This is a genomic window from Cyclobacterium sp. (genome assembly GCF_014762705.1).
In the GTDB taxonomy this organism is placed as follows: Bacteria; Bacteroidota; Bacteroidia; order Cytophagales; family Cyclobacteriaceae; genus Cyclobacterium.
This window is the reverse complement of record NZ_JABURL010000119.1, coordinates 1-115,343: the sequence shown is the minus strand read 5'-3', so window position 1 is coordinate 115,343 and position 115,343 is coordinate 1. Positions and strand designations below refer to the sequence as shown.

Sequence of the window (115,343 nt, the reverse complement as noted above, 5' to 3'; positions counted from 1 at the left end):
TTGGTTTTGAAAGTGAAATCTGACTCCATACCAGTTTTCCAGAGCCCTGATGGCTTCCGCCAACTTTGTATCATCAAACACGATGGTTTTTCTGGTCCAGGCCAGGATAGCTTCTTCATCAAATTTATCCAAGGAAACCTGTATTTTGTCCGGACCAATACTTATTGCCTCTTTTGGAGCCAGTAAAATCTTTTCATTACTTGAATTTGGCAGCTCAATAGATACCTTTCCGGTGAGCAGGGATACCATTTGTTTTTCATCCTTATAGGCCATGATATTAAAGGAGGTGCCCAGTGCAGTAGTTTTGACCCCTCCCGCATTTACCGTAAAGGGCCGATTTGGGTCATGGGCAACTTCAAAAAAGGCCTCACCTTCCAAAAAAACATCCCGAACGGCTTTGAATCTGTTCTCCTCATAGGATAAACTACTTCCCGCATTGAGCATCACCCTTGTACCATCGGCCAGGGATATACTGGACTTTACGCCGGGAGGGTTATTGAAAACAACATTTTTTACGGGTTGGGGTATCTCTTCAGTTGTTTCAGGCAGCGTATTGCGGCTCGCTAAAAATCCTAAACCCAAAGATATCAGCAATATGGATGCAATTCGCCAAAAATACCCAATCTGAAAAAAATCCTGACCGCTACTGGGCTTCTCTTTTACCATCCCTTGCCTGATAGGCACTACTTTTGCGAATTGCTTTTGTTGGTCTTCTTTAGTGGTTTTGGTCTCTATTTTGTCCCAGATCTCCTTATATTCCTTATCCTGAAGTGGGTATTGGTTTGAAAACAACTCCAGAATAAGTTCCCTGGCCAGCTCCACATCCTTCACAAATGTGGGGTTAGTGGACAAATAGTGCTTCCAGGTGTTATTACGTTCGGGACTTGGATTTAATACCCATTTCCTAAACTCCGGGTTTAGTACAAGGCCTTTGACTGTATCGTTGTAAATATCCATTTAGGCATGTTTTCATGGATATGTGTCGGACAAACCAAAAATCTATCCTTTATTTTTGGACTATTTTCAAAAAAAATTACCTAAAACAGCTTTGCAGGCGTGAGAGCTCGATTTAAGAACGTCCCTAAAAACCAATTATATCGTCATTCCGAAAACTAACGTTTCAACGAATAAGAAATTGGGATACCAACTAAAAGAAAATTTTATTAAAATCTATCATAATTTCTAAGCCCTATTTTCTCAAAACTACAAAATTTCTCGCCGTCACATTTTACATCCTCAAGGTACCTTTAAAAATTTCCGGAGGAAAACCGAGTTATCTCCTCCGGAATGAAACCCGAATGGCTACCAGATAAAGACTAAGTGTTTATTGTTTTTTTAACCCTGGTATTCGATCCATTCCAAAAAAAATATTTAATATCCCGCATTTTGGGGAAAATCAGCATCAACATTTAAATCAATTTGGTCCTGTGGTATTGGCCAATGGAAATTGTGTTCCTCAATGGCTGCTCCAGGAACAAGCGGGTTATCATTGTATGCCCTTACCCTTTCCAGGAGTTTTCCGGTCCGCCTCAATATAATAAGCCTCCATTCTTCACCATACAATTCCCGAACACGTTCATCCAATAAGAAATCCATGTCTATGTCCGAGGCTGAAACAGGAGTTGCAAGGGAACGTTGCCTAACCCTATTCACATCCTCAGCTGCCATGACTTTGTTCCCTAATTCCAAATAGGCTTCGGCTCTGAGAAGCAAGGTTTCTGCAAAACGCAATGCATACCAGTCCTTATGAGTAATTCCACCTCCCGAACGGTTTGGTTGCAAGAAATAATTTAACGGATCTGTAAATTTAATATGGATAGGGAATATGATTTTACAAGTGTCCGCTATTGGATCAGGTCGTGGTGGATCGTATAGGCTGAAATCTATCTTTTGTTTATCATAAACAGATTCCGGTGAATCAAAATAAAAATTTCTCTTCAAATTGTGCTCCGCATTTCTTATATCAATGTCCCAGTTATCTTTCCATACATCATAATAAACCAAGCTGGTTCCTCTGCAATTTGCTGTGGGACGACTCAAGGTATCAGAATATCCAGTATACATTCCATTGTATAATTCTCCCTGGAATCCCTTTTTACCATCCGGAGTTAAGCCAATATCAAAATAGCGAGGTCCAAAAATATAAGCGCTGGCTATCTGGCCGCCTCCAATAATAAATGGCTCAGCTTGAATTACCCACATGGCTTCGGTATTTTCCGGCAAGTTATGATTCCCGAAACCGAAAAGGTCAAAGAATACATCCCCAGAGCCAAAAACATCATTGCCAAGTTTTGTCCCAAAACGACTTGTCATCAAATCATACTCAAAGTCATCAATCACATTTGTTGCCGCATCCACGGCATTTTCGAAATCATCCTGCTCAAGGTAAGTTTCCGCAAGGTAATGCCACGCAGGACCTTGAGTAATCCTTCCCGGGGCATCTTCTTCACCAGGTTCTGGTAAATTGTTGGCAGCATATTGAAAATCTTCGACCATCAAATTGTGAATATCTGCTACTGGGTTCCTAATAAAATCTGCCCTAGCCGAGTTTATTGGTTCTGTTAATAAAGGAATATCTCCGTATGTGGAAACCAAATACCTGTAAGCAAACGCCCGGAAAAACCTTGCCTCAGCGATGTATTTATTTTTACCTGTTTCTCCTTCTGCAAACACCACTGGATCGGCCATCTCTACCCTGTCAATCAATACATTTGCCCATTGAATAATTTCAAATCCAACATTCCAAGTAGCGATTACATTCCTCCAAACGGGCGTCATGTCCGAATAGGAATTTAAATAGGGTCCACCCGGTCCAGGGGTTTCACCATTGTAACCCAAATCAGATCCATGGGTTGCCCAATTCATCACTCCAAATTCACCAAACGAATAATAGGCAGACCTGACACGATCATGTATAGCTGTTATTCCTTGTAAGGCGCCTGCTTCAGTTAAATATGCATTGTCGGGTGACAGGAAATCAAGTGGTTTTTCGTCCAAAATATCATCATTACAGGACGTAAATATAACCAGCGCAAAAGCGCCGATCAGCAAAGAATTTACTGCAAGAATTTTTATATTTATATTCATTTTTTCCTTATTTATCAAATATCACTTAATTAAGCTGAATTCTTACAAACTAAGATTCAAACCTAGAATGAAATTTCTCATTAGTGGCGTATCACTAATACCAGTTTCAGGATCCCATCCCTGCCATTTTGTCCACACATAAGAGTTTTTGCTGGAAATATAAACCTGAGCAGACCGTAAGTTTAGTTTATCCAAAAGGCTTTGTCTGAACGTATAACCTAATGAGATATCCTGTAACCTAACAAAGCTCCTACTTTGATAAATACCGCTCTGACGAAGAGGGACATTATAAATACCGGTAGTATTGGATGTTGGATTTTCCGGTGTCCAGTATGGATTAACAGCGGAATTATTTCTTCTATCCGGAAAGTAATAGAGAGGATTTATTATCTCAGCATTGTCAGACTGGTAATAATTTCTACCTCCTTGAATTGAGTTAATAAAAATAGAAAGCGTTAAATTGTTATATGTAAAGCTATTGTTCAGGCTGAACCTATAGCTCGGAGCTTCATATCCGATAACCGTTCTGTCATTAGTTGGGTCAATTTCTCCATCACCATTTTGATCTACATAACGGAACTGTCCAGGGTACCAACCATCTAATGTGTTACCACTAAAAAATTCTTCCTCTGTCCAAACTCCCCCGGCCATTTGATAATCGTAAATAGCACTGATCGATTCACCTACAAACCATCCATTCCCGATATCGTTGTCATCTTCTCCACCATACAATTTGGTGATTTTATCTCTATTTACGGCGAAAATAAAATTGGTTTCCCATCGAATAGGTCCATCCATATTTATAGATCTCAAATCAAACTCAATCCCTTTGTTTTTTAGTCCACCTATATTTGTCCAGATATTTGCATAACCTGCAGTTCTCGGAAGTTGCCTTAAAACCAACACATCTGTTGTATTTGCAGTGTAGGCATTGAGCGTACCGGTAATCCTATTCTGCCAAAAGCCAAAATCTAGTCCCAAGTTATAGGAAGTAGTCGTTTCCCAGGCCAAATTTACATTACCTAGATTACTCGGATAAAGCCCAATGGCAGTAGATTGACCAAACACATAATATCGGGTACCCATCCTGGACAAACTTGAATACCGGCCTATACCTTGATTACCATTTTTACCATAGGAAGTCCTTAATTTAACATAGATATCCATGTTGCCAAGAAAAGGTTCGTCAGTAATTACCCAAGCCACTGAAGCAGATGGGAAGGTTGCCCACTTATTTCCTGCTCCAAATCCAGAAAACCCGTCACGACGTACTGTTCCGGTAAACATATACCTGGAAAGAAAACTATAATTGACCCGAGCCATATAGGATAAACTGTTTTCTTCATAGGCAGAAGAATTACCCGTGACCACCTCACCCAAGCCAATATTATTATAACCGAGAATTTCATTTTCAAAACCCGATGCTGTGAGTGTGGATGCATTTCCTGTTCTCCCTTCTCTACTAAATAATAAGGTAGAATTCACCTGATGGTCACCGAAGGTACTGGAATAATTAATTATGTTGTTGAGATTCCAGTCTCTGGACTCTGAAGGATTCTTAATGGCTAACCCTCTATTGGAAACTCCGGAAGGAGTAGAACTCGAATGAAAAGTGTTGTTGTTCCGATTGGAGTAAACATGAGAATAATTGAATTCATATTTAAGGCCTTCTATCCAGGGAATGGATACCTTTAACCTCCCTACGGCGAACAACTCATTGGTAATATCTGAATTGTCAATGTACTTATACACTAGAGGGTAAGGTTGGAACAACTCCCCTCCAAGAAAAATATCATAGTTGGATTCTCCAATATAATTATTTACCAAGGGACTTGCTACCCTGGCATTGGCAAGGCTTGTCGGAATACCCGAATTATCCCTTGTACTATAGCTTGCGTTTAAGCCAAAAGTCAGCCAGTCCGTAATTTCACTTTCCACATTGCTTCGAAGGGTTATACGCTTGAACTTATCATTAACCTGAATACCTTCCACCTCTGTAAAAGAGCCGGAGATATAATAATTAGAACGGTCTGTCCTCCCTTGAAGGCTTAGATTGTAATTTTGCATTGGCGCAATCTGTAATACCTCATCTACCCAGTTGATTTCATTACCTGCCAGGTAATTCTGTTGTTCTTCAAAGGTTCTTAAATAAGAAGCTACCGTTTCAGGGTTGGTTAAATCAGGTCTTTGTGGTTTTCCTTCTGCATTGGTAGGATTGGTTTTATACCAAGCGTAAACTTTGCTCTGATGGTCCCAATCTACCAAACGATTTGCAAATTCATCGGAATTCATAACACGCATAGGATTATTGGTCATATCCTGAAACCCTGTATACATTCCAAAGGAAATGATGGGCTTTTCAGATTTTCCTTTTTTGGTAGTAATCAACAAAACCCCATTAGCAGATCTGGAACCATATACGGCAGCAGCACTGGCATCCTTGAGAACATCAATGGTCTCTACATCATTAACATTTAAGTTAGAAATGCTGCCATTATAAATTACACCATCCAAAACGATCAATGGTCCGTCTGATGCAGAGAGTGAAGTTTTACCTCTTATTGATATTTCCGGCTCGCTGGAAGCTCCTCCCCTTGATTCAAGGTTTACTCCAGCAGACGCTCCAATTAACGCCTGAAATAGGTTAACATTGGCTTGTCTGGATTTATCTTCCATAGAAATTCTGGAAACAGATCCAGTCAAGTCACTTTTCTTTGCGGTACCATAACCAATGACTACAACCTCATCCATAGAGGTCACATCCTCTTCCAGCACAATATCCAATACACTTTGGTTTCCTACTTCAATGCTTTGGGTAATGAACCCAATATAGGAGAAAGACAGCGTCGAACCTTCCGGAACATCAATGGAATATTTCCCCATCAAGTCGGTTGCTGTGCCGTTGGTAGTGCCCGGAACAAATACCGTGACCCCGGGTATGGGCTCGCCATTTTCATCCGTCACCGTTCCCGTAATCGGCCTTAACTCTAATTCAGCTAAAACGTCAACCTCCGACTGACTCCTGAAGACCACATCAATTGTATGATTCATTTGCCTAAAACTCAAACCTAGCTGTTGACCGGCATCTTTTAGCCGGTCTTCAACCGTTCCAGTTTCGTTCTTAAATTGGATAATTTGGGATTTATCTAATCCCTGATTCTCGTAGGCAAACTTAAAAGGGGTGTTTCTTTCTACTTCTTTAAAAAATTGCCGGACACTAAGTGCCTGCGCTGATAAATGGATATTTACCTCTTCTATACGTTTGTATTGGCCCTTTGCCTGCATGATGCTGGCAAAATTGACCAACAGCATTTGTAAAATTAAGCCATATAGAAAGCCTTTGGACAACATGAGGATTGCCGTTAGTAATTTATTTTTCATAATTTTGAGTGTTTATTGGAAATTAATTTCAATAGGCCTGGTCTATTGATGGCCCCATTCCCCAATGTGCACCATCTTCAGACCAGCTCAGGGCCGGTTGGTTTTGCCAACCGGCTTTTTTTATGGAGCATGTATGTATACCATCGTTCTAAAATTTTAAATAAACTACCTTTTCTTCTATATTGAATTGAAAGCCCTGTATATAGGCCATACTGCGCAATACCTCTTCCAAGGTCTGCTCCTTGTACTCTCCTGAAAACTGCCAGGATGCAGGTGCTTCGTTTTTTAACATAAACTTTACCCCATACCAGTCTTCCAGGGTCTTCAGCACCTCTTTTAAATTAGCACTTTCAAATCGAATCCAGCCCTCTTTCCAGGCCAGAACCAGATTTGGATCAAAACTTGCTACTTTTTGCCGTCCTGATGCGACCTCATGGTGCAGGGATTGACCCGGTTTCAACATTACGGGCTCAGCGGATGCCTTTTTTGCTACCTTCACGCTTCCGGATACCAGCGAAATATCGATAGTCGTCTGAAGCTGATTCCGAACATTAAAAGCCGTTCCCAATACCGTGGTCAGCAATCCATTCGTTTCTACATGAAAGGGCTTTAAGCTATCTTTCTCCACTTCAAAATAGGCCTCCCCAATCAGTCGAACCCTTCTTTCCAAGGAGTCAAAAGGCTGCGGAAAAAATAGACTGCTGTTGGCATTAAGCCATATCCGGCTACCGTCTCCCAATGTCAGCTGCAGTTTTTCTCCCGGCATGGTTGTTTTTTCAATCCATACCGGATCATTTTCTAGCAGAATCGTTTCTGTTGGTTGTTTGGAAAGCCACCATCCCAACCCAAAACTAAATAACAATATGGCTGCAATCCGCTGAAATTGCCCAGCTCCTTTCCAGATGGGGAATCCCAGCCGGCCTGAGCTATTTTTTTTCACCTTCTTTGGTCTCACCTTCTTATCTTTCAATAGTTGCTGTAGGATTTCCTCACGGACTCCTTCAGGGGCCCTGTGCTCCGGGTAGCGGACAAGAAGCAGAATTTCCCTGGCTTTCTTTAATTCTTCTTTTTGCTCCGGATTAGCAGCCATCCACCTGAACCAGTAAGCATCCAATTGCTCATTCGGTTGCTTCACCCAGGCTACGAATTCCTGGTTGGCTAAAAAATCCTCTTTGGTTTTCATGGAGTTTAATCTTCTTCTTTACTGTAAATGCGGCAATCCACCCAAACAACACCTAAAAAATTTACTTTTTTTAATAGATATGGTCAGCATTTAAAAATGTCCTGCCGTATTCCAAAATTATTGGACACGAAGACTTAGGGACTAAGCGAGGGGAGACTGAGAGACATAGAGACTTGGAGACTTGGAGACGGAGTGACAGGGGGACGGATGGGAGGTACAGGATATTTTTTTACTGAGGTCACAAAGAGCGAAGGACACTAAGGAAATAGGAGACTTAGAGACTTAGGGACTAAGAGGTGGTATTTAAGGAGATTGAGGGAGATTGAAAAGGATTGAGGAAGGTTGAGAGAGATTGGTTGATGTTGTGATGGGGGACGGAGTTATGGGTATTGGGGGGCCTGGTCCATGCTGATTATCCCAGGGTTTTGCGCAAAAAAGCCAGTGCTTTGTACATCAGGTTGCGGGTAGTATGATCGCTGTCCATGCCCATCAATTCCCGGATTTCCGCATATGACAAGCCTTCATAAAAAAAATAATAGATGATCTCTTTTTTTCTGGGACTCAACCGGGAAATGGCCCGGTTCAAGGCGTTGACTTTATCCTGATCCAATTGCTGGTCGATCAAATGCTGCTCGGGAGACAAAACAAAATCAAAACCATGCTCACCCGCCAGGGGCTGTCTTCTGCCTTCCCAGCGACTTTGTTGCTGATATAGCTTCCTCTTCAGGCATTTCAGCAAATAAAACTTGATATGATCCGTAGGACCCAATTTTTCCCGAAGCTTCCTGAGGTCAAAAAACACTTCCTGTATGCCATCTTTGGTCAGGGATTCGTCCAAACTGATTCGCATGCCATAGGCATACAAATGGTCAAAATACTGCTCATAGATCTGTATAAATGCCGCATCACTACCCTTACGGAATTGATCCCAAAGCAGCGAATCGGATGGGCTTTTGGCAGCATTTTCCAGGGTAGGCGCTTCCTTTGCGTATTTGGGATAAGGGGCAGACATGGTAGGGTTTATTGGTAATGGGGTCTAAATTTAATGAAAAATCGGGGAATACCTACAGATTACCAAATATTATCCCATCCCTTTTATTCAAAATGCTTTCTGCACCCAGCCGATGTCAAATATACGATCCCTTCCCGGAGGTCTTCTCCGAAAAAGGGATCGTTTACTTTTATCATTGGTTGAATACACACTTATTCATCCGGTTTTTTCTGGAATTTTTTTACGGTCCAGGCAGTGGAAAATGAGGTAACCATCCCCACAATAATTGCCCAATAAAATCCAAAACTATTGGGATCAGTAGATCCAAGTGGAGTTAAAACCATAAGAAGATAGGATCCAATTATCCCGAATATAAATGAAGTTAAATGAGATTTCAGTTTACTGGATTCCATATTAATCATCTCCAACATGTTAAAAGCAAAGACCCCGCCAATCCTCCAAAAGCACCTTCGATAAATCCTACCGCCCCGCCCATGACAGCACCTCCTACACATCCTGAGGCTGTGCCTAATAACGGGAAAACAACTGTACCCCCGGCACAGCCAATAACTCCTCCTCTAACTGCATTTATTCCTCCTGATACGACAGCACTGGCCCATACCGCCCTCATGTCTACTCTACAGCGCAAATTAGAAGAGTACCCTGATCCTTTAACCAGCACAGCCATTTGTTCTCCAAATCTGTCCATCCCACCATTTTCCAAGAAGTCAGCCAAGGCATAAACTCCGGAACCTATGGCATGTAGTTCCAGCTTTTCCTCATTAGACAAATTACTATCAAATAGCTTATTATGAAAATTTTTAGATAAAAATTTCGCCTTCCCAAAATCATCCGATTCAAACAGCTCATTTAAAAATTCCAGAAGGATCGGTAGCTGCTCCCTACTATAAGCATCTTCAAGGGTTTCTAAAAATTCTAAAGAATGAGGATCAACAATAGTATTACCAAAATTTTTGTTTTCTAAACTTTCTCCAAGGAATGATTCCGAATCAAAATTATCTATGAGAATGTAATTATTTTCCCAATGCTGAAACGTTTTGGTTTGTAAGGATTGTCTATCCAAATACATCATTTTACCGTTCTCCTCTTTTAAGATTTCATCCAAAGACTGAATAGCAACACCCAGCCCATCCGAGTACATTTGTTCAAATCTTTCAGGAGCATTAGAAAGATCTAAATCAGGGCGTTTTACATCCAAATCCTCCTGACATGAAACGAGAATGCAAACCGCAGATACAAGTGAAATGTTGGTTTTCATAAGTAAAATAGTTAAAAGTTTTGCCTACTCTCTTAACATCTTTTCGGCATCCGATGACAGCAATAGCTTGGTAGTTTAAATAGTAGTTATGTTCTTACGTAATAAATAAGCCAATTAGCTGACTAAAAACTGCAAAGGATTGCATATTCCTGAAGTTGCAGTACCAGTGACTATCAAACAATAATAAAATCGCACTTAAAATAGTGTTATAATTTTAAAAAAACAACTATTATTTATAAAATTTAAAAAACTTATAGAAAGGATATTCCATTTGAATAAGAAGCGATGATGATTATAAAAAAATAGACTCCGCGACCTTTTACAAGAGAGTCCATCCCATTCTAATATAACATCAATTTTCTACTCTTTTTTTGGTTTTATTGAAGCATAGAGCAATCAAAACTTTCCGATATAGAACTAACATTAAATTAAAAAGTTGTTAAAACTCTAGTACATGCATTCCACTATCCACTAACAATTTGGTGTAAGATACTGCCAAATCCTGATTTTGGATCAAATCTCCAAATAACTGCTCTCCGTCCAACAATAGTTGCTTTCCTACCCCCACGGGTAAACGTATTTCAGCTTGTGTATTGGCAGGCACTTCCACTTCCAACAAAATGCTTTCTCCTAGCTTTTTCCAATGTGACCGGATCCAGCCGAAGGGGGAATGATGTCCGGCTTCCACCCATTCCAGATCATTATCAAAGGAAGGCTGGATCAGTATCTTTTCAAATCCGGGATTCTCTTCCACAGGACGTATGCCGGCAAGTCCCATATAAAAATAGTCCCCGATGGTACCAAACATGATGTGGTTGCGGCTTTGGGAACCATCCCAATTTTGATACAAGGTATTGGCATTCAATTCATCCACCCAGTACCCCCAACCAGGAAAAGTACGCTTATTGGCCATTTCATACAATATCCTATCCTGCTTGAAATCCATCAAAACATGGAGAATGGCCTTGGTACCCACTACCCCTGCATCGATATGCCCATCCTTTGCATCAATGGCATGTAACAAACCGGCCAATACAGCCCCTTCCTGATCTTTTTCTACCAGCCCAACAAACAAGGGAACCGCCTGGGCGGCCTGCCCCCCGTGATTGTAGCTTCCACTTTGTGGATCATAGTACTTAATATTGAATGCTTCTTTTACCTTGCCAGCCATTTCGGTATAGGTCTGCCTGTCCTGTTCCTCTCCGGCAATCGCTGCCATTCGGGAAAGCATATCGCTGAAATAATAAAAAAAAGCAGAGGCCAGAAAAGGGCCCTTTGTCTTTTTTTCCAACTGCTTGTGGTCATCAATACCAAAATTAAGAAGATCACCATGGGCATGTGCCCTGAGGTAATCCACATATTTTTTGAATGCCGGATAGTAGTTGCTGATTATGGTAGAATCACCCGTAAACCGGTACAGCTGCCAGGGTATTTCCATAAAAGCTCCTTCCCATTGGGGCCCATAGCCACGCTCCGGATCTTCACTTTGGTTGTAGGTATATCCCCAACCACTGGTGGGGATGATTCCGGGAAGATCTCCATTTGGCTGCTGTTCATCTACAAAGTCATCTATCCATTTCAGGTAAGCCCGGCTCATGTCAAAATTGTAGCAACCAGCTTCGGCCACCAATAGCGCATCTCCGGACCAGCCCATTTTCTCCCGGTGGGGACAATCGGTGGGATAGCCATGATAATTGCCCAAAAATGACCATTCAAAATTTTCCTGGAGTTGGTTGAACAACTCATTGGAACTTCTGAAGTAGCCCTTTTCAGCCAGATCCGTATGGACCACGTCGGCCTGAATCTCTATAACCTCTATCTCCGGATCACTTCGGGTCAGTTCCACATACTGAAAACCCTGATAGGTGAAAATGGGGTGCCAGGAGGCCTCCCCAGCTCCCTTCAAATAATACCTGTCCGTCTGGGTATCGCCGGTCCAGATAAAACGGCTGAGTTCTTCCACATCCAAGGTACTGTCGGGATAAATGCGCTCTCCATACCGCATTTTGACACGAGATCCTGCCGGGCCATTGACCCGGATATTGGCCCAGCCCGTAAGATTTTGGCCAAAATCCAGCATGATAGTACTGTCATTGACTTCCCATTGTTTTTGGGCCTTAAGAGATTGTATCCGCCTGATGGGGGGCATAAGCTGCGCGGACATCTTGCCTTCAGGACCGGAAATTTCATAGGCATCCATCCAGGAATCACCGAAATAACCCGGTGCTGCCCATCCCTGCATTTCTTTTCGGGCATCATAGGTCTCCCCATTATGCACCCCGTCAAAGATGATGGGGCCTTCCAGGCTGAACTTCCAGTCTTTGCCGGAATAGATCCAATGTTCCTTTCCTACTGTATCCACCACCTTCAGCTGTGCCCGGAGGGCTGGGGAAGCTCTCCAGGGAGCCTGATCAAAGTCCCAGGCCTCACGTGTATGCTGGTTGTACCAACCATTTCCCAAAACTACGCCGATCACATTCTCCCCTTTTTGAAGTAAATCGGTCACATCGTGAACCACATATTTCACTCGTTTATCATACCGGGTCATGGCGGGGTCAAGCACATGGTCGCCCACTTTCTGCCCGTTGATCCAAGCCTCATGGTACCCCAAACCGGAAATATAAAGCCTGGCAAATTGAAAGGTATCGGGCAATTCGAAAGCCTTCCGGAAATAGGGAGCCGCTGTTAATGGGGGAATTTCATTTCCTTCCGGTACATGGGAAATCCATTTTGCTTCCCAATGGCTGTCCGGCATCAGCCCCATTTCAAACCAGGAAGGCTCACTTGCTGACAGCTCTCCTGCTTTGTTCCATACCAACACCTTCCAATAATACCGCTTACCGGCCTGCGGCTCTTTGCCCTGGTAAGCCCGGTTCACAGAAAGGGAAGAGGGCACTTTGCCGGAATCCCAAAGATCTGCCTTTCCCCCTTCCAGTTTTTCCGGACTGCTGCCCACCAAAATCTGGTAGGCCGACTGCCTGCAACCGGATTCAACAGCTATTTGCCAGCTAAACAAAGGATCTTCTTCCAGACCCAAAGGCTTTTCCAGGTGATTGGTGGTTAGTTGATTAACTTCAAAGCGGCTATCCTTTTGACAGGCGCTCAGCAATGTGAGGAACAGGAAGAATAGAATCAACTTAATCTGCATCATCAATGTTTTTTACCTGTTGACATGATATACCGGTGCTCTCCCGCAATGTGAACGAATGGCTCGTACTTATTCATCCACCACATTTTTTCATCCGGCATGGACTGAATGAGCGTCTGATTGATAAGGGATTCCTGCAACCCCTCCTTTAGCCTTATATTGGAAAAGTAGATGCCAAAACCAGGGCTGTTGCCGTCATTGACATGCCAGGTACCCAGGTTGATCACCAAGCGGTCCAAATGGGAAATGTCCACCCCCTGATCCCGGTAATCCGAAAACCAATTGAGCTGCACCTGCTGCCACTGCTCCATTTGGTCATTCAACTGAAAGTGAAGGAAGGGAATATCCTTTTGATCCGTAAATCGGTCTGTCAACTGAGAGGTTCCTTTACCCACCCAATAGGCCATATTCAAAAGTTTGACACTTCCCTGAAAACCCTCCAGCCAGACAAAGCCTCTTTTCATGTCCCTACCAATTCATGTCATACCCATGGTCCATGGGATCGATGTTCCACTTGGTCAGCAGCCCCTTGGCCGCCCTAAGGTCGTAATGGCTGCGGTTAAACTCTCCCACCATTCCTATCATGTCCAAAACAGCCATTTGTGTAGCCTCTGCCTCATCTTCTATGCTATCGATGGCGTTCAGTGCATGAGTTCTGGCAAACGAATTGGGGGTTTCCAGTACTTCATACAAAGCCTGAAGACCTTCCTCCTCAAAGCCTAACCGGTACATGGCTTCAGCTGCAACCACTTTGACATTGGGAGAGGAATCATTCAGGACATTCCTGAGGGCTTCCTGAGCGTCGCCAGCATCTTCTCCCAGAATCAACATACCAGTCGCTCCCCAATACCGGATGGCCGCCTCTTCATCATTCAGCATCTCGACAAGAAAAGGAATGTCTCCTTTTTGCGGATCTGAAGCCAGGTTTGCTCCATCTATCAATGCATTGAGATCCAGGTCTGCTGTCCTCATATAATCGTAGGCTGTGGTGCCTTCAGTACGGTCAATCAACTCTGCCTCAGGGATAAATCCGGTATCTTCAATTTCCAGCATCCAGTCTTTGGTAGCGCCACGCATCCTTTTCAGTATATCTTCGTATTGGGGATCATTTGCCAGATTGTTGACTTCCCAGGGATCATTTTCTGTGTCATATAGCTCCTCTGCAGGCTTGGTATTCCAGAATTTGGATTGGATCTCATTGCATTCGCCTGCTTTGTAAGCCGCTTCCCAGGATTGGATGGAAGGGGCTCTCCACAGGTATTCCAGAAACTGCCCATACACCCGATATGGAATGTAATTTCGGATATACCGGTATTTATTGTCCCTGGCCGAGCGACTCATATCGTAGCGCTCATCCATTCTACCCCTAAACATAAATGCATATTCAGGGTCTTCCGTTTTTTGCGCTCCTAAAAATGCATTGCCTTGCAAATAATCCGGAATATCCTTTCCTATCAGACTGAGCAAGGTCGGTACTAAATCCACAAAGCTGATAAGTCGGTTAATTTTTGTTCCCGGATTTTCGGCAGGATAAAGGTGCTTGTATTTTTCAGGAATTCTTACAATGAATGGAACCCGGGTGCCTGTTTCATATACGTACCTTTTACTTCTGGCCAAAACCCCTCCATGATCCCCGTAATAAAATACGATGGTATTTTCTGCTTCCCCACTTTCCTCGAGTTCCTGTAACAACTCGCCGATTTTCTGATCCATATCCTCTATTTTATCGTAATACTGCGCCCAATCATGCCGCATTTCTGGAGTATCCGGATGATAAGGAGGCAAAGTGACATCTTCAGGCTTGTGCCGCAATTCCCCGGAGGGAATGGATTGATGAATAGAACTTTCATGTGAGATGGTGGTATTGAAAACCGCAAAAAAGGGCGTGCCTTCGGGCCTGTTTTTATAATGCGCCTTATTACTTGATTCATCCCAAAAATCCTCATTTTGCTCTGGATTGATGTTATAATCCTCTTTGGAATTATTGGTGCAGTAATAGCCGGACTCTCTCAGCATTCGGGGGTAGGGCTGTATTTTGTCTGATTTATCATAATAGCTCCGCATGTGCTGGTGTCCTCCTGAGGTAGCATAAATACCGGTAAGAATGGTATTTCTTGCGGGGGCACAAACAGGCACATTGGCATAGGCATGGGTATATAAAAACCCTTCAGCAGCCAGTGCATCCATATTGGGGGTAGTGGCAAACTCATCGCCGTAACAGCCTGCAAAGGGGCTATTGTCTTCACTGGTAATCCATAAAATATTGGGAAGTGGAAGTTCCTCTTTGGGAGGGTTGCAGGAAATTATAAAAAACAGGCTTATTATAACTATCAGGTTTTTCATTTTGGGTTGGGGTAAATATTTTTTATTTAATTTCTAAAATAAGCCAAATAATTGAATTATTAAATTTATTAGATTTCAAGGGACTTACCTGGTCCTGCACCTCCATAAAAGATTATTAGAACAGGGCCATTTTCGCAAATATTTTGAATTATTAATCATTGGTACCCACATCACTGCCCCACCATTGATTACCCGGATCAAAATCCCTGGACAGGAAATCCATGCGCTGTTTTTCCAGGGCAGGCATACGGACATTTTTTATCCTTTCCAGGTACTCTTGTTCCTTCGCCGGATCGTACATGGGATCTTTTTCAGGGTACAATGCCCCTACTTCATCCAGATAGGCAAATAGCTGATCACTCAACTTGCCTGCCAATTCGGGGTTTTCGGCAGCCACATCATGGTTTTCTTCCAAATCCTGATCCAGATTGTACAATTCTTCCCGGCCATCTTCATAATAATGGATCAATTTCCATTCCCCCAGACGGATAATGGAAGAGGGCTCCCCGCCCTGATTGCCATAATGGGGATAATGCCAGATAAGGGGTCTTTCCTCAATCGATCCCCCGGTGAGCAATGGCAAAAGACTGACCCCATCCACATGCTCTTCGGGTTTTAATTCCTCACCAATCAGTTCCAGCAAGGTGGGGTAAAAATCTGTTCCTGTCACCGGAGCATCCGATGTTTTACCTGCATTGTCCAGAAAAGGCGTCTTGATAAAGTAAGGCTCCCGAATACCCCCTTCATACTGATACCCTTTTCCTCCACGTAATGGTAGATTGGAAGTAGCAAAGGCATCTCCTGCAGACACTCCTCCATTATCAGAAGTAAAGATTACGATGGTATTTTCATCAAGCCCTAACTCCTCCAGGGTGTTTATAACAAGCCCGACGGCATCATCCATGGTTTCCACCAATCCACCATAAACGGGATTGTCCTGCACCTGCCGGATGGGAAGAAAATGCCCCATTTCAAATCCTTTGTCCGCTATGCCGGAAGCCTCGGCTTTGTCCCTGTATTTAGACCATTTTTCTTTGGTAGTCTGAATGGGAGCGTGCACAGCATAAAAGGAAAGAAAGGCAAAAAAAGGTTTGTCCTGCTCTTGCCGGATAAAATTGGCTGTTTCCCTGGCCAGACGCATGGTCAGGCTTTCTCCATCGGGACCACTTTCCAGGTAAGGATTTTCCCAGGGCGCGTAAAATCCTCCCATGGGGCTACCCTTGTCCCAGCCACCCTTATTGATATCAAAACCATGATCTTCAGGCAAAGAGCCTTCTCCGCCCAAATGCCATTTTCCGGCAAAAAAGGTAGCATATCCGGCTGCTTTCATGGCTTCCGGCAAGGTGGTGTAATCCAGGTCCAGCTGGTCCTTGTTTTCTGGCGGCAGCAGTTTGTTGAACCTTCCTGCCGCTCTCCAGTCCTCTCCTGTTTTGGCACCGATCCAATCGGTGATCCCATGTCTTGCCGGAAATTTGCCGGACATCAGGCTGGCCCGGGAAGGGCTGCAAACCTGACAGGCGGCATAACCATTGGTAAAAATCATGCCCTCATTGGCTATCCTGTCGATATTTGGTGTCTCATAATAATCGCTGCCCATACAGCTTAAATCGTGATAACCCAGGTCATCGGCCAGGATAAACAGGATATTGGGTTTTTGTTTTGCAGCTTGCTCCGCCTGCTCCTGCTGACAGGAGACCATCAGCAAAGTAGCAAAGAGGGGCAACATATTTTTTAATGTCATTGGTTTAAATGATTTGTTGGGATGGAAAGTAAATTTATTGCGTAAATAAACAAAATAAAGTTTCAATTAGTACCCTGGGTTTTGTTCTAGATTAGGGTTTCTATCAATTTCATTTTGGGGAATGGGAAACAGAACATGGTAATCAAAAGCATTTTTCCCCCTTTCGTTAGCCAATTCTATGAATTTACCATGTCGGATAAGATCCTGTCTGCGCAACTCTTCCGTGAAGAACTCCCATGCCCTTTCGTCTAGTATATGATCTCTAAGTTCTTCCTTGGTATTAAAATCACTTAATAAAAGTGCCGGAACTCCTGCTACTTCCCTAACTTCATTGATCAGTGAAATCGCTTCATCTGTAGGTCCTGAAATTTCATTCAATGCCTCGGCCCTGGATAAAAGAATATCCGCATACCTTATGATGGGAAAATCATTTCCCATATGTACGCCAACCCCACTCGGATCTTCACCAAACTTAAAGCTTCTTGAGTTATCCGGGCCCAATTCAATTAAATTCCCGTTTACATCCATATATTCCTGAATGATCACTGCTTTTCTCTGATCTTCCGGGTGAAAAGAATTGACAAATCCATCCAATAACTGATACTGAGCGGCGTAATTCCCTCTGGGAGGGTATTTAAATTGATAGGAAGGCGGGGCTGCATGCGCCAAATAAGTGGTACTTAAACCGGGAATCGGTAGATTGGGTCGGATGTATATAAACTCTTCATTTTCCTCATTTTCAATATCAAATAGCGCATCTCTGGATCCTGCGGTAAATAGTGAATATTTGTTCAAGTCGATTACCATTTGAGCCGTTTCGGCGGCTTGTTGCCATTTTTTATTATTCAGGTAAAACTTGGTAAGCAAACTCAAGGCGATGCCCTTATTTGCCCTGCCATAATTTCTGGCTTCCACCGGTAGTATTTCACTTACAGCTTGCAATTCATTTTCAATAAAGGCAATAATTTCCTCTCTGCCTGCCCTCGTAGGCCTGGCTTCAATCTCAAGTTCACTACTGGTGATCAAAGGGACAGGCCCGAAAATATCAAATAAGTAAAAGTAATTGCTGGCCCTGATGAATCTTGCTTCTGCAATTATTTCCTGCTTTCGGTCTTCATTCATATCGATCTCCGGAACCCTGTCAATGATTAAATTGGACCGGTAGATGGCTGTATAATCCCTTCCCCATTGCCCATCCAAAAATGAATGGGTGGGATTCCAGGTGAAGTCTTCTATTAATTGGGCATCTCTCCTTAACCCCCCTCCTCTCTCAATCAAAATATCCGTGGTAAGCTCAGAAAGTAGCAAGTAATCCCGGCTGCTCCTTCTCTGATCTGATGCATAAGCAGAATTTAGCATAGATTCCGCATCCTCCGCTGATAGAAAAAAATTGGTAGGGCCCAAAACTGAATAAACTTCTTCCTGTAAAGGGTCTTCACATCCCTGGATGGAAACAAGCAACAAAGCAATTGTCAGTATTTTTATATATATGGTTTTCATTTCTTTTACAATTTAAAGTTCCAAATTAATGCCTAGCGTAAACATTCTGGTAAATGGATAAGCATTGTAATCTGCTCTGACATTTGAAGTACCAAATGAACTTACTTCAGGATCCATTCCTGAATAATTCGTAATCGTAATCAGGTTTTGTCCGGATAAATAAATACTGGCATTAGAAAAATATTTATTAGTCAATGTTGGAATTCTAAAATTTAACTGGACATTTCTTAACCTTAAGAAAGAAGCATCTTCTATGGCCCTGCTATTCACAGGACTCCCATATGCTACGCCTGCCGGCTGTCCATTCGGGTTTTCATTGGTCGGATTTTCAGGTGTCCACCTATCGGTGTAAGAAACTGCCAACCGGTTTCTTCTGAAGGAAATTGGATTTTCTGATTCCACCCTGTTGAAATTGAAAATCTGACTTCCCTGAACTCCCTGAAGAAAGAAGGATAAATCAAAATTTTTGTATGTGAATGAATTATTTATCCCATAGGTGAAATCAGGAAAGGGAGAACCTAAAATATCTCTGTCAGCAGGGCTGATCTGACCATCGCCGTTTACGTCCCGGTACTTTAATTCCCCCGGTTGAGCTAAGGGCTGAGGAGAATTTTCTATGTCATCATTTTGCTGGAAAATGCCATCTACAACAAAGCCGTAATAGGAATTAAGGGGAAGTCCATTCTGAATAATAGAAATGTTTTGTGTAAAACCTGCACCACCCTGTAAAATAAAAGGCAGTCCTGAGATATCTAGCACCTTATTCCTGATGACAGAGAAGTTTAAGGAAGTATTCCAGGAGAATTCTCCCACTATATTCCTGGAAGATAGCGTGAATTCGAAACCCTGATTTTCCATACTGCCCACATTTTGAAGGGAACTGTTAAAGCCTGTAGTTCTGGGGATAGGCAAGAACATTAATAAATCATCTGTTTGCTTGTAAAAATAATCCACAGCACCATCTATTCTTCCTGAAAGAAAACTAAAATCCAAGCCTAGATTTAATTGTTTGGTAACCTCCCATTTCAAATTGGGGTTTTGGGCTTGAGTGGTGGATATGCCAACAAAGGGATTCCCATCAAACTGCGCCTGACCCTGGGTTCCCAATAAAATCAAAGAGTTATAATTCCCGATTTCCTGATTCCCGGTAAGGCCGTAGCTGGACCTGAATTTCAATTCAGAAAATAAATTCTGATCTTCCATAAAGGGTTCATCTATAATTCGCCACCCGAGTGCAACGGAGGGGAAATAGCCGTATTTGTTATTTTCACCAAAACGTGAAGACCCATCTGCCCGGAAAGATACTGTCAACAGGTACCTGTCTTCATAGGAGTAATTGAGCCTTCCCAGGTAGGATAAAAGTTGATTCCTGAATTTATTGGTTCCTATGGCATAAGTTCCCTGAGCCCCGGCATTCAAGTTATTGGTAAGGAAAGCATCTGAGGGAAAATTCTGTCCACTAGACCTGACGAATCTTCCAACAAATTCCTGATACGTATACCCCGCAAGAAAATTAATTTTATGTTCATTGAATTCCTTATTGTAATTGCTGGTCAGCTCCAATAAATAATTACTCCTCTCATTGGAACGAACATCTGCAATGCCTCCATTAAATCCTCCCCTTCTGGTAGTAGTTGCCACATAGTTATCTCTTCTCGAGGTTTGCCTATCAGAACCGAGATTTAGCTTAACTGAAAATTCATCACTGAAATTATATTGGCCATACACATTCCCAAAAGTCCGGTTCGTTTCAGCCATATCATATACATCATTGGCAAAGGCAACTGGATTTTCCAGGTTGACAATTGGGGATTGAAAGTAATTTCCCTCGCTATCAAATACCTGCATGGTGGGATCTTGGTAAATGGCAGAGTTAATTACACCTGAATTTTCATTTATCGCCACCCCAAAAGGAACGAAATTATCTTCAATAAAACTGGTATTTAAATTCATACCGAAAGTAAAATTTTCTCCGGAGACATGTTCCAGATTCATTCTTCCCGTGTACCTTTTAATTCCCGAATTAATCACTACCCCATCTTGGTCAAAATAATTTAAGGATGCAAAATATTTAGTACTCTCATTACCTCCGGAAAAAGAAAGCTGGTGGTTTTGAACTGGAGCTGTCCTGTAAATCTCATTTTGCCAATCGGTTCCCTCTCCTATTTCACTGATTTCACTTTGAGAAAATTCAGGTGCCTCATTATTTTCAGTCCTTAGGTCATTTAATAGTGCCATGTATTGTCTGGCATCTAACATGTCAATTCGATTGGCTACCTCTTGTGTACCATAATAGCCATTATAATTGATCTTCATTTTACCTTCCTGGCCTTTCTTGGTCGTAATTAAAATGACTCCATTAGCTCCCCTGGAACCATAAATAGCAGTGGCAGATGCATCTTTTAAAATCTCTATGGATTGTATGTCACTTGGGTTAAGGGAATTCAATGGGTTCCTTGGAGTGGGATTATTAACCACCCCCGAACTTGGGGTAGATGCTCCGTTATCTATAGGCAGACCATCTATCACATAAAGCGGCTCATTATTGGCATTAATAGAATTGGCACCCCTTATCCTGATACTGACCCCACCTCCCGGTTCAGCACTTGCCTGGGTAATCTGTACTCCAGCTGCCCGGCCCACAATCAATTGGTCAACAGAGGTGACTACTCCCGGATTAAATTGCTCCTCATTCAGTGAAGATACCGAACCCGTAATGTCTCTTTTCTTTTGGGTACCGTACCCCACAACAACCACCTCATCCAATGAAGCCTGATCTTCATTCAGGGTTATGTTTAATTGCGTTTGTTTACTTATTGTAATCCGCTGGTTTTCATAACCTATGAAAGAAATTTGGAGAATTTGTCCTTCTTCTGCATCGATAGTAAAATTTCCATCTATATCCGATATTGTACCAATGTTGGTACCCTCCACCAATATCGTGGCACCTGGAATAGGCTCCCCGTTTTCATCTTGTATTTTACCGCTAATTTCTACTGCATCCTGATATTGGATAACACTGGTTTCTGCATTTCCCTTGATAGAATCTTGCTTTAAAGGACTGGGTGCTACATAAATGGTACTGTTGAGTCTTTTAAAATCAAAATCTGTCCCTTGAGCCAGGTATTGTAACACTTCTTTGACATTACTGTCTGGAAAGGAAAAAGAAAATCGCTGCTTACTTTTGACCACTTTCTGATTATAAGTAAAAGTAAACATCGTCTTTTCCTCGATAATTTTAAGTACTTCTTCCAGACTCTGGGAATTCGCCTGAATACTTATCCCTACATCTTCCAGGTTTTGACTTTTGGATGGTGTCGCAAATATAAACTGCATTGCAATCACCTGAATAAGCAAGGCATATAAGAGCCTTTTTGACAACATGATCAATAGTTTTAGTAAATTAATTTGCATAATTTTAAGTGCTTTAAATTCTTTTGAGTTTGTTAAATTGATTGGAATTTGAGCCTGATCCGGCACTGTTGCCGCAGTGGCCGGATCATTCTTTTTTTGCTTATTTCATTTTTGTCATAGGCATGGGTTTTATTTGCATTGAACAATGTTAATCGATATGGTTTTTGTACGGATATCCGTCTGGTAATCAAATTCAAGCAGGTGCTTCATTCCCCTCAAAATGGTCTCTATCCTTTCTCCCTCGTAAGTCCCCGTGATCAGGCATTGGGGTCTTTTGCCTGAAAATGTGGTGTGAATCTCTACCCCATAGGCCCTTTCCAGAATTTCAAATACTTTTTCCACCGGCTCTTCTTCAAAGGAGAGTTTCCTGGTATGCCATCCCAGAAAATACTCCGGATTTACCTCAGCGATTCGGATGGCTTTTCCATCCAATACTGCCTGCTGTCCGGGTTGAAGGAATGCCTGCTCCCGGGAATCCCTGTTGGCAACTTTTACCTTGCCACTGGCTACGGTGACTTCTGTAGCCTGATGGGTATTGATATTGAAGGATGTACCCAAAACTACAATTTCAGCATTTCCGGTTTGAACTATAAATGGCTTATCCGGATCTGGTGTAATATCAAAAAATGCTTCTCCTTCCAGCCTGACCAACCTTTGCCCATTTAGGAAAGCCTCCGGAAACTCGAATTCACTGTTTTCATTTAACCTGATCTGACTGCCATCACTGAGAGTAATGGTGGATCGCATGCCTTCAAGGGTTTGCTTTACGATCATTTCAGGTTGATCAACAGATGAAAATGCCATTTGCCAATAAACCCATGCCGTAAATCCCAACAAAATAAATACGGCGGCATACTTGCTGAAGCCTTGGATCCATGCTGTTTTTCTCAGTTGACTGATCCTTCTTTCCTCTAAATGTTTCCACACAGTCAATTTTGACTGCCTGATGGTGTCTTCATCAGGATACCTCCCCAATCTGGCCAGATTATCGAACACCTGCCTCAGGGCAATCTGACCCTTTTTGCCAGTTTTTGCTTTTAACCAGGCTCCAAAATATCGTTTAATTCTCTTCGAATGCATTTCAGCTTTATCCCATTTACTATCTAAGTACCCCAAGTGGGGTGGATCAGCTATCCTGAATTAAAAAAAATTCATTTTTTTTGAAATTATCATAGTATATCGAAAGAAATTGACAAAGAAATTTAAGCCAATGGATTGCAATTGGCAGACAAATTTTTTTATATTGAGTAAAAATTTTTACCAGCCCATGTCCACTGTCCATAAAGGCCTTACCATAACTGTTACCCTGGATGAGGAAAAAATACCTTATGTCAATGGCCTGCTTTTTGAGTACCGCAAAGATCTGAGTATATATCAGGAGAAATACCATAAATCCCTACCCAGCACTTTTTTTATCAGTTGGCTGACTTTGCCTGCTCAAACTTATGCCGGCAAAGAAAAACTTCCAGCACGGATCATCCTGATGAGCAGCTACGTGGGAAGCAAATCCTCGCATATACAGGAATTGGCTACCTTTCTGGGTCCACAGATCAAACAGGTATTAAGTCAAAGTCGGGAATATCCCAAAAATGACCTGGATAAACCTGGCTTGGTTTCCTTTTTGAAACGAAAAAGCATTCCAAACACCTTCTATTCAGGTTTCAAATTTATCAGCACCACAGAAGTCGACAAGGAGAAAAAACTCAAAGCGGAAGTATGGAAATACGCACAGGGATTGGCAGATCAGGGAGATCCTTCCTCTCCGAAAGAGGTGAAAGAAAAAATCGAAAACTTTGTTAAAAACCATCCCCAACTGGTATGGGCAAGCAAAAAAATTCCCTATGGCCTTAGCAATAAGGTACACATGTTATGGCCATTGGCCCTATTCGGGTTGGTGATGTTGACCTCCTTGGTTTCCATCGTCCTTTGTTTTTTTATCGATCCGCTGGTAATCAAAATTCTGGCCTGTATCCTGCCCTTATTTATCCTGGTAGTCGTTTTCCTGTTTTTGCTTTTGCGACTCAACGAAAACATATCCCATGAACCCAGTCCTGAACTTTCTGATGAGAAAGTAAGGGAGATAGTGGCACTGGAAACCAATCCGGTGATCAATGAAATGACGGTGATCGCTCCATTGAAACGAGGGTGGATACGCCGGGTATTTCTGGCACTTACCTTAAAGCTAGTCGGATTGGTGTCCTATTTTGCCTATATCCCTACAGTACACACTGCGAGATGGCTGCAAATGGACAAAGGGAAAAGATTGGTATTCATCGCCAACTTTGACAATCTTTCAGAAGCATATGCCCACGATTTTGTGGACAGTGAAAGGAGATCCATGAACATGGCCGTGATTTTCAGCCATGCCTTTGGTTTCCCGGCTACACGTTGGCTGGTACACAAGCAATACAACCACCGGAGCAACTATATGAAAGGCGTAAGGGCCCATCAGAAAGTCACCCAATTCTGGTATACCTGCCAGCAGGATCTGAGTGTAGAAAATTTAAAAAGAAACCGGGCATTCAGAGCGGGCCTGTATAAAGAGATGGATGATCCGGAGATCAAAGACTGGCTGTTAACCTTATAAAAATGACTACACTGGAAAAAGACGACATTCAGGGATTATTGATCAGGGGCCATGGCAATCTCAGCAGTGCCAGCTACTTATTGTATACCTTTACCGATCCTGCCAAAGCGAGAGTTTTTTTACAAGAGATTGTCCCAAAAGTCACCACCGCATCCGAAAAACCAGAAGAGCAGGCCCTGCAAATTGCCCTTACCTACGAGGGCTTGGCTTTTTTGAAACTTCCCCCTGCCCTTCTGAACAGTTTCTGCAGGGAATTCAAAGAAGGAATGACAGAATTACAGCGGCAATTTATCCTGGGCGACACCGGAGAAAATGCGCCCCAAAACTGGACCTGGGGAGAGAAAAACATACACCTTATGTTGATGGTCTTCGGAAAAGACCTGGAAAAACTGGAAAGCACATTATCCCAAATCAAGATTTTGACTGCATCTTTCCAGGTAGAGCTGTTGCATACCCTGCCCACTGGTATGCTGCATGCCCGGAAAGAACATTTTGGGTTCCGCGATGATATATCCAGACCGATAATCAGGGAGTTATTAAAAGAAGTACCGGGTGATACCGCCGGCACTTTTCCCGCAGGGGAATTTATCATGGGGTATAAAAACCTCTATGATGAATATGCACCCAGCCCGACTGTTCCAGAAGCTTTAGATAAAGAGGGCGAATTACCACACCATCCTGATGATGCCACCCTTAAAGACCTGGGAAAAAACGGCACTTACCTTGTGTTCAGGCAAATGGAGCAAAAAGTACATGCTTTTTGGCAGTACATGCAGGCGCAAAGTAGTGATAAAGCTTCAGCCATTGCCCTGGCCAGTAAAATGGTGGGTAGGTGGCCTGACGGTTCTCCTTTGACCCTATGCCCAAATCAGCCGGATCCCAACCTTTCCGAAGCCAATGATTTTGGATTTTGGAAAGAAGATAAGGCCGGATTGAAATGCCCCATCGGATCCCATATCCGGCGCACCAATCCCAGAGACCACCTGGTAACGGAAAACACCCAGAAGGATTCCACAGAAATGGCCGCCAAACACCGCATGATCAGAAAAGGCCGGCCCTATGGACCGCCGGTAACCCCCGAATTGAAGCCTGAGGATATGCTGGATAGTATAGAGGATGACCGGGAAAGGGGGCTTCATTTCATCTGCATGGTAACCGATATTCGCAGACAATTTGAATTTGTCCAAAACAATTGGGTGAATTTTCACAAATTCGGGGGTCTGGAAAATGACGCTGACCCCATTATTGGCAACCATTACCAGCATGAGTCCAGAAAAACCAATGAATTCAGTATACCGAAATACCCGGTAAGAAGAAAACTGGACCATTTGCCAAATTTCACGATCATCAAAGGTGGTGCCTATTTCTTTTTTCCCGGAATCAGGGCCTTACAATACATGGCTAATCATGATTAATACCTATACACCAGGCGAAGAAAAAGACATACAGGAATTGATCCGGGTAATGAAGGATTACCTGAAGCAAGAGTACCCTGAAGGGAAAATACTCAGAAATTTTCATCCCAAAATGCATGGACTGCTGAAAGGGACCCTTACCATTCGTCAAGATATTCCGGAAGCCTTACAAGTCGGACTCTTCAAAGAAGCCAGGCAATATGATGTCTGGATACGGCTTTCCAATGCTCCTCCAAAAGTGAGATCTGACAAGCCGGCATCCGGAAGGGGATTGGCTATAAAGGTATTGCAAGTGAAAGGGGAAACGATTGAGGAAGATCCTATAGGATTCTCTACCCAAAATTTTTTGATGACCACAAGTCCCATCCTTTCAACCTGGACCATTCGCTTGTACAAAAAAGCCATTAAAGCAGTACTTTTTGGCCTTTGGGAGCAGTTGCGATTTGCCATTAACCCCTCCCATTGGCGCAGTATTTACCTTACGCTTAAATATGCGGCCAAACACGATAACCTGCTCTCGCAGACCTATTTCTCAGGTGGTGCATTCAGACATGGGCCTGACCACTTCGTGAAATTTGTTTTAACACCCAATAATCCGGCATTGGGTTACACCCTGGCCGAACCCCGGTCGGAAAATTTTCTCAAAGAACAACTTAAGGAAGATTGCCAGAAAAGGGAACATGCATTTACACTGAATGTACAGATTCACAAAGACGAAAAAGAACAACCCCTGGAAAACACATCTAAAGTTTGGAAAGCCGACTTGGTACCACTTGCCAGTCTGAACATTCCTAAGCAGGAATTTGATACCGAAGAAAGAAGAGCCATGGGTGAAAAAATGGAATTTTCACCATGGATTGGACTGGAAGACCACACACCCGTAGGAGGCATCAACCGGGCAAGAAGAAGGGTTTACAAAGAATTGGCAGCCTTTCGGAAATCCTTATGAAGTTTGTATCCGCTCCAGAAACGCATTGCGGAAAGTGCTGCCACCGAAGAACTCCTGCTCTTTTTCCCAATCTTTGAACCTGGGAAAGGCTTTTTCCACCATTGCCCGGTGCCAGGGTTCTACGGAAAGTCCCCAATGGGGAACAGCTCCCAAAGCCAATAACTCCCTTTCCAAACGCATAAACAATGGATAACTTCCAGTAACACCTTTGACACTGACCAACTCGATCATGCACATGTCGGACTGGTTCATCATGGATAAATGGGCGGGGCATTTTTTGACAAACCGCAAAGCAAAAGGTGCAGCTAAAAGCTGATCATACCCCTGAGATTCCTCACAATTTTTTATGATCAAATCCACCGCTTCAAAAACCTTTTCCAAAGGAAAACCAAATTCAATGGCATAACCATAAAATTTCAACTCGCCCAGTCCCTGATCCAGTACATTCCTGGCCAGGTCCTCAAACCCACCACCAGCATCATCTTTGTGGTCAACGAGTCTTTTCAGGGAATTATTAGTCATTCTGGGGATAGACAGGTGGTTTTTATTAAACACCCAGGGAGAAAGCCTGCCCGAAATGGCAATGCCGGAGATAAAGGTCGAAATATAATTTCTCTCTATGCCAGCATGGTGTTTCCCTGGTACTTCTTCACTGTAATCCCGGGTAGTTACCAGGCATTTTCTTTTTTTACCTTCCTCTCCTGGAGCTTCCTTATCGCAGTAGGGATTAATCAACACTTCAAAATGCCGGTGGCCATTGATATACTTGTACATCCCCTCCTGCATCATCTCTTTCTTGACATCATCCCAATTACGCAGGATCCTTTCTTCGAAGAGCCTGTAGTCCGGTTGGGCTTCCAGTATCATTGAAAAAACAATGCCAACAGACCCGATACCCACCATAACCGCATTGAATTTTTCATCATCCTGAATCAAACTGATGTCATGCTTTTTAACCATCTCGTCATTTTCAAAAGCTTCCCTGTCGGTAATACCATCACTTGGTTCGACCCGGAAAACCCTGGCTCCTTTGCCCACTATGGTCATGGACTTTGCAAAAGCGGAAACCGGGCCTATTCCTATTCCCGATCCATGTGTTGAAGTGGCAATGGCCCCTGTAATGGACTGAATGCTGGATCCTCCCTGGTTGATCAGGGCCAGTTGGTGGTGGGTCAGGGCCTGAATCAAATGCCTGATCTTTGTACCTCCTCCTGTTTCAAACAAATAATGGGTTTCCGTACTTTTTTTATTGCCAAAGTTTACTTCCACCTCAAACCCATCCCGGAATTTTTTCCTGATCCATTTTTTGGCCGGCCTTTGGGTCATGTTCATGTCCTGGGTACAAACCATATAATCCTCGCATTGGGCCACTGCAGTCAGGGCATGCCCCGAACCTATAGCGCGAATCTTACGGCCATTTTTCTCGGCCAGCCTGACCAGGGAACAAACTTCTTCCAGTCCGGCGTAATCGTATGATTCACATTTAGGATCCTGTGGAGAGAAATTTTTATAGGCTCCATTGCCGGGAACAAAGAATTGCAGGGGTTCCGAAAAATGATTCCCAAACCAATTGCCCCATTTCTGTCTTTTATTCTTTTCCTTAGGGAAAAAATCTTCCCTTGTCAACTCCTTATCCAAAGACAAAACCACCCTTTCATGGTTATCCATATTTCTGTTTAACCGGTTTTCAACAAATCTGCGCACAAACCTTGGCCTCACCAGGAAATTAATTACAGTTACCCAACGGTTTCGTTTGGTTCTGGAACAATGCGCTGTAAGGGTGTCGTCCAGAATTTCAATGTGTTTGGGTACATTTTCCCGGTTAAAAATCACTTGAAATACCAATCTTGCAAGGACCCACGAAACAATGGTATTCCCCTTTTTCCAGGATATAAATTTTGATAGGGCAGTCATGAAGTTAATCTTTTTAATTCCAATAAGTTATGAATATATGGTAAAAATTTGAAAACAGGAATAATTGTTTGGTGATCTTTTTTCAAACAAACCCTTGAAAAATTTCAAAAGCAGCTTGCTTTTGTTTTGATGATAGAATTGAATATCTTTGAACAAAGAAATAAACGCACGGGGTGCTGGAATTCAATCCGGCTGAGATCAAACCCGATACCTGATTTGGATAATGCCAACGTAGGGATGCCAGCCAGAATTCCATTTGTATTTTGTCGCTCCATTCCCTGGCCCATACAGGTGAATGGAATTTTTGTTTAAAGACAACGACAATATGGAAATTGAGAAAACTGCAGGCGGACTGATTCCCCAAACCAAGCAAAACTGGCAAAACAGGCCGGAATGGTTTTTTAACCGCAAGCATACCGATACTTACGAATTGTGGTATGAAGGCCGGTACAAAAGGGCAGAAATCTGGCAGAAAAAAGTCATGGAACAGCTGGTATCCAAAGACAGCAGGATCAAAACACTGCTGGAGTTTGGATGCGGTACCACCCGTTTTACCCGTTGGTGGAAAGAAATTGGCATTGAAGCCTCCGGCGGAGATATCTCACCTTTGATGCTTTCCCAGGCCATCCATCTTTTTGAGGGAGACCTGGTGATGGCAGATTCGCATCACATGCCCTTCAAGGACCATTCTTTCGATGCTTTGGCTTTCATCACCACCTTTGAATATTACAAAGACCCGGTGAAGGTCATCCGGGAGGCGGCCAGAGTGGGGAAATACGGCATTGCCATGGGCATGATGAACCGAAACTCCCCCAAAGTATTGCGAAGAAGGGTACAGCAACTCTTTGGGAAAAATCCCTTCTATGTAACGGCTACTTTTTACACACCTGAAAAACTGATTCAAATCATACAGGAAGCTTTGAAAGGAAGATCCTATTCCATTGAATGGTCCTGTACCGGATTGCCCAAATGGTTTCCTGTACAGCAGTGGAGTCTTCCATATGGGGACTTTTTTGGTTTATATGTTCAACTTCATGATGTGGAATAAAATGTCTGATCAACTGGGTAAAATAGATGAAACTTTGCTGGAAGAATTTATCACCTCTCATTGTGGTGCAAGCAGGGACGAGGTCCTCGTAAAACCGGGCTTTGGCAGGGACGTATCCCTGGTGGAATTGGCAGGAAAGCAGGTCATGGCTTTAACCAGCGATCCCCTGTCCCTGGTACCCACCCTTGGCTTACAGGAATCAGCCTGGCTGTCCGTGCAATTGATGGCCAATGACATGGCCACCACGGGTTTTTCCCCTCAATACGGCCAATTTGTATTGAATTTACCAGCAAATTTTTCCAAAGAAGATTTTAAAATTTATTGGAAGCATATTCACCATTATTGTGAGAAAATAGGCATGGCCATTACCGGCGGTCATACCGGATTTGTGGAAGGCCAAAATTCCACCATTGCAGGAGGAGGAACTTTTGTCAGCATCCTTCCCAAAGAGCAGGCCCTGACATCCAATATGGCCCGTTGCGGGGATGTGATCCTTGTAACCAAGACTGCCGCACTGTCCTCAGCGGCCATCCTGGCCATGAGCTTCCCCAAGACCATCAGGGAGAAGTTGGGCAAGGAAATCTACCTGGAAGCCTGTGAATCCTTTTACCATAGCTCCTCCCTGAAAGAGGCTTTGGCAGCAGTTGGCGACCCCAAGGAAAAAGAGGTTACCGCCATGCATGATGTGACTGAAGGGGGTATTTTAGGAGCCATCTATGAGCTGGCTGTAGCATCCGGATGTGGGGTCTGCCTGGAGAAAAGGCAGCTTCCCGTAGGCCGGGTCCAGCAAGCCATATGCAACATTTTTGACCTGGACCCTTTAAAATGTATCGGGGCTGGCTCCATGATCATTACCTGCGATGAATCAAATGCCAGACGCATAGAGGAAAGGATATTGGATAAGGGAATTGCCTGTGCTCAGGTAGGGGAATTGACGGAGAAAGCGCAAGGAATGGTTTTACGCCAGGAAAATGGAACAGCCAAAAAGCTTAATTATCAAAAAACAGACCCCTACTGGGCAGCTTTTTCGAATGCATTCAAACAGGGCTGGAAATGAAAAAACTTAATCTTCAGGCAAAAAAAGGAATTTACCTGATCATCGATCCCGCAGACAGACCGGAAAGTGAATGCTACGGGATCCTGGAAAAGCTATGTCGCTACCCCATCATTGCCCTTCAGATCTGGGACCATTTCAGAGAATCCCAGGATAGCCTGAAGTTTATCCGCAGGGTCTGCCAGGTAGCCCGCCCCTACCCTTTTCCTGTATTGATCAATAACCGCTGGGAATGGATAAAAGAAACAGGAGCGGATGGAGTGCATTTTGACACCATACCAGAAAACCTGGAAGAAATCAAAGAGGAACTGCCTGACAAATCCATTTTCGGCATCACCTGCAACAATGACCAGGAACTCATTCAGCAGGCTGAAGAAAAGGGCTTTGACTACCTTTCCTTTTGTTCCCTGTTTCCTTCCAAAACTGCAAATAGCTGTGATATTGTTTCCTTTAAAACCATACTGGAAACGGAAAAAAAAAGCAGGCTACCTCTCTTTCTGGCCGGAGGCATTGACCTGTATAACTTGCCAAGACTAAACGAGCTTTCCTATTCTGGGGTGGCCGTAATCTCAGGCATCATGCAGGCAGCAGATCCCTGCAAGGCCATGGAAGAATATTTAAATCAATTACAAACCAACTGATCCCATGAAAATAAATACCATAAAAAAATTGTGTTGCCCCTTTGACAAATCCGATTTGACATTGACCAGGATTTCAGAAGATACTGAAGAAAGAATCCTCGAAGGCTGGTTACATTGTCCTCAGTGCAAGCGGATTTATCCTATCGTAAAGGGTATTCCCATCATGAACCCGGATGCTTACAGGGAGTTTGAAATGGAAAAGCCACTGTTTGAAAAATGGCAAAAACAACTCGAAGGAAAAGAGGTGACAAATTTCAGGTTGATGGAATAACACCAGAACCGATGGTTAAGGAATTCAAAATCTAACAGATCTCCCTTTTCGGTAGTAACCCTTATTAAGTTGCAAAGTGGAAATGACAGTTACAGTCCTGACTTAAACATGCTTTGTTCAGGTCATATTTGTACCGTTAGTTCAAAAATTTCAGCTGTAGCAAATTCCCATTATTAAGGGGAAATTGGTCTTATACATAGTTGTCAGTTTCATACTTGGTTTTACACCAGATTTGAACGATTAAATGATGTCCGTCCAGCCCGAAATTAGCTTCTCAATGTTTAAATTTTCTGCCATAGCCTACAGGCATGTACAGTAATTGAAAACAGGTTAAAAAGAGGTGGTTTATAATATCCTTAATCACCTTTGGTTTTACATCTTTAAGTAAAAAATTCTTAGCTAATTCTATTGAAATGGCTAAATTGGGAAAATTTTGCTTTTTAAAAAATCACCATGCGCTTAAAAAGACCCAGGATTCGCCGGAAAATAATTTTTACCCTGGAAAGGCAACTGGTAAAAGGAGCCCATTTTCAGTTGTTGCTGGTAGCCGCGCTAATTGGTTTGATTTCCATTATCGGGGGCATTCTGGTGATGCCATCGGGATCCCCAACAGCTACTTTCGGGGAGTCAGTATGGTGGGCTTTTCTGAGGCTTACAGATCCGGGATACCTGGGTGACGACGTGGGCAACTGGAGAAGGTTTATCTCAACCCTGATAACCGTGGCCGGGTATGTGATATTCCTTGGATCTTTGGTGGCCGTTATTACTACCTGGATGAACCGTAAGATCCGGCATTTGGAACAAGGACTTACACCTGTAACAGCAAATGACCACATCCTCATTTTAGGCTGGTCCAACCGAACCATACACATAGCCGCTGAAATTTTTCAATCAGTGGGAAGGATCAAGCGGTTTTTGGAAAGATACGATGCCAAAAAGTTACAATTGATTATTCTTTCAGAAGAAGTCAGCCCCTTTCAAATGCAGGAACTCAAAGACCATCCAATGATCGGCAGGCGAGCTCATGATATTGTTTTGCGTACCGGTCTGGCCATTGACCGGGAACACCTCCGGAGAGTGGATAGCTTAAATGCATCATGCATCATTATACCAAGTTTGGCCTATGGAAGAAAAGAACTTATCAATCCGGATATAGAAACCATCAAGTGCCTGCTTTCATTGAATGCAGAAGCCAACTCCCAGAACATTCAGAAGCTACCATATGTGGTAGCAGAAATACAAGATGCAAATAAAGTTAATGCTGCCTATCGGTCTTATTCGGGGCCATTGGAAGTAGTGGGCAGCAATACCATTATCAGCCGGCTAATGGCTCAGAATATCCGACATCCAGGGCTTTCGGAAGTATACAATGAAATTCTCTCTCAGGTGGACGATAATAACCTGTTTTCGCAGGCCTTTCCTGAATTGGTGGGCCAAACAATAGGAAAATTGAAGAAGGCATTTACCAAAGCCGTTGTCCTGGGAATAGTAAAAAAGGAGGGTGAGCATTTTTCGCCTCAATTAAATTTGCCTGATGAAAAGTTATTGGAAGAAGGAGACCTACTGGTTTTACTTGCCAGAAATTCTTCGGATTTGATTTGGAGAAAGGACAGACTTTCGATTGAAAGTGAATCTGTCCCATTTCTTGGCCAGCTGCCTGTGGACGAGCTGGAAAATACCATACGCATATTGATTTTAGGATGGAATGAACATGTTCCTTCGCTTATCAGGGAATTGTGTACCTATGAGGAAGAAAAATATTTTATCCGTCTGGTGGCTTTGCGACCTGTGACCGAAAGGGAAAAGGACCTGGCATTTTTGTATGAAGAAAACCTCAGGGTTTCGGTTGAGCATTTTGTTGCCGACTTTATCCGGGAATCCGAGATCAAAAAAACTGAAGCAGAAACTTTTGACCACATTCTCCTGGTCAGCAGTGACCGGATGGAAGAGGAAGAAGAAGCAGACGCAAGGACCATGGTGGGTTATGTCTTGCTTGAGGAGGTTTTGGAGAAAGCACCCAAAAGACCTTCAGTTTTACTCGAATTGTCGGACCCCAGCAACGAATCCCTTGTCAAAAGCTTTCAAAGTGAAGTCATCATCAGCCCCATGGTTTTGAGTCACCTTCTGGCAGGGATTGCCCTGCAAAGGGAACTCAACAGTATTTATAATGAACTTTTTACCGTTGGAGGTGCAGAAATAATATTTAGGGATCTTAACGAGTACGGGGTTTCTTTTGGGAAAATACACTTCCATGAGATTGAATCCCTGGCCACTGCTCATGGAGAAACCGTGCTGGGAATTTATTTGAATCGGGCAGATGAAGCAGGAAACCATCTTTTACTCAACCCTTCAAAAGGAAAGAAAATAGACCTTTCCGATAAAGACAGGCTCGTGGTGCTCACCACTTTTTATTAAAAGCAGCAGGGCAGTTTTGCGCTGTTGTATTTTTCCTAAAAAGAAGTTAAATGAATTCAAAGCAATAAAATACGATAACTATTAACATTTTATACCCCCATTGGTTACAAATGCATACCTTCTAAATTAAAGGAAAGGCATACCTTTGAATTAACAAAGTAAGGACATTTATTTATCTTGCCTGTTAAACCTAACTCAACTACCGGTCCTCTCATATACCGGTAGTTTTTTTATTCCCATCCCGGGAAATACGCTTATTACCTTCTACCTGTATAAAAAATAGAGCTGAAATAAAGTGTACTGCCCAAAATGTACCAAATGGATTGGTCCAAGGTTTTCGCTTTGAGGAAAACATGCTTCTTACCAATTTAAAGGAAAGCGGGCCCGGCAGCGTAAATTTAGCCAATCATGCCTTGGCAAATTTCCAATTTCCTTTTCGAAAAAACCAAAGAGCAATCAATGCATGGAGGGAATGGCAAAAGGCAATAGTGATAAAGATACCCTTGGTTTCCAGTCCATAAGTGATGGCCAAAAGGTAGGCCAGTGGGATTTCCAGCAACCAAAACACACCGATATTGATATATGCGGGCGTTCTGGTATCTCCCGCCCCATTGAAAGCCTGCACCATCACCATGCCCACTGCATAAAATATGTACCCCAAAACTGTGATTTTTAATCCTGATGAAGCAATGGCCCTTACATCCTCCTGCGGCGCAAATATACCCGCCAGGGTATCTGCAAACAAAAGATAGATCAAGGTGACTGCAGCCAGAAAAATGAAATTATACCTGGCAGTCAGAAAGGTTGAAATTTCCGCCCTGAAGGCTTTTCCGGCTCCCAGATTTTGACCTACGAGTGTAGCGGCAGCAGCCGAAAGTCCCCAGGCCGGCATCAGGCTGAACAAAAGTATGCGGAAAGCAATGGTATAGCCAGCCACAGCAGCGCTCCCAAATTCCGAAGCTATTCTGGTTAGCACTATCCAGGCGGCAGAATCCACCAAAAACTGCCCCATTCCTCCGGCAGAGATATGAATGATTTTCTTCAGGGTTTCCCAACGGACTTTCAGGTTGGTACGGTTAACGACCAGACGGTGTTTGCCATTAAGCAAATGGTACAATTGGTACACCACACCCAGACTCCGCCCCAGGGTGGTGGCCCAGGCCGCGCCTACCAGGCCAAATCCTTCAAATGAACCCAAACCAAAAATCAAAAGAGGGTCCAGAATAATATTCAAACCATTGGAAATCCAAAGTGCACGCATGGCCAGGTGGGGTGATCCGGCACCCCGAAAAATCCCGTTGATCAGAAAAAGTAGCATAATGGCCGTATTGCCCAGAAAAATGATTTCCGTATAGGCCTTTCCCGTTTCCAGAACCTGCTCCTCTGCGCCCATCAGAGAGAGGATTTCCCCGGCGTAGACATAGCCACCTGCCCCCAAAAGCAGGGAAGCCAAGATCCCGACCAGGAGCAATTGAAAGGCAACCGTTCCTGCTCGCTGGAATTTTTTCTCCCCGAATCGTCTGGCCACCATGGCCGTACCTGCCATGCTGATGCCCACGCCCAGGGAATAAATGATGGTTAGTACCGCTTCTGTCAGGCCTACAGTGGCTACGGCATGCTCACCCAGCCGGCCGACAAAAAATATATCGACAACGGCAAACAGGGACTCCATGATCATTTCCAGGATCATGGGCACCGCCAGCAGGATGATCCCCGATTTGATGGGGATCCGGGTATAATCCTGTTCATTTCCACGGATAGATTCCGATAACAATTGCCAAAAAGGAGTACGCTTCTTCATCAGGAAAAATCAAAGCCCAAATATCGGAAAATTACAGGGAATATCGGCTTGTCCCGGGACAGGAAATTTCAGTAAATAGTAGGTATAACTTATCCAAAGTTCAGACCTTTATAGAAAAACCTTTTCCAAAGTTTAGAACTTTGGAAAAGGTTTGTTGAGGTGTAACTTTCCCAAAGTTTGAAACTTTGGGAAAGTTGAAAGTTTATTTAGAAAAGGTGGAAGTTATTTTCGAGGGAAATTTATATCAGGACCAGTGCAACTTGCCTTGAGAAACAGCCGCCAGATTGGCTATCCTGTAAAGCAAACGTGCGCCGACATTGGCATCCCATTCATCCTTTTCCGTACCGGGAGCCACTTCCACCAGGTCAAACCCTATCAATTGCCTTCCGGTTTTTACCAGGGTTTTTACCAGGAATACCAGTTGCTGATAATCCAGTCCCCCCGGTACGGGAGTGCCTGTATGGGGGCAAAGGGCCGGGTTCAGGCCATCAATATCTATGCTCAGGTAAACCTTTTCGGGTAAATTTGCGACGATATCCTGGCAAATGGAGACCCAGGACGTGCCTTCATACAATTCCGCTTTTAGCTGGCTATCGGAAAACAGCCGAATCCTTTCATCCGAATGTATGTAGGTCCATTCTTCTTCACACAAATCCCTGACCCCTACCTGTACCAGTTGCTTTACTTCTGGGATTTTAAGGGCATTATGGGCGATGGAGGCATGAGAATAGTCAAAACCTTCATAGGAAACACGCAAATCCGCATGAGCGTCTATTTGCAGTATCCCAAATGAAGGATGCTTTGTTGCCAGAGCCCGGATAGCTCCCAGCGGGGTACTGTGGTCTCCTCCGAGAAGGCCAAAAATTTTCCCCTTATCCAGGTAGGTCCTGGCCTGTTGATAAACCCATTCGTTCATTTCCTCACAAGCCTTGTTGATGATCCCGGGAACTGCGGCAAACCTTTCTCCCTGTAATTCTCCTGCCCCCTTCTCCAGCCATTGGATGTAATTGCCGGCGAGCAACCGGAATTTGTTGTTGTCTGCTTCCAGATTTTCATCAATGGGTAAAAGGGAAATTCCCAGCTTCCAGGCATCTATGATATCTTCCTGAAAAAGATCAACCTGCACAGAAGCATCCAGAATGGCTTGCGGCCCCCTGGCCGTGCCCGCCTGATACGAGACCGTAACCTCCCAGGGAACGGGAAGGATGATCAGTTCACTGGTCTCTGGTGTAAAGGGAAGACCGAATAAATTTCCGGCTATACCCATACCGTTGGGATCAAAATTTTGCACAAGGGTAATTTTATTATTGTTGGCCATGTTTGAAATCAAAATGTTAAACTAAAATTTATATTGTTGTGAATAAAGCTTTACTGAAGGATTTCTTCCAAAGTTCCGGTGTTTTTTGATAGTATGTCCCAGCCCAAATCCCTGAAATGCAGCCTGGCCATCATGCCGGGAGAAAACATCAGGTGATCCTCTCCTGTGAGGTAAGCGGCTATCATGCTGATGGCCGGATTGTGTCCCACCAGTAATACCTGATGGACTTCGGCAGGAAATCCATTGATAACGAAAAGCAACTCATCCCGGTCGGCACGGTAAATAAAGGGAACGGCAAGCCTGCTTACCGGCTCCAGGTGTTTGCCTAAAATTTCTGCTGTCAGCCGGCAACGCAGGGCGGGACTATATACCATCAACTGGCATTTCTGCCCATTAATGGCCAGCAAATTGCCCAGCCTATCTACTTGTTGTCTGCCTGCAGCTGTCAGGTTGCGGTCTGCATCCACAGCGGCAATATTTGGTGAAACTGCTTCTCCATGACGGGCGAGTAAAAGTTCCTTTACCATAAACCAAAATTGTTGTCTGAAATGAAAATTAAATATGTTGAAATTATACCGGCAATAAAAATTGCTTTGGATGAATATTTGGAAGAGAATTATATGACATCTATTTTTAGGCCAAAATAAGGGGATAATTCCTGGTCCCTGGTATTTTTATATTTAAACAAGCAAACCATGCCAAAGAATTTAGTCATTGTCGAGTCGCCAGCAAAAGCCAAGACCATAGAAGGTTATCTGGGAAAGGACTTTAAGGTCACCTCCAGCTACGGGCATGTGCGGGACCTGCCAAAAGGGGAAAATGCCATCGACATCAAAAATAAATTCAAACCTACCTATGAGGTTAGCCCGGACAAAAAGGAAGTCATCCGGGAATTGAAAAAACTGGTAAAAAAGGCAGAGACCATTTTCCTGGCCAGTGACGATGACCGCGAGGGAGAGGCCATATCCTGGCACCTGAAGGAAGTGCTTGGTTTAAAAGATGAAAATACCAAAAGAATCGTATTCCGGGAAATCACCAAATCTGCCATAATTAAAGCCCTGGAATCTCCCAGGCAGATAGACCTGGACCTGGTCAATGCCCAGCAAGCCCGCCGTATTTTGGACCGGCTGGTGGGCTTTGAGCTGTCGCCTGTTTTGTGGAAAAAGATCAAAGCAGGCCTTTCTGCAGGAAGGGTACAATCCGTGGCAGTGCGCTTTATCGTGGATCGGGAAAGGGAAATCGAAAAATTCAAACCTACATCTTCCTTTAAAATCACCGCCCTTTTTGATGTAGAAGGCAAACAACTGCAGGCCGAATTGCCAAAGAAATTCGATACCAAGGAAGAAGCGGAAGCTTTTCTGAAAAATTGCCTGGAAGCCGATTTTTCCATCAAATCACTGGAAACCAAACCGGCGAAAAAAACACCGGCAGCTCCTTTCACCACCTCCACCCTGCAGCAGGAGGCCAGTAGAAAGCTTTATTTTTCAGTGGCCCAAACCATGAACATTGCCCAGAAACTCTATGAGTCCGGGAAGATCACCTATATGCGGACCGACAGTGTCAACCTGTCCGAAGATGCGCTGAAAAGTGCAGAAAATGAGATCAAGGGCGCTTATGGCAATGAATACCACCACAAGAGAAAATTCACTTCCAGATCTGAAGGCGCACAGGAAGCACACGAAGCCATCCGGCCCACGGACTTTTCGGTGACCGAAGCCGGCAAGGACCGGAATGAGCAACGGCTGTATGAACTGATATGGAAGCGGGCAATTGCATCTCAGATGGCCGATGCCCAACTGGAGAAAACGAATGTTTCTATTGCCATTTCCAATGCCGACCAAACCCTGAGTGCCAGTGGTGAAGTGATCAAATTTCAGGGATTCCTGAAAGTATACCTGGAGAGCACGGATGAGGAAGAGGAAGAAGAATCCACTGCCAAAGGCCTGCTCCCTCCCCTGACGGTGGGTCAGGAACTGGATTTGATAGAAATGAAGGGCAGGCAGTCCTTTACCCGCCCACCGGCCCGGTATACGGAAGCCTCCCTGGTAAAAAAACTGGAAGAAATGGGCATCGGACGCCCATCCACTTATGCCCCAACAATCTCTACCATTCAGAAACGAAACTATGTACTGAAGGAATCCAGAGAAGGAACACCCAGAAAATACACCGAAATGCTGATTCATGAGGGCAATTTTGAAGAAGCAGAAAAAACAGAAACCACCGGCACAGAGAAAAACAAACTCTTCCCTACCAATATTGCCATGGTGGTGAATGATTTTCTGGTGGAGCACTTCCCCAACGTGATCGATTTCTCCTTTACCGCCAATGTGGAGAAGGAGTTTGACCATATCGCACATGGGGGCCAGGCCTGGGAGGAGATGATCCAGAATTTTTATGGTGCCTTCCACACCAAAGTAGAGGAAACAGAAAACATCAAACGCACGGATGTCAACAGCTCCAAAGAGCTGGGCATAGATCCCAAAACCGGCAAAAAGGTCATTGCCCGGCTGGGCAAATTCGGACCCCTGGTTCAGATCGGGGAACAGGAGGATGAGGAAAAGCAATTTGCCAGCCTGCGCAAAGGACAGTTTATTGAAAGCATCACCCTGGAGGATGCCCTGGAACTCTTCAAACTTCCCCGTGATGTGGGGCAGTTTGAAGACAAGAAAATCGTGGCTGCCATAGGAAGGTTTGGGCCCTATATCCGCCATGACGGAAAATTTGTATCCCTGGGCAAGGAATATGATCCACATTCCGTAAACGAGGAAGAGGCCATAGAACTGATCAAGGCCAAAAGAGAAGCCGATGCCAAAAAGCACATCAAGTCATTTGATGAGGATCCGGAGGTACAGGTGTTGCTGGGCCGCTGGGGACCCTATATCAAAAAAGGCCGCAACAACTATAAAATCCCCAAAGACAAGGAGGCAGAAGAACTCACCTTTGCCGAGATCACCGAGATCATAGAAAGCCAGGGCGATGCCAAAAAAGGCAAAGCCAAGCCGAAGAAAGCTGCGGCAGGGAAAAAGAAGACGAAAAAGTGATGTAGGGAGCTGCAGGTAATTATTGTGGAAGAAGTGGACCTGGCTATAGCTTTCCTTCTTCCACTTTATCACCAAAATGGTTCAAGGATTCATTTTTTAACGATCCACCGCTTTCGCTGGATCTTAAGTTGCGCTCGCCTTTCTACACAAACCAGCTTAAAGGCAAAAAAATTATAGGCTACCGAATTAATTCGGCATTTGTATTTCCCCGTTGGAACCGCCAATTTTTTGACCTATATTCACTATTTCAGGCATTTCACAGCATAAAATTACCAAAATATGAGGGTAGATGTGTCCACAGAAGTTATCATCAACAAGGCAATTGACATGGTTTCAGACTATGCCTCAAATCCTGACTATGCACCTGAATGGTACATAAATATCAAATCGGCTGTCTGGAAAACCCCTAAACCCCTTGCAGTAGGTTCCCAAGTTGCTTTTGTGGCCCATTTCTTAGGAAGAAAACTTGCATATACTTACGAATTTATTGAATTAATTCACCGACAAAAATTGGTCATGCGGACAACAGAGGGACCTTTTCCAATGCAGACAACTTACACCTGGACCGCCATCGACGACAAGACAACAAAAATGACCCTGCACAACCAGGGTAATCCAACAGGTTTTTCAAAAATTTTTGCGCCACTTATGGCAATGAAGATGGAGAAAGCCAATACACAAGACTTGAATAACCTTAAAAAAATACTTGAAAATACTTGATGGGATCAACAATTCCGTTCTGCTGCTCTATGCCTTGATCTGTAGACAGCAATAGCCTGTTTTCCAATTGTATACCAGCTAAAGATGAAAGAATTGTATCGTTTAACAACTGGTTTTAGGGAACTGAACAGAGAAAGGAGACACAAAAAATTAACAAAGCCATTTAAACTTGCTGAAAAATAAATAGGTATGACCCATTATCTAACAGAAATTAGCCGGATCAAAAATATCTGCTATTCCAATAAAAGCCAAATTGACAGGGTAGTTGGGACCCGTCACTTTATTATTCACAATTTTGAAAAGGAATTAAACTTGAATTTGCTATCCCGGGTACGATTTACCTCAAAATTCCATTTGCTTCGCCTTTATAAATTGTATTATGGACAAACACCAAAACAATATCTTATTGAGAAAAGACTTGAAGCAGCCAAGCAGTTACTAAGCAAGGGCCTCAGCATAACTGATACTTGCTATGACATTGGGTTTGAAAGCCCCTGTTCATTTAGTACCTTATTCAAAGCCAGGTTTGGACTTTCGCCAAAGGAATATCAAAAGAAAGCAACTTTCACAAAGTCAAATCACTCATAATTGGAGATTTTGGCCTTTCAAACATAAAAATATACGAAAATGAAAGTTAAAGTTATCGGTATTCCGGTACATGACCAGGAAAAAGCATTGAAGTTCTACACAGAAAAATTGGGCTTCTTAAAGAAAATTGATATTCCACTAAGTGAAGGAAACCGATGGTTGACTGTCGTGAGCAAAGAGGAACAAGATGGTGCAGAAATCTTGTTAGAACCTTCTCCCAACCATTTTGAACCAGCCAAAGTCTATCAAAAGGCCCTATTTGATGCAGGCATCCCCTACACACAGTTCAACTCCGAGGATGTTCAGCAAGAATATGACAGACTTTCAACTCTCGGAGTGGAATTTAGCGTGAAGCCAACAGAAATGGGTACAGTAAAGATTGCCGTATTCAATGACACCTGTGGAAACAATATCCAAATCGTGCAAATGCTATGATGAAAAATAAGGAGTATGTAAATGGTCAAAAAACGTATGAGCAAACAGGTGAAAAGCTCACCTACTTTTATAAAGATGGCAAAGTAAAAGCCGAAGGTGTTTCCATCAATGGCCTTATGCAAGGTGAGTGGAAATTTTATAGAGAATCAGGACAACTGTGGCAGATAGGCAACTTCAGAGACAATGAAAAACACGGTAATTGGATTCGCTATGACAAGCTCGGCAATTTGGAATACGATAAGACTTTCATCAAGGGCAAAATCAAGAAATGATTGCCTCCATGTCCTGTGCTGTACACAGTGAAAGACCAGGTAAGGCATTATTTTATTACACCTACGCCCGGGAGGCAGGTTGGTATAGCCTGATTATTTTGATTAATAATTGGTGTTGGATTAAGTTTGGACTCTTTTAAACAGGGATCTTAAAACGCAGTTTAGTTGGTTTCAAAAGTACTCTTCCCCGAGACCGGAAGAAAACGCCAATAGCATGAAAATAGGATCATCTGGAAGTTATGACAAAGCTGAAACTGCGGGGATTAATTTTGTCCGCAGCTCAGCTTGCCATAAAAATTTCTAAAACCTATTCTGGTTTATCCATCGGGCTGTCATCTGCTGACAGGTCGCCTACCACATATTGCATGCCATCCAGAAAAAACTGAAGCAATTCAGGATTGTCCATGCTTTGGGCATTGTGGGAGGGAGAGCTGTAGAATACCCTGCCTTTACCATGCTTTTTGATCCAGGCTACGTAGATGGTATTGTGGCTGACTTCCGCCCTCTTGCCTTCCAATTTGTCTGCTTCAATATATAAGAGCGGTCGGAAGTTGTAATCAAAATAAGCATTCTTAAAAAAATAAGGCTCGTCTACGTGGGTAAAACCATTGCCACTAAAAGCCTGTACCAGGGCATGATCCGGGTCCACTTCCTTCAGGTTCATTTCCTGTTGCTTGGGGTGGTAGTCAAAGCTACCGCCTACCATAGCACTGAATTTTTCAGAATTGTTTTGCACAGTGATGGCACCGTGCATGATCATCAAACCACCACCTTTGGCCACATAGTCCATCAAATTATTCTCGTATTTGGCAGACAATTCCGCAATTTTATTTTCATTCAGGCTGCTGTTCTGCTTCAGCAAGTCAGCAAAAAGATCCCTATCTGGTCCCGAAGGATTGGAGTTGTTCAGGATGACAGCGTCATACTGCTTTAAATTCTTTGCATCAAAGCTATCGATATCCCTGGCTATGGTAATCTCGAAAGCACCTGTCTTCTTGGCCAGGATTTTCAGCATTTCGTTGTTGTGGGGAATGATCCAATGGTAAAATCCGGTATGTTGGGAAAAAACCATGATTTTTTTGACCGATGCCTCCACCCTGGTGTCGGATGGCGCCAGGGACTCTATTTTCTCCAGCCATTCCTCGCTTACCGGGAAATCTTTCATGCTCTGTGCGAAAATACTGCCTGTAAAAAGGAAGAAAAGAAAGGTGTAGATTGTCTTTTTCATTGTAAATACCTGATAATTCATTGGTTATTTTGTTTGTAAATCTGTTAAATGGTGCGACTGATTTTGAAATTTAGTGAACTGATTCTTTCATCCAAAGTAATAACCAGTTGCAAGCTTTATTTCGTTATTAGAATGCATTTGGAAGTGAAGATAGGCCAAAAAATTGATCGTACCAACGGTTGAATGCCTGTTCTGCCATTATTCTTTTTTGCCGGTTTAATACCTTTGACCATAGCAGCGCATTGAACCTGGATAGGCCGGAGTACTTGTGCACCCGATTTTTGCTGAAAAAACATCACAAAAAGTACCTGGATAAAGCCCGCCCTTTTTGCCCCCTCCATTCCAATTACGATCGATATGGAACATTACGTTTTGAACTCCATCCTGCATTTCTAAGAGCGAGTTATCGCCGCCTACAAGCCGAAGTAACGAACTTATTGAGGCTGGAAGGTATTGTAGTATTGTGCAATAAATGGAAAAGCGTTGGATAAATGAAACAACCGATACCAATAAGCTGCGAAAGGAATCTGGCCTGGCTAAAAAGAGTCCATGGCCTTAAAAATGACCTGACATACCAAAGGAGCATCAGCCGAAAAGCTTTGAGAGTAGGTGAAAATGTGAAAAAAATCAAAAATGAAATTCAATATCACCATCAACGAGGTAAAAACCGTGGAAGAATTGCCCAACTATTGGAACAATCAAGACTACATTTATTTATTGGAACAATTTGATTTTCCGGATGCCAACACCATAAAGCCCGAAAATTTACTGGAAATGTTGCACATGGCAATCACAGATTTTGAACCCAACGAAGCCGCAGCAATAGTATTGACTTATAAACTGGCCGACAGATTAAATGAAGGTCAGATTGCTCAAGTTTCAAACGACATGTTGCAGGATAAAGTGAGTGAAGAGTATCCGGAAATTGATTTACATTATGATTTATTCAATATCAACCAATTGCTTTACAAGGCATACAATGGCAAATTCCCCAATGCAAAAGCAACGATTGTCGGATTTTCCATGGTTCCAGAGGAAGATAAGGACAAAGAGGTTACCAAGGAGATGGTCTTAAAATCTTTCAATAATGGGATTTCAGACCGAAATCTTATCAAAAGACTGTTTACCGAACAATTGAGCACAGCAATGGAATTTGCGGAAGCAGAAGCTGTTTTGTGGAAATTAAATGAAAAAGACCCAACTCATTTTACCTTGATCACTTCGGAATACTGGTTAAGTAAAGAAGATTTCGTAGCGCCAGAATTTGAAGGACTTTGCTTGTTGCCGGAAGAGGATGAGGAGGATAATTGAGGATTTTTTAATTTTTTAAAATTAAAATAATTGATGATCAAAATTAACGGATAAAATAGCCTGAGCAGATCTCAAAAAAAGTACGCTTTAATGGAATAAGGAAACTATCCTTTCTTTGCAATCTAGGCAAGAAATTATTCGTATTGGTACAACCGAAAGACACCATGATTATTTTTTTCTGTCAGTTTACACCAACCGGTTTTTGAAAAAAATAAGTATCTTGGTGCTGGATAAAGTCCGACCAATGACAAAAATCTTAACCTTACTTAATACCTTTAAGGTAAGGGTCAATTTCCTTTTCGTATTAGGGATTAGTTTCCTTTTCGCCAGCTGCCAATTTCCGGAGGATACTGTTGATGTGGATGTTTGCATTTATGGCAATTCCAGCGCCTCCATTCTCGCTGCCATACAGTTAAAAAAACGTGGTAGAGAAGTAATCATCGTCAGTCCCGATAAATATATTGGCGGCATGACCATTGAAGGACTTGGCGGGTCGGATATAAACAATCACTCAGGCTTTAAAAACGATGCTGTGATTGGCGGACTAACCCTGGCATTTTACAAGGAAGTAGCCCTGCATTATGGGGTTACCAACTTTGACTCGGCGAGAACTCAGGCCAGCACCTGGCGTTTTGAACCCCATGTGGCCAAGGGCATCTTTGATCGCTGGCTGGCTGAACTGGAAATCCCGGTCTATACCGAAACCAGGCTGCGCCTTTCACCGGATGCGGTAAAAAAAGAAAACGGGCAGATTTCTTCCATTGAAACGGTCAACGGAAAAACCTTTCGTGCGCAACTCTTCATCGATGCTTCTTACGAGGGCGACCTATTGCATTATGCGGGGATATCAACTATTGTAGGTCGGGAACCAAACAGCCTTTATGGGGAAACAAAAAACGGGATTCGTGAAAACAATACCTACCGGAATTTTGAAGTTGTTGTGGATCCGTACATTGTGCCTGGTAACCCGGAAAGCGGACTCATCCATACCATTCAGGACGAAGCCCTGGGAGAAGCCGGTACAGGCGATCGACGCATTCAGGCCTATTGTTTCCGGGCCTGCCTGACCAAAGATCCTGCAAACAGGGTACCCTTTATCAGGCCGGAGACCTACAACCGGGACTGGTACGAGATTTACCTGCGCTACCTGGATGCAGGAGGTACGCTATATCAACCATCCTATTCCATTCCCAACAACAAAACGGATCTAGGTGCCTGGCATGACCTGTCGCATAACCTCTACGGAATGAACCACGAATATCCGGAAGGGGATTACCAAAAAAGACAAGAGATTTACCAATACCACCTGGACTTTACACGGGGGCTTTTCTGGTTTTTGGCCAACGATCCGGAGGTGCCGGTAGAAGTCAGGCAGGAATGGAGCAAATGGGGCACCACGAAAGATGAATTCACTGATAATGAAGGATGGCCTCGTATGCTATACATCCGGGAAGGCAGAAGGATGCAGTCGGATTATGTGATTACAGAGCACCATACCCGAAAAGACAGTACTATTGTCATTGTGGATCCGGTAGGCATCGCTTTCTGGCCCCCGGATGTGCACCATGTGCGGCGGATCGTAAAAAATGACCAGGCCTATAATGAAGGCTTCGTTTTTGGTGAAGAAAACTGGAAGCCTTTTCCCATTCCCTACCGGAGTCTGGTCCCCAGGAAGTCCGAATGTACCAATCTCCTGACCCCCACCTGCCTTTCGTCCAGCCATATCGCCTATGGGGCCATCCGGCTGGAATGGACTTATATGCTACTGGGAGAAGCTGTCGGAATAGCAGCCGATTTATGCCTGGAAAAGAATATAGCCGTCCAGGACCTGCCCTATGCTGCATTAAAAGCCCGTCTTGAGGAAAACCGGCAAATCATTGAAATAGATTAAATCCATATTTTAAAATTTTAATTTCTTATACTTTTGAGTTTATACAATTGGGGAAACCAAAAAATTTTCATTTTTTAACTTAGATATATTTATTTCTGTTACAGCCAAAGAATTTCATAGAAAGTTTTTTGGTTTTTAAATTTAAAATCACTGATTGCTGAACATTCGACTGAATCAATTTTACCTATCCATTTTGTTTTTAAAAAAAAATAATTTAATTTAATTTTCTAAAAAAAGCTGATTAAAAGCTTGATAACCAGACATGTTTACTAATAAAATACTTTTAATCCAAACTTTGTATACAATCCTATTGGTGTTAGGTTGTTTTTTGATGGTTATGACTTCTTCCAAAGGTTCCCAAACACATGATGACAATCTTACAAATATCCTTAGATCTGATTTTGATGACTTGATAGATCAATTAGACAAAGAAGATCTTCATAAAATCGCTCTAAAAATGAGGGAAAACATTCGAGTTTACATAAATGAAGCCAAAAAACAGGGCTTAGCGGACGGTAACCTTCATGTTATAAACTTACGAAGAATTCAAACAGCATTAAACATGGGTATTATTGATGGAAGCAAAGAAGAATTAACAAGTAGACTTAAGGAATCAGTTGCCATGCAGGACAATATAATAGGTCTTGCCGCTTTGAGAAGTATGCTGGAATACATTTCCACAAAACCAATACCTATTTCAAGGGGTGTTTCAGCGATTAAATATCTTTTTAACTCAATCAAAGCAGTATTTAACGAAGAAGAAGGGAGGGAACTTGAGAATCTCATTGAAGATAGTTTGGATGACGCATTTGAAGTAGCAAAAGATAATCTTGACAGGGTTGCAAAAAGAACACTCCAGAATAGTGAGTAAACAACCAATTCATTTTTCAAAATTGACCAATATACTTGTGCATGTTTCTCCTCGTTCGGACAACAATATCTTTGGTCAACAAAAGAAGATTCTACTTCCCAATGGGAACGATACGACCGGTTTCCTAATGTTGCTAATGAAGTTCTAAATTATTACGACCAACATAGATATTACTATGATTATACCGGTTACAGTAAGGAAAGATTTATTGAAGAATTTGACTTTGGATTTGATGATTGGGAGTGGATAATCGATATTAGGGATTTACATGTTTTTGCCTTAAAGTCCAATACTGGACAAGGTTCGGTTATTGTTATCATGTGTATTGGTGAAAAAAATGCTGATGCACTTATTTTTTCAAATACCCATCTACCAAGTACTCCCATATTTACTCGACCGTCTGATAAAAAGAAATTTGAAAAATGGTTTAAAACATTACTTAATTAAAAATTATTAAATGTGATAGCTTAGACAATGATCTAGCTTATAGCCACTTCTTGTTCTCCCAAAAAGGGGCCCGATCCAACCCTCAAGTTAAATCTTACTATGACTGGTTACAGCTTTTCTCTCTTGCTTTTGCAATTATTTTCCTTTTAAACGATATTTACCTTATTGCTGCCGGTCTGGAAGCAGGTCTGCTTTTTCAATAACCCGTTTTCAATACCCTTATCAAACCTAACAGGAAACCAAATGAAACGCATTTCATTGCTACTAACGGCACTATTGCTGTCCCTCTTTGCCAATGGGCAGGATCTCCCCTTCCTGAAACTATCTGAAAACCATCGTTACCTGGTAACGGAAGACAACCAGCCTTTTTTTTGGCTGGGGGATACTGCCTGGGAATTGATCCACCGACTGGACAAAGTAGAAATTGACCGGTACTTACAGGATAGGGCCGATAAAGGCTTTACCCTAATTCAAACCGTTATACTGGCAGAACTAGACGGTCTTAATACGCCCAATGCTTACGGGGAAAAGCCCTTGATTGATAATAACCCTGAAAAGCTGAATGAGGCCTATTTTGAATTGGTAGATTACCTGGTAGAAAAAGCGGGCCAAATGGGACTGTATGTAGGTATTTTGCCTACCTGGGGGGATAAAATCAATAAAAAATGGGGAACCGGTCCGGAAATATTTACACCGGAAAACGCGGAGAAATACGGAGAATTGCTAGCAAAAAGATACAGGGACCACAGCAACCTGGTATGGATCCTGGGAGGTGACCGGGCCATGGAAAATGATACGCATTACCAAATCATTCGCTCTATGGCAAAAGGCATACGCTCCTTTGACAAACGACACTTAATGAGCTTTCACCCGGTAGGGGGTAAAAAAGCTACTGACTTTTTTAGTGAGGATGATTGGCTGGATATGGACATGTTTCAGAGCGGCCATAGCAGGAAGGCAAAAGACTATCAATATGTGATGGAGGCCAGGGAATCCGGCCGGACAAGACCTGTGATCAATGGCGAAGCGCGCTATGAGAATATTCCTGATCGGTTTTGGGAAGAAAAGCACTATGGTTGGCTGGATGACGCTGATGTAAGGATCGCTGGCTACTGGAGCATGTTGTCAGGAGCCGCAGGATATACCTATGGTTGCAACGATGTCTGGCAAATGTATGACAGCAACCGAGCCCCCATTATCAATGCCCGGACAGGTTGGCAAGTAGCCATCAGTCTTCCGGGTGCCTCCCAAATGGGATACATGAAAAGTATTTTTGAAGCCCTGCCCTGGCAGCAACTTCAGTTGGATCAAAACCTTATTCTGGATGAAAACCCGGAGAACGAATCCTACATGCTTGCCTCAAAAACAGAAAAAGCTGATCTGATCCTTGCTTACACTCCAACAGGCGCTCCATTAACCATTGATTTGACAAAAATGAGCTCGGGTACCATTTCTGCCTGGTGGTTTAATCCCCGAAATGGAAAAATGGTATTTATCGGCGATTTTGAGACAGGCAACTCCCAAAAATTCACCCCCTTGTCCCGAGGTTGGGGAAGTGATTATCTATTGCTGCTTGTGGACAAGAATAAAGCATTTGATTTTTCAGGTTTTAAAGAATAAATTCAAACCTGGTGAGCACAGCTCGTCTTTCTTTTTAAAAAGGGAATACGAATGTTAATAAAAAAGGCTTTGCAATCTTAAAAACCAAACCTGATAGCTAAGCAGAAATTTACTTCATCAAAACAACAAAGAAATTGACCTCACTCACCGAACCTACATACAAAATCCCTTCCCAAACAAGGATAGGTCACGTACACCTAAAAGTTGCAGATTTACAGCGCTCCCTGGATTTCTATTGCGGTCTGCTTGGATTTGAATTGACCACTACCTATGGAGAAGATGCCGCCTTCATCTCGGCTGGCGGATACCACCACCATATCGGATTAAATACCTGGTTCAGCAGAAATGGAGGTCCGGCACCAAAAAATAATGCAGGGCTTTTTCATACGGCCATCCTTTATCCGGAAAGAAAAGACCTTGCTGCCATTTTTCGTCGCCTCAGGAACGCGGATTATCCTTTAACCGGAGCTGCAGACCATGGTGTATCCGAGGCCCTCTATCTAGACGACCCTGACAGTAACGGGGTTGAGTTATACTGGGACCGGCCCAGGGAACAGTGGCCACTTAAACCCGACGGTGGCCTGGAAATGTATACCAAAAGACTTGATTTGGAAGGATTACTCAAAGAGTTGAGATAATACTTTAATTATACCCCATTCCCAGAGACCTTTCCTGACATTCACCAATGGCTGATTCCGATGATTTACCCGGTTTATGGTTTCACCTGTTAGCATTTCCCTATTCAAGTCAAAATCAAAAACCATCATTTCAAACCAGCCTTTGGCCTGCTATTTGTGCCATTAAGCCCATGATACATATTCCACATTCATTAAAAAACGGTCTTTGGACAATGATACTATCGATCATCTTCGTCCTTCCGGCAATAGCGCAGAAACAACCAGGTATCCCACAACCCAGAGGGCCTGTAGATCTTAGTGATACTTCAAACCTGGTGATTTTTATAGTACTTCCAATTTTGGTGATCATCTTCTTTTTCTTTTGGAGAAAGGCCATGAAAAAAAGAAAAGCTGAAGCCGAAGAGGAAGAAAATGAAAAAAAGCGCCGCCAATAGAAAGGCTTAGTGCGAGCGCAGCTTTTCAATAAGTTCACTTTTGCGGAGTTTGCTAATTCCTGAGAGACCTATCTCCCGGGCCTTTTGATACAGTTCTTCTTTGGTCCATTCTTCATAGGCCGGTGCCTTACCCCCTTTTTTTCCGGCTACATTATCCGGTGTATTCGCAATCCGGGCAGCTTTTTCCTTGCTATAGCCCTGATCCCTAAGCGCTTCATACTGATCCTCGTTTTTAATTTGGGGTCTTTTATTTTTACTCATGACAATTGTTTTTGGGTTTAAATCTGATGATGTTTTGGATTTGGTTTTAGCTTGTCCCGGGTTTCGGGAAAAATTGCAATTACAAGAAATCAGGCATGTCGCAAACGACTCAATGAGGCATTCCCCCATAACCCCGTTAACTTACGGGACTGAGGTAACATGCAAAATTTTCCCGCAAGTAGGGACAATCCGATACGGAGCAGGTTATGACCTTTATAGAAACAAATCATAAACAGATGAAAATCAGGCATTCTGAAAACACTATCACTGAAGTGAAGTTGACCACTGCAAGGATCGACTAATTGTTCCATAGGTTGAGTATACCTTACAAAAGTCGCAGCGAAGAATGCCTATTTCGGGTTTAGGCATTGTCCCTTCTGAACCGATCACTTTCACTGCTCCACTCTTTATCCGCTTCCTTTGCGCGCATCAATTCATCTTTGGATTTTTGATCCGCCTCCTTTTTAGAAAGTTTTTTGGTAGCCTTTGGTCCACTCCCATCCTGTGCTTCCTTTTGCGCCTTGTCGAAACTGTTGTCTTCGAAATTTTCAGGCTTCTTGTTTTTCTTGTTTTGGGTCATTATTTCGTCAATTTTAAATTTTTCTTCCAATTAATGGTACCAAAACCATTCCAATCTGGATTTTCTGACTTTTTTTAAAGCAATATATTACCCTATGTCCCATTTTATTTGTTAATCCTTTCTCAAGGAAATATATTCACGTGTTGATTTTAAAAAAAATTGAGTAATTATGAATCATAAAACAAAAAATTCCAGAAGGTCATTTCTCAAGGGAAGCCTTCTGGCCCTGGGAGGCATCAGCATAGTACCTAGACATGTGCTGGGGAAGGGTCATCTGGCCCCCAGTGACCAACTTACCAAAGGTATTATTGGCGTAGGAGGAATGGGAAGAGGGCACTTCAATTATGCTGGCACCAAAACTGTGGCCATTTGTGATGTAGATACCCGGCATATAGGTATAGCCCAGGAAACACTGGGAAAAGGAGTCAAGACCTTTTCAGATTACCGGGAGCTGATCCAATTGCCTGAAGTAGACATTGTCCATATCGCCACCCCACCCCATTGGCATGGTATCATGGCCGTGGATGCTGCCAGAGAAGGGAAAGACATCTGGTGTGAAAAACCGATGACCAGAACCATAGGTGAAGGAAAAAAAGTAGTAGAAGCCATCAAACAACATGGCAATATTTTCCGCCTGAATACCTGGTTCCGCTTCGATTCCAATTTTTATGGCATGAATACGGAAGTCAAAAACATCAAAAAACTGGTGGATTCCGGTATGTTGGGCTGGCCACTCAAAGTTACCGTTGGAAAGCTGACCGGATTTGATTGGAAATTTTATTGGGTGGGAAGAACCGGTCTGGATACCATGCCGGTACCCAAAGAACTGGATTATGACCGCTGGTTGGGACCCGCTCCCTTTAAACCCTATCATGAACACAGAACCCATGGCACCTTTAGGGGATACTGGGATTATGATGGTGGCGGATTGGGGGATATGGGCCAACATTATATGGATCCCATTCAGTATTTCCTTGGAAAGGATCAGACCAATCCCATAAAAGTAGAGATAGATGCACCTCAGCAGCATCCGGATGCGGTAGGTACCTGGAGAAAGATCACCTACACCTATGCCGATGGATGCCAGATTATCCTGGATGGTGAGGGTACCACTGAGGCCCCTTACATTGAAGGACCAAATGGTAAGCTTTACAGGGGCTTTAAATCGGATATTCCCAACATGGAAAGAAAACTGGCACAATTTCCGGATCCCGATCCACAGGTGACAGACTTTGTGGATGCGGTTAAAAACAGAAAAAAATTCGCTTTGAATGAACAAAATGGTCACCGCTCCTGTACCCTCGTAAATATGGGCTTGGTTGCTTTGAGACTGGGCAGATCACTTGATTTTGACCCTGAAAATCAACGCTTTATTAATGATGAGGGAGCCAACAGGCTTATAGACCAACCCATGCGGGCACCTTATACCATTTGATCCAATTAACATTAAAAGAATCAATCCAGTAACATGCAAAAACAATCTATTTATAAAACCACCCTGATAGTTGCTTTGCTGCTTGGGCAGGTATTTTTCTTAAGGGCACAAAATCAATTGGACGATGGCAGGACCACCGCTACCAAAATAGCAGATTTGCTCAACCGCTTTCCTGCCTCAAACGCTCAAGGCCTGGAAACTGCCATGCAGCAGATGGAAGAATTGGGACAAGAGGGGATCAGCCAGATGGCTTCCATGCTGAAACCGGGAACAAATAACGAGAAATTGGAATATGCCCTGTCAGGATTCGCCTTTTACGCCAGCAATCCCGAAAAAGAAAACCTGGCCAGAATGGCCGTTCAGGCATATGGGAAGGCACTCGATAAAATAGCTGATTCTGAATCCAAACACTTCTTGCTGACACAGTTCAAGTGGATAGCAAAAGAGGACGCTGTACCCTATGTGGAGCCTTACCTTCAGGATGAGCGCTTATCAGGCATTGCTTCCCGGATCATGGCCAACATTGGCACCAGTTCTGCGGAAAGGGCGCTAATCCTGGCCTTGGGAGCTTCTGAAAATGTGGCGCAACAACTCAATTATATTGAGGCTCTGGGAGACTTCGGAAGTAAGGAAGCTGTGCAAGAAATTTCCTCTTTTGCAGATTCCCCCAACCCATCGGTTAAGAAAGTTGCCCTATATGCCCTGGCCAATATTGCTGACCCAGGCAGTGCCAAACAATTTTACGCCGCAGCAGAAAGTTCGGGTTTTACCTATGACCCTAGCAATGCCGCAGCCCTTTACCTGCGGTATATCGACAATTTGGGTGAAAAGGGACAAGGCAAAACCGCCTTTAAGCTAGCTAAAAAGTTAAACAAAAAAACCAATACACAGGACCATTTCCATACCAAGGCAGGTGCCTTGGGTTTAATGGTTAAATTTAACCCGGAAAAGGCCGGAAAATGGCTTACTTCAGCAGCCCTGAACGAGCAATTCCGATACAGGGGAACAGCCCTGAAACTCCTTTCTGATGATAGGTTGGTCACGAATCTGGAAGCCTGGGAGAAAACTTTGGAAAAGGGATCCCCAGAGGCAAAAGCTGCGATCATTCGCAGAATGGGCGAGGTAAAAAATGAAAAAATTGCCCGGGCCATCGTCCCTTATCTGAAAAGTGACGATGAAATGATCCGAATAGAGGCGATTGCCGCGGTAGTAGCAGCTGGTGAAAATCTGGCGCTGGAACACTTGCTTGACAGGCTGGCGCAGGCAGGAGAAGCAGAAACTGAAGCACTGGTATCAGCGCTCAAAAGTATGAACGGTGATAATGTTACGGCCGCATTTGCCTCAAAAATTCCGGAGGCAAATACAAATAACAAAATTTTACTTTTGGATTTATTGGCCTCAAGAGCCGCAGAGGACCAGATTGATGTAGTATTGAATGCTGCAAAAAGCAGTGAACCTGCTGTGAAAGAGGCCGCAATGACTGCCTTATCGGCTATGGCCACACCCAAAGACCTGGATCAATTGGTATCTTTGTTAAAGGCAGAATCAAATACCACAAACCTTGAAAAAATCCAGGAAGCAATCATTGTGGCGAATGCGCAAAAAGAGGATGTGGTTTCACAAACCAGCTGGGCAATGAATTTACTTCCAGGCCTTGCTCCGGACAAGCAATTGTACCTGTATAAGGTATTGGCTAAAACAGGAGGGGAAATGGCCCTGGAAAAATTACAGGACATATATGAGAATGGAAACAATCAGCAAAAACAGGCTATCGTTGCGGCCTTAAACCAGGCAGATGATGCCAATGCCACCGAAGCCTTGTTGCATATCGCCAGAAATGCCCGGAACAACAGCCTGAAAGAAGGTGCCTTGATGGGATATATCCGATTGATTCCGGCTGTAGACAGCCCCGACGCGCAAAAAGTATTGATGCTAAGAAATGCATTGGAGCTGGCTGAGAATAATGAAACCATTTTGGCAGCAATTGACCAGATGGGCAATTACCCAACCTTCCAGGCTTTGCTTGTGGCAGCTGATTACCAGGAAAAGGTAGCTTTTCAGCAAAGTGCCGCCAGAGCGGTTATGAAAATTGTATTAAACAACGAAAACATCTTTGGAGATCAGGTAAGGGAAATTGTTGAGAAAACCAAAGCTGTAATCAGTGGACAGGACAGTCAATATTACAAAACTTCCCTGCAGAAATACCTGGATGAAATGCCTGAAGGTAAAGGCTTTTATTCCCTGTTCAACGGAGAAAATCTGGATGGATGGAAAGGTGTATTCAGCAACCCGATAAAAAGGGCGGCCATGAGTGAAAGGGAATACAACCGGGAACAGGATAAAGCCAACGAGATGATGGAGAAGGGCTGGAAAGCAGAAGACGGTCTGCTGGTATTCCTTGGAGAGGGTCAGAATATTGCCGCTACCAAAGACTATGGGGATTTTGAAATGTTTGTAGACTGGAAAATCACCGAAGAAGGGGATGCAGGCATTTACCTGAGAGGTACACCTCAGGTGCAAATCTGGGATCCCGCCAGGACGGACGTAGGAGCCGAAGTGGGGTCAGGTGGGCTCTATAACAACCAAAAACACCCCAGCAAGCCCCTTAAAGTAGCCGATAATCCTGTAGGCGAATGGAATACTTTCCACATCAAAATGCAGGGAGAAAATGTAACCGTTTATTTAAATGGGGAACTGGTGGTAGATGAGGTGCCTCTGGAAAATTACTGGGATAGGGAACAGACCATCTTTCCGGAAGGCCAGATTGAGCTGCAGGCTCACGGCACCTACGTGGCCTATCGGGATATTTACATCAGGGAATTGATTGGTGCTCCCAGGTTTGAATTGAGCGAGGAGGAAAAGGCTGAAGGTTTTGAGGTCTTGTTTGACGGTACTAACCTGGACAAATGGACAGGAAACAAAACCGACTACGTGGCAGAAAATGGTGTTTTGGCCATTTATCCGGGCAGAGGCGGACAAGGTAATCTCCTCACAGAAAAAGAATACGGGGATTTTGAATTCCGTTTTGCTTTCAAACTTACCCCCGGAGCCAATAATGGACTGGGGATCAGAGCCCCTTTGGAAGGAGATGCAGCCTATGCAGGGATGGAGCTACAAATTTTGGATGATACGGCTGAAATTTACAGTGAACTTAAGCCTTATCAGTACCATGGATCTCTTTATGGGGTCGCGGCCGCTGAAAAGGGACATCAAAATCCAGTGGGAGAATGGAATTACCAACGGGTAATTGTGAAAGGTGATCGGATTCAGGTAATCCTTAACGGGACCAAAACACTGGATGTCAACATTGCCGAAGCCAAGAAAAACGGCACACTGGACGGCAGAGAACATCCTGGTCTATTCCGTGATAAAGGCCATATTGGATTTTTAGGCCATGGAGATATCGTATATTTTAAGGATATCCGGGTAAAAGAATTGTAACAGACGAATGCCAATTGTATTCAAGGTTGCCTCAGGTGGGGCAACCTTTTTTTATGGGCTATAAAAATCCAAAAACCATACAGGTAAAGTTGATTACCGGCATTCTTTAATTCAAATGGAAAAACTGAAAATTTCAACCATTTAGAGCAGCTGATTTCAGGTGTTGTTTTTTGTTTGTTCAACAATTTGACAGTCGCGCTATTATTTTTGAAAACTACCTTAAAGCACAATCCAAAATTCAGGTAAAAACTCCCGATTCCTAACAATAGCCCTTTTCAAGTGTTTAATAGCTGTAGTAAAACCTTAGCAACCCCTTTTGTGGCAGGCTGCCATTAAAACCAAAATAGGATCAATTTTTGCATCTTTTAACTTTTGTAAGGGGATTTCAGTGCACAGGCATTAAATTCTTGTTTCATTTAACCTAAGATTTGTTTCCATGAAAAAACTTTTATTCTTTCTTTCAATACTCACTTTGCCGGCTATGGCACAAGATCAATCCGTCAGCTTTTCTCCTGAGAGAAACCAAATCAACAGTGGCCGTCCACTACCTGCCGAGAACCCCTTTTACATAGAAGGCAACCTGCCCGATGGGGTCAAAAGGGTGAAATTAAAAATATTCAAAAGCAAAAAAAATGAAAACCTGGCTGATTCCTATTCCTGGAAAGCTGCTTATCTGAGCAAGCCGCAGAATTATGAAATTTTTGTAGCCTATCCCCTTCGCAGTAGTGAAAATTACACCTTAAAATTTTACTATTACAGTCAGGCTGCACCTGAAGAGTTGGCTGCCCTTCAGGAAGCATTGCATACCAATCTGGAAAGCTATGTCAACGCCAATTTTATGGCCAATAAACGGGGCATCAAAGCGCTTACCAATCCCAAAGCCATGTTGACACATCTGGATCAGGTGGTACTACAGGGCATGCAAAATTATACCCATCCCCTGGAGCAGGAGTTTAGGGGTTTCAGCGATATGGTCAAATTAAAGATCGAACAATTTCAAGGGGTCAAATTGAAAGGGGCAAGGTTCAACCTATTGTCCAAAAACAGGGATAAGGACGATGCAGGACAGGCTGAATACACTGCTCAATTAAAAAACGAGCTGATAGACTTGCTTCATGCTGAAGTGGACCAGTACCTTCGGGCAAATCTGCTGATGTTGGTGGATATCCGGGAACTTGAAAATTATCCCACGGAGAAAAAGCCATTTTACCTTCCCCTTAATCTGGGCTATGCAGGAACTTACTTTAGCGGGGGCTTTAATGACCTGGATTATGGTACATCCGCATTTGCCGGTATTTCCGTTCCCCTGGGCAACAAGAGCTTTACGCGATTTCTCGGCAATGCTTCTGTTTCTACCGGCGTGTTTTTCAGCAACATGCGCAACAGCGATCAAACCGAAATAAGTGGCCCACTGATCGGAAGGCCGGTATATGTAGGCCTTGGATACCGCATATTCAGGATTTTGAGATTCAATGCGGGAACGGTGCTGACTGCTTCAGATGTAAATGCCAATATTGAAAACATTACCCTGTACCCTTTTATTGGCTTCAGTGCAGAATTTAACCTCTGGCTGGGATTGGACAAGTAAACTTCCGATGAAACCGGGCATGGCAAGGACAAGAAACAACGGGATGATCATCATGGGGAGTTTCTCCCGAAGGCGGAACAGGCTAGCCAGAACTTTGGCAGGTGACAAGCCATTTCAGTTTGAAATCAATAACAAACAAATGAAAATCAAAACCTTAGCATTTCTCTGTCTTTTATTTATATTATTGGTCATGGAGAGTCATGGGCAGCTTAACCCCTACCAATGGAGGTTGGGGCTAAGTACGGGTTATAGCAGCTATCTGAGTAAGGATCAAATGAAGGAATTTTCAAATTTGAAGAGGATTTACGATCTGGAGCTGCCTTTACGTCCGGAGAAAAACTGGACCCTAAGCCTGGAAAAACGGCTGAATCCAAGCTTTGGTCTGGCTTTCCATGGCGGGGAGCTCAATGTGGAAGGATCCGTCAAATACAGCGACCCCCAACAGTTAAGCACAGATCAAAAACGATATTTTCGGACATCGGTTGTGAATTTCGGCTCTTCCCTGGTATTCCGAACGGATAATGGGAAAATTATCCGGGAAAATGCAAGGGTAGCCCCATACCTGAGCATTGGTGCTGTATGGATGCAGAAGCAGGGAGAAAGCTACCTGTCTCGGCCGGATGCCTTAACTTCGGCTTTAGCCGGAGGTATGGACAAGGAAATCCCCTTTTCGGATGAGGATTTTTACTGGACAGGGGGGGTAGGAATCAGGCTAAAAATAAACAATCAATTGGAATTATTTATCCAATCTAATATGCTGGGAAACTTTTCAACATATAATGAGGATGAGGCCTCCATGGTCTTAATTGGCCAAAATAGTACGCAGGACGAAAATTTTGTCCCATCCATGGATTGGATTTTTAATCATCGCCTTGGCCTGAAATTCAGCTTTGTTCCGGCAAAATCAGCCTATCGGGCCAATGTGATCAGCCCATCCACCTCGATGGCCCCATCCGGAGGGAAAAACAAGCCTGCAACCCCGGCCCAAACAACAAGAACTCAACCGGAAGTTTCAAAAAATGATTCCTTGTTGATTTTTCAGGATAGCCTACTTGGAGCAATGCCTAAATTGGCAGGAGAGCAGCCAGCAATCGCCACATCCGGGGAAATCCGGGAGGAACCAAGGTATTTTTATCCCAATTACAACTATGGCGCTACACCAACTCCGGCACAATCTATCATAAGCAGTTCACCTGTACCAGAATACCGGTATAGGGTTATCTACAATAACCCCCCATTTAATGGCAGTGGCCAGGAAGAAAATTATAGCAGAAATTATGGTAGACCATTCAACTCCTCTGACAGATTATCCCGGGAACCTATTAAAAGAAACGAATTCTGGCGTTCACCTCTATGGGCAGTACCGGCCATGGCGCTTCCAGCAGCCCTCAGCAGATCAGCTGCTGACCCCATACCTGTGGATACATCTTCCGTTAAAAGCAGTGGCAACACCAATCTGGATCCTCTTGAACCGGAAAAAAACTTATCCCCGGGATTGAGACTGGATCCCAACGTACCTTCAGGGGGTTTTAAAATAGGCAAGAGCTTTTGGCCAACACTTATAAGGCCAGCTTTTTCAATCAATCCCGAAATAGACACTACAGAGACCGTTCCGATTAAGCTACCGGTCACCTACGCTGTAATTTATTTTGAAAACGAACAAAGCGAAATTTCGGAGATTGCGCTGGAAAAACTAAAAGCAATCGCCAGCACCCTCCAGAATAACCCAGAGGCAGTGATTTCCCTGAAAGGTTTCGCCGACCATACCGGAAGTATCGCCTATAACATGGCATTGATAGAAAAAAGGTCTCATGCAGTTGCTCAGGCTTTAAAAGATAATTTTGGTATTTTGCCGAATAAAATAAAAATCCAACCTGGTGCCTTACTGGTCAGAAGCCCCAACAAAAAACCAATGAAGGAGGATCGCATGGTGGAAATACAAATCTTATTTTAATTTTGGAGAAATAAATAAGCATTTATGGGATTGCACAAAAAAAGGAAGTTAGTGGTGCTGACCGGGGCTGGTATCTCTGCCGAAAGTGGCATTAAGACTTTTAGGGATGACAATGGCCTTTGGGAGGGACATGATGTAATGGATGTAGCCACACCGGAAGGCTGGCAGAGAAACAGGGAGTTGGTACTGGATTTTTACAACCAAAGAAGAAAAGCCTGTTTGAAAGCCAAGCCCAACCAGGCCCACTTAAAGCTGGCGGCACTTGAAAGCAGCTATGAGGTGACCATCATCACCCAAAACGTGGATGATCTGCATGAAAAAGCGGGCTCTTCTCAGATCATTCATCTTCATGGGGAATTGTGCAAATCCCAAAGCAGCATAGACCCGGAAATCACCTATCCCATAGAGGGTTGGGAATTAAAACTCGGAGATAAATGTGAAAAGGGATCTCAATTGAGGCCTTTTGTGGTTTGGTTTGGCGAACCCGTCCCCAAAATGACAGCAGCCATTGCTGCAGTCCAACAGGCGGATGCCCTGGCTGTAATCGGAACCTCCATGCTTGTTTATCCTGCTGCCGGATTGATAGATTATGTGGCAGCAACTATCCCGAAATTCATCATTGACCCCAAAATACCCTCCCTGTACCCCATGGAGAACCTGTTTCCCATAGAAGAAAAAGCCGGTACAGGAGTGATGAAAATGGAAAATCTTTTGAAATCATGGGACTTCAAAAACTAATCCCATATTTTTTTTACTTTTGAGCTTAAACGCAACACCTTGAAAACAGCAATAAAAACGAACAGTCAGACGAGTTTAGGAATAATCCTCGGTAAAAATACACTGAAATTAACCCTGGCAGGATTATTTATTGGCTTCCTTTATCCGCAGGATGGCTGGGTGGCTCTTTTGTTGGCAGCTTACCTGGTCTATTCCCTGGTCAAAAAATGGAAAACAACTGCTAAGGACAGGTACATTTTCCTGATTGGAACGATTCTCAGTGGCCTTTTAGGCGTTTGTTGCGAGCTATGGGGGATTTATTTTGGCTATTGGGAATACCATGATTTAGGTTCTGGAAGGGCTTTTCCTTACTGGCTCCCTTTTGCCTGGGCTTTGGCCTTTACCTTTATCTATCAACTTGAAAAAGAATTGTTTTTACTTACAGGAGTCAAACAGTTATCAGGTAAAATCATCATCACCCTGCTGGTAGCCATGGTATTTCCTACCTATGGAGAAATCATAACCATTAATATGGGAGTATGGACCTATACCTGGCCCTATCAGGTTTTTGGCGTTCCACTGCTGGCCATCTTATTGCTGGTCATTTTCCATACAGGACTCAATTTTTTAATGGTGCTGTGTTGCCGGTATTTTGGATGGAAAAATGAGGTTTTTAATCCTTGAAAAATCTCATCTTTCCATCCTTTTGTTTACCTCACCACCGTCTCCAAAGTGGCCAGATAGACCCATTTCTGATCTCTGGAATTCAAGCCTGCCTCTACCTCCTCTTGTTGCTCATCGGTAATTTCCATGTCTTCAAATTCCATGGAATTAAAAAATTGCAGGTAATCCGAATAAACATTCATGGTCAGGTGCGTAGACTTGGCTTCACTTCCTGTAGGTAAGGCAGTCCTTAGAAAGCGCCAACTTTCCATCAGGTCGGCATTAATTTTTCTCTGGTGGTGGGGCAAAAAAACTTCTTGTTCTGCTCTTTCGTAATCCTGAAATTTACCTTCTACCGCCTTCATCAGGTCAAAGGAGGCAAGAATACCTGGTTGAAATTCAAAATTATCAGCGGTTCTGGACACTTGCACCATATAGTTTCTAACCGCCAGGTCCCGCATGTCCAGCGCATCTCTGATTTTTTGTCTGGCCTCTGCTGCACTCATATCAGGGAAAGCTTTGATGGCATCGGCCACCAACTGCTCCATATCGTTGCCATTCATCATTTTAACAGGATCACTGTAATAGGTTACCGTAACATACTGAAAATTTTCCCCTTCCAGATCTGAACCGGATTGCAAAGACCAAAGATCCCATCCATTGATGTGCCCCTCTTCTTTGGATACCTTGTGCACAGTGGCCAAAAAATCCTTGTATTCCAAATAATCCAGCACCCTGTCTGGCTCAACCTTGATAAATTCAAGGACCACATACTGCTGTTCCTGTCCATATAAATTGAAACAGGTGAATAAAGTGATAAACAATACTGCTAGCTGCTTTTTCATGACTTTGGTTATTTGGGTACAAAACCAATATACAAAGTTTAAAACAAAATAAATACCGTTAATCAGTTTTTTTTGCCAGCAAGAGCATTTGTATTGTAAAAATAAAACCCTGCACAATTACAATCATTGTACAGGGTTAATAAAACGGAGATATTTTTTACTATTATTTTAATATTTGTTCGATTTCTCCAATTTCGGCATCTGAAAAATCTAGCTTGTTCAAACTGTCTACATTATCCCTAAGCTGCTCCGACTTACTAACGCCCACCAAAACAGAAGTGATCCGCTGGTCTTTCAATAGCCAGGCGATGGCCATTTGGGCCAGACTTTGACCCCTGTCCCTGGCCAGTCCATTCAATTTCTCCACTTTGGCCAGCAATTCCGGAGTGATCTTTTCGGTATTCAGGTACCTTCCATCTTTCACCGCTCTTGAATCTTCAGGAAAACCATTCAGGTATTTATTGGTCAACAAGCCCTGCTCCAATGGGGAAAAGGCAATGGCCCCTATTCCTTCTGATTCCAGGGTATCCAACAATCCATCCTCTACCCAGCGGTCCATCATGCTGTAGCGGGGTTGATGAATCAAACAAGGCGTTCCCAGGTCTTTTAATATCCGGGATGCTTTGGCTGTATCCTCAGCATTGTATTGGGAAATGCCCACATAGAGTGCTTTCCCCTGCCTGACCATCAGGTCCAGTGCCCCCATGGTTTCTTCCAAAGGTGTTTTGGGATCCGGCCGGTGGTGATAGAAGATATCCACATAGTCCAAACCCATTCTTTTCAAGCTTTGGTCCAGGCTGGCCATCAGGTATTTTTTGGAACCGAAGTTGCCATAAGGTCCAGGCCACATGTCCCAGCCGGCTTTAGAAGAAATGATCAATTCATCTCTCAGTGATTTAAAGTCCTTCTCAAAGATCCTCCCAAAATTTTCCTCTGCAGCTCCATAGGGTGGTCCATAGTTATTGGCCAGATCAAAATGGGTAATGCCCAGGTCAAAGGCGGTTCTCAATATATTACGCCCATTCTTAAAATCATCGCTGTGACCGAAATTGTGCCATAAGCCCAAAGAAATCAGGGGCAAATCCAAACCACTTTTCCCACATCTTCTGAATTTCATCGATGTATACCTGTTGGAGTTTGGTTGATACGGCAACAAAGGGTCCTGATCGTTTATTTTCATAGCTTTCTATTGGTTATTTTAAATTAAAGGTACACTTTATTACCTGCATTGGAAATTCAACCCGAGCCTAATTGAATGATTCGATCCGTTGAAAATTTACCAATAAAAGATTGAAGTAATAGCCGGGTCTCAGCCACCCTTTTAACAGGCTTAAGGCAATCTACCACTTCCTGAACATGGTTGAAATCCAAGGTCAGGTCTACATAGCCGAATGCTGCCAGGAAACCTTCTTCAAATAACAACACCGCTTCTTCCTCCGGTCTCCTTCCCTTGTCCTTAATCAAAAACCGCTCTCCCTCTTTGAAAGCATTGCCAAAAACCTTTTCAGCCCTTTGGTTATATACCTCAAAAGGCTCTTTTCCACAGCAGGCTCCCTTGCATTTGCCAAACTGATAATCGTAACATGCTCCGGATGTTTTCTGTATGCCACTGAGTTTTGGGCAAAGATCAAATGCTTCAATTTTATCTGACAGGTTCTTCCAGGCTTCTGCATGACTGGAAAAGGACATCAATGGTTTTACACCGGGGACAATCTTATTGATTTGAAACCTATTGAAGCCATCCTGATCCATATAAGCATAAATTCCCCATGAAACGGACCTTACTTTAAGAGAGCGGTTGTATTTTGGCCACAGCCTTTTGATTTCCATCGCCTCCAACAACAGTGCCAGCAATTCGCTACCTGTCAATTCATAACTGACATCAAAAATTTCCGTTTTCAGGTTTATTTTAGATTTGCCAGTAAAATGACCCATAAACCTACTCTTGATATTGATGGCCTTGCCCACGTATATGACCTTGCCATTTTTATCATGGAAATAATATACACCTGTGGCTTGTGGCAATTGTTCGTATTGCTCACTACTGATATTTGGTGGTAAGGTAAGGGACTTGTTCCTGCCCTTTACCGATTGGCTGATCTCTTGCTGCTGGTCTGCCTGAAGCAGCTGTCCAAAAAGAATGGCGGTGGCCCAGGCATCCCCCAGTGCCCGGTGTCGGTCATTGACCTGAATGCCCCTTGATTCGCATAGCCTGCCCAGGCTGTAACTTTTCAATCCCGGAAAAATCTTCCGGCTTAGCCTGACCGTACACAGGCGTTTTGGTTTAAACACCTTGTTGACCTGTTCAAATTCACGCTTGACAAAATTATAATCGAAGGACACATTATGTGCAACGAAAATTTTATCTTCCAGCAAACCGAGCAACTCATCCGCTATTTGCTCAAAAGAGGGGGCTCCTTCCAGCATCCCGGAGTCGATACCCGTCAACCCGGTAATAAATCCCGGAACAGCCCTGCCGGGATTCAACAACTTTTCATAATGGCCGGTTATCTTTTGTCCATCATGAAGAACTACAGCAATTTCTATGATTCTGTTGCTGGCGGAAAACCCACCTGTAGTTTCAATATCAACGATGGCATACATATTTTAGGAACTAAATAAAGGCATTAGCCGGGAAAATCAAAATAGAAAGTTTTAATTTCTTTCTTGAATTACTAACTGCAAATGCTTAATATTACTTTATTACCACAAACCTATCAGGTATTGTCGGTAATCAGCTGTTTGTTGAAATTTAACAAGTGAAATCCAAATGGTCTTTATCCATACGCATCAATAGCTTATAATACTTAAAATCCGCAAACCTGTCAGGTTTATGGTGATATTCAACCAACAACAAACTTTGAGTAGATGAAACCTGACAGGTTTTTACCCCTATTAATCAATTGATTAAAGTGTGATGCTGCGGATTATAGGTTTTAACTTTTAGTTTTTGGTTTGAAATTTGCTTGTTCTCCTGAACCCTCAACCCAATTAGTTAAACCTGCCCTTAATAATACATCCAATGAAAGAAAAAGCCGATACCTGGCAAATGGAATTGACCCAATTGACCTGGAAGTTTGAAAAACTACTCCAAGATTATGATTTAACCCGGTTGAACCTAAAACCAGCCCCCAATCATTGGAGTCCCATGGAAATTATCCATCACCTGGTTTTGGTCAATACTTCCTATTTCCCAACCTTTGATCAGCTTGTCGAAAACACACACCAAAGCCCATTTTTGGGAAAAATCCCTTTTATCGGGAAAAAAATGGGCCAAATGATTTTAGAGGCCAACAAAAAACCGCAAAAAATCAAAACATTCAAGACCTGGGAACCATCGGGTTCCACTTATAACAATGACCTTTTAACGGCTTTTTTCAAGCAACAAGATGAACTTTCAGTCTACATTCAGGATTTAGATCATTTGCTGGACCAAAATCTCATGATCAGGTCTCCAGCCAACGATTGGATCTTTTATTCCCTGGATGATGCTTTTGAAATCATAATAACCCACGAAAAAAGACACCTGAATCAACTCGAAAAAATCCTGAAATGAAATCTGAAAAAGAAAAGATGTTGGCAGGAGAATTATACCTTGCCTCCGATGAAACCCTTACCCGGGAAAGGCTTCATGCCCGTAGACTTTTGAAAGCACTCAACGACAGCTTCCCCGATGAAGTCCACAAAAGAAAGGAAATCATGGAGGAACTTTTTGGAAGAATGGGCAGGGATTTCGGTTTAGAGCCACCTTTTTTCTGCGATTATGGGTACAATATACATATTGGTGAGCAGGTATTTTTTAATTTTAACTGTGTCATTCTGGATGTCAATCAGGTCACGATAGGAGACCGTTGCCTGTTCGGTCCAAATGTTCAGATTTATGCAGCTACGCATCCCATAAACGCTGAAACCCGCGGTAGCCTGCTGGAATTTGGAAAGCCGGTCAGCATAGGCTCTGATGTATGGATCGGAGGAGGAGCCATCATCTGCCCGGGAGTAAGCATAGGCGATCGCAGCATCATTGCAGCCGGGGCAGTGGTGACCAAAAGTATCCCTTCAGATATGCTGGCGGGAGGAAACCCTGCCAGAATTATCAAATCGCTGGAAGAAGGCCCAAAGTTGGCCTGATCAGTGGTTTTTTTCATGGTTCTCCCGGATTACCCGCCTGAGAATCTTACCCACATTGGATTTCGGAAGTTCATCGACAAAATAAATTTCCTTGGGCACCTTATAGCTGGTGAGGTTTTCCCTGCTGAAAGCTATCAGTTCTTCTGCAGTCAATGGAGCATCATTTTTAACCACATAGGCCACTACTTTTTCTGTAGATTTCTCATCCGGTAAGCCGATCACGCCTACCTCATTGACAGCATCATGTGCAGCCAGGGCATCCTCTACTTCATTGGGGTAAACGTTGAAGCCGGAGACCAGTATCATTTCCTTTTTCCGGTCAACAATCTGTAAAAAGCCATCCTCATCCTGTACGGCAATGTCTCCGGTTTTGAACCATTCCTCGTAAAAAGCATCCTTTGTCTCTTCGGGCCGCTGCCAATAACCAGGCATGACCTGCGGACCCCTGACACATAATTCGCCCCTTTCACCCACGGGCAATGATTTTCCTTCATCGTCCACAATCTTGACCTCTGTATTGGGTAATGGTACGCCAATGGTACCTAACCTTTCTGTGCCATCTATGGGATTACAGGAAACAACAGGGGAAGTTTCTGTCAGACCATAACCTTCGGCCAATGGCGTACCGGTAACTTGCTCCCAGCGCCTGGCAACCGATTTTTGTACGGCCATGCCCCCACCTACGGCGATCTTCAGCGAGCTAAAGTCCAAATCCCGGAAAGAGGCCTGATTGAGCAATCCGTTAAAAAGCGTATTCACGCCGGTAAATACACTGAAGGGATGCTTTTTAAGTTCCTTACAAAATGCCGGCATGTCCCGGGGATTGGTGATCAACACATTGTGTGCACCAATCTTCATCATGGCCAGACAGTTGACTGTCAAAGCAAAGATATGGTATAAGGGTAAGGCGGTGATAACGGTTTCCTCCCGCTCTTTGAGTTTGGGTTTCATCCAGGCGGAAATCTGTTGCATGTTGGCCACAATGTTTCCATGGCTCAGCATGGCTCCCTTAGACACCCCGGTAGTGCCTCCGGTATATTGTAAAAATGCCAAATCTTCCGATTTTAAAGTTGGTTTTTCAAGGGTTTTATTTTCCCCGGCAGCCAGGGCTTTATTGAAGGTCCAGGCTCCGGGCAAGGAATAGGCCGGTACCATTTTTTTGATGTATTTGACCACCAGATTAACAATGGTCCCTTTTAGCCCTCCAAGGAGGTCTCCAATTTCGGTGGTGACGATATGCTTTATCCCTAGTTCCTCTCTGATTTTTTCCAGGTTATGGGCAAAATTTGCCAGAATAACGACAGTTTTGACGCCGGCATCCGAATACTGGTGTTTCATCTCAGAGGAAGTATACAAGGGGTTGGTATTCACCACAATCAGCCCCGCCCTCAGGGCACCAAACATGGCTACCGGATATTGTAACAGGTTGGGCATCTGAATGCCGATCCGATCTCCCTTTTCCATATGGAGTTCCTGTTGCAAAAAAGTAGCAAAGTGCCTGGACAGCTCATCGAGCTCATTGAATGACATGGTCTTGCCCATACATTCATAAGCTACCGCATCCCCATATTTCTGGATGCTTTCTTCAAATAAATCTACAACACAACTGAATTCATCGGGGTCTATTGTCGTGGGGACGGCTTTCGGATAAAATTTAAACCATGGAAAGTCCTGCATATCTGTTTTTTTGAGGTTATTGAAATGGGCAATGCTACTAAGATATTCAATGTAATACTTTTTTTAAAATGATTATTCCAATAATATTTTTTCCTTCCCGTTTTAAATAAAAACTTGCTTTCCATTCCTGGTTTTTAGGAAGCCAAACATATTCTACTTTATTTTACCGGGTAGCTAATAGCACTTTCCTGGTTTTTTTGGTGATTCTACCAAAATCCCTAACCAAAAAGGAATATATTTACTTTACCTATTGGCATTCAATTCGTTTTTTAGGAATGTATTTTCCACCATATTATCCAGGATTATGTACAGGTTTCTAGCCGGTATAGTTACGGCAATACTGTTATTCTTAATGATCTTCTACTTTGTAAAAAAGAAAAATGAAAAAGAAGAATTACAGCTCAATACCGCTTTAATTGAACAGGAAATCAAGCAGGTGGGTAAGCTCATCGTGACAGAGGGCCATTTCTCCCAGATATTGAGTTATAAAAATACACGGAGAAATTATTTTGATATTTTCTCCGCCAATAAAAAAGCCCTGGTGATCGTGAATGCAAAGGTCACCATAGGCTACGATCTCCGCCAGATTCAAACAGAAATAGATCCTGAGGCCCGGCAGGTTCGGATAACCCATATACCTGAACCAGAAGTCAATATCTATCCTGACCTGCAGTACTACGATATCAGCCAAGATTATTTCAATAAATTCGATGCGGCGGATTACAACAAAATCAAGGGGAGGATCAATACTATTCTGGAGGAAAAAATCAATCAATCAGACCTGAAATCCGACGCCAGGGAACGATTACATACCGAGTTATCCAGGATTTATATCATTACCAAAACCATGGGCTGGAGTTTGCATTTTGAGGAAACCACCATCAATTCTCCCGAAGAGCTGAAGGGTTTGGAGTTTTGAAAGTACCTTGTACCGGAATAAGCTACAATTCCAATTTGTTTACGAAACCAGGATTGCAAATCCAGTTTATATGTGTTAATCTGAGTAATCTGTGGTGCACCCTTTTTAATCAACTTCAGCCAATTACTCCTCCATTCTCTTTACCGAAATACTCTCCCCCATAACGATACCTATGCCATTCGATATATTGGAATAAACCTGCACCGGCTGGGCAAAAGGATCACCATCGTTCCACCATTGCAGGCCATAGGTAGAATGGAACAGGTAGTAATTCCTTGTCACAACCTTCAGGGTAAATGACACTTCACCGTCCATTTCTTCCGAAAAGTAGGAGCCATCAATAAACAAATCGATTTTGGCCTCAGCACCATCAAATAATTTGTCATCAATCAACAACTCCCCATCCGTATTGAAATCCTTTTCATAACTTGGATTTTTAGGCTCCAGATAAAGTGGATAATTGTCTTCGTAATATACCAAATTGCCATCCTGATCCGTGTAAGTGTACGCTCTGTAATATTGGGCTGAAATCTCATAATAGTTTTCCCCTGCAGGATCATCAAAAGTCAACTGAATATCATCCCTGGAGGACCAGGAATCTACCTGTACCTGACCTTGGTAAACGAGGTTTTTTATGGGTACTATAGTCGGAATAATTTCGGTGGCAGTGACCGGCTCATATCCTTCCACCAGCACTTCGATCCTGTATTCGTTGCCTTCCGAAATCATATGGTCCAGACTGATGAACTCTCCGGTGGCTTCATCAAAATCGAGCAGATAAGTTTCTCCCTGATGGATCAGCTTTACCTCAGCCTCCCTGATGGGCTCAAACTCCCAATTGTTATCCAGAATGTGCTTGCTGTAGGTTACCCGCACTTTAGGAAAAGTATTGTGCGCAAGGCTGGAATTGACCGTAACCTGCGGTTTCTCAAATGGAATGTCTATGTCCACGGTAGTCTCGCAGGAGGAATAGACAAAAAGTACCCCAAGGATCACCAGTGATCGGAAAAATTTAAATGTTTGTGGAATAGCCATAAATCAGAATTTAAAACTATAAGAAAAGGAGGGAATAACTGGAAACAGGCTGTATTGCATCACTTTCCGGTTGCCCTGATTGTCACTGCCCAGGTCCATAAAGAATGGATTCATGCGATTGTACACATTATAAATGCCCAGGGTCCATTTTCTTTCCCCCCAGCTTTTGGTTTTCCACCAACTGAAACTCAAATCCAGCCTGTGGTAATCCCTGTTCCTGAAATTATTTCTGCGTTCGTAATATTCCACATTGGGCCTGGAGAACCCTCCATACCTGCTTACTTCCAATCCCTCGTACCGCTGCGTAGGGAGAGAAACCGCATTGCCGGTACCATAGACCCAGGCCAGGGAAAAATCCTTATTGTCCCTCCACTCATGGGTGAGGGCAAAACTTACATCATGCCTGCGGTCATACTTGTAGGGAAACCATTTGCCAAAATTAACCTCATCAAATCTCCTCTCCGTATTGGAAAGGGTATATCCCAACCATCCGGAGACTTTGCCTACTTTTCGCTGAACCAGGAATTCCGCCCCGTAGCTCCTGCCCTCTCCTACGGCTACCTTGTCCTGCCAGTCCTCATCCAGGTTGAGGTAAGTGGCTCCATCCTTGTATTCAATCAGCCCATCCATGGTCTTGTAGTAGGCTTCCAGCGTTATTTCAAAACCCTTGAAATTGCGTACCCCTCCCAGTGCCACCTGCATGGCTTCCTGGGGGCCTATTCTCGGGGTGGCCGGCACCCAAAGGTCGGTGGGCAGCCCCAGGCCTGCATTGGTCAGGAGGTGAATAAACTGGACCATGGTCACAAAGGATGCTTTTAAGGATGTGCTGGAATTCACCAGGTACCTGGCTGCAATCCTTGGCTGAAGGCTGTTGTAATGTTGGTCTTCTGTAAGGAAACCGGAATAGTGCAGTCCCAGATTGGCCTTTAACCTGGAGCTGAGGTTGATATCATCTTCCGCATACAGGGCATATTCCACGGAATTGAGTTCATCCGCACCCAGTCTCAGGTCATTTTCCGCTTCGGTGCTTTTGCTGGCATACACACCAGGCGAAAATTTATGGAAAATCACATTGGTACCGAACCGGATATAATGGTCCGGATTGGGAATATAATCGAAATCCGATTTAACTGCCCAATCCCGGATGCCTGAAAAGTACCGCTCTGAATAAATATTGGTTTCGTTTACACCAGCACCGGTAATTTTCTCCTCGTAGTTACTGAAAAGGTCAAACTTATACCTGCTGTGGGTAAAAGTATGGTTACTGAACAAACGGCTGTTGATCACATTGTTCCAGCGCAAGGCAGTGATGAAATTGCCCCATTTCAGGCCAAACTCTTCATCGTAATCCGTCCTTTCATTGTTATTGACATAGAAGTCCTTGTATTTGGAATAAGCCTTGTCGTCCCCGGAATAAACGCTCAGGTACAGCCTGTTTTTATCGTTGACAATATGGTTGATTTTGCCGTTAAGGTCATAGAAATAATAACCTACATTTTCATTGCCCGAGGTAGCCGCCTTGATGATGGGCCTGGCCAAAAGATCCAGGTAGGTTCGCCGGGCTGAAAAAATAAAGGAGGTCTGATCCTTTTTGAGGGGGCCTTCCACGGTCACTTTGGAGGCTATCAGGCCAATAGAACCCTCCCCTTTGAATTCCTGCATGTTGCCTTCCTTCATGCTTACGTCAATCACGGAAGACAACCTGCCGCCATACCTGGAAGGGAAGCCCCCTTTGATCAACTCGACATTGTTGATGGCGTCGGCGTTGAAGATGGAAAAGAAGCCAAAAAGGTGCGAAGCGTTGTACACCGGTACCCCGTCCAGCAGGATCAGGTTTTGGTCCGGGCCCCCTCCCCGGACATATAAACCGCTTCCTCCCTCAGTACCCGATTGCACTCCGGGAAGCAACTGCAATACTTTAAACACATCTACCTCTCCCATCAGGGCCGGCAATTCCTTGATCTGTTTGATGGGAACATTGATAGAACTCATCCGGCTCACTTCCTGGATCTGGTCCATTTCCGAAGCGGACACCACCACTTCCTGCAGGTTGCCATCTGGCATTAAGTCTACATTGATCACCGTATCCTTGCTTGCTTTTAGCCTTATATGCTGGGTCTGAAAACCCACAAAGCTGAAAAACAGGTCCAGACTATCACTATTGGTTGTGTAACTGTAAAAACCAAACTGGTTGGCTACGGTACCTTTTTGCGAAATTTTATCATAAATATTCGCTCCTATCAGGTGTTCGCCAGTACCTTCTTCTGTGATGGTGCCGCTTATAGTTATTTTCTGAGCCAGACCAGGTAGGTTCAAACCAAAAAGGAAAAGTATAAAAATTAAATTTTTCATGTGATCAACACCCTAAATTAACAAAACAATAACCTGAAAATTTTTGCGAATTTAATTGAATTAACTAAAATAATATTTCGTTCTTGATAATAAATAATTGTTCAGGGCTTCCTCCTGCAAGACGATTTCTACCAGGAGATTGGATATCAGGAATAGAAAAATCACCAGTAGACAATTTTCTAAACCAAACCTGATTTAAGCCCTAAATATTGGACGAAGGGAAGCTTCATTTTGCTACAAGACTTACCATCTATTTAGGATTTAAAAAGGAGATCTGACATATCTTTCCAGGTATACCCTTTTTCCAAACTAATTAATTTGTTTTCAATTGTTGCTATTGAAACCTTTTTCTCAGAAAGACCAATGCACCGAATCCCAAGCCGGCGAGCAGCATCAACAGCAAACCCTGCCCCGGACTTCCCAACAAAAAACTACCGGTGCCAAACAAAAAGGCATAGACGCCGGTAATACCGGCAGCAAAGGCCAATACCGCCGCCTGAAAGTCAAAATAACCCGAAACAGCTGCTTGTTCTCCCTTTACCTTCATCCATCCGTAAACCCTTTTCCATCCCGGACCAGGGGCATTCGTTTTGCGGACAAATGCCTTCAACACTCCTTTATCCGTTGCTGGTGTCAAAAGTGCCACCAGTATCCAGCTTGTGGTGGTAATCAGGATACCTGTGATCAACTCCACCGAATTGGATAGGGGATCAAAAAAATAATCGTGAAGGAATGCAAAATACAGGGCTATCAGAAAGGAAACGGCCATGGCCACAATCTCACTAAGGGCATTGATCCTCCACCAATACCACCTCAATATATAAATCAATCCCGTACCAGCCCCAATCTGCAGCAAAATACCAAAAGTTTGGAGGGCATTTTCTAACTGCAGGGCCACATATCCTCCCAAAACCATGATCAGTACTGTGGAAAGCCGGCCTACGGTAATCAGGTGTTGCTGTGAGGCTTTGGGATGAATAAACCTCAGGTAAAAATCATTGACCACATAGGAAGAACCCAGGTTGAGCATGGTAGACAGGGTGGACATGTAGGCCGCCACCAAAGAAGTCACCACCAGCCCCATAATCCCCACAGGCATAAAGGAAAGCATGGCCGGATAAGCCAAATCATCCTGAACAATCGCAGGATCAACACCCGGGAAAGCCTGTTGCAGGGTTTGCAAATCAGGGAAAACAATAATGCTGCACAAAGCCACAATGATCCAGGGCCAGGGCCTGATGGCATAATGGACAATGGTAAATAACATGACGGAAGAAAGGGCGTTTTGTTCGTCCTTTGCTGCCAGCATCCGCTGAACAATAAATCCACCCCCTCCGGGTTCCGAACCCGGATACCAAACCGACCACCATTGGATAAAGAGGGGGATCAAAAATACCGCAAGGAATATCTCCCTATTGGAAAAATCAGGTATAAAGTTCAGCTTTCCCACCACCATGTCATGGTTGACCAAATTCTCCAAACCCCCGACTGCGGGATGATTAACCGCTACCCAGGCGGCTGCCGTGGCTCCTGCCAACGATAAAATAAACTGAATAAAATCAGTAAATACGACTCCCCTTAACCCGCCCAGGGAACTGTAGATGACGGTGACCAATCCGGAAACCATCAGCGTGGCCATGGGGCTGATGCCCAACAAGACTGTCCCGATTTTGATGGCAGCCAGGGATACTCCTGAAATGATGACGATATTAAAGAATACACCCAGATAGATGGCCCGGAATCCCCTGAGAAAAGAAGCTGCCTTTCCACTGTACCTCAATTCATAAAATTCAATATCCGTCAACACGCCCGATCTTTTCCAGAGTTTGGCAAAGAAAAAAACGGTGAGCATGCCTGTCAATAAAAAACTCCACCAAACCCAATTGCCGGAAATACCATTTTTCCGGACAATATCAGTTACCAGATTAGGGGTATCTGTAGAAAATGTTGTGGCCACCATGGAAGTACCCAATACCCACCAGGGCAAGTTGCCTCCGGCTTTAAAAAACTCATTGATGTTTTTTGCTGATTTCCTGGAGCTATACAAGCCTATACCCAAAGAAAGAACGAAAAAAGAAAGTAAAATCAGCCAATCTATCCCCTGTAGTAACATGTCGGGAAGATAAGGGTTAATGGTTAAAAAATTATCAGGAAGAACTTTAAAAGACTGGTTGTCTTTTTTTGAACCATATGTAAGGGAAATATATGGTTTGGGTTAGAGCCAGAAAAAATAATCCTTGAAAATCTGTGCCCATCTGTGGTGACCCAAAAAAACACACCACAGATTTCTCGGATTAACACAAAGAAAACCCACCACTGCTCTTCTTATATGTCATATATGGTTCCCTTTTTTTAAAACCATATAAGACATGTAAGGGAATATAAGGTTTGGGTTGGACACAGGAAAAATAATCCGTGAAAATCTGTGCCCATCTGTGGTGAATCAAAAAACACCACAAATTTTTCGGATTAACATAGATAAAATCCACCCTTATATGTCCTTCTATTCCTTATATGTTTCCCCTTTTTTTGAACCATGTAAGGCATGTAAGGGAATATTAGGTTTGGGCTCAATCCAGCAAAAAATCCGTGGAAATCTCTGTTCATCTGTGGTAAATTAATATTGTCCACCATAAATTACCACAAATAAATGCTTTAACAGCCCCCACTTATATGTTCTTATATCCCTTATATGGTTCACCTCTTTTTCGCCCTAATTCCTTCTTCCAGCTTAATTATTCGCTGGATTAACCCTTCTGCTGTTTTTTGATGGTAGCTGTCAAAAGTAATGCGGGAATGACGTACATGTGGTGTAGGGTAAATTCCCTGACGGTAAAGCAGCATTTTAAAAAAATGGATGGAAATCTCCAGGTGCTGATTGGAAAAAGCCAGGACCGGAAGGATGTTTTCGAAAAGCTCCACTGCCTCTCTGGTTTTCCCTTGCGTCCAAAGTTGGAAAATCTCCGTATAGATCCAATGCATGCCGGTGGGCATAAAGGCATGGACTCCCCTTTCCAAACCCTCTATCAGCTGGGTTACCGCCCATCCCCCGCTGACATTCAAAAGCCCCTTGGTCAGAGAAAGTATCCTGGAATACTTGTATCCGGCCGGAACCGTTTCGATCTTCAGGCATCGGAATGCTTCCACGCTATCGAATAATTCGCAAATAAGCCTTTCAGGCAGACCATAGCCGGTGGCATCCCAATCCTGCAACATGATCATTTCTGCGTCGATCTCGGCCAGTCGAAAAAAATCAGCTTTAAATTGCACCTCGTTTTGATAGGGGATTTGAAAAAGCACCTGCCTACAACCCAAATCAATGTAAGATTTTAACAAGGATTTCGCTTTTACCAGGTCCGTTTCACCTGCACCGGCAATCACAGGAACGGCCTGATTGACTTCTTCCAAAACGGTTCCTACTATTTTGATCCGTTCCGGATGGGAAAGGGAGTATACTTCTGCAGCCATAGCCGGCACCAGAAACCCGGCCACGCCCGCATTCATTGCCTGCTTTACATTCTTTCTTAGGGCCACAAAATCAATGGCCCCATCGGTTTTGAAGGGCGTATTTAAAACCGTTACGATGCCAAAAAGCGGATACAGTGTTTTGTTCATTTTGTCCATATTTAAAAGCAGGAAATATAATGTGCATTAGGGCTTTACATTATTTTTCCCAAGATAAAGGTTAACGGTATGGAAATGAATAAAATATCACGCACCTACAGGGCTCAGGCCGAGTCAAATTGCACTCCTCGGACGTTGGGCTGCACCCATCGCTGAGGGATGTCGCCCTTGCATGGCTAAAATGGAAAAACTATCGAGAATTCGAAGATCATACATCTTACCAATAAATGATGCAATGTGCCCAATCAACTTACACAATCTAAGCCCTGAAAAGGCAACAGATTCCTCCCATTCACACAGATAAAATCCGCCCTTACTCCTCTTATATGCCCTTCTATATATGGTTCCCTTTTTTTTAACCATAGAAGACATATAAGGGATCATAAGGTTTGGCTTAGGTCCAGAAAAAAAATCCGTGAAAATCTGTGACCATCTGTGGTGAATAAAAAATACCTCCCCTGATTATTCCCATCCACACAGATAAAATCCATCCTTACTCCTCTTATATGCCCTTCTATCCCTTATATGGTTCCCCATATTCATAAAAACCCCTCCTCAAAATCACCCGCCAAATGATCATCGGTGCGTTTCATTTCCCTGAGAAGCCGGGCCTTCAACCCGTCGGCGATTTCCTGGTAAGCCGGATCAGCCATCAGGTTGTGGAGTCCATCGGGGTCCTTAGAAAAATCATATAGCTCTTCAGGAACCCGGTACTCGTACATCTTCAGGCGTTCGGCCACGGATTCATCCTGAGGAGCCGCGTCCACCATGGCGGAATAGGTCCTGCCGCTGGCTGCATCACCGCGGATCTTGTGCTCCCCATCGCTCCAGAAATTCACGATGTATCCATAATCCCCCTCCTGTACACAGCGCATGGAATAATCAATGCCCGCGAAAATGCGGTGAAATTCAGTGAATACCCTGGTCCTGTTTTGTTGGGTCTTTCCCTGCAGCACCGGTAGGAAAGAAGTTCCATCCATATCCGGTACTACCGGTAAGTGAAGTGCGTGAAGAACAGTAGGCATATAATCAATTCCTGAAATAAAATGGGTACTATCCACTTTTCCTTCAGGGATCACACCCGGCCAATTTACGATCCAGGGGGTTTTGTTGCTGTTCAGGTAACAATTCGATTTGGCAAAGGGCAATGCCATGCCGTTATCGCTGATAAACATCACCAGGGTATTGTCCCCAAGTCCTGAGTCCTCCAGTGCGCTCATGATCGCACCGACTGTCTGATCCAACCTGTATACCGAGGTGTAGTACTCGGCAATTTCCAACCTGACCTCCGGCAGATCGGGAAGAAAAGCAGGTACGGTAACTTCTTCCGGTGTGATTTTTCGGGTAAAGACAGGGAGGTCTTCTCCCCATATACGCTTCTCCTGTTCGCTGTCGGCAAAAGGGCGGTGGGGGTCATGGCTATTGGCCATCAGAAAAAAGGGCTTGTCTTCCTTTTTGGATTTGTTGAAAAATTCCAGCGCATGCTGGTAATACAGATCCGGATCTCTGCCGATTCCAAGTCCTGAGGAAAGGTCCCCCTCCCGGATGTAATAATCCCAATTGAATTTTTCTGTAGGTTTCAGGTGTATTTCTTTTCCCAAAATCCCATTCAGGTATCCTGCCCTTGTAAGTTGCTCCTGCAGGGTAGGAACAGCCTTATCTATGGGATCGAAGGCCAGTGCACCATTGGTATGCGGATACCTGCCCGTCATGATGGATTGGCGGGAGGGTTGGCAAACGGCAATATTCACAAATGCATTGGTAAAACGCATGCCCTCTCGGGCCAGCTTGTCCAGGTTTGGGGTAATATCAGGTACCGTACAACCGTACACTCCCACTGAATTGTAATTCAGGTCATCTGCTGTGATCAACAAAACGTTGGTTGGGCGGTAATCCGTTTGCTTTTTTTCGACAGGGTCACCGCAGGAAAAAATCAACCAGCTTTGCAAAATCACCAGGGGAATGCTGGTTTTCAATTTTAAATTCATGCTTATTCAATTTTCTATTACTTGATAAATGACTATATTTTTAAGTTTTAATTTAGATTTTCACCTGAGAAGAGATCGATTTCAAGGTAAGTTATCCTACTTAAACCGATCTCAAGTATGCAAAAATGACAATATCATTAAAATCCATTAGCTGGAAATGCGAATGGTATATTCACCTTCTTCCAGTTCAAAATTGCCGGTTGCCAAACCCTTCACGTTTTCCGGATTAAAATCTCCCTCCCTTTTCTCAATTGACAAGCTTTGAGCAGTTCGCATCAACAAAGAGACCTTTGCGGTACTGCCATTGGGGATTTTTATTTCATAGGTGATGGACCCATCTAGCCCTTTTTTCCAATTAGATATGATTTCACCATGGGGTGAATGGTAGTTGCTGGCTATGGAATCCAACTCATCGGGCACTCTGGGTGCCAGTACAAATACCTTAAATCCGGGATTTTGGGGGTCCGGTCGGATTCCACCCAGCCAGCGATAAAACCACTCGGTCACCGTACCAAACATCGGATGACTATTGGTAAAAGTGTTGTCACTCTCCTTCCAGGTTTCCCAAATGCTTGTCGCTCCTCTATCGATCATATGGCCCCATCCCGGATAATCGGTACTGTTTACAATATCGAATACCCTGTTGATAGGGGCATGCCCGGAAAGGGTCTCCAGGATGTACTTGGTTCCAAAAATTCCTGTGTTAAAATGACCTGAAGGGCCATTGTAAACAGCCTTCAACAAGGAATCTCTTGCTGCTTCCAATTCCTGATCGGGAATGATATCGTGGTAAAGCAGCGTGGAAAACAGGGTTTGTCTGTTTATCGGTTCTTCTACAGGCTGATCCCAAAAAGCTGCTTTGATCCGGTTTTTCAAGCTTACCGACAGTGCTTCGAAATGCCGCTCGTTTTCTCCATCTTCCATGACAGCAGCAAATGTTTTCATGATGCGGGCACATTGCAGGTAATGGGCGGTACCTGTCAATTGTACCGGCACGGGCTCCAGGGACTCATGGTCACTCAGGCCACTTTCTACCAATCCATCCGGATGGATCCTGGCCACTTTTTCCATCCATTGCAGGTTTCGCTCATACAACTCCTCCACCAGATCCGTATCGTTGTAATACAAATACAGGTAATACTGGGTAATCAGGTAGGCAGATTCCCAGCTGATACCACAATACTTGATGCCGGCATAGGGAGCCGTATCCACAAAAGTCGAATCATTCATGGCATCCACCCAATCATAAACCGTTTTTGTGTAAAAATCCTGCATGTCAAAATTGTAAATAAAGGATTCGTTCGTCGCATTGAGATCTCCCCCATATCCAAATTTCTCCCTGACGGCACAGTCAGATTGCACACTTACCAAATTGGAAAGAAAAGTCCTTTTTACGGCATCCTGAATATCATTGAGCAAGGCATTTGAACTGGTAAAATTATTTTTATCCGGAACGTCTGAATAGATAAACAAGCCCTGCACATCAGCCAGGGCGGGCTGCTCTTTTAAGCCGTCTATCTCCATGTAGCGGTAAGTTCTGTAGACAAAATCCGGTGTAAAAAAGGCCTCTTTATTACCTGAAATATAACTATCCGTTTGCCAGGCTACGGGAGGGGCACCCGGGCCTCCTATACCCTCCCGCTTGATTTGCCCTACTACAGTGGTCATCGGATTCAGTGTTCCATCTTCGTACACCCGTTCTCCAAACCTAAAGGTAATGGTATCCCCCGCATGGGGAGGAATTCTTATCCTATAGGTCCCCGTAAAATTTACTCCCATGTCCACCATGTGTTTTCCATTGGAAAGGGTAGAAACGGCCTTGGGTTGGATTTCCTCCATGATCCGGACAGGAGGAAAAAAGGCGGGTTGTAGCTCACCCCCAGGGCCTTCTCCCACCTGGGCAGCTTGCCAGGATTCGGGCTTAAAGCCAGGCAGGTCCCATCCTTCCATTTGCTTTCCCTGGTCGTACACGGCACCAATGTAGACACTGTTTTTCACCAGGGGGCCGTATCCGTAGGTCCAGGAAGCGTCTGTTTTTACTTCATTTATTTCCCCGTTTGGATAATAGATTACAAGCCTCGCCATAAAAGTGGGCTTGCCAACCGTAAGGTCTACCCGGGGGTTTCTCCTTCCCCATTTTCTCAAGGGCAGTGGATTATAAAACCCATTCCCCAGGGTCACACCCAGGCAATTTTCCCCCTGCCGAATTTTATCGGTAAGGGCATACCGGGAATAATATATTCTTTTACTGTAATCCGTCCATGCAGGATCCAGCACCCTGTTCCCAATGCTGTCTCCATTGATAGAGGCTTTATAATATCCCGCGGCAGTGATGTATAGAATGGCGCTGTCTATTTCTGTAGCCACCGAAAATTCCTTTCTGAATATGGGTGCTGGCCTGTCTTCATAAAAAAGCGAATCGTAAGCCGGAAGGGGCTTTTCATCCTGAATCCACTCCGCGCCCGTTTCCGCGCATAATCCACAATCAGGCTGCTCTACGGAGGCTTCCTGGCAGGAAAATAGTAACAAAAGGAATACTGAACAGCAAAGGCAAATTACTTTTGGTAACCTTAATTGTAAACGACTCATTTTTAGGTTTTTTTCTTTTTCTTAATAATTATAACCGGATTTTTATAACTCATAAACCGTCCGGATCAGATGAACCAGGTGTCATTTATTCTTTCCATCGATTAGACTTATGAATAGTCTACATCAATACTTTGCCGGTTCACCTTTCATGGGGATTGTTTGTTGAATAAACTCCCGGAGATCATTGGTAGACTTTACCAAATCTTCCTCCCTCACATACATCATGTGACCACTTTCATACACTTTAAAATGTAAACGGTCTTTCATTTTACCGCTTGGATCAAGCTTCCACATACCATTTTTTTGTCTAAAATAATTGACCAACATATCGTAATATCCTGCTTGAAATAATACTTCAAGTTTGGGGTTTTGCATCATGGCATTACGCAATTTCTCTCCTGTCCCATCAGTAAATCTATCCCATGGCCAGGGAAATACAGGACCAGAAACAAGGTATTGCAGGTCTGTTTTAAAATTTAAATCCTTTCGAAGATACGTATTAATGGCAGGCATGAAGGCATTATCCCAGGCAGCTGACTCAGGTGGAGTACTTCCGGTAAAGGTATCGCCAGCATCCATTTTATCAATACCCTTATACCGTGCATCAGAAAAACCCAGGAAATATCCTTCATCCCTTAGTAACTCTTTTCTGAACGCTTTAGTGGGGACTGTCAGGTTGTGGTCCAATATGAATTCCTTTTTGAGACCGGTGTACCGGGCTACTTTTTCTGCAACGGCTTGTTTCTGATCTTCATCGATAAATCCCCCTCTTTCGACTGCAGGTAAATATTCCTCGATGGCGTACTTTTCAACTTCTGAGAGAATTTCAGTAAGATCTTTTTTCTGTAAATCTTCAGGTAGCTTATTGTGATACCATGCTACCGCCGTGTAGTTAGGTAATTGAAGTACTTCATTACTTGAGATAGGTAGTTCCATTTTAGTCCCGGAAACAATAACTACTCCGTTGAGGTAAATCCCATGCATGTCTTGCAGTTCACCTGATAAACCCGCTACGCGTGTTGCCGAATAACTCTCCCCAATCAGATATTTTGGGGATCTCCAACGTCCTTGCCGTGATAGGAAATTGTCAATCCAGTCAGCCAGGTAGGTAATGTCCTGATACACCCCAAAAAAATCTTCACGCTTGCCGTCATTCAATATGCGTGAAAAACCCGTATTAACCGGATCAACATATACGATGTCGGCTACATCTATAATTGAATGCGGGTTATCTACGATACCATAGGGTTGTATGGGATATCCCTCATCACTTATTTCCAGCCGTTTCGGACTTGTATAACCCAAATGCATCCACAACGATGCAGCTCCCGGCCCTCCATTGAATGAGAATGCAATGGGTCGATTTTCTACCTGATCGACATCACTTCGCTTGTAATAGGTATAAAACACTGCTGCATCAGGTGCTCCATCTGCACCGTATACCGGCTGCGTGCCTACCGTCACCTGATAGGATATTCTTTTCCCATTAACGGTCACTTCATCAGAAGAGACAATAGTAGTGTCTGCCGGTAACGTACTCTTTTGGGCATGCACAGAAGTAACGCAAACGAGTAGTAAAAGAAAAGGGGAAATTAGTTGATAGAGAAATTTGCCGGTTTTATTACACATGATAAGGTATTTATTTAGGGGTTAAACTTTTTATATTTTTTCCGCAAATGCCCTAGGCCTTGTACAACGGCTATTTATATGCTTCAAGCGCATTTCGCATGGCAGTCAATAATGGCCTGGAACTTAAAGGTTCACCGGTTGCTTTTATCATCCACAGATCGGGTGTAAGCTTACCGATTTTGCATGTTCGTATCATTTCTGTTGCAAAATCCTTTCCCTCGAACTGCTCTTCCAATTGCATGACGACTATATTTCCAATGGGATAACTGTGCAAATAGAGCGCTCCGGAAATGAAATGATTATAAATGGCTAAGATTGGGACATCTCTCACACCAAAAATTTCTGCAAAATACTGGTTCCAGATATCCTTCGCAATAGTAATGGTTGCAGCCTTAAGCTCGTCAACAGTAGCATCCGGATGCTCATACAGCCAATGCCAAACCCTGATCTCGTGGAGCGCTTCCGATCCCATTTCACAAACAAACCAAAATGCAGCCAATGCATTATCCTGCTTTTCCCGGGCGCTGTATTCCTGATTTACTCCTAAGGCAATCAAGTTGCGGTAAGCAATAAGATCTGCCATGGCTTCTGTATAGGGGCTGCCTGGGATGCCTTTCAGTAAATAATAATCCGACATGTAAGTGCCTACATTCTGCTGAATGGTATGGCCGATTTCATGCATGCCTACCCTGTAATTCTTGTAATCTAGGCCATCCTTTTCAAAACGGATACGCAAATGTGCTTTAGCGCCTTTCATTTGAGGTCCATTGGCATGTCCTCCGGAGGGAATTGGATCAACAACCACGTGATTGCCAAAAAAATCGGCTTCAAAATCCGGAAAACCAATTCTTTTGAGGATGTTGGGCAGATCTTGCTGGAATGCCATCGGTGTAGGATATTTTTCTTTGATCAGCTGATCCAGTTCATCCATTTTGTAATTGGTATTGTCGCTGAATCCGTTGTACCAAATATCGAAGGGTTCTAACTTTCTCCCAATCTTTTTTTCAATCAAGGCCGCTACGGCTTTCTTTTCTGCAGCGCTTAAAACTGATTCCAGCAAGGAGACAATTTTTTCTTCACTGAGTTGACCGTTTTTAAAGGTTCGGGTCAAATAGGTTGATCCTTCAGGATATTTGGCATCCTGTTGCATCTTCGATAACATGTTGTGATGTAAAACTTTGTACCTATTATCAGGTTCCGCCTTAAAATCTGTTTCTATAAAGTTTTCTCCTTCTTTCAGATACACCTTATTGGCTATGGGTTCCCAATAATAAGAAGTTTCTCCTACCATGCATTCGGGTATGGTTTGATGGATGATATGCATCACTATTGCACTTATTACTCGCTGCTTTTCCAACGGGTTATCCCTAAAGTAGAGCCCTTTGATTTCATCCCTTAGTCCATTATGGCTGTTTAACCGGGTACCTTCAGGAAAAAGAATTTTATGTTCGGGTGATAACACGTGGTCCATTGAAAGAATGTAGCGGGTGGTGTAATCACGAAGCTCATCGGGAATCGGCATGGAGTCGGGCTCCTTATCCGGATCGGACCTAAAATCAAATTTATCTCCCAATCTTACCATTGCCCACTTTTTCCGACTCCAGTTTGGCCCAAATGCTTCCTTTTCTTCATTGGTGTAATAAGGGAAATTAAGTGCGATGGCGAGGGCAAGTTTACTTTTGAAAAAATCAATCGTAATTTTTGAATCGCTGAATAATCTGTCGAGCTCAGTGATAGGTCTTGTCATTGTTACCAATGGGTAATCGAGTGCAAGGGAGAGTTCCCTCTGATACCCATTGATGGCACTAAATTGTTGTTCAGCAATAAGCAGCGCATGATCAAGCTCGGGACCGGAAGGGATAAACTGTTTCATGCAGAACTCCTGAAATTCAAGCCCATCACCGTTTTCTTCAAACCAAAGATCAGAAAGGTGCCTGACACCACGACCGATGCGTTCAGCATTTTCATCTCCATATTTCGTGACCAGTTTCTCAGTAACCTGATTTACATCGTTCTGTAGACTGTCATTGAAAATCTCCTGTCCGAAAGTATTAAACGAGACAAAGATCAAGGAAATGATAAATAAGAAATAAATGCTTTTCATTTTGATATTTACAATTGGATGGAAGGCTTTTTAAAAACCCACTGATTTATAATGCTATTTGTTACTTTCCTTTGCCCTTTGCTACATATTTTGGATTTGCTTCGCTGGGAATCGGCGCATCAATCTCCTCTTGCCAGTTTATAAGATCGTCAAGTAACTCATCTCGTTTATCAGTTTCGACGGCTGATAGGTTCTTCGTTTCACCAATGTCAGTCGCAAGGTTATATAATTCAACGGCATTGTTCTCCATCAAATTCTCCCGACCGCCATCAAGCACCCACTCTTCGTGAAACTGTAATAACTTCCAATCTCCTTTCCTTATTACACTCACCGGCCTTGATCTGAAAAGCGTATCCCGTGACTCCTTTTTCATTCCCTCATAGGATTGCAAGTAGGCAGGGAAATGCCAAAAAAGTGCCTCCCGGTTTAGGGTTTTTTCTCCATTTAACAAAGGGACAATACTCCGGCCGTCCAACACATAACCTATTGGTTTTTCCACACCGGAAAGCTCCAGAAAAGTCGGGTAAAAGTCGATGCCGATAACGGGCTCCTGGCATACTGTTCCCGCTTTTATTTTACCCGGCCAGTAAGCAAACATGGGTTCCCGAATACCTCCTTCATAAAACATTCCCTTTCCTCCACGCAAAGGTTTTTGGCTCGTATAGGTTCCATGTCCACCATTGTCTGAAAAGAAGACCAGCAAGGTGTTTTCAACCAAGCCGAGCTCCTCCAATATTCCATTTATTTTAGCCACACTTTGATCCACACTTTCGATCATGGCTGCATAGGTGGAATTATTGTGATACGGGGTTCCCTGCTTTTCCTGGTACTTTTGAACCAGACTGTCTTTTGCCTGTATGGGTGTATGAACCGCATAATGGGCCAGGTAAAGAAAAAAAGGATTTCCTGTTTTTTGCGGATTGTTTTCTTTGATAAATTTTACTGCCTTTTCCGTCAAATGGTCCGTAAGATATTCTCCTTCCTCATTGAAATGGCCTTGAAATCCTGACCCGGGTATGCCCAAATCAAAACCTTGTTTTTCAGGAGAATTTCCTACATTCCATTTCCCTATTGCTGCAGACCGGTACCCTGCAGGTTTTAAAGCTTCTGAAATCATCACATGCTCAAGTGGCACCGTTCTGGAATTGGGTATAGGGATCAAACGCCTGTCCTCCGGATCTCCACGATCTGGTCTGGCAACGGTATTAACACCATGCCGGGCTGAATACTGACCACTAAGCAAACAGGCGCGGGTTGGCGCACAGTTGGCCGCATTGGCATAGGCCTGGGTGAATACCATACCCTTTTTTGCCAATTGATCGATATGTGGTGTTTCATAATATTCTGAACCCATAAACCCTACATCTTTCCATCCCATATCATCAATAAAGATGAAAACGATATTGGGCTTTACCCTTTTTTCTTTTACCTGATTGCAGGAAAATATACCCGCTATAGATAGGAAAAGGAATAAAATTAATTTGTGAAATGATTCCATATTATTATAAAATGTTATCCCACTATTTTGATTTATTCACCATCAAGCCATTCTTCAGGGAAATAAAGCGTTTGGATTAATTCAATTTGCTTTATCGATTGCGTAGCAAATTCTTCGTTCCAACTGCTATAAATAAAGGCCATGTCCCGCTCCAGGTCATGCCCATCGGATGAAGGATGGCCGTCTTTTGGAAACATTAGCTTTGCATGGGTCCTGGCCTCGGATAGAGTTTTGGGAAGGATGGATTTATAGTGTTCCAGCGTCTCAAATATTTCCCTTGAAGGTGTTAATCCTGCCACATCAAGGCTGTCAGCCAATGCCTTATTGTTTTCGGGTGGCCTGCCCCAAAAGTGAAGCAATGGGCGGAGGTCTACCCCTGCCGCAACAGACATGCGCAAAATCCTGTCATCGGTTGGATGATGGGTCTTTTTGATGACAATACCCCGGTTATAGTCCTCATTCACTTTTATAAACATGTCTCCCAAGGCATCCCATCCAAATAGGCGCACCACATCCACATACTTGCCGTGCCCCCGGTGTTGGTACGACATGCGGTCCCTGTTTAAGGGTTGATTGTTTCGAAATGGATCCGTAACCATTAAATTGATGGCAGCCACGTCCAGATCTACATCAAGCCGATTGCTTATCGACGATCCGAAAGCCGAATCCAGTTCCATACCAAATCCGTCATTTGCCACGGCTACATGTAAGAGGTTAACAATAGATTCCGTTTCGTCAACAAAAAAGGAAGGAACATGAGAGTGGCCCATTTCGTGGAAAATGACCCAGGGCTGCTTTACTGGTGGCTGCAGCATGATATGATTTCCTTTTCCGTCCGATTCTTCCGTAGGGTCATACCTAACGTTGATCTCCGGATATCCCGGGGCATGAACCCCTGCCCGCATGATCGCATCTACCTGACGAAACATAAAGTGGGTACCCTGTGGCAATGGCTTGCCCAAGAGATCGGCAACGGCATCCATCGCTGTATCGTACTGCTTCAGCATGGTCTCCGGGTCATCAAAATCATCGATCCAACTTGTGGGCACCTGCATTAGAAATTTATCGGTTTCAAAGTCTGCCCATGCTCCGGTGTAATGGCGCTCGGTTTCTTTCCATTCTTTCAGGCTGATTTTGTTATAATCCCTGGTCGAAAAATAAGGAGAGCGTACGGCTCCGGTAATTTCCAATTCAATGATTCCATCCTCTTTTCCTTCGGGGACTTCAAAATAAATGTTCCCCCCAAGGGGAGAACCCACTGTGATGGTTTCATCTACCACAGGATAGATGATGGTAGCCCTGTCCAACCGGGCAATTCTGTTCCTATATTTTAAATCCCAAAAATGAGTACCTACCCTAATGGTGTAATCCTTATTTACAACAGCAGATGGTACTTTTATTTTGACAATAGTGCCCGGCGCAACATAAGCTCCAGTCGGACGTCGGGAATAGGCATCCTGGTGAAAATAGATGGGCGTTCCCCAATTGGGGGCTTGTGATGCCTTTACCTTGACCCGGTAAACATTTTGCTGGTCTTTAGGGGGATCCACCTTGCCCGGAAAATAAGCTGATGTCTTGAACATCGCTCCCTCATATACCTGCGGGAATTCTTCCAGTTTTGCAGCACTGTAGCTGCGGGTAATGGCATCCATGATATAAAAAAGGGCGTAGTGAATCTCCATACCTGGCTGTACTTCCCGGGGTAACATTATTTTTTTTCCATGGATATCGAATAGGGGGCCTGCCGTTTCCTCATAGGTCCTTATCAGATCAAAGGACTGCTCAATGATTTCTTTCTTTATCCCGATCGCTGAAATATTGGCCTGAATAATGGTGTCCTGCTCCATTATCTGATCCGGGCTAAGCACTGATTCACCGGTCAAATGCTTTTTTAACCTGGCAAAGGCTTGGGCAAGTTTGGCAGATGGCCCCTCCACATCCATTTCACTAATGGTTTGGTACCATGCTTTTTCCACTTTTGCCGAACTCGGCCCTCCAAAAAACTGTCCCCGAGAAAAAACCATCGGCCCCACCTGATTAAACAGGTATTTGTAATTCCCATCACTGCCAAAAGCAACATTGGTGGGTTCTTCAAAAGTTTCCTCCATTTTGCATTCCACATAGCCTACCGGCCCCTGACCCATTGTAGGTATTGCAATCAAAATAAACAGAATACAAAGTAAGATGCCTGTAATGGGAGGTTTCTCGGTAAATAGTTTTGAATTCATATATTTTCTTTCCTTCGTTAGACGCAACAATTGCGGACCTCGCTTAAGGGGAATTATTGATTAAAACATCCTTTTTGAGGTTTAGCGGCCACCTGGCGGCAAATGCGAAAGCAAATACCTCAAAAGATGAAGCCTCATATGCACAGGAGTTCCTTTCCCTTCATTCAGACCATGGTCTCTATTGGGATAAGCCATGTAATCAAAGGGCTTCCCCAATTCGATGAGGCGATCAACCAGTCCCTCGGTAATTTCAATATGCGTATTGGTTTCCCCTGTTCCATGGATTATCAGCAAATCTCCCTTTAGTCCCTCTGCGAAGTTAATTGGAGCCGACTCCCGATATCCTTCAGGATTGACTTCAGGAGTGTTCATATATATCTCCTGAAACCAGGCATTGTAAAGCTGTGGTTGGGGTTTAGGGGCAACAGCTATTCCCACTTTATATAATTCCGGTTTACGGAACATCGCATTAAGGGTATTTGATCCTCCTCCGCTCCAGCCCCAGATGCCCACGCGGTCAAGGTCACCATAGTTGTAGGTCCGGCCCAATTCTTGTAAACCTGCAGCCTGCTCTTCGGTAGACAACGGCCCCAAACTTCCTGCAACTGCCCTGCGCCAGGCTGCTCCTTTGGGACATGGCGTGCCGCGGTTGTCAATGGATACTACCAGATAACCAAGATCGGCGATAACACGATGAAAATCAGTCATGGCATGTCCCCAGGAATCCATTACTGTTTGCCCATGAGGTTCGCCATAAACATAAACAAATACAGGGTATTTCTTGGAAGGATCAAAATCCCGGGGTTTGATCATCCATGCATCCATAACCACACCATTGCCGATATCAAGGTTGAAGAATTCCTTTGGCTGGAAATCCAGTTCCTTAATTCTTCCATGCAGCTCATCATTCTCCTCAAGTACACGCTCAACTTTATGATCCGGTAGGCTGACAAGCTCAGTTACCGGAGGTGTATTTGCCGTGGAGTAGGTATGAAAGGCCCATTGGCCATCAGGGGAGATGTTGTAGGTATGAGTCCCTGGTTGATCCATCGGTGTTATCCGTTCAGCTTTTCCTTTCCCGTCAATTCGAGTCCGATACAAATACTTTTGGGTACCATTATCAGGCGATGCATAATAGTAAAACCATCCTTTATTTTCATCCAAACCGGCTCGTCCGATGACGTCATAATCTCCAGAAGTCAGCAATACCTCTTTCTTTCCTTCACGTGAACACAAATAGGCATGTCTCCAGCCGTCTTTTTCAGAAAGAACAATAAAATTACTGTAATCATGGACCCAATCCACTCCTCCATTAGTCCGGTAGCTTGCTACAACCCAGGCCGGATCAGCTTCCTCGTAAATAGTAGTGACTTTACCATTGTTAACATTAGCCATTAAAAACTTCCTTTCGTCCCTGAAACGGCTTCTCTTTTCTAAAAGTACTTCTTCCGAATTCCCTGCCCAGGCTACTTCTCCCAAATAATACCCTTCTTTTGGCATGGGTATTGAAAGCCATCGCGTTTCTTTTCCCTCAATGTCCAAAATGCCTACCCGTAGTTTGGAAATAGCTCCACCTACCCTGGCAAACCGTTGTTCTATTACTTCCGGATAAGAGGGATCACCCGGAATAAGCGAGGATCTCTTTCTGACATCCGATGCATCAGATTGTACAAATGCAATCCTTTTTCCATCGGGGCTCCAAACAGCCCTTGCGTTAGAAATCGTTTGGGCAACTGCATCATTGGTTAGCTGGGTGATTTTTTCATTTACAAGGTGATACATGTAAAGGTCTCCCTTTTCTGCATAGAGAATTTGCTTGCCATCAGGGGAAATACTGTTGTTTGTTCCGGCGACAATCTTTTCAAGATCTCCCGTCTTCCGCTCAAGCATCCAATAATCCGGCTTACTGTCATCCTCCTCCTTACTGGACAATTCTACGAGAATTCTGTCCCCGTCCGAAGACAAAACGTAATTTTTGATCTTAAAACGACCTGTATACCCTTGACCATCAAAGTTGGCTTTCGATAACAAAACAGTACGCTGGCCACTATACACATCATAGCGGACAAGTGCCTGTGTGTCTTGTCCGGGTAAATCCTCAAGATCAAGATACCCCGAACCATCAGGAAGCCAGCTCCCATTGAATGAATTTACCGAAAAAATATTCTCTTCATAAATTTCTTTCAGCCTTTCTTTCGCATTATCCGGAACAATAGTGCTGCTATGCGACTGGGAAAAATTTGACTGAGAATAAGCAATAGGCGACAATAATAACCCCTGATACAAGAACATTGCTGTTATCAATGTTAACTGTTTAATCTTCCTCATCCTGGTTTTTATTATCATATCGAAAGCATGTTAAATAATTTAAAATTTATCGTTTGTTACAACTTTACTTCAAGGTCTTCTAGTTATGGGTATAAGAGGAACTTTTCCAAAGTTTAACCTTTTTTATCATTCCTCCTGATTGTTAGGACCTAACTTTGGAAAAGTTATTTACCTTGACTTTTATTTTTACTATTCTCCAAATTTTATAAGGAACTTTTCCAATGTTCAACCTTCTTTACCATTCCTCCCGATTGTTGGGACCTAACTTTGGAAAAGTTATTTACCGTTCGAATCACGAATAAGCTCAATCGCCTGCTCCGCAGCATTTTTTAATGTATTGCGAGGCGACCTGACTTTTGCGGCTTCATTGAGAAATTTTAGATGGGACGCATTGCCATTTGCCCCGATGGCTATAAGTGCCTCCGCCCTTACCAGAAAGCTGTCATCCATTTCATATATTCCCTTGAAATCAGGTAGCATTCCAGGATCTTTGGATCTCCCCAATGCCTTTACGGATGCTGCTCTGACTTTTGAATTGCTGTCACCAATGGTCTGTAAGAAAATAGCTTTACTACCGCTTTCATGGAATTCAGACAGGTACTGAACGGCAGCTTCCCGAACGGCCCAAAAGGGATCGTTTGTGGCGAGATCGGTCCATTTCTGAATCGTTTTCGGAGAGCTGCTAAAGGCCTTAAGTTGGTCAATGGCCCATAATCTGCCGGGTACATCATCGTTTTTCACCTGAAACATTAACTCTTCCTCGCTTTTAGGATAGGTCCATTCTTTAAGCAGGTGGTTACCCTCATCAAAACGAACCATCAATGGTTCCGCATCGAATTTAAATGTAAATTTCTCCACAGGATCTTTCAATGCAACTTTTTCAATCGTCTTTCCCTCCTTGTGGTAAAATCCAATGTTGACTGGAATCGTGTAAATGGGCACATCCTCCCACTTATCCTGCGTTTGTTTTATTTCCAACACGAGCGTCCTGGTTGATTCGTCCCAGTTTTTGCTGACCTCAAATACAGCATGTCCCGGATGAAACAGGAATTGCTCGAAAAACAAATCCATATTCAGGCCACTGACTTCTTTCACACATCGCATAAAATCCTGGGTGCTAACTGCCTGAAATTCGTATTGATGCAGAAACTGACTGATCACCCTGAAAAAAGTGTCATCACCCAAAACAAACCGAAGCATGTGCAAGACATTGGCCCCCTTGGGATAGGCATGGCTGTCAAAATTCTGTCCCGGATTTTCATACCGGTTAAAGACAATGGGTCGCATATACCTGTTATTCGCTTCGCGCAGGTAGGCGTTCTTTTTACGCAGCAAGTCATATGCCGCCTCATCTTCACCCCAGTCGTATCTTTTGTACAGGTAGTCGGAATAGGTGGCAAAACTTTCATTTATCCAGGAATGCTCCCAGCTTCTGAGTGTAACCAGGTCTCCCCACCACTGATGCGCCACCTCATGAGCGAGAATACCTTCAAAAGAAAAGTCGATTGCTTCGGCTACAGTAGTTACGGCCCCTTCTCCAAGTAGGGTTGCCGACGTGGCTTCGGCTCCCCCTCCCTGATGCGCAGAGACCACCTGGTCATATTTTTCCCAGGGATAGGCATAGCCATATAGCTGGTTAAAAAAATCAATCATATAAGGTGTCTTGGCAAATGATCTTTTTGCGTCCTTCTCATGCCTTTCATATACCCAATAGTTTACCGGTAGCGCGTCCAGAGAATCTTCGATGACCGTATAATCTGCAATGCTAAGGTTTGTGAGATAGGTGGAGTGTGGCAGGCTTTGTTTCCAATGGTAGGTATGTTTTCCCCTCTCCTGGTCTTCCGTAATGCGCATTAGCTTACCATTTGACAATACCTTGTAGGCACTGTCAACGGTGACGATCATTTCCTGTGTTACTTTGTCATGGGGATAGTCATAACAGGGAATCCATTGCCTGGCTTTGTTGGGCCAGCAATCGGAAGAAACCTGCAAGGGGTTGGTTTCCGTTTGATCTATAAACTTCAGGCCTGGTACTTGTTTGGAGAGATTGTACTTTATCGTAAAAGTGAGGGTGTCTGAGTAGGAATACGTGCGGGAAAGGTAAATATGGACTTTGTCTTCGCCCTGTGTAAAAGCAAGGGGAAAACCCTTACTGTCGAGCACATCGCTTACAAGCAGGGATTCCGCATCCAGGCTGACCTTGTTCAGATCACTTCTGAGCGGTGTCAGGGTAACCGTGTTTTGTCCCTTCAATTGCTTCCCCTCCACATCGATATCCAGTTTTATGCTGTAATGTAGGGCATCGAAATCCCTGTCCGGTTCGAGGGTAACCGGCCTTTGATAAATATCCATCTGTTGTGCAAAAAGACCCGAATGAACGACTATTAAAAAAAATAAAACAAAAGTATGCTTCATGGTAGTGGAGAATTAAATGGGGTTTTGTATCAGTTGTTCTTCATGAATGCTTCAATTTCATCAATGGTCCGGGGCAAACCTGCTGACAGGATTTCAAAGCCATCTTCAGTGATCACCACGGTGTCTTCGATCCGTATACCGGTTACCTCGTCCGCTTTTCCCATAATATCACAGGCAAAGACAAACCCGGGTTTCAGCGGTTCTCCACGGTCGAAGTCAAGCATCCTGTCATGCACGGCCATGCCAATGCTATGGTTGAATCCGCCGTCCCGAATCCATAACTTAAACCGGGGATCGGTGGTGTCAAAACCCAATTTTTCAAGCTCTCCTTTCACTACCGCACCGATCTCTGTCAAAGAAATCCCCGGCCGGTAAAGGCTCTGGCATATTTCCCTTATAAAAAGACCCAGCTCGTAAATTTCCCGCTGTGTTTCGGTGAATTTTCCACTTGCCGGAAAGGTGGTTGAAACGTCTGATGCATAATACCCCACATTGGCACCACCATCCAGAATGATAAAGTCCTCTTCCTGCAATGTGCGGTCATATTGCATGTAATGACCATAGGCATGGTTTTTATCCGACATGATAATGGTCCCGAATGCCAATCCTTTTGCCCCGCCGGACATGCAAACCTGCTGGAAAAGGGCGGCCAGTTTTACCTCCTCCACACCCGGCCTGGTATTTCTTATGACTGCTTTGTGTGCTTCGACAGAAAGTTGGGCTGCCTGACGCAGTACATCAATTTCAGCTTTGGACTTGATCTTTCGCAGTTCCCATATAAATGGTGTACAATTCAACACCTGATTGTCTGGGAATCGCTGGTTTAAAACGGCCACGAATTGCATTTCCCGGGTTAGCCTGCCATCCCATTCATTTTCGGTTACGGAACGCCTGAATTTGTTGTATTTTTCCATGGAATTTTCGCCTATATATTCCTCCGGACTGAAGGGCGTATAAATTACCGTACTGCGCTTTAATCTGTCCTTTAGCGTTTCAGAAAAATCTTCGTAGGGAAAATAGTTTTCAATTCCGGTAACTTTTACAGGCTCCCTGACCAGGTCAAGGGGTATATTTTCCCCTTCGGCATACTGCTCACTGATAGTGAAAAACAGAGCACTTTCCCGCCTTTCTCCATCCACGATAAGAATGGCATCGGGAATTTCAACCCCGGCAAAATACATCATGTTGTTGTATTGGCTAAAAGGCGTATCGCCCAGAGGTTCGGATGCACCCCGGATGATGGCAATTCCATCAGGAATATTATCCATAAGCTTCTCCCTGCGGTAGGCGTATTCATCCTTTTCAAAGATGAGCTGCGCCTTTACCTCAATTACCGAGAGGCATAGCGTCAGCGTTAGAAAAAAAACAGATTTTATCATGTGATTATCGTTGTTTTCATTCGATATATAGCCTGCACAGCTGCCAGACGGTTGGAACACCGTCAGACAGGTAAGCTGTCATGGGTACATTAGTTGTTATTATTCGATCAAAAGGAAGATTAAAACAATAAAAACCTAATTTACTGGTTGTTGTGAAGCGCAGCCCATTTGCTATCATTCCTTAAAATTAAGGGGTTTGAACTGGCTAACCCTCAATCATCTTAGCCAAAAAATATGGTATGTTAACAATGATGGGGCTGGGTTTAAAAATTTTCTTCGTCTTTCATGAATACTCAAATTTGATATTCAAAAAAAAATCCTCAGAGGAACAATCGTTTCGGAAACCTATTTACCTGAGTCATTCTATAACGATGGGCTGCACCCATCGCTGAGTTATATCGCCTTTCAGAGCTGAGTTGAATGTTAACTTGGAGTAGGGGAAATTTAAATTCCTAAACTCTTTTTAGGGTATAAACGAATTAAAATTGCTCGAAACCCAAGCACTGAAAGTGCGGAATATCAAAACACAGGGTGAAGCCCTGTGAAATACCTATTACCGCTACCCAAGCCCTGTAGGGGCGGAATATATTACCCGTTCTATATTTCTGTTAACGGTAAAAATATCTCGCCCTTTTAGGGCTGGAATATAACCTTGGCATTTATTTAATCCTCAGCGGATGCCCCTCCTCAAACAAAACAGGATACCTCTTTTTGATCATTTCCTGTTCTTCTGGATAAAGTGCTTCTATTTTCATGGGCACATCGTGCGGCCTGGTCCCCTTTTGGTTCAGGCGGTTCATCAGGCTCCAGTTGCGGATCGGCTTGCCCGGCTCGGGATTACCAGGTTCCTCTGCTTTCAAATCATATCGGGTAAAATCAATCAGCTTTTCAGGAGTTTGGGCAATCCAATCCCTGAGCGTGGCCATTCGGAAATCCTTGTTCATGAACCAGCGGATCTCCAGTTCCGGTTCGGATCCGCAGATGCCGGACCCCCGGTGTACAAAGCGATAATCCAATTCATCATTGCTTTTGAAATGCTCCCGCCAAAGCATTCCGAATTCTCCATGGGTGATGGCCTTTGCATCCGGCCAGCGCCGGCGAATTTCACTAAGCCAGATATCCAGCCCTTCCATACCATTCCTTCCCTGGTAACCGGGCCAAAGCTTCCGGGCTTCCACAAGGCTAAGTTCCCAAATAGAGGTTACCCATGCGAAACCATTCAACTCGAATCCCTTGTCGAAATGAGTTGCTGTAGTTGAAAGCATTTGCCGCACACCGGGTTCTGTACCCAGTCGGATAAGTGTTTCTATGGGGCCTACCCCCATCCGGCTACCACAATTGACGCCATCGATTCGTCTGGCGCCAGGATACCTGGCATTCAGAAAATCCACTGTCCAGCCATCCAAATTTACACAGTCGATGAAATCGGCATCTCCCTGTGCCGGTTTGTTGAAATGTTCGGTAGAAGGATAATAGGGATACACAATGGATCCGTCACCATCGCCATTGTCCACGGCATACTGGCTCCAGATGGTCCCTTGGCTGACGTGTATGTCTTCTTCCTCTGACAGGTACCGGAGGTTATCGGCAGATAGGAAGCCTCCAATGACAGCCTGGGGCCTGTACCCATCCCCCACCATTTCAGCCACCATTTGCAAGCCATCATGCAAGTCACGGTTGGTTTGTTCCCGAGAGTTGTACATCGGTGAAAAGTAGGCACCAGGTATAAAGGTGATTTCATCTCCATATTTTTTATGGTAAGAGACGATAAGTTCCCTCAAGTCCCTATAATTCTGGCGTTCATCCTGCAGGGCAAGCCAGCTAAAGGCCCAGGTCATTCTTGCTCCGGGCCAGGCTTTTTCGATGGCTTCCCGGAAGATGCGGGCCTCGCCGGGACTGTGTACGGCCGACTCATCCACGCCATGAGATTCGGCACGGGTGGTTTCGATTTGGTTTACCCGAACCACAGAGGCAAAGGTAAGGAATCGATTGCCCATTAGTTCTACCTTAGGTTCGAAACCATCGATGGCTTCATTGGCTTTTGAAACCTGATTTTCCGTCTGCCCGATTCCTATTCCCAAAGTAAGCAGGATAAGGACCAAAGCAATCAATAACGGGATAACAACGGACTTTGTTTTTCTTTTTCTCATGGTGCGATTCATTAGGTACGTCTACTTTTCAATTGATGATTTTCAAAACAATTATACAGCTAGCTACTCTCCCTAAAGAACACACTATTTCTATAATCCATAATTTCTCGTTCTATGGAAGGTTAGTCGGGTTGAATAAGCTGGTATTCCGCATCATAAAACTTCAGGTGACGGATCCGCCAACTGGGTGGCTCCAGAAAAAGAGGTTGTGGTAACTGAACCTCCCAGCTTCCCAGTTCTTTCAGGATGGTGTTGGTCTGCTCCAAGTGCTGCAGGGCAACATTGTTCTTTTCGGAAGGATCTTCCGAAAGATTATAAAGCAAAGGTAGGCGGTCTGGTAATCGAATGAGTTTCCAGTCTCCCTTTCGATAAGCCATGGATACGGTATACCCCCATTTTAAAGATCTGTCGGGGATCTTAAGTAATGGCTCCCGCAGAAAAGGAATGAGATCTATTCCATCCAACTCGTCACCCGGCATCACTGTTCCTCCGGCTGCTGCAACAAAGCTTGGAAATATATCTAATGCTGAAATAACTTCATCGATTTCCTCCCCGGCGGGCAGTACTTTCGGCCATTTTACTATAAAAGGCACCCGAATCCCTCCTTCAAGCAATGTGGTTTTTTGCCCCCGAAAGGGTGCGTTTATTGAACCATTTGATATTGGATCTACCGCAGGTCCTCCATTGTCACTTAAAAAAACAACCAGGGTATTCTCTTCCAATCCTTCTTGATGAAGTGCACCGAGTAGTTTCCCTACATTTTTGTCCAGGCGATAAACCATAGCACAATATATTCGTCGTAAATCATCTTCAATAGCAGAGAATAATTTTAAATCCTCTTCAAGTGCGTGCATTGGAGCATGAGGTGCGTTAAATGAGGCAACCAAAAAAAAAGGTTCATTCTTGTGACGCTTAATAAAATCAACGCTTTCATTTCCAATATCATCGGTCATGTACGTGAGCGGTGCCGGCTTTTTATAGTTACACTGAATAGGGGAAAGCAAATCATTTCCGTTTGGTTTTGCCTTGAAGTAGTCATGTCCGCCACCCAGAAATCCCCAAAAATTGTCAAACCCTCTTTTTAACGGATGAAATTGTGGCTTTTCTCCAAGATGCCATTTACCTATCAATCCGGTCGCGTAGCCAAGAGAACCAAGCCGCTCCGCCAAGGTTGCTTCAGTCAATGGAAGGCCTTGGTATGCAGGATCAAATCCGGGTTGGGTGGGAGCAAAATTATTATTAAAACCGAATCGAAGCTGATTTTTTCCAGTTATAATACCAGCTCGTGAAGGAGCACATACCGGGGAGGATACATAGGCACTTTTGAAAATAATTCCTTCTGCTCCCAGCCGATCGATGTTTGGCGTTGGAATTTGTTTGCTTCCATGCATTCCCAGATCAGCATACCCCAGGTCATCGACCAGTATTAACACTAAATTTGGTTTTTCAGGGGCCTTTTTGGCTGAGATAGGCCCTATGCAAATAAACAGAAAACTGAGTATTAATAACATGGGGTAAAGTATAAAGCGCACGGGCAAATTAATTATCTGGTTAATCCGGGAGATTGGAATTTTTCGGTGATTGCCAAAATGTTTCGAACTTTTTTCTATTTTCGATTTTTAATCAAAGTTTTGTTAAGATTATGTTGCGGTAGGCTACGGGTCCATGGTCACCTTGGAGCATTAGGGGCCCCAAGGGTTCTTCCTTTTCATCTAAGGAAGATGCTGTAGGCCCTGTAACCGCTGCATTTTCGTGCACAGTGATGCCATTAAGCTTCACCTTTTTAAACATTGCATGCTTTGTTTTTTCTCCATTGGAATTAAACCGGGGGGCGTTAAATTCTATTTCCAGGTGCTGCCATTCCCCTGGTGCTTTGCAAGCATTTGTCGATGGAGCAATTCCTTCATAGGTTTTAGTACCATCGTATCTGGCATAGATGCCTCCACAATCCCAGGAAACCGGGTTTTCTTTTCCCCAGCTATCAAAAATCTGGATTTCATACCTTCCCTGTAAATAAACTCCTGAATTGGATCCCAGAGACACCATAAATTCCAGTGTTAGATGAACATCTTGAAAATTTTCTTTGCTAATAAGATTGATGATCCGGCCAGCCTTTCCATTAACAAATACTCCCTCCCCTCTCAGGCTTGTTAATCGTTTAGCGTCTACCGAATTCAATTTTGCCTCCCCACATTCAAACCATTCTCCTATTGGTGCTTCAAAATCATCCAAATGCATTTTTTTTTGCTGGCACCAGACTTGGTTGAACATGAGGAGCGGAAAGAGGATACCGAAAAGAATTTGCTTTTTATTCATGGTTTCCTGATTTGATTGATGGCTTGCAATAGTTGAAGCAACTTACAATTTTGTATCATTGGGTATAGAAATATTTACATCAATGGTTCAATCCCTATCGATTCAGGAAAATGAGCATAATCCTGGATCTGGTTGCGGAATAAACTGGAAAAAACACTCCAGGTCAAAGGACCTTTAACCTGGAGTGTTGAGATGATGTTCTTTCTTTTATGTAGAAAAAGGCATGTTTTACCAGCCCGGATTCTGATCCAGGTTGGTATTTAAGGTCAGTTCATTGGTAGGTAGCGGCATCAGGTAATCCCTTTCCGGATCAAATCCATATCCCCCATCCGGTCCACTTAACCTGTTCTGAAAGGGATCAAAGAAACCGTCAGCATTGACCGGAACATTGGATAATTCCTTTAACCCGGGAGTGGCAAATGTGCCTACAAATCGTTCTCCCATCCAATATTCGTGTGCTCTCCAACGCATCAAATCATCAAAACGAAACCCTTCAGCAAACAATTCCACTACACGTTCTCTTCTGATTTCTTGTAACACGTCGGACAAGGGATAGCCATAATCAGGCCAGTTGGGGTCGGAAGTTATATTACCGATAGTTAAGTGTGGCATTCCCACCCTATCTCTTAACTGATTGATGGTCATGTCAACATCTGCCTGTGTCAATGTACCCAATTCGGCTTTCGCTTCAGCATAAATCAGCAATGCTTCGGCATAACGCATGAAAATATAATCCACATTTCCATTGTTAATTCCTACTGCAGGGTCTACCACAATGTGCCGGAATTTTTGTGATTCTATACCAGTACCACTGTTGTCCACATCCGGGTTCTCAAAGTAAAGCGTATCGGTTCCTTGTATTCTTCTGATGTCTCCCGGAACCATAAATGTTTGGGCAAGTCGTGGATCTCTATTCACTTCGAGAATATCCAGGGTTTCATCTCCTATAAAATTGGGGCTAACGGCTATGGGCAATCCATCATTGCTCAAATAAAATCTCGATGCATCGTAGGTATAACCATAACCATTTGGCCAGTTCCACAATTGATTGCTAAAGCTATCTCCAACTGCTCTGTCGAAATGCTGGTAGAAAATCACTTCGCGGTTGCCCGAGTAGTCTACCTGGTTAAAGAGATCAAAATAAACGCTGCTGCTATCCCCTGTAATAAGAGAAAAATTCCCCTCGTCAATGAGCTGCTTTGCGGCATCAGCGGCTTCCTGTAAATAGGCCGAACCATTGGTTTGCCCTTCAAAAACAGATCCTTGATGGTATTTCTCCCAGGTACCTGCGTATAGCGCTGCCCTTGCTTTAAACAATAAGGCAATATCTTTACTCAGGCGGGTTCCTGGTGTTGCCAGTTGGTGGCTATGATCCATCAGAGAGATGGCCATATCGATATCACTGAGAATAAAATCAAAAACCTCTGTTCTGTTGGCACGGCTGCCATAAAGAATATCTTCATCTTCAGCTGTAACCGGTACGGTAATAATTGGAAGAGCACCAAAATCCTTAAACAGGTCAAAGTAAAACCAAGCCCTGAAAAAATGTCCCTCACCAACATAATGGTCTCTCATATTACCGCCTTCGGGAACACGATCAACATTAGCAAGGAAATAGTTGATGTTTCGGATATTTCCCCAATTCCAGCCACCGCCGGAACCCGGAACATTGACTACCCCATCCATACGTTGCGTAAAAGTGCCACCAAAAGCATTGAGTCCTTCTAATGCAAAGTCTGTTCCCTCGTCTTTGGTCGGTGCCTTACCACCGCCTGAGGCTGGCCAGCCCTCAAATGAGTCATAAAACGAATTTAGAAATAATTCCAGATCGGATTGACTGTTCCAGAATTCCGGGTCAGATATCTGATCAAGCGGTGATCTCTCCAGAAAATCTTCCTGGCAGGAATACATAGCTGTTCCCATTACCAGTATTAGCATATAAAATATCTTTTTCATGGTGTCGTTTTTTAGAAATTAAGGTTTAAACCTGCAGACATAGTCGTGCTCAATGGATAAGCATCGCCAGCCCCATACCATCTTCCGGCAAGTGCCTCCGGGTCAAAAAACATCAAATCGGTAAAGGTCAATAGATTCTCACCAGACACAAATATCCTGGCATTCGTCAATAACACTTTTTCCGCAATTTTTTGAGGAAGTGAATAGCCAATCTGCAGATTTTTCAGCCTTAAGTAAGCGGCATTTTGCAGAAGGTGATCGGTGGGAGTTCCATAATTTTTTGCATTTTCACCAAAAAACTGGGCATAGGGTCTGGGGAAATAGGCGTCTGGATTGGCACCTAAAGCACTTGTCTCATCACGCCAGTAGTCCATATGGTCCTCTAAGACATTATTGTGCATGGGTCCTGCTGCAGGCCCCCTGAATACAGAACTGTTTCCAAATGTCCAATCCCTTTTGGCCACTCCCTGGAAAAACAGAGAAAAATCAAAATTCCTCCATTGGGCGTTCAGGTTAAGACCATAAGTGAATCGGGGGGTAGTATTTCCTATGATTTCAAGGTCTCCGGGATCAGTAAGTGTATTGTTTCCTATATCAATTTTACCATCTTCATTCAGATCTTTGTACCTGAAATCACCCGTTCTCCACAAGCCGGAATAAATAAAGCTTTGGTCTACTCCCTCGTTAATTTCAGCTTCTGTTTGAAAATGTCCGTCGTAGCGATATCCCCAGATTTCATTAAGATCCTGTCCCGGGTAAAAGGTATTCAACAATCCGGTCGGGTTATTATAATTCACTACAGTACTTCTGTAATCCGCCAATTGGCCTCTGATTTCATAACGGAAATCCGGGCTAACCTGATTTTTCCAGGAAAGCTCCAGCTCCCATCCACGTGTTTTTATTTCTCCTTCATTCCTTTTTGGTACTGTTGATCCCAATACCGCCGGAAGGGGTTGTCCCGGTCCAACCAAGTCGGATGTCCTTGTTTCATATACACCAAATGAAACGCCCAATCGATTATTCAGCAGGTAGGTATCAATGCCCAAATCAAGGGTGGATACAGTTTCCCATGATAAATTCACACTATTCAGATTGGGTGCACGAACGGTCCAGGCCCGCTGATCACCAAATAACCAATTATTGGTTTGACGAATGGGCATGGTCGGGATGAATAAATAATTGTCCACATCCTGATTACCCAATGTTCCGTAAGAACCTCTTAATTTTAACAGGTCAAATATACCAGATGATGACATGAAGTTCTCTTCCGAAATAATCCAACCGGCCGATACCGACGGAAATACGCCCCATCGCTCATCTTCTTCAAATCTGGAGGACCCATCCGTCCGCATGTTTACTTCAAGCAGGTACTTTTCGTCAAAAATATAATTAAACCTTCCAAAAAAGCTTCTGGTAGACCAGTGTCCAATGCCGTCATTCACCAGTTGATCCCCAACTGCGGTACTGATCGATGGAATGGCATCACTCAGCAGGAAGAAACTTCTTGCACCTAAATTACTGAAGGTATATTCTTCTTGTTGATATCCAACCATCAACTGAAGATCATGATTACCCAATACCCTTGAGTACGATGAATAAATGTTTGGGGAGAGATAGGTATTTCTTCTCAGTTCATTGTGATATTCTGTTGATTCCCGGTTTTGTGGTATAAATTCTATATCACCACCGGCAAAATTAACACCATCTCCGGGCCTGACCCATGGATATTGTAAACCAGTTCTTGTGTCTTCGACCTGAGTGGATGTGTAATTCAGCTGTACGGTCGTTACCCAACCTTCTATGGGTTTTATTTCTATTTTGGGTGAAAGGACCAGCTGGTTATCTGTGATCGTTTGGCGAACTCTTCTCCAGGCCTCCACATTGGTTTGTTGCGTCCAAATATCTGTCCCGGGATACTTGGCAGGTGTGCCAAATTTTATTTTACCAATCCAGTTCATGTACCAGGCACGACCATAATTCTGGTTCCAGGGGAAATCTTCATTTTCAGACTTGTATTTCACAAATAGATCGAGGTTCATCCAGGGAGTGACCTTTGCCCCGATCTTGGCATCCACATTAAATCGACTAAATGACTCATCACCAAATCTCAATAGTCCTTCTTCATCATACATGCCGCCGGACAAATAATAATTCATGGTTTCATTTCCCCCAGAAATAGACAGGTTATGTTTCACTCTGAAGGAGTTATTCTTCATGATCAAATCTCTGATACCATCATTGGCTACACCCATGGTACCGGTGTTCAATATATCCCAATTATCACCTGATGCATTTGGCAACATCCCGGGTGCACTTCCCGGATTGGCCAGATTCTGCTCCAAACGGGCTATGGCCTCTTCCGGATAAAATGGAGAAGCACCAAAATTGGTTCTTGCATCATTCAGTGCATGTGCCCAGTCCGTACCTCCCTGTAATTCGGGCCATATGGTAGGCGAACTAAACCCGGCATTTGTGGAATAGGAAATCCTTGATCCTTTACTCCCCTTTTTCGTGGTAATCAGGATAACTCCGTAAGCTGCCCTTGCTCCATAGATAGAAGTTGAGGCGGCATCTTTCAATACAGAAACGGACTCTATATCGTTAGGGTCGATGTCGTTGATACCCATCGGAACCCCATCCACAATGACAAAAGGAGCTGTATTTCCTTCGAACGATGCTAAACCCCGGATGGTCATGGCCATATCCGCTCCCGGCTCCCCACCTGCCGTATTGGGGGTAATGACCAGATTACTTACCAGTCCTTGCATCGCCTGCTGCACGTTAGTTACCGGACGATTTGCCATGTCCTCTCCACTTGCCGTAGAAACGGCCCCGGTCAGATTGATCTTCTTTTTGGTACCGTAGCCTACAACGACGACTTCATTCAGGGAGGATAAATTGGCCTGCAAAGTGATATCTATTTGCGATTTGTTGCCAACAGCCACCTCCTGAGGTTCGAACCCTATGAAGGAAAAAACCAATGTGGCGTTTTCGTCCACTTCCAGCGTATATTTCCCATCTATATCCGTAACCGTACCCATGGTGGTACCTGCTACCGTAACAGATGCACCAGGCAATGGATCCCCGTTATCATCCTTTACTGTCCCGGAAACCTGGATATCCGCTAAAAGAGCAGATAAATTTTCATCGAATTTATCGTAGGAGGCATTTCCAACAGTAAGATGGGATGCACCATTTTCTTTCCCAATAAAATTACTGCCTGGGTTCGTTGAACCAAACGAAGCCACCGGAAGGATAAACACCAGTGATAAACAATAAACGGCCCAAGCCCTTGTAAAGGGAATAGGTTTTTGCCTTATCTGGTTTTGATCAAAACAGCAACCAGCTGCTTTACTTTTTTTAGTATAATTTGTTTTCATAACAATATGATTAATTGATGATGCTAAAGCTATTAAGATGCCCCTGACCATGCATCCAATATCTTAACCATATTGTGTGGTATTTTGCCTTTTGCCACAATAATGCTTGAATTATGAAATTAGTAAACTACCTAATTTTCAAAAAGATACTGGGTTTAAGCGCACATTACTTTGCACTGTAAACCTGATTTTGCCTATAAAATAGACAAGCATTACGTGGGTGTTCAAACTTACATCCTTTCTTTGCAACAGCTAATCGAAAAGGTATTTGGGATTTTCTATTAAAAGGGTTTTTCGGACCTCCGGACCGTACTGTTCGTACTGCCCAAGGGCCTTTCTTTCTGCCTGGGCCATTTTAAACAAGCGGTCCACCATTTCAGGATGCTCATCAGAGACATCCAAACTTTCCCCCGGGTCTTCTTTCAAGTTGTACAATTCAATGTTTTCCGGAAAGCGGGTCAAATTATAGGTGCTCTTCATGATATTCTCCCGCTCTTGAGCAGAAAATTCCCCCAAAAGATTGAGTTTCCAATCACCATTCCTTACAGCCATCAGGTATCCTGCATGCCAATAAAAAAAAGGCCTGGCTTCTCTGACTTTTTCAGGATCAAAAAAATAGGATGAAATATCAGTCCCATCTCTTTTTATCTTTCTGTCTATTTCCCTATTGGCCAATGAAGCAAAGGTGGGTAACAAGTCTAAAACTGATGCCTGCGCATGACAGGTGGTGCCCGGGGCAATTTTACCTGGCCACCAGGCAATAAAAGGGACCCTGATCCCACCTTCGTAGACCAAACCTTTATTCCCTTTCAATACACCATTACTGGCTCCAAACTTGACCGCACCCCCATTGTCCGAAGTGAAAATTACCAGGGTGTTTTCTGCCAGTTGTGTTTCCTTGAGGTAATCCAATATCTCTCCGGTCGACCAACTGATTTCGGCAACACTAGCTCCATAATGGCTATTGGGGTGATTGGTTTGCTGATAAAAAGCTTCTCTGGCGGCTACCGGGACATGAGGCATGGTATGAGAGAGGTAAAGAAAAAATGGCTGTTCTTTATTTTCATCAATCCACTTTACCGTTGCTTCGGTATATTTTTGCGTCAAAGTGGCCTGATGTTCCCTATTCTTCGCTCCACCTTTTATCCTTTCTACAATTTCTTTATTTCTCATCAGGGGAAGTGTAGGCTCATCATTTACACGAATCCCCATATCATTGGAATAGGGCAAACCGTACCAAAAATCAAATCCATGGTTCATTGGTAGAAATTCCCGTTGATCGCCGAGGTGCCATTTACCAATGATGGCGGTGGCATATCCGGCATCTTTAAGGATTTCCGGCATGACCACTTCATCAGGGTTGATTCCCTTCTGTGATTTTGGAAAAAGCACCCATCGATTAGCTGCATCCAAATCCAGGTCAACTCTCCGGGCATAGGAACCGGTCATGAGGCCCGCTCTCGAAGGGGTACATACAGGTGCCCCTGCGTAAAATTGGGTAAATCGGAGTCCTTCTACCATCATTTTGTCAATTTCCGGGGTTTGGTTCCAGACAGACCCATAGCCGGATAGGTCCCCATAACCCAAATCATCGCAAAAAATCAGGATGATGTTTGGGCGATCGGCTTTTTCTTGGGTAAGAGTAATACTGGTATACAACTGGACAAGAATAGAAGATAAGAGAATAAATTTCATCCCTATTAAATTACTTTGATTTTCGACTCCCTTTCTTTTCTGAAAGCAGAAAGAAACATCCATACTGATGTATAGAGAATGATACACAAGACCACCCATTTGAGCATTAACAGGGGTAAAGATTTGACAACAAAGGCGGCCAGAAACACGCCTATAATCCCGGCAATCGATAGCGAAAAGGAAACTTTCCTGTCATAGGCCCCTTTTTTGACAAACTGGGCCCCGCCTGCTGCCATTAACATGGCAGTTGCGGTCATCATAATTGGAAAGGCAGTGAGCGGATGCATACCGAGCGCATAGACCATTGCCATGCAGGGTGCATAAAAGCCGACCCCTACGGTTTGCAGAGCACCAAAAATAAAGCTCATACCAACAATAAGCGCCAGCTTCCATCCTGTCAATCCTATGGCCTCTCCGCCTACGGGCATCAAATTTAAAAAACCAGCTATCATAATCAGGGCCACCGCCAACAGGCCGAAACCAAGTCCCATCTGTATACCGCGGCGTGACATCCTGGAAACCATATCCGCACCTAGCAATGCACCCAGAGGTGCGGCTGTTGCCATGCTGACCAGGGTGATGGGGTCCACCTGAACTACTGTCATGAATATAAAAGCCTGCGTTACAGTGGGAATAGTATTTCCAACATTCATTGTTCCGGGAATCAGGCGGTCATCGACAAGCTTAAAAAACTTAAAAATGGCAGTCTGCTGCGCAAAACTCCCAATCCCCAGAGTGTCAAAAAAATTGGTAACAAATCCGGTTGCTAAAAGACCTGACCATGGTTTACCGGAAAACAGCTTTCTATGTCTAAAAACATCTCTAATATAATAGAACCCAAACGTTCCCGTCATGATCCCCAAAATTACTTTTAGAATGATACTCATAACCAATCGCTTTGGAAGGTAATGGCATTCCCAATTGATACCATTTTATAATCGAACTTATTTATGGATAAAAGTATTAAGACCTCCTGTCTTAATTATCCAGTATTTTAACCAAAATGTGTCGTATGTTAACACCGCTAGTTTGCGGAAAAAACGGAGAGTTACAAGCGCCAAATAATCATTGTCAGCGGGCCTGAAACGAAGAAATTTGGGGATTTAATGCATTTTTTTCCATGGCATTCCCTGGATGAAAGTTGTGTAAATAGCTCAAGGACAATTCTTACTGCTGGCTGTCAGCCAATTCCATGCCCCTGAAACCCGAGGTATCAACGGCAAAAAACAACCAGGCCACCGACTTTTGGGAGCAGGTGGTAAAGTCTTTCTGCTTTCGCTGGCGAAGCCTTAAATAGCCGCTCCTCAGTTCAACTCCATGAGATTCTTGCAGGCAGGACCCGGAAAGCTATCGATTTCCCCAGTCAACCACCCCTACCCGATTGGCCCATTCGGTGTACTTTCGAACCATGGCCGCTGTAATCTTGGGTTGTACCTTTGCCAAATCCTGTAGTTCCGTACGGTCAGCTTCTATGTTGTATAATTCCCATTCCGCCCCCGGACGGTTGGTTGCCACCAACTTCCATTTTCCATCCCTGAAACCACGGTTCCCCTCATGCTCCCACCCTATTGCATGGTGATCAAAAGTTTGATTGCGGAATACCGGCACCAGACTTTGTCCTTCCATGGGCTTGATCTTTTCCCCTTTGTATTCTTCCGGATAACTGGCTCCAGCCACTTCTACAATAGTAGGCATGATGTCGGTGATGTGCCCCAGTTGACCTGAAATCCGGGAGGCTTGCTGTATACCTTCCGGCCAGTAGGCAATCAATGGCGTGGAAATGCCCCCTTCATGGATATAGTGTTTGTAAAGCCTGAAAGGCGTATTGCTGGCATTTGCCCATTCGGAAGAATAACTCATATAGGTACTTTCAGGACCAGGCATCACAGTGACATCGTTGCCCCTGAGCAAGGGGCTGCCATCCCGCTGAAAGGCAGGGAAATGCAGGGACCTGGGCCAGTTATCAGTCAACACCTCGTGACAAGCCCCGTTATCCTGCAAAAAGAATATCAAAGTATTGTCCAATTGGCCGGTTTCTTCCAATGCCTGTATGATGCTTCCAATTCCCTGATCCATCCTGTCTACCATGGCCGCATAGACTTCCATACAAGCCGCCCACCAGGCCTTGTCTCCGGTTTCTTCCCAGGAAAGATTATTCGGGTCCCGAACACTCAGTTTCCATTCGGGATGAATCAAGCCCATGGCCTCCATCCTGGCCTTTCGCTCTTCACGGATCTTATCCCAGCCCCGGTCATACTTACCTTTGTATTTTTCAATGTCCGCGGTCAAGGCATGTAAAGGCCAGTGGGGCGCCGTATAGGCGATATAGCCAAAAAAGGGCTTTTCATCCCTGTCCCCTTTACCAAGTTTTCTGATTAGCTCCGAAGCATGTTCACTAATGGCATCTGTATAATAAAAGTCCTCCCCTGCATCTATTGGCGTATTGTTTTTGGTCAGCGTCGCCGGATTGTAGTAACTGCCAGCGCCATGGATGGTCCCAAAAAAAGTGTCAAAACCCCGCTGTAAAGGCCAATTGTGCTTGGAAGTCCGGATTTTTTGGTCCTCTGTTAACCAGGTTCTCCAAATATCCACGTGCTTGGTCACATGCCATTTTCCACTCATAAAGGTTTGGTAGCCGCTATTCTTCAGGACTTCGGCAATGGTCACGCATTGATTGCTTAGGTCTCCCCTGTATGCCGGCAGCCCCCTGTCATTGGTCATTCCACCTATTCCGGCCTGATGGGGATATAAGCCTGTCAGCAAGGAAGCCCGGGTGGGACAACATCGGGCAGCATTGTAAAATTGGGTGAATTTAATTCCCTCCTCTGCCAGCCTGTCCAGATTTGGCGTGGCTATCTCTCCCCCAAAGCTCCCCATATCGGAATATCCCATATCATCTGCCATGATGATCAGGATATTGGGTCTTTTTTGAGCCAACAGGTGGGAAAATGGCCATGCATTTAACGAACAGGCAAGAAGGAAAATGGCAATAATTTTCATGGTATTCCTGCTTTAATTTTTTTTGTCGCTTGTAAAGTTGATTATTCTTCGCTGCCCTTTTATCCATTAATGACCTTCAAACCAGTGCCGCTCAAAATCATTTCGGATCAGTTCCAATTCCTCCTTATAACCAGGGTCCCGGGTATAATGGGTAGTCTCATAAGGGTCCTTCTTCAGGTCCATCAACCGCTCTTCAAACCCGGCGGCATCATAGCGGATGTATTTCAGCCCGTCTTCCCGGATCACCGCCCTGCTGATCTCCCCTTCAATTCCCAAGGAGGTTCGCCAGTCAATATCCCTGCCCTCAAATAAGGGTCTTAAACTTCTCCCCCGGGGATCCGCTTCCGCTGGTATCCCGGCATAATCCGCTACTGTCGGCAAGATGTCCAATCCCACGGAAACCAGATGTCGGTCATCTACCTGACCTGCCGGAATTTTCCCTTTCCACATGGCGGTAAATGGCACTTTTATTGATTCTTCGTACAATACATTTTTGTGTTCCAGTTTATGGGATCCATCATTGTCTCCGTGTTCGCTGCTGAAAATAACCAGGGTTTCCTCCTCGGTTCCACTCTCAATTAGCGCATCGAGGATTACCTGAACATGGGCATCTGCCATTTCTGTCAATCGGGCATAGGCCCACCGGTGCATGCGCCATTGCTCTTCCGTATATTGATTCCGCGCCCCGCTGCGAAAGGAACGGGGATCCCGATCCAAAAAAAGCTGGATGGCCCTGGCCTCATCTTCCTGGGGCTCAAAATTGGGGGGCAAAGGTGGACAATATTGTTCAAAAAAGGCCTCGCGACTTACTCCTTCCGGCAATTCCAGGGCCTTGTCCAGGTTCGTTAACTCCGTTTGAAAATTCCGTTGCAATTGCTGCAAATAGGTGGAATCGGCAAAATCCCGGATAGCCATGAAACAGATATCGTGTGGGTTGATCAGGGAGACCAGCATAAAGTAGGGATTTTCGTGGTCTTCTTTTATAAAGCTTGCAGCCCGGTCAGCCAATTCTCCTCTGGCATCATCGGTCAGTATCTGAAAGCCATGCAGTTCAGGGTCCAGAAAGGAGGGCAGGTGTCTTTTACCTCCATAAACCAAATCGTAACCGGCATTTTTTAAGTATCCGGTTAAATTTTCATGGGATGCCTCAGGGCTGTTTGCTGGAATATCCATGGAGCCGGCATTATTTCTTACCAGATTGCCATTGGAATCTTTGTAAAAACCCGGAAATCTGCCTGTCATGATACTTACCCGGGAGGGAGAACATACCGGATTTGTCACATAGGCACGGGTAAAGCGAATGCCATTGTTGGCAATATAATCCATGGCTGGGGTTTGCAGGTAGTCATTGCCGGAACTGCTCATCATGCTTTCACTTTGCTGGTCTGTAAGGATAAAAATAATATTAGGGGTTTTCGTTTGCTCTTTACACGAAATAAAGGCGATAACCGCAAAAAGAAGAACTCCCCGGTATTTCAGGATTTTCATTTGGATAAATTAAACCTACTTTTTAATTCTAAGACTGTTCATATGATTGAATATCCATCATATTTAGGTTTCTAAGATAGTATAATTGAAAATGAATTCAGGCATTCATTTTGAAAATCCGAAAAAACAACGTGTTTAAAAGGGATTAACTGTAATTACCGATTTTGCCTTTTTACCTTGTCTGTAAGGATAGCTGTGCATTGGCCAGCCTATCAGATTCGGCTAACAAGGTGAACGCTCCTGCCTTTCCTGTTGATTTCAGAATGACCAGGCATTTTCCGTTAAAGGGTTTTCGTGAAGGACTGTCAAAGCCCTCCTCATGTAAAGGATCACCATTATCTAACGGAATTATTCTTGCATCCCCTTCTACCTGAAATTGATCCGGTTAGATGCATCAGGTATAAAGTTGTCGTCTTGTTCCAGCACATTCACTTCAATATGTACCAGGTCACTTTTACTCTAATCCCTGCTGTGTGACTATAGGAACATAGCCAACTTCAAACCCAGCCGGAGGCTTGACGATAAGGGCCGGATCCAGCTCCGCCAATTCTCCTATCAATGGAGGAGGAAGGTATTCGCGCTCCGTTGTCCAGTGTCTGTGGAGCAACTCAGCCCGTCTCTGCATTTCTTCACGCTCCTCTCCGCTCAGATCAGCATTGAGCAATGCAGGCTGGTCGGCAAACCGGTACCAATAATAAGTTACTGTACTACCGTCTCCCAGTTTCGCTTTAAAAGGCCCAGCTGCCGGGCCAGGGGTCTTCCAGCTGCTTTCTGGATCCTCAGGGGTAACGTAAGGCAAGGGGTTTCTTTTGTCAGTGCTTCTAAAATCAACTTCGTGCAATCCTGTTTCAGCGGGTACATCCCCGGGAGCCACAGCCACCCACTCCCCGATATCGTCATTTTCGGTTTTAACCAGTTTATAATACTCAGGAAGTACCACCAATGTACTCTTGTTTATTTCTCTCCTTGAGACGTGCTCACCTTCCCAAATAACCCTCAAAGTAGCTGAATCAGTTACACTGGCATCTAAGTAAGAAGTGATATTCAATAATGCACGTTTGTCTTTTTGAATGTGTTCGCCATAAAAACTCCAGTTTGACCTGACTCCCTTTTTAAACCTTTGCATGGCCGCCTCCTCTATATGTATGTTTCCATTAGCTACTTCTCCTCCCATAAACCAGGATTCAACATCATCCCAGAGTGCTTTCTTGTTATAAACCATCAGGCGGTGCAATAACGCCGAAGATCCATCCGGTCCTGCGGGATATTGTGTAGTTGCCATACGGGCGTAAGTCTGACCCTCGGAGTCAGTAGCTTCTTTGGAATGAATGTGTTGTGTTTCCATCTGAAAGGGTTTGTTGGCTTTTGAGGGGCGCTGATCTAAAAACAAACCACTCAGCCGTGGATCCTCTGCAGATGCCTGAGTCCAAAAATAAGGGGTAAAGAATGCAACCGGGCCTTTGAAATTTCCAGTGTTTAAAAACAGGGTCCAGCACTGATTTCCGGTAGGAACCGCTATTCCGGCAGTAGTAGGTTTCGGCTCAGTAAGTGGCAAAGGCAGGTATCCACTTCCAAATAATTCACCGGAGGTACCCTGCTTCAGGTTCAGTCCATCCGGAGGCCACAAGACCCATGGACTCAGCTGGGCAACTCCATATTTTCCTTTTGGATCGCTCCAGTCTCTTCCCCTTCCGGCACCCGGCCCGTTAGCCCACCCTGCAAAGTTTAGTTGAACACCTCCCATAATGAATTTCGGCGTTTCTGTTGCGAACTCTGTATCCCGCCACCAGCCAAGGCCTCCTTCAATATCGGTGTAAAGTCTTTCTACAGGCAAGGGCCCGTCATGTTGCGGATGCATCCAGGTACCAAACAAGCCCGACTGAAAACTCCTTCCCGGATACTCCCTGACCAAAGGCCAGGCAGCCATATACATGGAGTATCCCGCATTGTAAGATTCATCTACTTTCTCCAATTGGCTAATCAGGTACCCACCGACATTTAGGTTCCGCATTTCATCTTCCTGAGTCGTTTGCTGTGCAGAGAGTAGGCATATATGTATAAAAAACAAGATAGAAGCTCCTACCCGTTTTTTTATAATAAGGTTTATTTTCATGTGTTTATAATTTGTTTTTAATAGGCCACATGACTGCCTGTCGACAGACAGGGAATCTCGCATGCTTAATAATCATCTCAGTGTGTGACGTTCTCGTCATGCTCGATTTCATCACAATATTTTTTTTATTTCTTGGTGAATGTATCCAACCCGCTTTACTTAGAAATCCCGGCAATGAGCTAATGCCATCCTTTACAGATTCAAACCTTTCGGCTCCATTAATAGCGTAGATAAAATCCTGTAATCCATGATTACCGACAAAGTAGGCAAAACGCATTATCCAAATGGGCAATGGAGAGTTTTATTCCAACAGACAGAACTAAACTATACCTATGAATATGGCTTTTTTTTTAGTTATGGCATCACTTATTAGAAACCAAAGTCCGCACACACTGAAAAACCGGATAAGGGGGATAATAACAGACTACTGACTAATTAACCTAATTTAATCGAAATAAATCCATTTATTTTTTTCAGTATCCATTCCCTCAAACAGCTTTCAGCATGCACGAAACCTTAGTTGTTTCTTTTCAGCAAACTAATTCTGTGTTTTTTTATGTATCAAGACCTTTTTAGAAAACTTAATTAGTTAATAAAATCCAAAAGTAAATGATAGGCTAAAAATTACAGTCCTTCATTTTACCAAAAACGTATGGTATTTTAGCCAGTTTAAGCCGGATCTCTCCATGATAATCATCCCAATAGCTGAGGTATCCGTCCTGCCTAATATTAAAAACCTAAGAAATTAATTGATCAATTCACCACTTAGAAATAGCTTGCTGATTACGGTGCAATTATCACATAAAATTCGGTGTTTTATAAATAAAAAAAATTTAATTTGTAAAATACTTGTATTTATATCGGTAGACGGATTATTCCGTTCCAAAGTAGCAACAGGATTACATTTGAGCAAGAAGCAATTCATCTACTGAATTTTTTTGAAACCAACATTTTTAACCGCTTCTCTTCCCCATTCTCCTGAATAACCTCCTGCCACTCCATCCTTCCAAGGGGTAGAATTCTCCTTTTTAAACCCTTTGTTTTTTTCTTATATTTAAACAAATTTTCCAGAAGATGAGAAAAAGAACCTTCCTGAAAAACCTTTTGGCACTGGGTGTTACGGCCAGTCCCGGTACCAATTCCTTTGGCCAGCTCCTGTCCCGTTTTGAGCACATTCCCCCGGCTCAACTTGCCTCCAACGAAGACTTCTGGGCGGGGATAAGGGCTGGTTACAAGCTCAAACCCGATTATATCAACCTGGAAAATGGCTTTTATTGCTTTGTACCACAGGAAACCCTTGAAAATTTAATCGGGCACGTGCGGGAGGTAAATTACCAGGGATCCTGGTACATGCGAAACGAGCGCAAGGGAAACAAAGCGGCCACCACTGCCCGTTTGGCGGAATTGGGGGGCTGTAGCCCCGAGGAGGTGGTCATAACCCGAAACGCCACCGAGTCGCTGGATTTGATCATCACAGGTATTCATTGGAAGGAAGGAGACGAGGCCGTCATGGCCGAGCAGGACTACGGCGCCATGTTGAATCAGTTCAAACTGGCCGCCAAACGGTACGGGGTGGTAAATAAGGTGGTATCCGTGCCAAACCTGCCCCAATCCGACGAAGAAATTGTAGCGCTCTATTCGGCCGCCATCACACCCAAGACACGGCTATTAATGATTTCGCACATGATCAACATCACGGGCCAGATCCTGCCGGTGCGGAAAATTTGTGACATGGCCCATAGCAAAGGGGTGCAGGTGTTGGTGGACGGGGCGCATGCCTTTGCCCATTTCCAGTTTAACCTACCCGATCTGAACTGCGACTATTACGGTACCAGCCTGCACAAATGGTTGAGCACACCGCTTGGTGCGGGCCTCTTGTACGTAAAGAAAGGGAACGCGGAGCATGTCTGGCCCTTGCTTGCCCAAGGAGAGCGAGACCCCAACGACATTCATCGCCTGAACCATATTGGTACCTACCCGGCGTATACCGACCTGGCCATCAGCGATGCCATAGATTACCATCATGCCATTGGGGGGAAAAGAAAAGAAGAACGCCTCCGGTATTTGCAAACTTACTGGACCAGCAAAGTCAGGGATATCCCGGGGGTAATTGTAAACACGCCCGAGGATCCTGCCCGACATTGCGGCATAGGAAATGTTGGAATTGAAGGCCTGAAACCAGCTGACTTTGCAAAAATCCTGATGGAAAAATACAAGATTTTTACCGTTGCCATCGACGGATCAAATGTACATGGTTGCAGGATTAGTCCAAATCTCTATACGACACTGGATGAGCTGGACGTACTGGTAAAAGCTTGTAAGGAGCTGGCAAAGGCCTAGGTGAATGCTGACAATTGTTTTATTTAAGAAAAACCCGATCTCAAACAGTCATTGCAAGGCTTGACATTTTAAAAAACCCAGAAATCGGGATGACGATGTGGGCTTTTCAATGTGTTGATTTACAGGTATTTAAAAACACGTCATCGGTAGAACTAACATTTTAAAAAACGCAGAAATTGAGATGACGATAGGTTTTTTGCATTATATGGGAATATAAACTTCTCATTGTTTAATGGATAATGGTGGGTCAAAGGCTATTTATGGTATTTTAGCTTGTTTCTATTGTACTTTTTGCTTGATCAAAAAGTAGCAAAAAATCAAGACAAAAAAATCCTTCTCCCCACAACCCTGCCGCACCCCCGGTTTTTTGTCGGGCCAGCGCGCTTTGCGTATATAAAATATAGTTCTTCTTTTTTTTAAATTTTTTCACAAGCAATACCTTATAGAAATCAATTTTAGATCCGTCTTCGGTAAATTGGCAAATCCCCCTTTTAAGGGGGCAGAGCCTGTCCCGACCAAAGTCGGGAGGGGATTTTTTCGGTAACATTTTAA

At 43.8% G+C, this 115,343-nt stretch carries 78 protein-coding genes, 1 pseudogene and 1 riboswitch (1 of these 80 running past the window's edge); of the genes and pseudogenes, 30 read left to right on the top strand and 49 right to left on the bottom strand.

What is annotated here, in order from left to right; all coding sequences use genetic code 11:
- The 13 genes from HUJ21_RS23865 to HUJ21_RS23805 all read right to left on the bottom strand — a co-directional run.
- On the bottom strand, window positions 1–957 hold the 5' portion of the coding sequence (locus HUJ21_RS23865; protein WP_291373458.1) for a FecR family protein. The gene continues 135 nt to the left of window position 1, outside the view; only the first 957 of its 1,092 coding nucleotides appear in the window; it begins with the start codon at window positions 955–957; its stop codon lies off the left edge, out of view.
- 414 nt (window positions 958–1,371) lie between these two features.
- Window positions 1,372–3,087, bottom strand: a complete 1,716-nt coding sequence (locus tag HUJ21_RS23860) for a RagB/SusD family nutrient uptake outer membrane protein (RefSeq protein ID WP_291373457.1) — start codon at window positions 3,085–3,087, stop codon at window positions 1,372–1,374.
- A gap of 42 nt (window positions 3,088–3,129) precedes the next feature.
- Window positions 3,130–6,468, bottom strand: coding sequence for a TonB-dependent receptor (locus HUJ21_RS23855; protein ID WP_291373456.1), 3,339 nt, complete (start codon window positions 6,466–6,468; stop codon window positions 3,130–3,132).
- A 148-nt stretch (window positions 6,469–6,616) separates the two neighbouring features.
- Window positions 6,617–7,651 (bottom strand): FecR domain-containing protein, encoded by a 1,035-nt coding sequence (locus HUJ21_RS23850; RefSeq protein ID WP_291373454.1) that lies wholly within the window; start codon window positions 7,649–7,651, stop codon window positions 6,617–6,619.
- Between the two features lie 412 nt (window positions 7,652–8,063).
- Entirely contained in the window at window positions 8,064–8,663 is a 600-nt protein-coding gene (locus HUJ21_RS23845) for a sigma-70 family RNA polymerase sigma factor (protein ID WP_291373452.1), read from the bottom strand.
- Window positions 8,664–9,060: 397 nt separating this feature from the next.
- Entirely contained in the window at window positions 9,061–9,921 is an 861-nt protein-coding gene (locus HUJ21_RS23840) for a hypothetical protein (RefSeq protein WP_291373451.1), read from the bottom strand.
- Between the two features lie 439 nt (window positions 9,922–10,360).
- The gene (locus HUJ21_RS23835) at window positions 10,361–13,072 is read right to left on the bottom strand and encodes a family 78 glycoside hydrolase catalytic domain (protein ID WP_291373449.1); all 2,712 of its coding nucleotides are present in this window, start codon (window positions 13,070–13,072) and stop codon (window positions 10,361–10,363) included.
- The gene (locus HUJ21_RS23830; RefSeq protein ID WP_291373448.1) at window positions 13,072–13,533 is read right to left on the bottom strand and encodes a hypothetical protein; all 462 of its coding nucleotides are present in this window, start codon (window positions 13,531–13,533) and stop codon (window positions 13,072–13,074) included. Before HUJ21_RS23830 ends, HUJ21_RS23835 begins: the two co-directional genes overlap by 1 nt.
- 4 nt (window positions 13,534–13,537) lie before the next feature.
- A complete protein-coding gene (locus HUJ21_RS23825) occupies window positions 13,538–15,412 on the bottom strand; it encodes a sulfatase-like hydrolase/transferase (RefSeq protein ID WP_291373447.1) in 1,875 nt (624 codons plus the stop codon).
- A gap of 151 nt (window positions 15,413–15,563) precedes the next feature.
- Entirely contained in the window at window positions 15,564–17,153 is a 1,590-nt protein-coding gene (locus HUJ21_RS23820) for a sulfatase (RefSeq protein ID WP_291373445.1), read from the bottom strand.
- Window positions 17,154–17,219: 66 nt separating this feature from the next.
- Complete coding sequence (locus HUJ21_RS23815) at window positions 17,220–18,653, bottom strand: RagB/SusD family nutrient uptake outer membrane protein (RefSeq protein WP_291373443.1); 1,434 nt, start codon at window positions 18,651–18,653, stop codon at window positions 17,220–17,222.
- A gap of 12 nt (window positions 18,654–18,665) precedes the next feature.
- Window positions 18,666–22,067, bottom strand: a complete 3,402-nt coding sequence (locus HUJ21_RS23810; protein ID WP_291373442.1) for a SusC/RagA family TonB-linked outer membrane protein — start codon at window positions 22,065–22,067, stop codon at window positions 18,666–18,668.
- A gap of 129 nt (window positions 22,068–22,196) precedes the next feature.
- Window positions 22,197–23,147 carry a FecR family protein gene (locus tag HUJ21_RS23805; protein ID WP_291373441.1) on the bottom strand — a complete coding sequence of 317 codons (951 nt, stop codon included), beginning with the start codon at window positions 23,145–23,147 and terminating at the stop codon, window positions 22,197–22,199.
- A 163-nt stretch (window positions 23,148–23,310) separates the two neighbouring features.
- Between HUJ21_RS23805 and HUJ21_RS23800 the strand changes: the two genes are divergently transcribed.
- The 3 genes from HUJ21_RS23800 to HUJ21_RS23790 are packed head-to-tail and all read left to right on the top strand — an operon-like array spanning window position 23,311 to window position 27,018.
- Complete coding sequence (locus HUJ21_RS23800) at window positions 23,311–24,654, top strand: peroxidase (RefSeq protein WP_291373440.1); 1,344 nt, start codon at window positions 23,311–23,313, stop codon at window positions 24,652–24,654.
- A 2-nt stretch (window positions 24,655–24,656) separates the two neighbouring features.
- The gene (locus HUJ21_RS23795; protein WP_291373438.1) at window positions 24,657–26,069 is read left to right on the top strand and encodes a peroxidase; all 1,413 of its coding nucleotides are present in this window, start codon (window positions 24,657–24,659) and stop codon (window positions 26,067–26,069) included.
- The gene (locus HUJ21_RS23790) at window positions 26,062–27,018 is read left to right on the top strand and encodes a catalase (protein WP_291373437.1); all 957 of its coding nucleotides are present in this window, start codon (window positions 26,062–26,064) and stop codon (window positions 27,016–27,018) included. The genes HUJ21_RS23795 and HUJ21_RS23790 overlap by 8 nt, the downstream gene beginning before the upstream one ends.
- Here HUJ21_RS23790 and HUJ21_RS23785 read toward each other — a convergent pair.
- On the bottom strand, window positions 27,013–28,932 hold the full coding sequence (locus HUJ21_RS23785) for a D-arabinono-1,4-lactone oxidase (protein WP_291373435.1): 1,920 nt from the start codon (window positions 28,930–28,932) through the stop codon (window positions 27,013–27,015). The two genes, HUJ21_RS23790 and HUJ21_RS23785, sit on opposite strands and share 6 nt — an antisense overlap.
- 159 nt (window positions 28,933–29,091) lie before the next feature.
- Window positions 29,092–29,187, top strand: a riboswitch (TPP riboswitch).
- Window positions 29,188–29,257: 70 nt separating this feature from the next.
- On the opposite strand from HUJ21_RS23785, the gene HUJ21_RS23780 reads away from it, so the two are divergent.
- The 5 genes from HUJ21_RS23780 to HUJ21_RS23760 all read left to right on the top strand — a co-directional run bounded on the left by HUJ21_RS23780 (window position 29,258) and on the right by HUJ21_RS23760 (window position 34,361).
- Window positions 29,258–29,980: a class I SAM-dependent methyltransferase gene (locus HUJ21_RS23780; protein WP_291373433.1), complete on the top strand. Its 723-nt coding sequence runs from the start codon at window positions 29,258–29,260 to the stop codon at window positions 29,978–29,980.
- Window positions 29,967–31,037, top strand: coding sequence for an AIR synthase-related protein (locus tag HUJ21_RS23775; RefSeq protein ID WP_291373431.1), 1,071 nt, complete (start codon window positions 29,967–29,969; stop codon window positions 31,035–31,037). The genes HUJ21_RS23780 and HUJ21_RS23775 overlap by 14 nt, the downstream gene beginning before the upstream one ends.
- The gene (locus tag HUJ21_RS23770; RefSeq protein ID WP_291373429.1) at window positions 31,034–31,675 is read left to right on the top strand and encodes a thiamine phosphate synthase; all 642 of its coding nucleotides are present in this window, start codon (window positions 31,034–31,036) and stop codon (window positions 31,673–31,675) included. Before HUJ21_RS23775 ends, HUJ21_RS23770 begins: the two co-directional genes overlap by 4 nt.
- 4 nt (window positions 31,676–31,679) lie before the next feature.
- Window positions 31,680–31,946 carry a Trm112 family protein gene (locus tag HUJ21_RS23765; RefSeq protein ID WP_291373427.1) on the top strand — a complete coding sequence of 89 codons (267 nt, stop codon included), beginning with the start codon at window positions 31,680–31,682 and terminating at the stop codon, window positions 31,944–31,946.
- A gap of 453 nt (window positions 31,947–32,399) precedes the next feature.
- Complete coding sequence (locus HUJ21_RS23760) at window positions 32,400–34,361, top strand: hypothetical protein (protein ID WP_291373425.1); 1,962 nt, start codon at window positions 32,400–32,402, stop codon at window positions 34,359–34,361.
- Between the two features lie 406 nt (window positions 34,362–34,767).
- Here HUJ21_RS23760 and HUJ21_RS23755 read toward each other — a convergent pair whose 3' ends face one another.
- The 3 genes from HUJ21_RS23755 to HUJ21_RS23745 form a co-directional block, all read right to left on the bottom strand.
- A complete protein-coding gene (locus HUJ21_RS23755) occupies window positions 34,768–36,162 on the bottom strand; it encodes an MATE family efflux transporter (protein WP_291373423.1) in 1,395 nt (464 codons plus the stop codon).
- 244 nt (window positions 36,163–36,406) lie between these two features.
- Entirely contained in the window at window positions 36,407–37,480 is a 1,074-nt protein-coding gene (locus HUJ21_RS23750) for an agmatinase family protein (protein WP_291373421.1), read from the bottom strand.
- A 50-nt stretch (window positions 37,481–37,530) separates the two neighbouring features.
- A complete protein-coding gene (locus HUJ21_RS23745; protein WP_291373420.1) occupies window positions 37,531–38,007 on the bottom strand; it encodes a histidine phosphatase family protein in 477 nt (158 codons plus the stop codon).
- Window positions 38,008–38,175: 168 nt separating this feature from the next.
- Here HUJ21_RS23745 and topA point away from each other — a divergent pair, with 168 nt between their 5' ends.
- From topA to HUJ21_RS23725, 5 genes are all read left to right on the top strand, one after another.
- Window positions 38,176–40,521, top strand: coding sequence for a type I DNA topoisomerase (gene topA, locus HUJ21_RS23740; RefSeq protein WP_291373418.1), 2,346 nt, complete (start codon window positions 38,176–38,178; stop codon window positions 40,519–40,521).
- Window positions 40,522–40,800: 279 nt separating this feature from the next.
- A complete protein-coding gene (locus HUJ21_RS23735; protein WP_291373416.1) occupies window positions 40,801–41,241 on the top strand; it encodes an SRPBCC family protein in 441 nt (146 codons plus the stop codon).
- Between the two features lie 189 nt (window positions 41,242–41,430).
- Window positions 41,431–41,829: an AraC family transcriptional regulator gene (locus HUJ21_RS25140; protein WP_366483827.1), complete on the top strand. Its 399-nt coding sequence runs from the start codon at window positions 41,431–41,433 to the stop codon at window positions 41,827–41,829.
- 39 nt (window positions 41,830–41,868) lie between these two features.
- A complete protein-coding gene (locus HUJ21_RS23730) occupies window positions 41,869–42,264 on the top strand; it encodes a VOC family protein (RefSeq protein WP_291373414.1) in 396 nt (131 codons plus the stop codon).
- A complete protein-coding gene (locus tag HUJ21_RS23725; protein WP_291373412.1) occupies window positions 42,261–42,536 on the top strand; it encodes a hypothetical protein in 276 nt (91 codons plus the stop codon). Before HUJ21_RS23730 ends, HUJ21_RS23725 begins: the two co-directional genes overlap by 4 nt.
- 307 nt (window positions 42,537–42,843) lie before the next feature.
- On the opposite strand, the gene HUJ21_RS23720 is transcribed toward HUJ21_RS23725, so the two are convergent.
- A complete protein-coding gene (locus HUJ21_RS23720) occupies window positions 42,844–43,764 on the bottom strand; it encodes a ThuA domain-containing protein (RefSeq protein WP_291373410.1) in 921 nt (306 codons plus the stop codon).
- Between the two features lie 633 nt (window positions 43,765–44,397).
- Here HUJ21_RS23720 and HUJ21_RS23715 point away from each other — a divergent pair.
- The 6 genes from HUJ21_RS23715 to HUJ21_RS23690 all read left to right on the top strand — a co-directional run bounded on the left by HUJ21_RS23715 (window position 44,398) and on the right by HUJ21_RS23690 (window position 50,976).
- A complete protein-coding gene (locus HUJ21_RS23715; RefSeq protein ID WP_291373408.1) occupies window positions 44,398–45,075 on the top strand; it encodes a hypothetical protein in 678 nt (225 codons plus the stop codon).
- Between the two features lie 244 nt (window positions 45,076–45,319).
- A complete protein-coding gene (locus tag HUJ21_RS23710) occupies window positions 45,320–46,966 on the top strand; it encodes an FAD-dependent oxidoreductase (protein ID WP_291373406.1) in 1,647 nt (548 codons plus the stop codon).
- A gap of 457 nt (window positions 46,967–47,423) precedes the next feature.
- Window positions 47,424–47,837: a hypothetical protein gene (locus HUJ21_RS23705; protein WP_291373404.1), complete on the top strand. Its 414-nt coding sequence runs from the start codon at window positions 47,424–47,426 to the stop codon at window positions 47,835–47,837.
- 690 nt (window positions 47,838–48,527) lie between these two features.
- Window positions 48,528–49,904, top strand: a complete 1,377-nt coding sequence (locus HUJ21_RS23700) for a glycoside hydrolase family 140 protein (RefSeq protein ID WP_291373403.1) — start codon at window positions 48,528–48,530, stop codon at window positions 49,902–49,904.
- Between the two features lie 134 nt (window positions 49,905–50,038).
- Entirely contained in the window at window positions 50,039–50,542 is a 504-nt protein-coding gene (locus HUJ21_RS23695) for a VOC family protein (protein WP_291373401.1), read from the top strand.
- A 212-nt stretch (window positions 50,543–50,754) separates the two neighbouring features.
- Entirely contained in the window at window positions 50,755–50,976 is a 222-nt protein-coding gene (locus HUJ21_RS23690) for a hypothetical protein (protein ID WP_291373399.1), read from the top strand.
- A gap of 6 nt (window positions 50,977–50,982) precedes the next feature.
- Here HUJ21_RS23690 and HUJ21_RS23685 read toward each other — a convergent pair whose 3' ends face one another.
- Window positions 50,983–51,237, bottom strand: a complete 255-nt coding sequence (locus tag HUJ21_RS23685) for a Rho termination factor N-terminal domain-containing protein (RefSeq protein WP_291373397.1) — start codon at window positions 51,235–51,237, stop codon at window positions 50,983–50,985.
- Window positions 51,238–51,598: 361 nt separating this feature from the next.
- Window positions 51,599–51,817, bottom strand: coding sequence for a hypothetical protein (locus tag HUJ21_RS23680; protein WP_291373396.1), 219 nt, complete (start codon window positions 51,815–51,817; stop codon window positions 51,599–51,601).
- A gap of 169 nt (window positions 51,818–51,986) precedes the next feature.
- Between HUJ21_RS23680 and HUJ21_RS23675 the strand changes: the two genes are divergently transcribed.
- The 6 genes from HUJ21_RS23675 (at window position 51,987) to HUJ21_RS23650 (ending at window position 61,636) form a co-directional block, all read left to right on the top strand.
- Window positions 51,987–53,252: a Gfo/Idh/MocA family oxidoreductase gene (locus HUJ21_RS23675; RefSeq protein ID WP_291373394.1), complete on the top strand. Its 1,266-nt coding sequence runs from the start codon at window positions 51,987–51,989 to the stop codon at window positions 53,250–53,252.
- 33 nt (window positions 53,253–53,285) lie between these two features.
- On the top strand, window positions 53,286–56,693 hold the full coding sequence (locus tag HUJ21_RS23670; protein ID WP_291373393.1) for a DUF1080 domain-containing protein: 3,408 nt from the start codon (window positions 53,286–53,288) through the stop codon (window positions 56,691–56,693).
- Between the two features lie 436 nt (window positions 56,694–57,129).
- A complete protein-coding gene (locus tag HUJ21_RS23665; RefSeq protein ID WP_291373392.1) occupies window positions 57,130–58,281 on the top strand; it encodes a hypothetical protein in 1,152 nt (383 codons plus the stop codon).
- Between the two features lie 19 nt (window positions 58,282–58,300).
- Window positions 58,301–60,235, top strand: a complete 1,935-nt coding sequence (locus HUJ21_RS23660) for an OmpA family protein (RefSeq protein WP_291373390.1) — start codon at window positions 58,301–58,303, stop codon at window positions 60,233–60,235.
- Between the two features lie 24 nt (window positions 60,236–60,259).
- Window positions 60,260–60,973 carry an NAD-dependent deacylase gene (locus HUJ21_RS23655; protein ID WP_291373389.1) on the top strand — a complete coding sequence of 238 codons (714 nt, stop codon included), beginning with the start codon at window positions 60,260–60,262 and terminating at the stop codon, window positions 60,971–60,973.
- Between the two features lie 39 nt (window positions 60,974–61,012).
- Window positions 61,013–61,636 carry a hypothetical protein gene (locus tag HUJ21_RS23650; protein WP_291373388.1) on the top strand — a complete coding sequence of 208 codons (624 nt, stop codon included), beginning with the start codon at window positions 61,013–61,015 and terminating at the stop codon, window positions 61,634–61,636.
- 26 nt (window positions 61,637–61,662) lie between these two features.
- On the opposite strand, the gene HUJ21_RS23645 is transcribed toward HUJ21_RS23650, so the two are convergent.
- The 3 genes from HUJ21_RS23645 to HUJ21_RS23635 form a co-directional block, all read right to left on the bottom strand.
- Window positions 61,663–62,460: a hypothetical protein gene (locus tag HUJ21_RS23645; RefSeq protein WP_291373386.1), complete on the bottom strand. Its 798-nt coding sequence runs from the start codon at window positions 62,458–62,460 to the stop codon at window positions 61,663–61,665.
- Window positions 62,461–62,623: 163 nt separating this feature from the next.
- Window positions 62,624–63,640: an L-glyceraldehyde 3-phosphate reductase gene (gene mgrA, locus HUJ21_RS23640; protein WP_291373385.1), complete on the bottom strand. Its 1,017-nt coding sequence runs from the start codon at window positions 63,638–63,640 to the stop codon at window positions 62,624–62,626.
- A 56-nt stretch (window positions 63,641–63,696) separates the two neighbouring features.
- A complete protein-coding gene (locus HUJ21_RS23635; protein ID WP_291373383.1) occupies window positions 63,697–65,064 on the bottom strand; it encodes an exonuclease domain-containing protein in 1,368 nt (455 codons plus the stop codon).
- 418 nt (window positions 65,065–65,482) lie between these two features.
- Between HUJ21_RS23635 and HUJ21_RS23630 the strand changes: the two genes are divergently transcribed.
- Window positions 65,483–66,016, top strand: coding sequence for a DinB family protein (locus HUJ21_RS23630; protein WP_291373382.1), 534 nt, complete (start codon window positions 65,483–65,485; stop codon window positions 66,014–66,016).
- Window positions 66,013–66,588, top strand: coding sequence for a sugar O-acetyltransferase (locus tag HUJ21_RS23625; protein WP_291373381.1), 576 nt, complete (start codon window positions 66,013–66,015; stop codon window positions 66,586–66,588). Before HUJ21_RS23630 ends, HUJ21_RS23625 begins: the two co-directional genes overlap by 4 nt.
- On the opposite strand, the gene HUJ21_RS23620 is transcribed toward HUJ21_RS23625, so the two are convergent.
- Window positions 66,589–68,265 carry an AMP-binding protein gene (locus HUJ21_RS23620; RefSeq protein WP_291373379.1) on the bottom strand — a complete coding sequence of 559 codons (1,677 nt, stop codon included), beginning with the start codon at window positions 68,263–68,265 and terminating at the stop codon, window positions 66,589–66,591.
- Window positions 68,266–68,617: 352 nt separating this feature from the next.
- Between HUJ21_RS23620 and HUJ21_RS23615 the strand changes: the two genes are divergently transcribed.
- On the top strand, window positions 68,618–69,184 hold the full coding sequence (locus tag HUJ21_RS23615; RefSeq protein ID WP_291373378.1) for a DUF4230 domain-containing protein: 567 nt from the start codon (window positions 68,618–68,620) through the stop codon (window positions 69,182–69,184).
- A gap of 123 nt (window positions 69,185–69,307) precedes the next feature.
- Here the strand turns inward: HUJ21_RS23615 and HUJ21_RS23610 are convergent, their stop codons facing one another.
- From HUJ21_RS23610 to HUJ21_RS23500, 24 genes and pseudogenes are all read right to left on the bottom strand, one after another.
- Complete coding sequence (locus HUJ21_RS23610; protein WP_291373376.1) at window positions 69,308–70,219, bottom strand: DUF4249 domain-containing protein; 912 nt, start codon at window positions 70,217–70,219, stop codon at window positions 69,308–69,310.
- Window positions 70,220–70,222: 3 nt separating this feature from the next.
- On the bottom strand, window positions 70,223–72,571 hold the full coding sequence (locus HUJ21_RS23605; RefSeq protein WP_291373374.1) for a TonB-dependent receptor: 2,349 nt from the start codon (window positions 72,569–72,571) through the stop codon (window positions 70,223–70,225).
- Between the two features lie 334 nt (window positions 72,572–72,905).
- Complete coding sequence (locus HUJ21_RS23600; RefSeq protein WP_291373373.1) at window positions 72,906–74,684, bottom strand: sodium:solute symporter family protein; 1,779 nt, start codon at window positions 74,682–74,684, stop codon at window positions 72,906–72,908.
- A gap of 584 nt (window positions 74,685–75,268) precedes the next feature.
- On the bottom strand, window positions 75,269–76,186 hold the full coding sequence (locus HUJ21_RS23595) for a dihydrodipicolinate synthase family protein (protein ID WP_291373371.1): 918 nt from the start codon (window positions 76,184–76,186) through the stop codon (window positions 75,269–75,271).
- A 548-nt stretch (window positions 76,187–76,734) separates the two neighbouring features.
- Window positions 76,735–78,183: a sulfatase gene (locus tag HUJ21_RS23590; protein ID WP_291373369.1), complete on the bottom strand. Its 1,449-nt coding sequence runs from the start codon at window positions 78,181–78,183 to the stop codon at window positions 76,735–76,737.
- A gap of 147 nt (window positions 78,184–78,330) precedes the next feature.
- Window positions 78,331–80,772: an alpha-L-rhamnosidase gene (locus HUJ21_RS23585; protein WP_291373368.1), complete on the bottom strand. Its 2,442-nt coding sequence runs from the start codon at window positions 80,770–80,772 to the stop codon at window positions 78,331–78,333.
- 123 nt (window positions 80,773–80,895) lie between these two features.
- Window positions 80,896–82,401 (bottom strand): carboxypeptidase, encoded by a 1,506-nt coding sequence (locus tag HUJ21_RS23580; RefSeq protein ID WP_291373366.1) that lies wholly within the window; start codon window positions 82,399–82,401, stop codon window positions 80,896–80,898.
- Between the two features lie 70 nt (window positions 82,402–82,471).
- A complete protein-coding gene (locus HUJ21_RS23575; RefSeq protein WP_291373365.1) occupies window positions 82,472–84,505 on the bottom strand; it encodes a hypothetical protein in 2,034 nt (677 codons plus the stop codon).
- Window positions 84,506–84,566: 61 nt separating this feature from the next.
- Window positions 84,567–86,003 carry a sulfatase gene (locus HUJ21_RS23570; protein ID WP_291373364.1) on the bottom strand — a complete coding sequence of 479 codons (1,437 nt, stop codon included), beginning with the start codon at window positions 86,001–86,003 and terminating at the stop codon, window positions 84,567–84,569.
- Window positions 86,004–86,035: 32 nt separating this feature from the next.
- Window positions 86,036–88,231, bottom strand: a complete 2,196-nt coding sequence (locus HUJ21_RS23565) for a M60 family metallopeptidase (RefSeq protein ID WP_291373362.1) — start codon at window positions 88,229–88,231, stop codon at window positions 86,036–86,038.
- 81 nt (window positions 88,232–88,312) lie between these two features.
- Window positions 88,313–90,559, bottom strand: coding sequence for a DPP IV N-terminal domain-containing protein (locus tag HUJ21_RS23560; protein ID WP_291373361.1), 2,247 nt, complete (start codon window positions 90,557–90,559; stop codon window positions 88,313–88,315).
- 276 nt (window positions 90,560–90,835) lie between these two features.
- The gene (locus HUJ21_RS23555; RefSeq protein WP_291373359.1) at window positions 90,836–92,974 is read right to left on the bottom strand and encodes a M1 family aminopeptidase; all 2,139 of its coding nucleotides are present in this window, start codon (window positions 92,972–92,974) and stop codon (window positions 90,836–90,838) included.
- Between the two features lie 29 nt (window positions 92,975–93,003).
- Complete coding sequence (locus HUJ21_RS23550) at window positions 93,004–94,353, bottom strand: Xaa-Pro peptidase family protein (RefSeq protein ID WP_291373357.1); 1,350 nt, start codon at window positions 94,351–94,353, stop codon at window positions 93,004–93,006.
- Window positions 94,354–95,012: 659 nt separating this feature from the next.
- Complete coding sequence (locus tag HUJ21_RS23545) at window positions 95,013–96,503, bottom strand: DUF3863 domain-containing protein (RefSeq protein WP_291373355.1); 1,491 nt, start codon at window positions 96,501–96,503, stop codon at window positions 95,013–95,015.
- A 122-nt stretch (window positions 96,504–96,625) separates the two neighbouring features.
- On the bottom strand, window positions 96,626–97,936 hold the full coding sequence (locus tag HUJ21_RS23540; RefSeq protein ID WP_291373354.1) for a sulfatase-like hydrolase/transferase: 1,311 nt from the start codon (window positions 97,934–97,936) through the stop codon (window positions 96,626–96,628).
- A 190-nt stretch (window positions 97,937–98,126) separates the two neighbouring features.
- Window positions 98,127–98,819 carry a DUF1080 domain-containing protein gene (locus HUJ21_RS23535; protein ID WP_291373352.1) on the bottom strand — a complete coding sequence of 231 codons (693 nt, stop codon included), beginning with the start codon at window positions 98,817–98,819 and terminating at the stop codon, window positions 98,127–98,129.
- A 228-nt stretch (window positions 98,820–99,047) separates the two neighbouring features.
- Window positions 99,048–100,775, bottom strand: coding sequence for a RagB/SusD family nutrient uptake outer membrane protein (locus HUJ21_RS23530; protein ID WP_291373351.1), 1,728 nt, complete (start codon window positions 100,773–100,775; stop codon window positions 99,048–99,050).
- An 11-nt stretch (window positions 100,776–100,786) separates the two neighbouring features.
- Window positions 100,787–104,155, bottom strand: coding sequence for a TonB-dependent receptor (locus HUJ21_RS23525; protein ID WP_291373349.1), 3,369 nt, complete (start codon window positions 104,153–104,155; stop codon window positions 100,787–100,789).
- A gap of 252 nt (window positions 104,156–104,407) precedes the next feature.
- A complete protein-coding gene (locus HUJ21_RS23520; RefSeq protein ID WP_291373347.1) occupies window positions 104,408–105,850 on the bottom strand; it encodes a sulfatase in 1,443 nt (480 codons plus the stop codon).
- Between the two features lie 5 nt (window positions 105,851–105,855).
- On the bottom strand, window positions 105,856–106,737 hold the full coding sequence (locus HUJ21_RS23515; RefSeq protein ID WP_291373346.1) for a sulfite exporter TauE/SafE family protein: 882 nt from the start codon (window positions 106,735–106,737) through the stop codon (window positions 105,856–105,858).
- Window positions 106,738–107,197: 460 nt separating this feature from the next.
- The gene (locus HUJ21_RS23510) at window positions 107,198–108,850 is read right to left on the bottom strand and encodes an arylsulfatase (protein WP_291373344.1); all 1,653 of its coding nucleotides are present in this window, start codon (window positions 108,848–108,850) and stop codon (window positions 107,198–107,200) included.
- Between the two features lie 66 nt (window positions 108,851–108,916).
- Window positions 108,917–110,338, bottom strand: coding sequence for a sulfatase-like hydrolase/transferase (locus HUJ21_RS23505; protein ID WP_291373343.1), 1,422 nt, complete (start codon window positions 110,336–110,338; stop codon window positions 108,917–108,919).
- Between the two features lie 172 nt (window positions 110,339–110,510).
- Window positions 110,511–110,705 (bottom strand): annotated as a pseudogene (locus HUJ21_RS25135) (hypothetical protein); the annotation flags it as partial.
- Between the two features lie 87 nt (window positions 110,706–110,792).
- On the bottom strand, window positions 110,793–112,451 hold the full coding sequence (locus HUJ21_RS23500; protein ID WP_291373341.1) for a hypothetical protein: 1,659 nt from the start codon (window positions 112,449–112,451) through the stop codon (window positions 110,793–110,795).
- 247 nt (window positions 112,452–112,698) lie between these two features.
- Here HUJ21_RS23500 and HUJ21_RS23495 point away from each other — a divergent pair, with 247 nt between their 5' ends.
- Window positions 112,699–112,824 (top strand): hypothetical protein, encoded by a 126-nt coding sequence (locus HUJ21_RS23495; RefSeq protein WP_291373339.1) that lies wholly within the window; start codon window positions 112,699–112,701, stop codon window positions 112,822–112,824.
- Window positions 112,825–113,525: 701 nt separating this feature from the next.
- Complete coding sequence (locus tag HUJ21_RS23490) at window positions 113,526–114,791, top strand: aminotransferase class V-fold PLP-dependent enzyme (protein WP_291373337.1); 1,266 nt, start codon at window positions 113,526–113,528, stop codon at window positions 114,789–114,791.
- 268 nt (window positions 114,792–115,059) lie between these two features.
- Here the strand turns inward: HUJ21_RS23490 and HUJ21_RS23485 are convergent.
- Window positions 115,060–115,343 (bottom strand): hypothetical protein (locus HUJ21_RS23485; RefSeq protein WP_291373336.1); only part of this gene is annotated, 284 nt, incomplete at its 5' end.

Bases quoted from the DNA above. Each gene is read 5' to 3' on its own strand.
- HUJ21_RS23545 (WP_291373355.1), bottom strand. From the start codon at position 96,503: ATGAGAAAAAGAAAAACAAAGTCCGTTGTTATCCCGTTATTGATTGCT.
- HUJ21_RS23685 (WP_291373397.1), bottom strand. From the start codon at position 51,237: ATGAGTAAAAATAAAAGACCCCAAATTAAAAACGAGGATCAGTATGAA.
- HUJ21_RS23690 (WP_291373399.1), top strand. From the start codon at position 50,755: ATGATACTATCGATCATCTTCGTCCTTCCGGCAATAGCGCAGAAACAA.
- HUJ21_RS23645 (WP_291373386.1), bottom strand. From the start codon at position 62,460: ATGAAAAAGCAGCTAGCAGTATTGTTTATCACTTTATTCACCTGTTTC.
- HUJ21_RS23760 (WP_291373425.1), top strand. From the start codon at position 32,400: ATGCGCTTAAAAAGACCCAGGATTCGCCGGAAAATAATTTTTACCCTG.
- HUJ21_RS23750 (WP_291373421.1), bottom strand. From the start codon at position 37,480: ATGGCCAACAATAATAAAATTACCCTTGTGCAAAATTTTGATCCCAAC.
- HUJ21_RS23775 (WP_291373431.1), top strand. From the start codon at position 29,967: ATGATGTGGAATAAAATGTCTGATCAACTGGGTAAAATAGATGAAACT.
- HUJ21_RS23730 (WP_291373414.1), top strand. From the start codon at position 41,869: ATGAAAGTTAAAGTTATCGGTATTCCGGTACATGACCAGGAAAAAGCA.
- HUJ21_RS23595 (WP_291373371.1), bottom strand. From the start codon at position 76,186: ATGAACAAAACACTGTATCCGCTTTTTGGCATCGTAACGGTTTTAAAT.
- HUJ21_RS23665 (WP_291373392.1), top strand. From the start codon at position 57,130: ATGAAAAAACTTTTATTCTTTCTTTCAATACTCACTTTGCCGGCTATG.
- HUJ21_RS23765 (WP_291373427.1), top strand. From the start codon at position 31,680: ATGAAAATAAATACCATAAAAAAATTGTGTTGCCCCTTTGACAAATCC.
- HUJ21_RS23845 (WP_291373452.1), bottom strand. From the start codon at position 8,663: ATGTCTGCCCCTTATCCCAAATACGCAAAGGAAGCGCCTACCCTGGAA.
- HUJ21_RS23635 (WP_291373383.1), bottom strand. From the start codon at position 65,064: ATGTATGCCATCGTTGATATTGAAACTACAGGTGGGTTTTCCGCCAGC.
- HUJ21_RS23530 (WP_291373351.1), bottom strand. From the start codon at position 100,775: ATGAAAAAGATATTTTATATGCTAATACTGGTAATGGGAACAGCTATG.
- HUJ21_RS23495 (WP_291373339.1), top strand. From the start codon at position 112,699: ATGATTACCGACAAAGTAGGCAAAACGCATTATCCAAATGGGCAATGG.
- HUJ21_RS23725 (WP_291373412.1), top strand. From the start codon at position 42,261: ATGATGAAAAATAAGGAGTATGTAAATGGTCAAAAAACGTATGAGCAA.
- HUJ21_RS23660 (WP_291373390.1), top strand. From the start codon at position 58,301: ATGGCAAGGACAAGAAACAACGGGATGATCATCATGGGGAGTTTCTCC.
- HUJ21_RS23755 (WP_291373423.1), bottom strand. From the start codon at position 36,162: ATGAAGAAGCGTACTCCTTTTTGGCAATTGTTATCGGAATCTATCCGT.
- HUJ21_RS23825 (WP_291373447.1), bottom strand. From the start codon at position 15,412: ATGAAAAACCTGATAGTTATAATAAGCCTGTTTTTTATAATTTCCTGC.
- HUJ21_RS23805 (WP_291373441.1), bottom strand. From the start codon at position 23,147: ATGCATTCGAAGAGAATTAAACGATATTTTGGAGCCTGGTTAAAAGCA.
- topA (WP_291373418.1), top strand. From the start codon at position 38,176: ATGCCAAAGAATTTAGTCATTGTCGAGTCGCCAGCAAAAGCCAAGACC.
- HUJ21_RS23610 (WP_291373376.1), bottom strand. From the start codon at position 70,219: ATGGCTATTCCACAAACATTTAAATTTTTCCGATCACTGGTGATCCTT.
- HUJ21_RS23705 (WP_291373404.1), top strand. From the start codon at position 47,424: ATGAGGGAAAACATTCGAGTTTACATAAATGAAGCCAAAAAACAGGGC.
- HUJ21_RS23835 (WP_291373449.1), bottom strand. From the start codon at position 13,072: ATGATGCAGATTAAGTTGATTCTATTCTTCCTGTTCCTCACATTGCTG.
- HUJ21_RS23625 (WP_291373381.1), top strand. From the start codon at position 66,013: ATGAAATCTGAAAAAGAAAAGATGTTGGCAGGAGAATTATACCTTGCC.
- HUJ21_RS23500 (WP_291373341.1), bottom strand. From the start codon at position 112,451: ATGAAAATAAACCTTATTATAAAAAAACGGGTAGGAGCTTCTATCTTG.
- HUJ21_RS23580 (WP_291373366.1), bottom strand. From the start codon at position 82,401: ATGTGTAATAAAACCGGCAAATTTCTCTATCAACTAATTTCCCCTTTT.
- HUJ21_RS23585 (WP_291373368.1), bottom strand. From the start codon at position 80,772: ATGAGTCGTTTACAATTAAGGTTACCAAAAGTAATTTGCCTTTGCTGT.
- HUJ21_RS23620 (WP_291373379.1), bottom strand. From the start codon at position 68,265: ATGCAGGACTTTCCATGGTTTAAATTTTATCCGAAAGCCGTCCCCACG.
- HUJ21_RS23675 (WP_291373394.1), top strand. From the start codon at position 51,987: ATGAATCATAAAACAAAAAATTCCAGAAGGTCATTTCTCAAGGGAAGC.
- HUJ21_RS25140 (WP_366483827.1), top strand. From the start codon at position 41,431: ATGACCCATTATCTAACAGAAATTAGCCGGATCAAAAATATCTGCTAT.
- HUJ21_RS23525 (WP_291373349.1), bottom strand. From the start codon at position 104,155: ATGAAAACAAATTATACTAAAAAAAGTAAAGCAGCTGGTTGCTGTTTT.
- HUJ21_RS23810 (WP_291373442.1), bottom strand. From the start codon at position 22,067: ATGCAAATTAATTTACTAAAACTATTGATCATGTTGTCAAAAAGGCTC.
- HUJ21_RS23670 (WP_291373393.1), top strand. From the start codon at position 53,286: ATGCAAAAACAATCTATTTATAAAACCACCCTGATAGTTGCTTTGCTG.
- HUJ21_RS23855 (WP_291373456.1), bottom strand. From the start codon at position 6,468: ATGAAAAATAAATTACTAACGGCAATCCTCATGTTGTCCAAAGGCTTT.
- HUJ21_RS23850 (WP_291373454.1), bottom strand. From the start codon at position 7,651: ATGAAAACCAAAGAGGATTTTTTAGCCAACCAGGAATTCGTAGCCTGG.
- HUJ21_RS23780 (WP_291373433.1), top strand. From the start codon at position 29,258: ATGGAAATTGAGAAAACTGCAGGCGGACTGATTCCCCAAACCAAGCAA.
- HUJ21_RS23490 (WP_291373337.1), top strand. From the start codon at position 113,526: ATGAGAAAAAGAACCTTCCTGAAAAACCTTTTGGCACTGGGTGTTACG.
- HUJ21_RS23550 (WP_291373357.1), bottom strand. From the start codon at position 94,353: ATGATAAAATCTGTTTTTTTTCTAACGCTGACGCTATGCCTCTCGGTA.
- HUJ21_RS23520 (WP_291373347.1), bottom strand. From the start codon at position 105,850: ATGAAATTTATTCTCTTATCTTCTATTCTTGTCCAGTTGTATACCAGT.
- HUJ21_RS23680 (WP_291373396.1), bottom strand. From the start codon at position 51,817: ATGACCCAAAACAAGAAAAACAAGAAGCCTGAAAATTTCGAAGACAAC.
- HUJ21_RS23710 (WP_291373406.1), top strand. From the start codon at position 45,320: ATGACAAAAATCTTAACCTTACTTAATACCTTTAAGGTAAGGGTCAAT.
- HUJ21_RS23630 (WP_291373382.1), top strand. From the start codon at position 65,483: ATGAAAGAAAAAGCCGATACCTGGCAAATGGAATTGACCCAATTGACC.
- HUJ21_RS23745 (WP_291373420.1), bottom strand. From the start codon at position 38,007: ATGGTAAAGGAACTTTTACTCGCCCGTCATGGAGAAGCAGTTTCACCA.
- HUJ21_RS23770 (WP_291373429.1), top strand. From the start codon at position 31,034: ATGAAAAAACTTAATCTTCAGGCAAAAAAAGGAATTTACCTGATCATC.
- mgrA (WP_291373385.1), bottom strand. From the start codon at position 63,640: ATGAAAATAAACGATCAGGACCCTTTGTTGCCGTATCAACCAAACTCC.
- HUJ21_RS23815 (WP_291373443.1), bottom strand. From the start codon at position 18,653: ATGAAAACCATATATATAAAAATACTGACAATTGCTTTGTTGCTTGTT.
- HUJ21_RS23840 (WP_291373451.1), bottom strand. From the start codon at position 9,921: ATGAAAACCAACATTTCACTTGTATCTGCGGTTTGCATTCTCGTTTCA.
- HUJ21_RS23615 (WP_291373378.1), top strand. From the start codon at position 68,618: ATGATCTTCTACTTTGTAAAAAAGAAAAATGAAAAAGAAGAATTACAG.
- HUJ21_RS23605 (WP_291373374.1), bottom strand. From the start codon at position 72,571: ATGAAAAATTTAATTTTTATACTTTTCCTTTTTGGTTTGAACCTACCT.
- HUJ21_RS23735 (WP_291373416.1), top strand. From the start codon at position 40,801: ATGAGGGTAGATGTGTCCACAGAAGTTATCATCAACAAGGCAATTGAC.
- HUJ21_RS23570 (WP_291373364.1), bottom strand. From the start codon at position 86,003: ATGGAATCATTTCACAAATTAATTTTATTCCTTTTCCTATCTATAGCG.
- HUJ21_RS23830 (WP_291373448.1), bottom strand. From the start codon at position 13,533: ATGAAAAGAGGCTTTGTCTGGCTGGAGGGTTTTCAGGGAAGTGTCAAA.
- HUJ21_RS23555 (WP_291373359.1), bottom strand. From the start codon at position 92,974: ATGAAGCATACTTTTGTTTTATTTTTTTTAATAGTCGTTCATTCGGGT.
- HUJ21_RS23565 (WP_291373362.1), bottom strand. From the start codon at position 88,231: ATGAATTCAAAACTATTTACCGAGAAACCTCCCATTACAGGCATCTTA.
- HUJ21_RS23715 (WP_291373408.1), top strand. From the start codon at position 44,398: ATGAAATTCAATATCACCATCAACGAGGTAAAAACCGTGGAAGAATTG.
- HUJ21_RS23785 (WP_291373435.1), bottom strand. From the start codon at position 28,932: ATGACTGCCCTATCAAAATTTATATCCTGGAAAAAGGGGAATACCATT.
- HUJ21_RS23535 (WP_291373352.1), bottom strand. From the start codon at position 98,819: ATGAATAAAAAGCAAATTCTTTTCGGTATCCTCTTTCCGCTCCTCATG.
- HUJ21_RS23560 (WP_291373361.1), bottom strand. From the start codon at position 90,559: ATGAGGAAGATTAAACAGTTAACATTGATAACAGCAATGTTCTTGTAT.
- HUJ21_RS23590 (WP_291373369.1), bottom strand. From the start codon at position 78,183: ATGAATTTAAAATTGAAAACCAGCATTCCCCTGGTGATTTTGCAAAGC.
- HUJ21_RS23860 (WP_291373457.1), bottom strand. From the start codon at position 3,087: ATGAATATAAATATAAAAATTCTTGCAGTAAATTCTTTGCTGATCGGC.
- HUJ21_RS23720 (WP_291373410.1), bottom strand. From the start codon at position 43,764: ATGAAAAAGACAATCTACACCTTTCTTTTCTTCCTTTTTACAGGCAGT.
- HUJ21_RS23505 (WP_291373343.1), bottom strand. From the start codon at position 110,338: ATGAAAATCCTGAAATACCGGGGAGTTCTTCTTTTTGCGGTTATCGCC.
- HUJ21_RS23700 (WP_291373403.1), top strand. From the start codon at position 48,528: ATGAAACGCATTTCATTGCTACTAACGGCACTATTGCTGTCCCTCTTT.
- HUJ21_RS23575 (WP_291373365.1), bottom strand. From the start codon at position 84,505: ATGAAAAGCATTTATTTCTTATTTATCATTTCCTTGATCTTTGTCTCG.
- HUJ21_RS23510 (WP_291373344.1), bottom strand. From the start codon at position 108,850: ATGAAAATTATTGCCATTTTCCTTCTTGCCTGTTCGTTAAATGCATGG.
- HUJ21_RS23600 (WP_291373373.1), bottom strand. From the start codon at position 74,684: ATGTTACTACAGGGGATAGATTGGCTGATTTTACTTTCTTTTTTCGTT.
- HUJ21_RS23515 (WP_291373346.1), bottom strand. From the start codon at position 106,737: ATGAGTATCATTCTAAAAGTAATTTTGGGGATCATGACGGGAACGTTT.
- HUJ21_RS23795 (WP_291373438.1), top strand. From the start codon at position 24,657: ATGACTACACTGGAAAAAGACGACATTCAGGGATTATTGATCAGGGGC.
- HUJ21_RS23820 (WP_291373445.1), bottom strand. From the start codon at position 17,153: ATGACATTAAAAAATATGTTGCCCCTCTTTGCTACTTTGCTGATGGTC.
- HUJ21_RS23655 (WP_291373389.1), top strand. From the start codon at position 60,260: ATGGGATTGCACAAAAAAAGGAAGTTAGTGGTGCTGACCGGGGCTGGT.
- HUJ21_RS23790 (WP_291373437.1), top strand. From the start codon at position 26,062: ATGATTAATACCTATACACCAGGCGAAGAAAAAGACATACAGGAATTG.